This is a genomic window from Planctomicrobium aquicomposti, assembly GCF_051466325.1.
Classification (GTDB): domain Bacteria; phylum Planctomycetota; class Planctomycetia; order Planctomycetales; family Planctomycetaceae; genus Planctomicrobium.
Window position 1 is genome coordinate 1022672 of record NZ_CP195792.1, and the last position, 115343, is coordinate 1138014.

Annotated in this window: 79 protein-coding genes, 1 tRNA gene and 1 pseudogene (1 of these 81 cut by a window edge); 32 read left to right on the top strand and 49 right to left on the bottom strand. The window is 59.9% G+C overall.

The window, feature by feature from the left end:
• The 3 genes from SH664x_RS03885 to SH664x_RS03895 all read left to right on the top strand — a co-directional run.
• Positions 1 to 442, top strand: partial view of a hypothetical protein gene (locus tag SH664x_RS03885; RefSeq protein ID WP_437205208.1) — the 3' portion only. 47 nt of this gene lie to the left of the window's left edge; only the last 442 of its 489 coding nucleotides appear in the window; its start codon lies beyond the left edge, outside the window; its stop codon occupies positions 440 to 442.
• Positions 443 to 577: 135 nt separating this feature from the next.
• Entirely contained in the window at positions 578 to 1513 is a 936-nt protein-coding gene (gene bufB / locus SH664x_RS03890) for an MNIO family bufferin maturase (RefSeq protein WP_437205210.1), read from the top strand.
• A 25-nt stretch (positions 1514 to 1538) separates the two neighbouring features.
• On the top strand, positions 1539 to 2486 hold the full coding sequence (locus SH664x_RS03895) for an HvfC/BufC N-terminal domain-containing protein (RefSeq protein WP_437205212.1): 948 nt from the start codon (positions 1539 to 1541) through the stop codon (positions 2484 to 2486).
• Here the strand turns inward: SH664x_RS03895 and SH664x_RS03900 are convergent.
• The 3 genes from SH664x_RS03900 to SH664x_RS03910 form a co-directional block, all read right to left on the bottom strand.
• Entirely contained in the window at positions 2402 to 4897 is a 2496-nt protein-coding gene (locus SH664x_RS03900) for a hypothetical protein (RefSeq protein ID WP_437205213.1), read from the bottom strand. The genes SH664x_RS03895 and SH664x_RS03900 overlap by 85 nt on opposite strands.
• A 96-nt stretch (positions 4898 to 4993) precedes the next feature.
• Positions 4994 to 6100, bottom strand: a complete 1107-nt coding sequence (ald, locus tag SH664x_RS03905; RefSeq protein ID WP_437205215.1) for an alanine dehydrogenase — start codon at positions 6098 to 6100, stop codon at positions 4994 to 4996.
• 285 nt (positions 6101 to 6385) lie between these two features.
• Entirely contained in the window at positions 6386 to 6721 is a 336-nt protein-coding gene (locus tag SH664x_RS03910) for a ComEA family DNA-binding protein (protein WP_437205217.1), read from the bottom strand.
• A 77-nt stretch (positions 6722 to 6798) separates the two neighbouring features.
• Here SH664x_RS03910 and SH664x_RS03915 point away from each other — a divergent pair, with 77 nt between their 5' ends.
• Entirely contained in the window at positions 6799 to 7149 is a 351-nt protein-coding gene (locus SH664x_RS03915; protein ID WP_437205219.1) for a hypothetical protein, read from the top strand.
• Between the two features lie 167 nt (positions 7150 to 7316).
• Here SH664x_RS03915 and SH664x_RS03920 read toward each other — a convergent pair whose 3' ends face one another.
• The 3 genes from SH664x_RS03920 to SH664x_RS03930 form a co-directional block, all read right to left on the bottom strand.
• The gene (locus SH664x_RS03920) at positions 7317 to 8138 is read right to left on the bottom strand and encodes a hypothetical protein (protein ID WP_437205221.1); all 822 of its coding nucleotides are present in this window, start codon (positions 8136 to 8138) and stop codon (positions 7317 to 7319) included.
• Positions 8139 to 8517: 379 nt separating this feature from the next.
• On the bottom strand, positions 8518 to 9108 hold the full coding sequence (locus tag SH664x_RS03925) for a hypothetical protein (RefSeq protein ID WP_437205222.1): 591 nt from the start codon (positions 9106 to 9108) through the stop codon (positions 8518 to 8520).
• A gap of 660 nt (positions 9109 to 9768) precedes the next feature.
• Entirely contained in the window at positions 9769 to 10923 is a 1155-nt protein-coding gene (locus SH664x_RS03930; protein WP_437205223.1) for a peptidylprolyl isomerase, read from the bottom strand.
• Positions 10924 to 11238: 315 nt separating this feature from the next.
• On the opposite strand from SH664x_RS03930, the gene SH664x_RS03935 reads away from it, so the two are divergent.
• Entirely contained in the window at positions 11239 to 12078 is an 840-nt protein-coding gene (locus SH664x_RS03935; protein WP_437205225.1) for a phytanoyl-CoA dioxygenase family protein, read from the top strand.
• Positions 12079 to 12122: 44 nt separating this feature from the next.
• On the opposite strand, the gene SH664x_RS03940 is transcribed toward SH664x_RS03935, so the two are convergent.
• The 8 genes from SH664x_RS03940 to glmS all read right to left on the bottom strand — a co-directional run bounded on the left by SH664x_RS03940 (position 12123) and on the right by glmS (position 23207).
• A complete protein-coding gene (locus SH664x_RS03940) occupies positions 12123 to 12794 on the bottom strand; it encodes a DUF4956 domain-containing protein (RefSeq protein ID WP_437205226.1) in 672 nt (223 codons plus the stop codon).
• Positions 12787 to 13551, bottom strand: a complete 765-nt coding sequence (locus tag SH664x_RS03945) for a polyphosphate polymerase domain-containing protein (RefSeq protein ID WP_437205227.1) — start codon at positions 13549 to 13551, stop codon at positions 12787 to 12789. The genes SH664x_RS03940 and SH664x_RS03945 overlap by 8 nt, the downstream gene beginning before the upstream one ends.
• A 206-nt stretch (positions 13552 to 13757) precedes the next feature.
• Positions 13758 to 15806: a CotH kinase family protein gene (locus tag SH664x_RS03950; RefSeq protein ID WP_437205228.1), complete on the bottom strand. Its 2049-nt coding sequence runs from the start codon at positions 15804 to 15806 to the stop codon at positions 13758 to 13760.
• 14 nt (positions 15807 to 15820) lie between these two features.
• The gene (locus SH664x_RS03955; protein WP_437205229.1) at positions 15821 to 18097 is read right to left on the bottom strand and encodes a serine/threonine protein kinase; all 2277 of its coding nucleotides are present in this window, start codon (positions 18095 to 18097) and stop codon (positions 15821 to 15823) included.
• Complete coding sequence (locus SH664x_RS03960; protein ID WP_437205231.1) at positions 18094 to 18708, bottom strand: sigma-70 family RNA polymerase sigma factor; 615 nt, start codon at positions 18706 to 18708, stop codon at positions 18094 to 18096. The genes SH664x_RS03955 and SH664x_RS03960 overlap by 4 nt, the downstream gene beginning before the upstream one ends.
• A gap of 526 nt (positions 18709 to 19234) precedes the next feature.
• Positions 19235 to 19699: a nucleoside-diphosphate kinase gene (gene ndk / locus SH664x_RS03965; RefSeq protein ID WP_437207177.1), complete on the bottom strand. Its 465-nt coding sequence runs from the start codon at positions 19697 to 19699 to the stop codon at positions 19235 to 19237.
• A 184-nt stretch (positions 19700 to 19883) separates the two neighbouring features.
• Entirely contained in the window at positions 19884 to 21035 is a 1152-nt protein-coding gene (carA, locus tag SH664x_RS03970) for a glutamine-hydrolyzing carbamoyl-phosphate synthase small subunit (protein WP_437205232.1), read from the bottom strand.
• A gap of 309 nt (positions 21036 to 21344) precedes the next feature.
• Entirely contained in the window at positions 21345 to 23207 is a 1863-nt protein-coding gene (glmS, locus tag SH664x_RS03975) for a glutamine--fructose-6-phosphate transaminase (isomerizing) (RefSeq protein WP_437205234.1), read from the bottom strand.
• 518 nt (positions 23208 to 23725) lie between these two features.
• Between glmS and SH664x_RS03980 the strand changes: the two genes are divergently transcribed.
• The 3 genes from SH664x_RS03980 to SH664x_RS03990 all read left to right on the top strand — a co-directional run bounded on the left by SH664x_RS03980 (position 23726) and on the right by SH664x_RS03990 (position 29197).
• Positions 23726 to 25444 (top strand): hypothetical protein, encoded by a 1719-nt coding sequence (locus SH664x_RS03980; protein ID WP_437205236.1) that lies wholly within the window; start codon positions 23726 to 23728, stop codon positions 25442 to 25444.
• A gap of 445 nt (positions 25445 to 25889) precedes the next feature.
• Positions 25890 to 26633: a metallophosphoesterase family protein gene (locus SH664x_RS03985; RefSeq protein WP_437205237.1), complete on the top strand. Its 744-nt coding sequence runs from the start codon at positions 25890 to 25892 to the stop codon at positions 26631 to 26633.
• Between the two features lie 491 nt (positions 26634 to 27124).
• On the top strand, positions 27125 to 29197 hold the full coding sequence (locus SH664x_RS03990; RefSeq protein WP_437205239.1) for a YidC/Oxa1 family insertase periplasmic-domain containing protein: 2073 nt from the start codon (positions 27125 to 27127) through the stop codon (positions 29195 to 29197).
• A 200-nt stretch (positions 29198 to 29397) separates the two neighbouring features.
• On the opposite strand, the gene SH664x_RS03995 is transcribed toward SH664x_RS03990, so the two are convergent.
• Complete coding sequence (locus tag SH664x_RS03995; protein WP_437205241.1) at positions 29398 to 29556, bottom strand: hypothetical protein; 159 nt, start codon at positions 29554 to 29556, stop codon at positions 29398 to 29400.
• A gap of 91 nt (positions 29557 to 29647) precedes the next feature.
• Positions 29648 to 30880, bottom strand: a complete 1233-nt coding sequence (locus SH664x_RS04000; protein WP_437205242.1) for a tetratricopeptide repeat protein — start codon at positions 30878 to 30880, stop codon at positions 29648 to 29650.
• A 223-nt stretch (positions 30881 to 31103) separates the two neighbouring features.
• Here SH664x_RS04000 and SH664x_RS04005 point away from each other — a divergent pair, with 223 nt between their 5' ends.
• Entirely contained in the window at positions 31104 to 32924 is a 1821-nt protein-coding gene (locus tag SH664x_RS04005; RefSeq protein WP_437205243.1) for a hypothetical protein, read from the top strand.
• A gap of 418 nt (positions 32925 to 33342) precedes the next feature.
• Here SH664x_RS04005 and SH664x_RS04010 read toward each other — a convergent pair whose 3' ends face one another.
• Positions 33343 to 35520: a BatA domain-containing protein gene (locus SH664x_RS04010; protein WP_437205244.1), complete on the bottom strand. Its 2178-nt coding sequence runs from the start codon at positions 35518 to 35520 to the stop codon at positions 33343 to 33345.
• Between the two features lie 392 nt (positions 35521 to 35912).
• Between SH664x_RS04010 and SH664x_RS04015 the strand changes: the two genes are divergently transcribed.
• From SH664x_RS04015 to SH664x_RS04060, 10 genes are all read left to right on the top strand, one after another.
• The gene (locus SH664x_RS04015) at positions 35913 to 36533 is read left to right on the top strand and encodes a hypothetical protein (RefSeq protein WP_437205245.1); all 621 of its coding nucleotides are present in this window, start codon (positions 35913 to 35915) and stop codon (positions 36531 to 36533) included.
• Between the two features lie 120 nt (positions 36534 to 36653).
• A complete protein-coding gene (gene lepB / locus SH664x_RS04020; protein WP_437205246.1) occupies positions 36654 to 38297 on the top strand; it encodes a signal peptidase I in 1644 nt (547 codons plus the stop codon).
• 223 nt (positions 38298 to 38520) lie between these two features.
• Entirely contained in the window at positions 38521 to 39768 is a 1248-nt protein-coding gene (locus tag SH664x_RS04025) for a DUF1573 domain-containing protein (protein WP_437205247.1), read from the top strand.
• Between the two features lie 224 nt (positions 39769 to 39992).
• On the top strand, positions 39993 to 40679 hold the full coding sequence (locus SH664x_RS04030; RefSeq protein ID WP_437205249.1) for a DUF6580 family putative transport protein: 687 nt from the start codon (positions 39993 to 39995) through the stop codon (positions 40677 to 40679).
• 394 nt (positions 40680 to 41073) lie between these two features.
• Complete coding sequence (locus SH664x_RS04035) at positions 41074 to 45771, top strand: DEAD/DEAH box helicase (RefSeq protein ID WP_437205251.1); 4698 nt, start codon at positions 41074 to 41076, stop codon at positions 45769 to 45771.
• Positions 45772 to 46028: 257 nt separating this feature from the next.
• Positions 46029 to 46634, top strand: coding sequence for a superoxide dismutase (locus SH664x_RS04040; protein ID WP_437205252.1), 606 nt, complete (start codon positions 46029 to 46031; stop codon positions 46632 to 46634).
• 698 nt (positions 46635 to 47332) lie between these two features.
• Positions 47333 to 47965: a DUF1559 family PulG-like putative transporter gene (locus SH664x_RS04045; RefSeq protein WP_437205254.1), complete on the top strand. Its 633-nt coding sequence runs from the start codon at positions 47333 to 47335 to the stop codon at positions 47963 to 47965.
• A gap of 29 nt (positions 47966 to 47994) precedes the next feature.
• Positions 47995 to 48477 carry a DUF1559 family PulG-like putative transporter gene (locus SH664x_RS04050; RefSeq protein WP_437207178.1) on the top strand — a complete coding sequence of 161 codons (483 nt, stop codon included), beginning with the start codon at positions 47995 to 47997 and terminating at the stop codon, positions 48475 to 48477.
• Positions 48478 to 48888: 411 nt separating this feature from the next.
• Positions 48889 to 49878, top strand: a complete 990-nt coding sequence (locus SH664x_RS04055; protein WP_437205256.1) for an SDR family oxidoreductase — start codon at positions 48889 to 48891, stop codon at positions 49876 to 49878.
• Between the two features lie 33 nt (positions 49879 to 49911).
• Positions 49912 to 52281 carry a polysaccharide biosynthesis tyrosine autokinase gene (locus tag SH664x_RS04060; protein ID WP_437205257.1) on the top strand — a complete coding sequence of 790 codons (2370 nt, stop codon included), beginning with the start codon at positions 49912 to 49914 and terminating at the stop codon, positions 52279 to 52281.
• 197 nt (positions 52282 to 52478) lie between these two features.
• On the opposite strand, the pseudogene SH664x_RS04065 reads toward SH664x_RS04060, so the two are convergent.
• The 12 genes and pseudogenes from SH664x_RS04065 to flgB all read right to left on the bottom strand — a co-directional run.
• A pseudogene (locus SH664x_RS04065) lies at positions 52479 to 53459 on the bottom strand (EscU/YscU/HrcU family type III secretion system export apparatus switch protein); the annotation flags it as partial.
• Positions 53460 to 53692: 233 nt separating this feature from the next.
• Positions 53693 to 54451, bottom strand: a complete 759-nt coding sequence (locus SH664x_RS04070; RefSeq protein ID WP_437205259.1) for a flagellar biosynthetic protein FliR — start codon at positions 54449 to 54451, stop codon at positions 53693 to 53695.
• Positions 54448 to 54717: a flagellar biosynthetic protein FliQ gene (locus SH664x_RS04075; protein ID WP_437205261.1), complete on the bottom strand. Its 270-nt coding sequence runs from the start codon at positions 54715 to 54717 to the stop codon at positions 54448 to 54450. The genes SH664x_RS04070 and SH664x_RS04075 overlap by 4 nt, the downstream gene beginning before the upstream one ends.
• A 68-nt stretch (positions 54718 to 54785) precedes the next feature.
• A complete protein-coding gene (locus SH664x_RS04080) occupies positions 54786 to 55589 on the bottom strand; it encodes a hypothetical protein (protein WP_437205263.1) in 804 nt (267 codons plus the stop codon).
• Entirely contained in the window at positions 55582 to 55995 is a 414-nt protein-coding gene (locus SH664x_RS04085) for a hypothetical protein (protein WP_437205265.1), read from the bottom strand. Before SH664x_RS04085 ends, SH664x_RS04080 begins: the two co-directional genes overlap by 8 nt.
• A gap of 103 nt (positions 55996 to 56098) precedes the next feature.
• Positions 56099 to 57409 carry a FliI/YscN family ATPase gene (locus SH664x_RS04090; protein ID WP_437205267.1) on the bottom strand — a complete coding sequence of 437 codons (1311 nt, stop codon included), beginning with the start codon at positions 57407 to 57409 and terminating at the stop codon, positions 56099 to 56101.
• On the bottom strand, positions 57327 to 58004 hold the full coding sequence (locus SH664x_RS04095) for a FliH/SctL family protein (RefSeq protein ID WP_437205269.1): 678 nt from the start codon (positions 58002 to 58004) through the stop codon (positions 57327 to 57329). The genes SH664x_RS04090 and SH664x_RS04095 overlap by 83 nt, the downstream gene beginning before the upstream one ends.
• 16 nt (positions 58005 to 58020) lie before the next feature.
• Entirely contained in the window at positions 58021 to 58980 is a 960-nt protein-coding gene (locus tag SH664x_RS04100) for a FliG C-terminal domain-containing protein (RefSeq protein WP_437205270.1), read from the bottom strand.
• A 35-nt stretch (positions 58981 to 59015) separates the two neighbouring features.
• Entirely contained in the window at positions 59016 to 60554 is a 1539-nt protein-coding gene (gene fliF / locus SH664x_RS04105; protein WP_437205272.1) for a flagellar basal-body MS-ring/collar protein FliF, read from the bottom strand.
• Positions 60555 to 60593: 39 nt separating this feature from the next.
• Positions 60594 to 60902: a flagellar hook-basal body complex protein FliE gene (fliE, locus tag SH664x_RS04110; protein WP_437205274.1), complete on the bottom strand. Its 309-nt coding sequence runs from the start codon at positions 60900 to 60902 to the stop codon at positions 60594 to 60596.
• Entirely contained in the window at positions 60902 to 61351 is a 450-nt protein-coding gene (gene flgC, locus SH664x_RS04115; protein WP_437205275.1) for a flagellar basal body rod protein FlgC, read from the bottom strand. Before flgC ends, fliE begins: the two co-directional genes overlap by 1 nt.
• 58 nt (positions 61352 to 61409) lie before the next feature.
• Complete coding sequence (flgB, locus tag SH664x_RS04120) at positions 61410 to 61769, bottom strand: flagellar basal body rod protein FlgB (protein WP_437205276.1); 360 nt, start codon at positions 61767 to 61769, stop codon at positions 61410 to 61412.
• Positions 61770 to 62254: 485 nt separating this feature from the next.
• Here flgB and SH664x_RS04125 point away from each other — a divergent pair, with 485 nt between their 5' ends.
• A complete protein-coding gene (locus SH664x_RS04125; RefSeq protein WP_437205277.1) occupies positions 62255 to 63820 on the top strand; it encodes a diguanylate cyclase in 1566 nt (521 codons plus the stop codon).
• A 176-nt stretch (positions 63821 to 63996) separates the two neighbouring features.
• Positions 63997 to 65964, top strand: coding sequence for a protein kinase domain-containing protein (locus SH664x_RS04130; RefSeq protein ID WP_437205279.1), 1968 nt, complete (start codon positions 63997 to 63999; stop codon positions 65962 to 65964).
• 79 nt (positions 65965 to 66043) lie between these two features.
• On the opposite strand, the gene SH664x_RS04135 is transcribed toward SH664x_RS04130, so the two are convergent.
• The 3 genes from SH664x_RS04135 to SH664x_RS04145 all read right to left on the bottom strand — a co-directional run bounded on the left by SH664x_RS04135 (position 66044) and on the right by SH664x_RS04145 (position 71975).
• Positions 66044 to 66469 (bottom strand): DUF1992 domain-containing protein, encoded by a 426-nt coding sequence (locus SH664x_RS04135; RefSeq protein WP_437205281.1) that lies wholly within the window; start codon positions 66467 to 66469, stop codon positions 66044 to 66046.
• Positions 66470 to 66567: 98 nt separating this feature from the next.
• Entirely contained in the window at positions 66568 to 69363 is a 2796-nt protein-coding gene (gyrA, locus tag SH664x_RS04140) for a DNA gyrase subunit A (protein ID WP_437205282.1), read from the bottom strand.
• 329 nt (positions 69364 to 69692) lie between these two features.
• Positions 69693 to 71975 (bottom strand): serine/threonine protein kinase, encoded by a 2283-nt coding sequence (locus tag SH664x_RS04145; protein ID WP_437205284.1) that lies wholly within the window; start codon positions 71973 to 71975, stop codon positions 69693 to 69695.
• 337 nt (positions 71976 to 72312) lie between these two features.
• Here SH664x_RS04145 and SH664x_RS04150 point away from each other — a divergent pair, with 337 nt between their 5' ends.
• Together SH664x_RS04150 and SH664x_RS04155 are read left to right on the top strand one after the other, a co-directional pair.
• Positions 72313 to 72894, top strand: a complete 582-nt coding sequence (locus SH664x_RS04150; RefSeq protein ID WP_437205285.1) for a hypothetical protein — start codon at positions 72313 to 72315, stop codon at positions 72892 to 72894.
• Positions 72895 to 72950: 56 nt separating this feature from the next.
• Entirely contained in the window at positions 72951 to 74678 is a 1728-nt protein-coding gene (locus SH664x_RS04155) for a polysaccharide biosynthesis/export family protein (protein WP_437205286.1), read from the top strand.
• Between the two features lie 99 nt (positions 74679 to 74777).
• Here SH664x_RS04155 and SH664x_RS04160 read toward each other — a convergent pair whose 3' ends face one another.
• The 10 genes from SH664x_RS04160 to SH664x_RS04205 all read right to left on the bottom strand — a co-directional run bounded on the left by SH664x_RS04160 (position 74778) and on the right by SH664x_RS04205 (position 89328).
• Positions 74778 to 78014 carry a DUF4332 domain-containing protein gene (locus SH664x_RS04160; protein WP_437205287.1) on the bottom strand — a complete coding sequence of 1079 codons (3237 nt, stop codon included), beginning with the start codon at positions 78012 to 78014 and terminating at the stop codon, positions 74778 to 74780.
• A gap of 41 nt (positions 78015 to 78055) precedes the next feature.
• Positions 78056 to 79249: a hypothetical protein gene (locus tag SH664x_RS04165; protein WP_437205288.1), complete on the bottom strand. Its 1194-nt coding sequence runs from the start codon at positions 79247 to 79249 to the stop codon at positions 78056 to 78058.
• A 261-nt stretch (positions 79250 to 79510) separates the two neighbouring features.
• Complete coding sequence (locus tag SH664x_RS04170; protein WP_437205289.1) at positions 79511 to 80881, bottom strand: BBP7 family outer membrane beta-barrel protein; 1371 nt, start codon at positions 80879 to 80881, stop codon at positions 79511 to 79513.
• 220 nt (positions 80882 to 81101) lie between these two features.
• Complete coding sequence (locus tag SH664x_RS04175) at positions 81102 to 81476, bottom strand: diacylglycerol kinase family protein (protein WP_437205291.1); 375 nt, start codon at positions 81474 to 81476, stop codon at positions 81102 to 81104.
• A gap of 326 nt (positions 81477 to 81802) precedes the next feature.
• Positions 81803 to 82852, bottom strand: coding sequence for a hypothetical protein (locus SH664x_RS04180; protein WP_437205293.1), 1050 nt, complete (start codon positions 82850 to 82852; stop codon positions 81803 to 81805).
• 191 nt (positions 82853 to 83043) lie between these two features.
• Entirely contained in the window at positions 83044 to 84492 is a 1449-nt protein-coding gene (locus SH664x_RS04185) for an MATE family efflux transporter (RefSeq protein ID WP_437205295.1), read from the bottom strand.
• Positions 84493 to 84740: 248 nt separating this feature from the next.
• On the bottom strand, positions 84741 to 86282 hold the full coding sequence (cysS, locus tag SH664x_RS04190) for a cysteine--tRNA ligase (protein WP_437205297.1): 1542 nt from the start codon (positions 86280 to 86282) through the stop codon (positions 84741 to 84743).
• A 195-nt stretch (positions 86283 to 86477) separates the two neighbouring features.
• Positions 86478 to 87449, bottom strand: coding sequence for an SGNH/GDSL hydrolase family protein (locus tag SH664x_RS04195; protein ID WP_437205299.1), 972 nt, complete (start codon positions 87447 to 87449; stop codon positions 86478 to 86480).
• A 242-nt stretch (positions 87450 to 87691) separates the two neighbouring features.
• On the bottom strand, positions 87692 to 88180 hold the full coding sequence (locus SH664x_RS04200; protein WP_437205301.1) for a BLUF domain-containing protein: 489 nt from the start codon (positions 88178 to 88180) through the stop codon (positions 87692 to 87694).
• A gap of 131 nt (positions 88181 to 88311) precedes the next feature.
• Positions 88312 to 89328, bottom strand: coding sequence for an endonuclease V (locus tag SH664x_RS04205; protein ID WP_437205302.1), 1017 nt, complete (start codon positions 89326 to 89328; stop codon positions 88312 to 88314).
• 252 nt (positions 89329 to 89580) lie between these two features.
• Between SH664x_RS04205 and SH664x_RS04210 the strand changes: the two genes are divergently transcribed.
• Positions 89581 to 90333 (top strand): class I SAM-dependent methyltransferase, encoded by a 753-nt coding sequence (locus SH664x_RS04210; RefSeq protein WP_437205304.1) that lies wholly within the window; start codon positions 89581 to 89583, stop codon positions 90331 to 90333.
• A 129-nt stretch (positions 90334 to 90462) separates the two neighbouring features.
• Here SH664x_RS04210 and SH664x_RS04215 read toward each other — a convergent pair whose 3' ends face one another.
• Together SH664x_RS04215 and SH664x_RS04220 are read right to left on the bottom strand one after the other, a co-directional pair.
• A complete protein-coding gene (locus tag SH664x_RS04215) occupies positions 90463 to 94209 on the bottom strand; it encodes a beta strand repeat-containing protein (protein WP_437205306.1) in 3747 nt (1248 codons plus the stop codon).
• Between the two features lie 344 nt (positions 94210 to 94553).
• On the bottom strand, positions 94554 to 95141 hold the full coding sequence (locus SH664x_RS04220) for a thioredoxin family protein (protein WP_437205308.1): 588 nt from the start codon (positions 95139 to 95141) through the stop codon (positions 94554 to 94556).
• Between the two features lie 549 nt (positions 95142 to 95690).
• On the opposite strand from SH664x_RS04220, the gene carB reads away from it, so the two are divergent.
• Positions 95691 to 98972, top strand: coding sequence for a carbamoyl-phosphate synthase large subunit (carB, locus tag SH664x_RS04225; RefSeq protein WP_437205310.1), 3282 nt, complete (start codon positions 95691 to 95693; stop codon positions 98970 to 98972).
• Between the two features lie 293 nt (positions 98973 to 99265).
• On the opposite strand, the gene SH664x_RS04230 is transcribed toward carB, so the two are convergent.
• The 4 genes from SH664x_RS04230 to SH664x_RS04245 form a co-directional block, all read right to left on the bottom strand.
• Positions 99266 to 100219, bottom strand: a complete 954-nt coding sequence (locus tag SH664x_RS04230; protein WP_437205312.1) for a LysR family transcriptional regulator — start codon at positions 100217 to 100219, stop codon at positions 99266 to 99268.
• A gap of 1024 nt (positions 100220 to 101243) precedes the next feature.
• A tRNA-Lys gene (locus SH664x_RS04235) sits at positions 101244 to 101316 on the bottom strand.
• Between the two features lie 485 nt (positions 101317 to 101801).
• Positions 101802 to 103847, bottom strand: a complete 2046-nt coding sequence (mdoH, locus tag SH664x_RS04240; RefSeq protein WP_437205314.1) for a glucans biosynthesis glucosyltransferase MdoH — start codon at positions 103845 to 103847, stop codon at positions 101802 to 101804.
• Positions 103844 to 104416 carry a hypothetical protein gene (locus SH664x_RS04245; protein WP_437205316.1) on the bottom strand — a complete coding sequence of 191 codons (573 nt, stop codon included), beginning with the start codon at positions 104414 to 104416 and terminating at the stop codon, positions 103844 to 103846. Before SH664x_RS04245 ends, mdoH begins: the two co-directional genes overlap by 4 nt.
• Positions 104417 to 105957: 1541 nt before the next feature.
• Here SH664x_RS04245 and folK point away from each other — a divergent pair.
• Complete coding sequence (gene folK / locus SH664x_RS04250) at positions 105958 to 106704, top strand: 2-amino-4-hydroxy-6-hydroxymethyldihydropteridine diphosphokinase (RefSeq protein ID WP_437205318.1); 747 nt, start codon at positions 105958 to 105960, stop codon at positions 106702 to 106704.
• A gap of 37 nt (positions 106705 to 106741) precedes the next feature.
• On the opposite strand, the gene SH664x_RS04255 is transcribed toward folK, so the two are convergent.
• Positions 106742 to 107977 (bottom strand): lactate racemase domain-containing protein, encoded by a 1236-nt coding sequence (locus SH664x_RS04255; RefSeq protein ID WP_437205319.1) that lies wholly within the window; start codon positions 107975 to 107977, stop codon positions 106742 to 106744.
• 408 nt (positions 107978 to 108385) lie between these two features.
• Between SH664x_RS04255 and SH664x_RS04260 the strand changes: the two genes are divergently transcribed.
• The 6 genes from SH664x_RS04260 (at position 108386) to SH664x_RS04285 (ending at position 115278) form a co-directional block, all read left to right on the top strand.
• Positions 108386 to 108973 (top strand): RNA polymerase sigma factor, encoded by a 588-nt coding sequence (locus tag SH664x_RS04260; protein WP_437205321.1) that lies wholly within the window; start codon positions 108386 to 108388, stop codon positions 108971 to 108973.
• 186 nt (positions 108974 to 109159) lie between these two features.
• Positions 109160 to 109705, top strand: coding sequence for a PspA/IM30 family protein (locus SH664x_RS04265; RefSeq protein WP_437205322.1), 546 nt, complete (start codon positions 109160 to 109162; stop codon positions 109703 to 109705).
• A gap of 412 nt (positions 109706 to 110117) precedes the next feature.
• A complete protein-coding gene (locus tag SH664x_RS04270; RefSeq protein WP_437205324.1) occupies positions 110118 to 111437 on the top strand; it encodes a CpaF family protein in 1320 nt (439 codons plus the stop codon).
• A gap of 114 nt (positions 111438 to 111551) precedes the next feature.
• Complete coding sequence (locus SH664x_RS04275; protein ID WP_437205325.1) at positions 111552 to 112544, top strand: type II secretion system F family protein; 993 nt, start codon at positions 111552 to 111554, stop codon at positions 112542 to 112544.
• A 178-nt stretch (positions 112545 to 112722) separates the two neighbouring features.
• Complete coding sequence (locus tag SH664x_RS04280) at positions 112723 to 113661, top strand: type II secretion system F family protein (protein WP_437205327.1); 939 nt, start codon at positions 112723 to 112725, stop codon at positions 113659 to 113661.
• A gap of 567 nt (positions 113662 to 114228) precedes the next feature.
• A complete protein-coding gene (locus SH664x_RS04285) occupies positions 114229 to 115278 on the top strand; it encodes a DUF1573 domain-containing protein (RefSeq protein ID WP_437205328.1) in 1050 nt (349 codons plus the stop codon).
• Positions 115279 to 115343 lie beyond the last annotated feature (65 nt).

Sequence of the window (115343 nt, forward strand, 5' to 3'; positions counted from 1 at the left end):
TTCGGCCGTGAGCGGCCTCGTCGCCGGCTCGCTGGCCGGCTGTCCCAAAGGTTCTCCGGAAGGAGGCAGCACCACCGGTCAGGAAGCGACACCCGCTCCCGCAGCAACGGAATCCACAGCCGTGGCCGAGCATCGCCTGCTGCGAGAACCTCACGTCTGTCGGGGATTGAATACCTGCAAAAATCAGGGAGCCAGCAAAGAGAATGCGTGCGCGGGGCAAGGGACCTGTGCCTCGGTGGTCGCGCATAGCTGCGGCGGCACGAATCAGTGCAACGGCCAGGGAGGGTGCGGAGAGCATCCGGGCGAAAACAGTTGTAAAGGCCAGGGGCATTGCGCTGTTCCGCTGATGGACCACGCGTGGGGCTCTGCTCGGAAGAACTTCGAGGCCGCCATGAAGAACGCCGGGAAAACATTCGGCGAGGCCCCTGCTGCCAAGTTGTAATCGGCCTGGAGAGAGGATTGGCCACTCACTGCGCCGATTGAGCTTTCGAGGTGAGCGGTGAGTTCCGTGTGTTGAAGACGGGTCGCCAGAAAATTCAGTATGCTTCCGTCGTCACGGTGCCTCGGTCGGATTGCCATGAAACCGCCACGTCTGGGTTATCCGCATCTGGGGTTCGGCATCGGTCTGCGAACGCGGCACTATCAACACATCCTCCGCCAACAGCCGCCCGTCGACTGGTTTGAAGTTATCTCGGAAAACTACATGTTCTCGCAGGGACGGCCGCGCGTCGTCCTCGAGCAGATCGCAGAGCGCTACCCCGTGGTCATGCATGGGGTGTCATTGTCGATCGGCAGCAGTGATCCGCTCGACTTCGATTACCTGCGGGCGCTCAAATCGCTGGCAACGGCGATTCAACCCTGTTGGGTTTCTGATCATCTCTGCTGGACGGGAATCAACGGCAGAAACTCACACGACCTGTTGCCCATCCCCTTCAACGAAGAAACGCTGCAGCACGTGTCGGAACGGGTCAAAGTCGTGCAGGAATTTCTAGAGCGCCGACTCGTGCTGGAAAACCCCAGCAGCTACGTCACGTTCGCCAGCTCCACGATGTCGGAAGCGGAGTTCCTGCGCCGACTGGCGGAAGAGACCGATTGCGGCCTGCTGCTCGATGTGAATAACGTGTATGTCTCCAGCGTCAATCACCAGTTTGACCCGTATGAGTATATTGAGAGTCTCCCGCATCACCGGATCGTGCAGGTGCATCTGGCGGGACATACCGATCTGGGAACCCACTGCATCGATACTCACGACGGTCCGGTGATCGATCGGGTCTGGGAGCTGTATCGCCGAACTCATCAGTTGACGTCGGGTGTGTCGACGTTGCTCGAGTGGGATGCCCGGATTCCCGAGTTCGATGTCGTTCACGCCGAGGTGCTGAAGGCCCGCCGCTGTCTCGAAGGGAATGATCAGACGACGTCCGACAGCATTAGAACCTCACGACCGGAACGGGCTGAACAGGCTCGCGTCGCGATTCCGCACCCTTCAGTCCGGGTCTCTGTGGAAGTGGAATAGCACCGCGCGCCGCAATGATCGTGTCATGATGAATTCTTCTCCTCAATCCCGTGCGGATCTCTCCTCGTTGCAGCGTTGGATGCTGGCGGTGATCACGCATCCCGGAGGAGTCGAGGCCGGTGTGCATTCTCCTGTCGCCCCAGGCGAACTCCCGGTCGCGTCCGACAGTCTGGAACAGGTGATCAATCAGTCACCAGAATGGAGCAGCGCGGAACGACTGGCGGTCTATGGCAATGCCTACTTCGCCCGGTTGATCGAATGTCTCGAGGACGAATTTCCTGCGACGCTGATGGTTGCGGGCAAAGAGGCGTTTGCCGGGCTGGTGGTCGGATTTCTGCAGGCGCATCCCCCTGTGAGCCCGACACTCGGCGACCTGGGAACATCCTTCGCCAGCTATCTGGCCGAGACTCGTCCCCCCCGGGAGGGTGACTCCCCCGACTGGGCCGACCTGCTGATTGACGTCGCCGGGCTGGAACGTCTCTACAGCGAGGTCTTTGACGGCCCGGGTGAAGAAGACCTGCCGCCGTTTGACGTGGCGAGACTTCAGACGGTGCCGGCGGAGGAGTGGCTCCGTCTGCGGATCGTGACGGCCCCTTCGCTGCGGCTGACCGAGTGTCGTTTCCCCGTGCAAGATTTGATTACCGCGGTCCGGCAGCAGCAACCGATTCCGGCAATCACACCGGAACCGACCTGGCTGGCCGTGAATCGTCGCGACTATGTGGTCCGTCGCTCTCCACTGAACGCGATTCAGTATCATCTCCTCTGCAATCTTCAACAGGGAGTCCCTCTGGGAGAGGCACTGGAGCAGTCCCTGCTGCACAGCCCTCAGTCTGCTGAAAGTCTGGTGGATGACTTGCGTCACTGGTTTCAGCAGTTTGCCGCCGACGGCTACTTTGTCGACTTCTGCGTGGAGAGTTCCTGCCAGAGTGCATCACCCCGCGCCTTCAATTCCGGTGACCCCATCGCGGGATAAAGCGTCCGGGTCACGGTCAGCAGCTTCAGGGCTCCGGCGGAATCCTTCAAATCGCGAGTCAGTTCAATCAGGTGCAGACGGGCATCGATCCAGGCAGCGGAACCAGCTGGTTCCAGTTTCTCAAGTTTGCGCCAACCCGCCTGCGCGTGCTGCAGGTCGACCGGTTCACCCAGTTCCATCTGAATCCGGATCAATTCCCGAAGTAAGCGTCGATTGGTCGGGTCGGCGTTGCAGAGGGCTTCGTAGCGCTTGGCGGCCTCGAGGAGATCGCCACTGGCCCGATGTGCTTCCGCAGTGCAGAGGTCGAGTTGATGTTGCTGCTGCGCGTTGAGTTCTCCGCGCCGGAGCGTGATCTCCTGAACCGCGAGCCGTTGCAGCGAACCCAGTTCCCGGCGGCGTTCGGGATCGATGCTGCCCGTCAGATCGGTCAGCCCCGACAGGACCGCCAGCAACTCGTTCGGGGATTGATTGCGGAGCTTCCCCAGAAGTTCGCGCGCTTCCCCCAGTCGCGACTGGGCGGCAAGCGACAGCACTCGCAGTTGAGTGGCCTTGGTCTGAATGTGACGCCAGGGTTCTGCCGCGGCAGGGTCGGTGCGGGTTTCGCCATTGGGAGAATTCCCCTTCGTCAGCCGTTCCAGAAAACGGTCTTCATCAGCATCCGGTTGAGGAGCGGCGGCCAGCAGCAATTCGGCACAGCGGAGCAGAATTTCTCCCTGCTGAGGAGTCAGCGGGGAGTCGACACTCACAAATCTGCGTCCAATCTGTCGGGCATCGGCCTGCGCGTGTTCCTTCCACTCGCCCCCAGAGGGATCGGAAGCGGGCCGCCTCAGCATATGGTCATCGATCTGCAGAACTCGCAACTCCGCAGCCTCGCGACGAGCATGATCAACGGGAATTGTCCGATAGTGCCCGGCAGCTGCCGGCCAACGTGCCTGCTGTTCGGCGTGCGCAGCCAGCATCCAGACCGCTTCCCACCGGGTCGGGGAATTGGGAAACGCTGTGGTATGTTGTTGCAGTGCCTCGGTAAATCGATGAGCCTGATCCGCTCCGTCCTTCTCCGCTTGTTGCCCGATGGCATAGATCCGGAGGAGATCCGCTTCCGCCGTCTTGGGATGCTGCGGGAAGTTGGCGACAATCTCCTGAAAGGTGGCTTCTGCACCGGCCCATTGTTCGATTTTCAGCAGGATTGATGCCCGGGTCAGTGCGAATTCAGCCGCCCGATCGGGGAGTCCCTGGCGATGGGCGAGCATGGCTGCTTTCCCGAATTCTTCGATGGCCTCTTGCGTGCGTCCCGATTGCCATGCGCCGCGGCCTTTGCGAATCGCGGTGGAGAGTTCGGCACCGAGTAAGGCATCTTCCTCCTGTCGCTCGAGTCGGGCCGCGATGAATTGATGCCAGCGACCGGAAGCCTGCGCCCCTTGAGTCCGGGCTTCCTGCAAGTGCAACGCCTGCGCCTGCTGATCCCCTTCGAGGGCGGCACGTTGCCACAGGTCGATCAAGGCTTCGACAGCCACAGCCCGCACTTCATCACTGGCAGCAGCAGATTTCAACCGGGGTTCGAGGAAGCGGTAAGCCTCGTCCGGCTGCCGCTGTGCCAGTTCCTGTCTGGCCCGCTCCGCCAGAATCCGGTCGGCGTCCCCCTTCCGGAGTTTTGCTTTCGGCAGGTTTTCCAGAACGGAGACCGCTTTGCGCTGATCCCCCTGAAGCCGGGCTGCCTTGGCCCACAACAGATGGCCTGCCACCGTCGTTTCGTTGTCCGTCTGCGAACGCAGGAGCCCGATCAGTTCCTGCGCGGCGGTGTTCAGCAAGTCCGAACGCTCCTGACCGGGAGGCAGGAGCTCGGCTGCCAGGACTTCGAATTCTGCCCGCTGCAACAGCCAGCTCAGGTTGTCGGCAGGAGGTGACTGGTCCCCGGCAGGAGGAGTTCCGTTTGTCCGCCGGATGAGCTCGTTCAGACGGTCCCTGCCTTCCAGCAAGAGTCCCACGGCGGCGTGACGGGAAAGTTCATCTTCGGGGATGAGGGTCACATTCCAGGCGAGGGTCTTTCCCTGTTCACCGGGAAGCAGGGCCAGTTGTGTCTGCAGTTGCTGGTGTTGTTCCGGAGTGAGCTCGTCGACCGCAAGACTCTGGAGGGTCCGTTCTGCTGCGTTCCAGAGTTCCTTCCGTTGATCACCGCTGCTGGCGTTGCCATGTTCGAGCAAGGTGCGAAACAGCTCGATGTGCAGCTCGAAACGCTGTTCGGGCTTGAGTCCCAGTTCGTTCAGACGGGTCTGGGCGTACTCTTCAGCGAGGACATACAGCCCGCGGCTCCGCAGCCCTGCGAAGTAACGTTGAGAGGTCCCCTCGCCGGACTCAGCGCGCACCGCGACAGTGACGATCGCGATGCCGATGAGTCCGTAGAGGAATCGCATAAGGCTGGTCGCTTCTTCCGGTCCCCGCAGCGTCACGTGTGCTTGATCAAAGCGCAACTCCGCGCGGCGGGGATGGTCGATCCGATCTGCAAACAGTTACGGCTGAAACGGGACGTACGTCAGGCCGAACGTTTCCGCGACCGGTCGATTGGTCACCTGGCGGTTGTGCATGTTGACGGCTTCGATCAGACCGGGGAATCGGGCACAGGCGCCGCTCAGTCCCAGCGTGGCGAGGCTTTGTACATAGGGAAATGTCACGTTGCACAACGCATACGTACTCGTCCGGCCGACTGCTCCCGGCATGTTGGTCACACAGTAGTGGACGATTCCGTCGACAATGTATGTCGGTTCGGCATGTGTTGTCGGCCGGCTGGTTTCGAAGCAGCCACCCTGATCAATGCAGACATCGATCACGACCGCTCCCGGTTTCATCAACTTGAGATCGGCCGCAGTGACCAGATGAGGGGCTTTTGCGCCAGGAATCAGGACGGCGCCGATCACGAGGTCTGCCGACTGCAGTTGCTCGCGAATGTTGTGGCGATCGGAGAAGACCGTGTTCACGTTGCGGGGCATGATGTCTTCCAGATACCGGAGACGCTCCACATTGACGTCCATGATGACGACATCTGCCTGGCAGCCGGCTGCGATCTGGGCGGCATTCTTCCCGACGATTCCTCCTCCAAAGATGACGACCTTGGCTGGCGGCACTCCCGGCACTCCTCCCAGCAGAATGCCCCGCCCCTGTTGCGGACGTTCGAGGTACTTCGCCCCCTCCTGGGCGCTCATCCGGCCCGCAACTTCGCTCATCGGGGTCAGGCAGGGAAGACTGCGATCGGGACCACGCAAGGTTTCATAGGCAATGGCGGTGACTCCCGTATCGAGGACGGCACGGGTCAGCTTTTCATCTGCAGCGAAGTGCAGATAGGTGAACAGCATCTGTCCCGGTCGCAACAGGTCCCATTCCTTCTGCTGCGGCTCTTTCACTTTGACAATCAGGCCGGCATTGGCGAAGACCTCTTCGGGGCTGTCGACCAGTTCCGCCCCGTGCTGCACGTACTGCTCATCACTGATTCCACTTCCGAGGCCGGCCCCCTTCTGCACCAGCACCTTGTGACCGGCACGGGTCAGCTCTTCGACCCCCACAGGCAGCATGGCTACGCGGTATTCATCCGATTTCACCTCGCACGGAATTCCGACAATCATCCCATCATCCTTTAAAAAAATTGTCACACTGACGATGGCAACTTGGCGCATGTCGGGGATCGCGTCAAGGTCTCGTGGTGAGTAATCCGTCGCGAATCGGCACCCTCGAGATTTCGTTCTCCAACCAGCAGGACACGACGGATTTTTCGAGGGGAGATCAACGGCAGTGACGTCTGCAATTCTCGCCAAAGGCTGCGCAGCGGCGCCCGGCTGATTCGGGTGAAGGAACAGGCCGGATGTCGTGTGCTCTGTCGCAGTCATGTCAAAGCGGAGCCTGGGCAGGAATCAATTCGCTCCGGCATTTTTGCCCTGCAGTGTCGGTTGCACCGGGAGCGGGACGCACCGCAGATGAGGGCGGATTGCCTGCATTTTAGCGGGGCCGATTCCCGGAACGCGGTCAATGTCATCAATCGATGCGAAGGGGCCATGCTCTTCACGGTAAGCGACAATCCGTCGCCCGAGACTTTCCCCGATTCCGTCCAGTTGCATCCACTCGACCCAGGTCGCCCGGTTGATGTCAATCTGGAACTCGAACTTCCGCTCGTGAGGGCGGTGGACTTCGATCAGTTGTCCTTCCTCGCGATAGAGTTGCCCGGCCCGCAGTCCAATGCACAGCAGCACAACGGCACCAACCGCTGTGATAAAGATTCGATCAGAACGGCTCCACCCGAAGATCAGCGCTTCGGCTGCCGGTGGGGGTGGGGCTGCCGGTGGGGGTGGGGCTGCCGGTGGGGGTGGGGCTGCCGGTGGGGGTGGGGCTGCCGGTGGGGGTGGGGCTGCCGGTGGGGGTGGGGCTGCCGGTGGGGGTGGGGCTGCCGGTGGGGGTGGGGCTGCCGGTGGGGGTGGCTGCGTTTTCTCCGCAACGGGAGATTCTGTCTGAGGCCGTGCGTCGCTGGATGACGGGAGATTCTCAGCCGCGTCTGTCATCACTTGCCCTCTTGAGATGCCCAGGCCCGATTCTGGAGAAGAGACTGGCCGGAATCAATGCCTCACTCGACCATTTTCCGGTTGGCATCGGCCCCGAACTCGGCGTGCGAAAGGACGTTTGATCATGCGGAAGACGTGCTGCACGGCGACTGAAAAGAACAACTTGCTGTCGTTCCCGGCGTGGACGACTCAGTCGGCTGCTGACGAACCTGAGGTGTCTTGGAGCTGACGCTCGCCCCTACGCAAGAATGGCGGGAGGTGTCGGCTCCGGGACCCTCCCCGGACCGGCTTATGCAGCGGGTTGCCGCGCGGCGCGCAATGCCTGGGCGGGCGCTTCCAGGACCATCTGTAGCTGCGCTTCGGCATCGTCTTCGAGCGAGCCGGAGCGACGGACGTTAAGCCGGGCGCCGAACTTCTGCAGGAGATCGAACTCCGCCATCATCGACTCGCTCCCGTCACATTCGCACCAGCCTTGAGGAGGGGAAGGGAGTGGAGGAGAGAAGGGAAGATGCACGTACGACTGACGGACCCCGGAAGGGAGCCGGATCGTCATGAATCCTTCCAGCCGTTCACCGTCCTGCGAGCGGAAGCGGGTCCAGCTCTGAGTAACCAGATCCTCGGACTCGACGGGCTCCTCCGCTTCCAGATCTTCGTCGAGTTCGGAATGTTCTTCGTCGACCTGATGCCACGGCAGCAGCGAATGCACGTCCCCGACTTCGACGTTCTCTTCTCGAAGGGGCGTGACCGGTGCCGCTACCGCTTCAACGGCTAAAGGTCGTCGGGTATAAGCGAGCATTCCGCCAACCAGACCAAGAATAGCCGTCACTGCAAACAGATTCAGCAGTGCTCCGAAACTGGTCGCGGGGGCAGTTCGCACCAGCATCCAGAGCACCGTGGTCAGAATGCCTGCGGACACGGTGAGGTAGTGCAGAGAGGAGAGGCGGCGGCGGGTTCCGGCTCCTGCGGCGACAGCCAGTGAAGCACAGGCCCAGCCCAGCCAGGATTGAGGACCGGCCGTGGCCACACAGAGTTCCAGCAACGCACCCCCTCCGCCGATGCACAGCAGCGCGAGCAAGACTCGTTGTCCTGTCGTCAACGGGGTGTGTGGCATGTCGACCTCCTGCGAAGCGGATGCAAAGCGGGGGGACTATGCCAGAACAGGCAGAATGTGGCAATCTCGATCTGGAAGACCAGTCTGCAGCGGGCCAAGGGAGCGCAAGTCGAGCAGGTTGCTCTTTCCAGTGCCCGCGCAGCAAGTGTTTCGTCTGGCGAAATACTGATTTTCGCGTGTCGAGGACGGGGCAGTTCAAATTTCTGAGTGCTCTCGCTCGCACGGTCAGAGAGCCCTGTGAAAATGCAAAACCCCCGGTGACCAGCCGGGGGCAAGCGAAGATTTGTGAGCTGTTGGCTCTTTCACCCCATTTTAAACTGTCCGATTCCGATTTCCCGTGCTTCACGGGGGCAAGCGGATCGTCAGCGATCTGTACCCGTTACGGGGCGGGGGGAATGGACAGCGACGGTGCGGGTGCGGCCGGCGTTGGCGTCGGGGGGACAGCCGGAACCGTTTTCGTCGGTGTGCTCAGAATTGGTGAACAGGTCGGCGCTGGTGAGGCACTGACGGGACTGGTCCCCGTCACGACGGTGGTCGAGGAGACCGGTCCAGAGGTGGCCCCGGTGACAAAGCCACCGCAGGTGCTGGTCGCATAGCTGAGGCCGCCGCCGAAGCCTTTGCCCGCTTCAGAGACCGGGCCATCGCAGGACAGGGCGCACTGGTTCCAATCGCAGCTGTCGCCGTAGTCGGTAAACGCCGAGCCGACGGTCATGGATTTAAAGCCACCTCCCCCGCCCCAGCCCCAACCGCCACCCCAGCCACGGGTCTTCCAGGCCCGCAATCCGCCGAAGTAGTAGCTCTGGTTCAGCGAGCCGAGGGCGTCGCCGACGTCATTCAGCTCAGAAACAACCGCATGTTGAACCTCACTCAGTCCGACGATCATGCCGAGCACGACCAGAGTCGAAATGAGCACCAGTTCCGCGGAGACAATAAAACCGGAATCATCTTTCAGCAGCTGTTGGATCAACATGGCATGTTCCTTCGCTTTTCGGTCCGACCGCGGCGTCAAAAGATCGGGGCCACCTGTGAACCGTTGAGAAGGCGGACACGGAGTGGCCTGATCAGGAAAACCGGTCGGCGGTCGGCGTCCGGTTTTCACAGTGCGAATCGTGCCGGGCTGCAATCCGGAACGTTTCGTGAGTGTTTCAAAAAGTCCGACCGACCAGTTTGCAGCTGATCGGTCGGACACTTCCCCATCACAAGGGAACTCGAGCGGTGACAGACCGGGATCAGCGGTCGGAGCGGTCGTGAACGACCTCGTCACCACTCGTTGCATGAATAAGAAGATCAGCGGAAGAGTCGCTGTAATCGTTGTTGTCTTGGCGATTGACAGAATCAGCAGAACGCGCGCCGTCGGAAGAATCGGCTTAATCGCTACAGGTTGCCACTGCGGCGTAAGTGTCTGGCATGAAAGCGGATGTGTGAAAGCTCGTTTTGGGTGTTGCGGCCGGTTGGGTGGGTTGTGACGATTGTTCTGTTCAGCTTGGTTGACGCGATGTTGCCGGTTGTGTTGATTTTGTCGAGCGCGAGGGCTTGGCCACATCCGATCGAATTCACTCAGCGCAACAAAAAAGCCCCCGACAGTCTGTCGGGGGCTTTGGGGAGTGAGATTTGGGTCTGCGTGCATCCACTACCGGGTTTTGCTTCCCTGAGGGGCTTTCGCAGTCGGGCTGCCAAAGGGGGCGTCGACGTTCCCCATCGGCCGCGCGGGCATTTCGCCAGCGGCCGGTTTCACCGTCTGGGCGGGGGCTGGGACGGCCACTCCGCTCGTCTGTTGGATCATCTTTCCGCCGGTCGACTTGTTCGTGAGGAAGTTGTCGACGCGGGCCTGGTCCTTGACCCCTTCAAAGACTTTCGCCACGGCAACCTGGGTCTTCTCTTCCACGAGCTGGTTATAGAGTTCATTCCAGACCGTGCGGATGTCAGTCACGACCGGTTCCGTGGTTCCTTCACACTTCAGGATCACATAGTTCTTGTCGACCTGAATCAGCGGTGACACTTCCCCCGGCTTGAGCTTGAAAGCCTGCTCTTCGATCTGTGTGTTGGTGCCGTGGCGGCGAATCGGAGGAATCACACCACCCAGAGGGCGGGTGTTGGGATCGGCGGAATGTTCGCGGGCAATTCGCTCGAAATCGTCCGGATTGTCGACGCATTTCTGCCAGATTTCATTGGCCTGACGGATATTGCCGTCGACGAGAATCAGCCGCGCCCGCACACGCGGTCCGTAGTCCCGTTCGAAGCCGATCTGCATGTCTTCTTCGGTCACCTCGACCTGCTGGCCAGCCAGCTTCTTGAGTGCCAGCATCGGGAAGATGATGTCATCGTGATACTGATCGCGGCTGATGTTTCGCTCGGCTTCCAGCATTTTGTACCACGTTTCCAGTGGCAGGTTGAATTTCTTGGCGGTGTTGATGACTTCCTGCTCGACTTCAGCCTTGCTGACGGTGACACCTTTCTTGTCGCACTCCTGCTGAATGATCAGCCGGTTGATCATGCTGTCGAGGACTTCCTTGCCGTGGCGGTTGACGCATTCGCGTGCGACCACGTCGTAGGTAATGGCCTGATTGTTGACCTTGGCCAGTACGCGGGAAGTCGGATTGCTGTTGAGGGTGGCCCGACCGGACTCCGGCTCGGCGGTCTGCGAGGCAGCCGGGTTGGCGCGGAAGAACTGGAAGCCTACGCCGGCACCAATCAGCAACGTGGCTGTTCCCAAAATGATCGAAGCCAGTTTCTTGCGCGACGGTGTCGCGGTGCCGCTGGTTGGCGAGTGCATCCGTTCACTCATGGTTCATGCTCCGCACAATGTTGAAAGGTGAAGGCCCTCAGGCAATCAATCGAACAGGGGGTGAGTAGCAACACTTGCTGCGTGCCGCGAACGTCATGCGGCCTGCCCTGTCGGGCGATTTACAGAAAATCTTAAAAAGGGGTCAAGATCAATCGCTGTTTTGCCGAGGGCTGCCCGGGCAATTTGCAACAGACTTCTTCCTCTCCTGAAGAGATCTCCACTCCCCGGGATTGCAGGAACCGTGAGTCTGGCGCATACTCAAAGACGACGCTGTTGTGATTATATATAATCTTGATCGCAGGCAGGGAGTTCGTGATGTCGCTCAGTACCCCCAGTTTTCAGATCGTCCCGGATCAGAACGCCCTCGAGTCGTTTCCGCGAGACCTCCGGTTCCATCCGGCTCGCAACTCGAACCCCCAAACTCTCAACCCCGAACAGATCGACAGGTTCAACACCGACGGATTTCTTCAGCCGATCAAGATCTTCAGCCCCGCCGAGATTCAGTCAATCCGCGACTATTTCGATGGCTTGCTGCAGCGTGTTGTCGCTGCGGGCGGGGACAGCTACTCGATCAGCTCGGCTCACATGAAATATGCGGGCGTCTACGACATTCTGACGGACCGCCGCATCGTCAACTGTGTCAGTGACTTGCTGGGAGAGAACGTGATCGGCTGGGGCAGCCACTTCTTCTGCAAGCTTCCGCGCGACGGCAAAGCGGTCGCCTGGCATCAGGATGCCAGCTACTGGCCACTCTCTCCTTCCAAGGCGGCCACGGTCTGGCTGGCGATCGACGATGCCGATCAGGAGAACGCCTGCGTCAAGTTCATCGCTGGTTCTCAGCAGGTCGGCCACCTGACGTTTCGCCCCAGCACGCCGGAAGACCATAACGTGCTGACGCAAACGGTCGAGAATCCTGAACAGTATGGTCGTGTGGTCGACAATGTTCTCAAGGCGGGAGAAATTTCGATTCACTCCGACCTGTTGTTACACGGATCGGAGGCCAACGAGAGTGATCGTCGACGCTGCGGCCTGACGCTGCGATATGCCGCGGCCGAGGTCCGGGCGGCAATGGGCTGGAATCTCAAAGGGGTCCATGTCCGGGGAACAGATGCCAGCGGGCACTGGGCGAACCGTCCCCGCCCGACGGAAGCCTGAACTCGCGCACTCGCCCGAGTTCGAGTCTCTTTCCGCTCGAAGGATCACGAGGTGATTTCGACTTCCTGAACCCCCTCGAGACGATTCAGTTCCGCCGCCAGCGTTAAAGCGGAGTCGGCGGTGAGCAGCTGGACCTCGTACCGCAGCTGAAAGGCGGTCCCCTGCCGCGCGGTGGCGACGGAGGCCAAATCCCATTGTCGCAGGTGAGCGAGAAACTTCGGTTCCAGCAGTTGCCGGGCATCGTGTCCCAGCCCGACCCGCACGTTGAGCTGACGCGTCAGCGAGTTCTCAGGATGACCGTGCTCGCGGTGGCGAAACAGGTAGGCGGCCAGCGTTGTCACGGGAATACCGACCACCGGCGCCAGATAATAACCTGTCCCCACAGCCATGCCGACGGCGACCGCAAAGATCACGAAGGCGGTGTCTCGGGTGTCTTCCACAACCGTTCGAAAGCGGACGATGGAGAGTGTTCCCACGAGACTGAAGGCGCGGGCGACATTGTTGCCGATCACGAGGGTGACCAGTCCGATCAGAATGGTCAGCAGCACGAGAGTCGACATCAGCGACCACGATCGGGTCGTCAGGCGTGGTTGTGTCAGCCAATAGCTCCCCGCAACCAGACACCCGAAGACCAGTCCCAGCAGCAGTCGGACTGTGATCAGCACCAGGGGCAGGAGGACAGGAGCGTCTGCAGATGTGACAAGCGAGTCAGGCATAATTCACCCCATTCTCGGTCACAGTCTCCCGCGGCAGGCAGAGATCCAGACACCGACGATATTTGGAGACACCTGTTGAGGACAGCTGCAGGTCGTGGACGAGTTGCTTGAAGGGCTGTGGCAGGTGATCGCGGAACTTCAGTTCCAGCACGACTTCTCCGGGCAGGATCAACCTCGGCGCTTCGAGAGGCGCGAGACACCAGTCGGACGTCAGCTGGCCACGGATTTCCCGGTCCAGTGTCAGTCTCAGTGGACCATCCGTATCGCTTCGGAAATAGGCTTTGCGCAGATAGACCAGCTGACAGCTCGGACGGAGATTCCTGCGCAGCAGACTCTGGTGAAACCAGCCTCCCGGCCAGTCTGCCAGAGAGAGCGGATGTGACAACAGAGGGGCATCTGATTCTGGAATGAGCACCCGGCGTTTCGAAACCTGCTCTCCCCGACGGATCTTCCTCTCGAGGTGGATCACGTCGTCGCGTCCGTATCTCCGTAACCGATACTTCCGGCGGCGGAACTTCGGACTGCGGTGATAGACATCGAACTCCGGCGTATCCGTATACAGACTGGTCACCTGATAGGAGCCACCCCGTTCGGGATCGCCATGCGGGTCCGGGCGCAGCTGCTGCCCCGCCCAGCTCTCCACCTCGCCGGCGATCGCTTCGCTGATCAGGAACTTGACTTCATACGCGGCCCCCCCTTCGGAACGGGCCGTCAGCGATGGAGAGAGTGACGAGACAAATTCATTGGAGTGACTCACGTACGCCCCCTTTGGGCTTCAGTCAGAGACCTGAGACAGGACAGGTCGGACGCAGGAACAGTTCGGATCAAACATTGTTGGGTTTCCGGGAGCGACAGGCTCGCAAGAGCGAATTGCTCTTTCATGTGCCCCCTCAGCAGGCGTTTCGGGTGGAGAAAAGCTGACCTCCGCGTGAAGAGGACGGGGCGATCAACAGTCAAAATGCATCAGGGGGCCGTGGCCTTGAGCAGGAACTCCCGACGCTGATCCGCAAACATCCTTAACGGCAGGGTGCGCGCGTTTGCGGCGTTGCCCGGCTTGTCCGAAACCGCCAGGACGAAAGCGTCATAAGAACTCAGTTTGCGGGTGTCGGCCTTCACTTCTTTCTGGATGAGGTTGCGATACTCGGCGACAATCGGTCCCAGCGTTTTCCAGTCGAGCTGTTTCTCGGCGATCTCGCGAATGTTGGCGAGATATTGCGCCCGGAACTTGGGAACTGCCAGTAGCTTGCTGTGCAGCGGCATCCGCTCGTTCTCAATTGCCACAAGGGGATCGACAGTGACGGTTGGTCGCATCATTCCGCGCGGTCCACCTGGTCCACCGCTGCGGGGTGGGAAAGGGAAATCACCTTCAGGTTGCTGCGGGCCGTTGGCGTTGTCGCCGGGGGGGCGATCTCCCTGCCGGGGGGCACCTCGTTCCGCGAAGCGGCGTTCCTCTCCATCGGGCCCCCTTCTGCCCGGACCGCCCCCATTGGGACCACCACCCGGGGGACCGAATCCAGGAGCACCCCCACGACCACCCGGGGCGCCGGATCGTCCTTCGCCGTTGGCGGCATGGAACGCTTCATTCATGTCATGGGGCAGTACGTGAAACTTCCCCTTCGAGTCCAGATACAGGTTGTAATCACTGGCCCGAGTCCAGTAGCCGTCTTCATTGACCAGCGCCATGTCATAGGCCAGGAACCACAGCACCTCATCGATGTCCAGAATGGGTGAGAGTTTTTCTTCCAGCTGTTCCGGAGGAGTCTCGTTCAGCACCTTGCAGAGCTGAATGAGTGCCTGCCACGATTCCGGGCGGTCCTTGGTCTTGATTTCAAATCGCTGTTTGTAAGAAGCGACATCGTCTCCCAGGTAGCGCAGCCCTGCATCAGCCCCCGGATTGCCAGAGGCTTTCCAGCGGGCCCCGCCGGTATCACCGTAGTTCTCCTGAGTGAACTCTTTGTTGAACTGCTGCGCGTTCGCATAGACGCCCCAGCTCTCTCCGTTGATGACCACCTTGACGAAGTTCACCTTGGGAGCGGGGAGATGTTCCCGTGCAAGTCGGGAATACAGAGCCGCACTCATCATCGAGGCATCGCCATTGCTGTTGAGCAGGTTCAGTGTCTTGTAGCCGTCGAGCCGTTGCTGGTCATTCTTCAGATCCAGAGACAGCTTCAGCGAGCGCTTCGACCCGGCAGGAATCATCATGAATGAGGACATTCCCCGGAAACTGACGCCGATCTGTGGATATTCCTTCCCGTCCACCAGCAGTGTGGCCGGGAGTTCGACATCCGTGTTTTTAAAGGTCGCCAGTTCTTCTTCCCAGTCGTCGTCCGGAAACGTGAGGAACAGGGTCCGGAGCGTTTCGGGGGCATAGAGTGGCTCGTCCTTGTAGATCTGCACCTGCTCCGGTTTGACTTTGGGACCGGGAGTTCCCGCGACGCGGTCCTCACCTCCCGGAGGTCCGAACCCGCGGGGTCCCACACCGGGGCCTCCGAAGCCGGGGTCGTCTCCACCTGGACGTCCTTCCCGACGACCACGTTCATCCCCTCCCGGTCCCGCGTCACGACCTCCACCGAATCCGCCGGGGCCTCGCGGGCCCCCCGGACCACCGCCACGCGGTCCACGTCCAAAGCCTCCGCGCTGGCTGTTCCCCTCTTCCGACAGCCATTTCCTGGCGGCCTGTCGCTCTTCGCGGTTCAGGATTTTGTCGCCGTCCTGATCGAACTTCTTCACGATTTCGAGATCGGCCTGTGGTCCGAATCCACCAGGTCCTCCCGGGCCGCCCCGTCGACCACCTCCCGGGCCACCGGGCCCGCCGAAGCGAAAATCACCCGGCCCGGGGCGTCCGTCCGGAGTTTCCTCGCGGTCACGCTCCTGCGGTCGTTCCGGGCCCTGCGACCAGGCGACGCTGGTCAGCATCGAAGCCGGGCCAGCGCCCAGGCCTGTCGAGAGTGCCATGGCGCCACCGCACAGCAGCAGCAGCACCATTCCACGGGGGGGAAGTAAGGATCTCATAGAGGCGGTTCCTGCTACGGAATGGAGTTTCGGAAAGTTCGGGGTGGAGGTGGACGTCGGGTGATCGGTTCGGCCAGCGGAGGTCCCAGCAGGCTTTTCCACTGAGCAAACTGCTGTGGAGTCAGTATCTCTCTCAGAGCATCCTGAACGATCGCTTCAGCAACGGGTGACTGCTCTCTTCCGGCGGCAAAGGGCGGTCCCGGAGGATGTCGGTTCGGCGGCAGCTCTTCACCGGGAAACCGGGGCCGGGAATCCGGACCGGGAGGCATGCGCGGTGGGCCCGGTCGGAGCGAGGTGTATTGGCTGAGAAGTTTACGAATCTCGGTCCGCTGGGAGGCCGTCAGCTCCAGCTGCCGCGCGAGGACCGCATCTTCCAAAGCCTGCGGCCCCGCTTCCTGCCAGACGATCTGCTGAAAGCGGGTCTGCTGCTCGGGAGTGAAAATCCGCTTCACTGCCGCATCCTGCTCGCGGGCGAGATCGAGCCGCTTCTGTTCCCGGTCCGAACGGGTCAGCAGCGATGTATCTCGCAGTAATTCGCGCCAGCGCTGGTCGTATTCCTCCAAGGGAACAAGCTGGGCAACCGTCAGCTTGAGGTCTTCCTGCACGACAGGCGACTGCAGCAGGATGTACCGGCCCGCACCGGCGAGTGTGTTCAACTCCTTAAGAATCAATTCCACCTGTCCCAGGCTCACTTCGAGATCAGCCTGCAGATCGGGATCGGCGGAGTGCTGTTGAACAAACGTCTGGTAGTAGGCCAGTGCCGACTCCAGAATGCGGATGCGGATCGCTTCCAGCTGGGGGTGGTCCCCCGGAGTCTCGTCGCCGATTCGGGTGAATTCATCGACCGCTGCGCGGGCCTGACGAAAGTTTTGTTCCGCACGCTCATACTGCAGCGCTGCTTCCGCGGCCTTGATGCGTTCACGGTCATAGGCTGCGGCGGTCATCCAGATGGCGACAGAGAGCCCAGCCACCGTCAGCAACAGAGCCGCCACGGCGGAGACCACCACCCCTCGATGTCGTCGGGACCATTTGGCGGAACGTTCCAGCAACGAGGGGGCGCGAGCGCGAATGGGCAAATCGTCAAGATAACGCTGCAGGTCATCCCGCATCTCCCTGGCGGAGCTGTAACGCTCGGCCGGTGTCTTCCCCAACGCCTTCAGCGTGATAATTTCCAGTTCGCGTGGAATCGTGCGGTCGATCGAACGGGGAGGTTCGGGCTCTTCGTCGAGAATCTGCTGCAACAGCAGGCGACGGTTACTCCCATCGAAGAGCGGCCGCAGTGTCAGCAACTCGTATAGAGTTGCTCCCAGCGAATAAACGTCAGTCCGCTGGTCGACCTGTGCCAGTTGGCCCGAGGCCTGCTCCGGACTCATGTACCGCAGTGTGCCGAGCAGGTCACCGGTCTGCGTCAGCAAATGATCTGTGTGGATTTGAGCCAGTCCAAAGTCAGCCACCCAGACCGATCCCGTCTGGTCGACAAGAATGTTCGCCGGCTTCACATCGCGATGCACGATCCCGAGCGAATGGGCATAATCGAGGCCGTCCGCTGCCTGAACCAGCATTTCGGCGATCGACCGGAAATAAGCGTTCCGCCGATTCATGTGCTGAGTCGTGAGCGCTGCTCCGAACAGCCTGCCGGTCTCGAGATTGTGCTGTTGGCTGTCGTGGAGAGCACCCGCCGCTGAGGACTCCCGAGAAGGTGAGGGCAGCGATCCGGACGCATAGGAGATCGACTCTCCCTGCAGGCCGGTAATCAGGGCCGCGAGGTTCTGCCCTTCAATCAGCTGCATGGCATAAAAGTGAACTCCCCGCTCGCAGCCGACTCCATAGACCGGAACGATGTGCGGGTGATGCAGTGCCGCTGCCGCCTGGGCTTCATTCCGAAATCGCTGCAGCTGTCGGGAGTCGAGAGCGGCCGCGAAGGGGAGGACCTTGATCGCGACTTTGCGGTTCAGCGACAGCTGGATCGCCTCGTAGACGACCCCCATGCCTCCCCGGCCAATTTCACGGATGAGCTGAAAATCCCCCAGGGGTTCCCGCCCCAGTGGAATATTGCCGGGAGCACTCCCGCCGCTGGAAGAGCTCCCCGGTTCACGCAATTGAGGTGCTGCCGCGTGCAGCATCTCGATGGCATCCAGATAGGGGGCCATCTGTGCGGACAGCTCAGGGTACTGCGACACCAGCTCCGCACGATTCGGGTGACGGCCCGATTCAATCTGTTCGAGATACTTCTGGACGATGGAGAAGACCCGTGAGTCATCGTCAGGGATATGATCGGAAGAAGATGTCATGCGTGGCCTCCCAGCTGCTCCCGCAACTTCGCCAGCCCGCGCAGCCAGAGTTTCTCCACGCTCGCCTCCGTCTTCCCCATCCGTTCGGCGACCTGTTTAAAAGGGAGCCCCTCCAGATTGCGGAGCACGATCGCTTCTCGGTAATCGCCGGGCAAACGGGAGAGAGCATCTGCCAGGCGAACCGCCTCTTCATGCCGACTGGCACGGTGGCTGGGGGAGGATTCAGGGGAAATCAGGCCGACTGCAAAACCGGCTCCCATGATCATGGTGGACTGCCCCATTGCCTCCCCGATTTCCCTTTCCAGACGGACGTCCCGTTGTTGGGTCCCGAGATATCGCCGAAATAGCTCTGCCAGCTTGGCCGCCAGAATCGACCGCAGCCATTCCACGAGTTGGCCTTCGGTCTCTCCTTGAAACTCCGGAAAGCTGCAATGAGCGTTGAGAAAAGTTTCCTGAACGATGTCGGACTCGTCGGCCTTTCCCCGGATCTTCGGACCGATCTGCATACGGGCCAATAACTTCAGGTATTGCCGGTACGGTTCAATCAACTCCGCCAGCACTGCCGCGTCACCTGCTTTGGCGGCCTGAATTTGCTGCTGATTGACCGTCATGGATCCCTCGTTTCCGGCAGGCCGCTGGGACCGGCATTAGAATGGTTGCGAAGAGAGGACACGATCCGCCGCGCAATATGAAATTTTAGAGCAGGTTGCACTTTCGAGTCCCCGCGCAGCAAGCGCTTCGTATTGTGAAATACAGACCTCCGCTTAGCGGGGACGGGCCAATCAAACGTCAAAATGCTCGATCAGGACTTCGCAAAAAACACCGCAGAGTGAAAATCGGATTGTGGATTCGGTTCCTAACCGGCAGGCTGGCTGGACAAGACTCCGCCTTCGGAGCAGGAACGGCGGGGGGCGACCCATTACGAGAGAATTCGATGCGAAGGCGAATGCGTGCCCAGATCTGTCTGGTCGTCTCTTGGGTCGCTGTCCTGGGGATGGCGGGGCTGGCGATCAGTCTGGGCTGGAGAGCAGTGACGCTCCGTTGACAAGCTAGCCCGAGCGATGGGGCACCGGCCCATAAAAAAGCCCCGACGGGTTTCGTCGGGGCTGGTTAATCATCGCGGGACAACGTCGGAGATCAGGCGCGTTCGTCGTCGGCGCAGACCCACTCTGCCAGTGTCGACTCGTAGCGGATCAGCTCTTCGGGACGGAAGTAGATCGCAATTTCGCGCTGAGCCGATTCCGGGCTGTCGCTGCCGTGAATCAGGTTGACCTGCCGTGAGAGGCCGAAATCGCCGCGGATCGTGCCGGGGGCCGACTCGCGGGCGTTGGTTTTGCCCATCATGTCGCGGACGACCTGCACCGCTCCGGGGCCTTCCACCACGAGGGCGACGACCGGACCGGAGGTGATAAAGCCTTCCAGCTGCGGATAAAACGGCTTGCTGACGTGTTCCGCATAATGCTGGCGGGAGAGCTCAGGAGTGATTTTGAGCAGCTTCAATGCGACCAGTTGCAGGCCGCGTTCTTCGATGCGGGTCAGAATGCGACCGCACAGCCGCCGCTGGACCGCATCGGGTTTGAACAGGATCAGGGTTTGTTGCACTGCCATAAATGTCATCCAGAATTGTTAATATTGGCCCGCCCGACGCTTCACTCACGGGAGCCATGCCCCCCTTGCTGCTGCCGAAAGCGTCGGATCGATTCCTTGTCATCGGCCGGAACAAGTCCCGACCTGAGAGCCTTTTGCTCTCCCCAGTTGTCTGCCTTGGGCGGGGAGCCCGACCGGCTCAGCCGGCTGCCACGGGATGGTTCAGCATCTGCATGAACTGGCCGAACAGATAGTGGCTGTCATGCGGGCCTGCCGAAGCTTCCGGGTGATACTGCACGCTGAAGGCCTGCAGCCCGTCGTGCTTCAACCCTTCGACCGTCTGGTCGTTGAGGTTCACATGGGTCACTTCGACACCGGCCGGCAGTGATTCTTTCGCCACGGCAAAACCGTGGTTCTGCGAGGTGATTTCCACCTGTCCGGTGGCGATATTCAGTACAGGCTGATTGGCGCCGCGGTGGCCGAACTTCAGCTTGAACGTCTCTCCCCCCAGGGCCAGACCCAGCAGCTGATGCCCCAAGCAGATTCCGAAGATCGGCTTCTTGCCCAGCAGGTTCTGAATCGTTTCAATCGCGTAGGTCAGCGGTTCCGGATCGCCGGGGCCGTTCGACAGAAAGACACCGTCCGGATTGCGGGCGAGAATCTCTTCGGCGGTGGAGGTGCCGGGGACGACGGTCACGCGGCAGCCGAGTTCGCGAAGGTGACGTGGAATGTTCCACTTCATCCCGTAGTCGATGGCGACCACATGCGGACCCGCGTCGCCGTTCGAGCGTCGGCTCACGTGCGGAGTGATCGGATTGAGCAGCGAGTCATGCAGGCCGATCTGCCATTCGGCGGCGGCGTCGGGCGTGACTTCGCGGACGAGGTCCTGCCCGACCAGCACCGGGCTGTTCTGGGCTTTGGCGATCAGCGATGCATCGTCCAGATCGACCGACGACAACACGCCGGTCATGGCACCCCGTTCGCGAATCCGGCGGACCAGTGCGCGGGTGTCGATCCCCTCGATGCCGACGACGTTGTGTTCACGGAGATACTGATCGACCGACATGACCGAGCGGAAGTTGCTCGGTTCGCGGCAGAGTTCGCGGACGACAAACCCCCGCAGGGCGAGCCGGCCACTCTCCACATCGTCTGTGTTGATGCCGTAGTTTCCGATCAGCGGATACGTCATGGTGACGATCTGTCCGTTGTAGGACGGATCGGTCAGAATTTCCTGATAACCGGTCAGGCTGGTGTTGAAAACCACCTCACCAAATACTTCCCCTCGGGCGCCGAAAGGGGTTCCCGTAAAGACAGTTCCGTCGGCGAGCGCAAGCTTGGCCAGTTCAGACATTCGTGGCGTGGATCCCTCAAGAGAAAATGGGCGTTTTCCGGTTTTATCAGACCGGCAGGGCGGACGAAAGGATCCTGCCCACTTCCTCAATAATAGGGTCCGTTCGGTGCTGGACCAGTTCGGCCGCCGGAGAATGCTTCAGCGGGCGTTGATGCGACTGTCGCGGCCCGACTTCGGACGTCATTGAGCCTCCCGGTCGGGGGAGAGAACTCGTCTCCGCATCCGTGATTGCGAGCGGACTGACGGAGGCCGGGGCGCAAGAAAAAACGGTCACGCAGACTCTGCCGCCGCGTGACCGCCTCGTCCGATTTACTCCACGGTGACGCTCTTGGCCAGATTACGCGGCCGGTCGACGTTACACCCCCGGAGCAGGGCGATGTGATACGCCAGCAGCTGCAGGGGGATCGAGGTGACCAGCGGCTGCATGCACTCATCGACGGCGGGGACAAAGATCACATCATCGGCGAGGTCCGCGATCCGTTCATCCCCTTCACAGGCGATGGCAATCACCGGGCCACGACGGGCTTTGACTTCTTCCAGATTGCTGATGACTTTAGGATAGATCCCTCCTTTGGGGACGATGAACACACTCGGGGTCCGTTCATCGACGAGGGCAATCGGCCCGTGCTTCATCTCCGCCGCGGCATAGCCTTCGGCGTGAATGTAGCTGATTTCCTTGAGCTTCAGGGCTCCTTCCAGAGCAACCGGATAGTTGTAGAGCCGTCCCATGTAGAGGAAGTTGGAGCAGTCATAGTACTTCTGCGCGATGGCCTTCACGCTCTCGTGACAATTGAGGGTGTTCGCCACGTGTTCGGGCATGGAGCGCAGCGCCCGGCTGATGTTGCGGCCCGCCTGATACGACATGTGCCGCATACGTCCGAAAAAGAGTGCAAGTAGTGTCAGAACTGTGACTTGCGAAGTAAACGCCTTCGTAGAGGCGACGCCGATTTCCGGGCCGGCATGCAGGTAGACCCCGCCGTCCGCCTCCCGTGCGATGGAGGATCCGACCACATTGCAGATCGCCAATGTGGGGTGTCCCTTGCGCTTGCATTCCCGCATGGCCGCGAGCGTATCAGCGGTCTCACCGCTTTGCGTAATGGCAAACACCATCGTCCGGTCGGACATCGGTGGGTTGCGATAGCGGAGTTCGCTGGCGTATTCCACTTCCACCGGAATCCGGGCGAATTCTTCGATGAGGTATTCCCCGACGAGCCCGGCGTGGTAGCTAGTGCCGCAGGCGGTCAGCACGATGCGGTCGACATGCCGCAGCTGCTGGCTGGTCAGATTCAGCCCCCCGAAGACGGCGGTGGCCTCTTCCTCATCGAGGCGACCGCGCATCGCGTTCTCGATGGTCATCGGCTGCTCGAAGATCTCCTTGAGCATGTAGTGTTCGAAGTCACCCAGTTCCGTGTCGGCGGAAACCTGGTCGAGGACCCGCACCGAAGGGGCCATGCGGCCGGTGTCGCGATGCAGCAGCTCCATGCCATCAGGGGTCAAGAGGGCGATCTCGTGGTCAGCCAGATACACCACTTCTTCGGTGTAGCCGACGAGCGGGCTGGCATCGCTGGCGATGAAGTATTCCCCGTCGCCAATTCCGACTACCAGCGGACTGCCGTTGCGGGCGGCGATAATCAGATTGGGGCAGGAGCGAAACAGAATCGCCAGCCCGTAAGTCCCTTTCAGCTTCCGCAGGGTAATCTCGACCGCCTTCAGGCAGGTCTCGCGATCAGTCGGGTCGGCACCCTGTTTGATCTGTTCCTGAAAGTGGTGTGCCATCAGGTGGGCGACCACTTCGGTGTCCGTCTGGGTATGAAAGACGAAACCCATCTGGTGCAGCTGACTGCGGAGAGTGCTGTAGTTCTCGATCACCCCGTTGTGGACGAGGACCACTTCGCCATCACCCCCGAGATGCGGGTGCGAATTGAGATCGGAAGGGGCCCCGTGGGTGGCCCAGCGGGTGTGGCCGATTCCAACGTGGCCGGCGATCGGTTCTTCGTCGAGGAGCGAGACCAGTTCTTTAACCCGGCCGACGCGCTTGCGGATGGCGATGTGTCCCTGTTCGGCGACAGCAATGCCCGCACTGTCGTAGCCGCGGTACTCGAGGCGATGAAGCCCCTCCATCAGGAAGTTGCAGACATCACGATGACCGACGTAACCAACAATGCCGCACATGTGTTTTGTTACCTTGTGAATTCCATTCAGACGACCGGCAGAAATGGCCGGTTTCTCGTCGAACGGAGCATTCTGTTCCGGGAATTGTACGTCATTCAGCGGGCCGCGTTCGGCAAATCGTTCCAAACGTAGATCAGCCTTCAAAATGGGTCAAGATGAATGACCCGGAGCCCCCGCGGCCTGGTGTTCTGAACCGGTGGCAATCTGCAGCAGGAGGCCGATTGAACTTCCTTCCAATCCACCGCAGCCATCGCGGATTCGCTCATGAGCTGCGATCACCCGTTCCGCCTCTGTCGAAATGATTCTTTCACGGGTCGGAATTGAGATAGGAATATGCGGACTTGTGAAAAAACGGTCGCCTCCGCCGCGTGCTTAGCCGATTCTCTGACAGTGCTCGTTCGTCGGCAGGGATTGCTAGATGCATTGTCCACTCAGGAGGGGGCGGACTCTCGTTCCCAAATGCGGCAAGTTTCCCATTTGGCCATCCTTTCGGCTCACCACTGCACCGGTTTAAAAAGATGCCACTCCTTCCTCGCTGTCTCACCCGCCTTCAGGAATTTGCGCGGTCCCGCACCGGGCGGAAGTTGTCCTGTCTGGCGGCAGTCTGTCTGCTGGGCGGCTCGGCTGTCGCTCAGGACTACGACGTCCTGGACGAGATGCTGCCCGGAATCTCGCAGGCTGTGAGTTACGTGGATCCGCTTTCCGATGCGCCGCCGGCGGTGATGCCGATCGCGGCGGATGACAGCCAGCTACTGGCTCTGGTCGACCAGGCGATCAACCTGACCAAGCAGCGGCACCTCGACTTCCAGTCGCATACCCCGTGGCAGATTCTGCACGGCTTACTCGCACTGCGGGGTGAATACACGCTGAAGAACGGCGGCGAAATGGTCAACGCGCTGGAGTTCATCTCCAACGGTGCCCGTTTCAAGGGAGACCTCTGGTTCGAGGCGACTCCCCACGGTGCCAAAGCCCACGCTTACAACGGCACGCCGTATGAGTTCGAAGGACACGTGAATCAGACGCTGTCGATTATCTCGATGTGCGATCCGCCGTTGACCCATCAGTTTCAGATTGAAGGGGGCAAGACGGTCACCATGGCCGACATGGTGAAGCACGCCCAGATGGCGATCAACAATCGTGAAGAGATTTCCTGGACCCTGTGGTTCCTGACGCATTATCTCGATCAGGAAACCGAATGGGTCAATGCCCAGGGGCAGCGCTGGAGCATGGAAACTCTGGTCAAAATACAGACGGCAGCCCGCATCCCGGAAGGGCCCTGCGGTGGTTGCCACGGGCTGTTTGCCCTCGCATATGCCCGCAACTCTTATCTGAAAACTCACGGCCAGCTTCGCGGAGCCTGGCTGGAAGCGGATCAGCGAATCCAGCAGTACGTGGCTGCGGCCCGTGCGATGCAGAATCGGGACGGCTCGTTCGCCACCGAGTTCTTCAAGGCACGAGGTTACAGCACCGACTTCAATAAGCGGATCCGGTCTTCCGGCCATATGATTGAATGGCTGATGATGGCGCTGCCGCAGAGCCAACTGCAGGAAAACTGGATTCGCGTGGGTGTTCAGGCCCTGGCGACCGACCTGATCCGGAACGCCTCGCAACCGGCAGACTGCGGCGGCTTGTATCACTCATTGCACGCCCTGATTCTGTACCGGCAGCGGATCTCCGCGAGCATGGCTCCGCAGTCTGTGGTCGAGAAGGGACCTCAGGCTGCCCCCGGGACGGCCGCTTCGCCGGAGCAGAAAACCCTGACCGGCCCGACCGCTCAGCAGCCGACGCCCAAGAGCGAACCTCCTCTGCTGTCGACTTCACCGGCCAAACCGATTTCAGCTGGCAATCCGGCACATTCGACCGCCGTGCCCCCTGTTCCCAAGGCCCCGGCACGTGTGGCCGAGCAGCCGCAGGAGTCGGTTCGTCGTCTCTCGAACAAGGTTGCCGAAGATCCGGTCCCGGCTGTGCTGAAACCGAACCCGGTCGTCGAAGCAGCCCCGGCCATGATGCCGGTCTTCCTGAAGCCGCAGGTTGTGCCTGTTCCGGCGGAGAAATCGGAAGCTCCGAATCCGCAACCTCTGCCCCTGCTCGCACCCGCGACGGAGCCGGTGAAAGAGGAACCGGCTCCGGAAACAGCCAAGTCGGAACAGCCGGCTCCGGCCAAAGACTCTCCCGTCGAGCTGAAGTTGGAGGCGATTCGGGAAGAAGAGCTGGAACCAAACGATCTGCTCGACTAGGGCAGGCTGCTCTTCCAGTCTCCGCGCTGCAGGCGCTTCGTATGATGAAACGCTGAAATCCGAGGGGTGAGGACGGCCGTCACAAGTCAAATTCCCTCGGACTGCTGGCGGAGCGCCGCTGCACGAGACAGAGGTGTGGCTGAGTCCAGCGGAAATTCGGAGACGTCCCTGACAGAGCGGGCGGGTGGTCGAGGGCCATTCCGCCCGCGTTCGTTGTGTCTGGTGTGACTTTCCCAACTCGCATCATCGACATGTCTGCTGCATGTCGGCTGCGACCATGGCCCCCGACTCTTTTTTCTCGGTTCCACACTGAAAATCGGTCGATATCTCCGTTCCACGGTGCAAACTTGACCCTGTTCCCACACCCACCATACACTTGTGAGTCGGGGCAGCGTCGGTAGCAGGGAAATCTCCATCACCTCGTAACACGAAATGAGATCGACGGTTGCGAGCGATTATCAGTGACATTCACGGCAATCTCGAAGCGCTCGAGGCCGTTCTGGCAGACATTCGCACCGCGGGTGTCTCTGAGATTTATTGTCTTGGAGACATCATTGGGTATGGTCCAAATCCGCGTGAATGCATCGATCTGGTCATGAAGAACTGCCAGGTCACGATTCTGGGGAATCATGACCAGGCGGCGTTGTTCGACCCGGAAGGCTTCAATCAGGGAGCGGAACGGGCGATTTTCTGGACCCGGCAGATGCTGGAATCGGGAGATCCTGCCAGCAACGAGGCGCGCTGGGAGTTCCTGGGAGAGCTTCCCCGGATGCGTCGGGAGAACCAGTTTCTGTTTGTCCACGGTTCCGCCCGCAACCCGCTCAACGAGTATGTCTTCCCTGAAGACGTCTATAACCAGCGGAAGATGGAACGAATCTTCGGGCTGGTCGACCAGTATTGCTTTCAGGGGCACACCCATATTCCGGGTGTTTTCACGGAAGACTACAACTTCCTGACTCCGCCCGAGCTCGGGTTCAAACTGGAACTTGGGAAGCAGAAAATCCTCGTGAACGTCGGCTCCGTGGGGCAGCCTCGCGACAACGACAATCGTTCGTCGTACGTGCTGCTGCATGAAAATTCTGTGGAATTCCGCCGGGTTCCCTACGATTTCGAAAAGACGATCGCCAAGATCTACCCCATCCCGGATCTCGATAATTTCCTCGGTGACCGCCTGCGGGATGGTCGCTGAAGTCCCGGCTCTGGCGGTTGTTTGCCCTGCTGTTGTGACTCTCTTTCCGCTCCTCGTCGGCGTTGGTGCCTTCCTGCCCGGGTGAGTGCTCCGTTCTCCTTACTGGGAGTCATTTCGGCACCGGAAGTTCCCCTGGTGTGAAGAGTCACGGGATGCGTTTCTGGTGTGATCGGTGCGGCCGGGGCATCGGACGCAGATCTTCCCCACGACTCTGATTCAGCGTGTGATCGCAATTTGCAGCTCGGGAAGAACCCCCGTTTCTTGTGGCGGACGGGGGATACTCTACAATCCATGACTGATGCTGCAGCACGTCGAACAGGCCGGTGGAGACCGGATTCGCTTCTGGAGGGCGTGAGGCAGCAAAACTCCGCTCCACTTGATTTGTGACAGCCTGACTTCGGTCGAACCGGAAATGGCGCCTCACCAACGCTCAAGTGTTTGGCAATGTAAAATAAGGATCAGCGCCGCAGTGCGGGCTGGAATGTTGGTTTATGTCGCAGCGTCGCCCCATGCCGTTGATGCCCCTCTTCATTTCGATGGGCTTCATGCTGCTCTGGTTCAAGTTCGCACCGGTGCTGTTTCCCAATATGTTCCCCGCTCCCAAGGGGAAGAACGCGCAGCCGGAACGACCAGTCGCTGTCGCTGAAGAGGGGGCCACCCCTCCTGCTGGCGAGGGACAGAAATCTGCGGAAGCACCGGCTCAACTGGCGAACCACGCTCATCGGGAATTCGTTCTCGGGGAGCCCGGGTTTGACGCGGGAAACGGGGAGGGCTACCTCATTCAACCCGCGCTGACGACACTCGGCGCAGCGGTGGATTCGGTGACGTTGACCGATCCCCGGTACAAGACACTCGATCGGCGTGAACAGCTTAAGATCGTCGGTAACCCCGTGCTGCGGAATTTCGGTGCCGGCCCGGTCCCGCTGACCTTTGATACCGCAGTCTCGGCCATCAACGAACAGCTGAAGCCTTTCGGCAAGTCGCTCGATGCCGTGGACTGGGAAGTGGTCAGCCAGGACGAGTCCTCCGCGACATTCCGCTATCGTTCGCCGAACGGGAATCTGGAAGTCGAGAAGGCGTATCGGATCAACAAGGTGCCGGTCGCCCAGCGCGACAGTTCCCCAAACGGATATCTGCTCGATCTGGTCTTCAGCATCCGGAACCTTTCCGATGCTCCTGTGAATACAACCTACTCGATGACCGGGCCGGTGGGCCTGCCGCTGGAGAACGCAGAAAACACCCGTCTGTTTCATGAGCTGAAACTGGCGACTCAGCCGACGATCGATCCGGATGGCAAGGTGACACCGATCAATGTCACCGCCGCGACCATCGCCAAAGATGCGGAAAACGCCCAGCAGCCCAACGGCAAGCCGATGCCGGAATGGCGTGAACCGGTCCGTTATGCCGGGGCGGATGATCAATATTTCGCAGCGCTGATTTTTCCACAATATCAGGCGGAACAGCCCGCCAACGCAGTCCCCAATTCACATTTCGTCGTGGTGAAGCCGGAACTCCTGTTCAAGGCGCCCAAGGTCGAGCGCAGCGAGGTGACCCTCGAAATGGAATCGGACAAGGTGACGATTCCGCCTGGCCGCGAAGTCAAACTCGACTTCAAAACGTTTTTTGGCCCCAAGCGGCCGAAGCTGCTGTCACCTTTGTCTGCGGAAGCGGTGATTCAACTCGGATGGTTCGGAAGTGTCTCCAAAGTCATGCTGTGGATGCTCGACACGTTCCACTCGCTTCGGCTGCCTTACTGGCTGGCAATTATTCTGCTGACTGTTGTGGTGCGGGGGCTGATGTTCCCGATTTCCCGCAAACAGGCCATTGAGGGGGAGAAGATGAAAATTCTCGCCCCCAAGCTCAAGGAAATTCAGGATAAGTACAAGGGTCAGCCTGAAGAATTCGCCAAGCAATACCGGGAGTTCCAGAAGAAGTACAACTATCACCCGATGGTCGGCTGTCTGCCGGCACTGTTTCAGCTGCCGATTCTGTTAGGTCTTTACAATGCGCTGAACCATGCGGTTGACCTGCGACTGTCGACATTCCTGTGGGTCAAGAATTTGGCGGCGCCGGATGCGCTGTTTCAGTTTCCGGGGGGCTTCTCCATTCCCTGGCTCGGTTGGACGGAGTTCAACCTGCTCCCCCTGCTGGCGGTCGGCCTGATGATCCTGCAGCAGAAACTGACCATGCCCCCGGCCATGTCGGAAGAGCAGCGGATGCAGCACAACATGATGAATGTCATGATGATTGTCGTGCTGTTTACCTTCTATCGCGTCCCCGCCGGACTTTGTATCTACTTCATCGCATCCAGCCTGTGGAGCATGGTCGAGCGGCAGTTGCTCAAGAAGAAAGTTTCCGCCACGGGGAAGATGATCTCCGAAACTGGGAATGTCGAAATTCTGCCGGCGGGTGCGGCTACGCTGAAGCCGGAGCAGAAGAAGTTCGAAGCTCCTGGTTGGCTGGGAAAGATTCTGGACGCGGCTGATCAGGCCAAGCACCAGACCGAAGGTCAGACCTCCCGCCAGTTCAACAAAGACAAGAAGAACAAACGGAGCAAGCGGTAGGCGTACGTCTCGGGAAGGCGGACAGTCATTACAAGTGAGTGCCCGGATCTCTTCCGGGCTCCTTCGGGACTGTTCAAAAGAAAAATCGGGATCGACAGCTGTGTCACTGTCGGGGGGAAACGTCACGGGTCACGGGGAAGCAGCTGAGCCTGCTGTTCTGTGTGCTCAGCGAATTGAGATTCCGGCCGACTCTCCGTGCGCTAGTTGACGCCGCTTTCTGTACTCGTGTTCTCGCCAAGCGGCAATGAGCTTTTCGTGACACGTAACGTCTGCTGCGCGAGGACAGGAGAGAGCAACCTGCACTTGCGAAATGCCTGCCGCGCCGGCACAGCAGCGAGCTGGCAGAACCAGACCGCCATGCGGTGACTCGATCAGGGTTTGAAATCGACCACTTCTGCCGACGCGACCGCCGTCTTCCCCCAAGTATGGGAAGTCATGCCCACCCTCGGATCATTTCGCATCCTTTGGTGCGGGGGGAGCTTCGTCGTCATCGGTGTCGACGGGAGTGGCTGCCGGCTGTGCTGAGGCAGCGCTGGCATGTGGGCGAGACTCATAGTAGGGCTGCTGTGCGCGATAGCCTTTCAGCCGACTTTCCACGGGGGGGAGCCCGGGCTGATCGCGGAGCAGGGTGGCAGCCAGCGCGGCTGCTTCAATCGCAGCCGGGAAATTCCCTTGGGCCGCATAGGCCGCTGCAAGGGTGTCGGCGTAATCGGCGTTCTTTTTTCCGCTCTCTTCCCATGCGGCATTGGACAATTCCACCGCACGGGCCGGTTGACGGATCTTCTCGTCCGGACAGGTTGCCAGCAGCCAGGCGAGATCGTTCTTGATTTCATCGCTGTCAGGCTGCAGCTTGAGAGCCGCCTCATAGTCCTGCAGCGAGACTTCATAGTTCCCCAGGCATTTGCGGGCGTAAGCGCGGTTGCTCAGGGTCTCGGCGTCATTCGGATTCAGCTCCAGCGCCCGGCTGTAGGCGACGACAGCGCCGTCGTAGTTCCCCTGCATTCTCAATGCGATTCCCTGGAGTGCGAACGCTTCATCGCTGCGGGGAACCAGCTTGATGACGCTGGTGAAGTCGTTGAGAGCGGTCTCAAAGTGTCCTTTCTGAAGATGAATCTTGCCGCGCTCCAGCCGGGCCGGGACCTCATCGGGGTAGGCCTTCAGGATGGAGTCAAATTCATTAAGTGCCGACGACTCGTGTCCCAGTTCGAGGTAGCACAGTCCCAGATTGAAGTGCAGCGAAACAGCACTCTCTCCCAGCTCGTAAGCCCGTTCGAGGTCCTGAACCGCTTTGCGAAAGTCCTTGCGGCTCATCCAGGCGATGCCGCGGAGATGGTAGGCCTGAGCGGTTGGTTCCCTTTCGATCTCTGTGGTGAATTGACCGACAGCCTGATCGATCGGGATGAGATCGGTTTCGTGGATCCATCCCTGAAATTCGGGCGAGAACCGCCACGGGCCCCGCCCGTGTGTGGCGGAAATCAGCGAGCCCAGGGGGGCACTGGCCTCAGTCTTCTCTCCCGCCATGACACTGGCACGCGGGGTTTTGACGATCAGCGATTGGGGGGGATTGAGGGGGCGTACCTCATTTTCTGCGGCGAAGAGCGCGCCATTTGCACTCGGACGGCTGTACGCCAAAACAATACCGAAAAAGGCATGGCAGGCCAAAATTCGGAAAGAAAATGACATGAAAAACGATTGAATTCGCATAACTGGACTCTTGCGACGCTGAAAGTGCGGGTTTATCTTGTCTAAAGCCCCAAACTGCCTGAGATAGCCTAGGTTTACATTTTAGTGCGAGAGCTTCTCTGATTCTCGAATTCTCGGAGTTGCGGTCGACACGTGCGCAAACTGCGGGTCGTTCGGCATCTGGCCACCGCAGGATCTACTTAAGTGATGGGGAGAATGACTGATGAGACGACTTTTCTTGGTACTGCCAGCAGTGGCCATGGCCCTGGTGGTAGTGGATGCGGAAGCGGGTGACAGGGGGTGGCATCGTCGCCACAAACGCTGTTGTCCGGCACCCTGTGGCACGGTAGCAGCAGGATACGGGACCGCAGCTTGCGGAACCACTGCCTGTGCTCCCGAAATGCAGACAGTCGAGAGGACCATTACAGCACCTGAACTGGTCACGGAAACTCGCACTGTCACCGTCACAGAGTATCAACCTCAAGAACGGACTCGCACTTATCAGGTCAGTCGGCAAGTGCCCCGTACGGAAACCCGTACTCGCACTGTCACTTACTGGGAAGCCGAGCCGCGCACCCGGGAAGAGTCTTACACCGTGTACGAGACCGCTTCAGAAGAGCGTTCTCAGGAGTACACCGTCTACGTGCCGGTGACCGAATCGCGGACCGGTTCGCGAACGGTCTACGACACCGTGTGGGAAGATGTGACCAACACCTACACGGTGCAGGTCCCGCATCAGGAAACCCGCACCGGCAGCCGAACGGTTCACGATACCGTTTGGGAAGATGTCACCAACACCTATACGGTGATGGTGCCGCATCAGGAAACCCGTACCGGCAGCCGCACTGTCGTGGACACGGTCTGGGAAGACGTGCAGCAGAGCTACACCGTGATGGTTCCTCATCAGGAAACCCGCACCGGTACCCGCACCGTGAACGATCAGGTTTGGGAAGATGTCACCAGCACCTATACGGTTCTGGTTCCTCATCAGGAAACCCGCACCGGAACCCGCAAGGTGTATGACACCGTGCAGGAACAGGTCGAGCAGACCTACACCGTGCTTGTTCCTCATCAGGAAGAACGGACCGGCACACGCCCCGTCTGGACCAACACCACCGAAACCGCCCATCGGACGGTCTGTCGGGATGCGGGCCAGTGGACCACGGTGCAGGTGGCTGATCCGTGCAACCCCTGCTGCACCCGCTGCGTGCAGAAGTGGTGCCCGAACATCGTGCAGGAGCAGGTTCCTTACACCGTCTGCAAGCCGGTCTGCACCCAGGAACAGTTCACCTACAGCGTGACTGTCTGCCAGCCGGAAACCCGCACCCGGACCGTGACCGTCTGCAAGCCGGTCTGCCGCGATGAGGAATTCACCTACAACGTGACCGTCTGCAAGCCGGAACAGCGGACTGCAACCACCAAGGTCTGCAAGCTCGTTCCCCGGACCGAAGAGTTCACGTACAACGTGACCGTCTGCAAACCCGAAGTCCAGACCAGGACCGTCAAAGTCTGCAAGCAGGTTCCACGCACCGAAGAGTTCACGTACAACGTGACTGTCTGCAAGCCCGAACAGCGGACCTCGACCACGAAGGTTTGCAAGCTCGTTCCCCGGACCGAAGAGTTCACGTACAACGTGACCGTCTGCAAGCCGGAAGAGCGGACTTCGACCACCAAGGTCTGCAAGCAGGTTGCCCGGACGGAAGAGTTCACCTATGACGTGACGGTCTGCAAGCCGGAAACCCGGACCCGCACCTACACGGTGTGCAAGCAGGTTCCCGTGACCAAGACCCGCACTGTGAACTACACCGAGAACGTTTCGAAGACCCGCGAAGAGTCTTACGAAGTGAATCTCTGTGAGACCGTGACCGAAGACAAGACGGAAACCTATACCGTCAACGTCCCGGTTCAGGTGCAGAAGGAGATCCAGGTCCAGGTCTGCCGGATGGTCGAAAAGACCATTCAGGTGCAGGTCCCGGTCAGTGCTCCCTGTGCCGCCTGCAACGGTGGTGCCGCTTGTGGAGCCTGTAATAGCTGCAACAAGTAGTGTCGATCGTCACCTCCGGTTCCCGCTCGGTCTGCGTGCGACAGGACTCCTGTTTTATGCAATGCCTGCGGGATCCGGCGAAGGGACGGCCCTCGGCCTGAAGTCAGTCTGAACGTTGAAGATCGAACGCCCTCTGCGAAAGCAGGGGGCGTTTTTTTGCGACCGTAACGCACCCGCACATCCCGCCGCCCCCGCGAAATTGCTGTCGTCGCGTCTGTCTGCCGCCGCAACCGGGTACTTCGGGGCAATCGCTTTTTGACAGGCCTGCCCCGGCTCGTCGAGATCCTCCCGTGAGTCGCGGGGCCCAAGGTGTCAGCTGTGAACCTCACATCGCGCTGACAGAATGTCTCAATTCCTGAACACTCGGCAATGACGGGGCACACTTGCAGGTTGCCGCATCCCATTGCAGTGGAATTCCTCAGACGGCGACGCGGGCACGAGTTCGCCGCTGTGCCAGCCATGACTCCGCGATCAGCGCCAGCAGGGCTGCGATCAGGAAGAACTGCCAGAGCTTCTGGTGACCTTCCAGTTCTTCATTCATCATCTGGCGTCGTTGCTCTGACAGCCTGGACTGACGATCTTCGGGCCCAGCAAGTTCGCTCGCCCAACGCAGGCCGGCGGCTTCGAGCAGATCCAGCGCGAGCGGCTCCGTCTTCGATTCTTCGGGATCGAGATTCACCGCCACCGTGACCGCAGGCGGAGCCTTGGGATCGACCGGGAACTCTGCGAACTGATAGACCCCCGGCTCCGTGATCAGGAAAGGAGCGGCCGTGCTGACCTCCATGTTTTTCGGGAAAATTTTGAGAGCCGCATGGGCGGTCGTCGGTGAGGTGCGGGCAGACGGGTTCGTTCTGTTGACGAGCGTAAACCCGGCAGTCGGCCCCGGCAGTCCAAGTGACGCGAGGTTCAAGGTCTCACCGACGTGGCGCCGCTCGGACTGATGTGGAGCGGCAAGGGCATATTCGAGCAGACCATTCATCAGGGGGATGAACTTGCTCCAGACCGCGAGATCGCTGTCATCACGATTCCATCCCGAGGTCAGCAGGAAGACTCTCCCCCGTCCATGCGGAATTTCGCAGAGGAGCGGAGCATCATCATCCAGTCGAGCCAGCACGTTCGACCCAGGCAGGGACTCGGTGTTAAAGATGCGATGATGCCAGACGCGGGCCTTCGTGAAATCTGAGAAGCGGGGATCGTTAAAGATGCTGAAAACGGGATGCGCAAAATCAATGGAACGAATCATCGCGTAGTCCGTGGAGGCCGCCTCTTTCACGGTAAACTTCGGCAGCTGCAGCAGCGGGTAGATCTCTTCCGCCTGCTCCGGGGTCTGTGCCACGTATAGCAGTTGTCCCCCCTGTGCGACCCGGTGGCGCATCCATTCCAGCTGCGGCGGGGTGGGTGTCGTCCCAACAATCAGAAATGGCGAGCTGTTTTTCTGGATGGGAGGGGCGTTCTCCTCCGGCTTCCACTGCACGATCTGCACCTGACGACGAGGAGTGGTCGGGAACATCGGATTCAGAAAGAACTGGAGACTCTGCGGAGTCGCCTGCTCAAGTTCGGGCCCCAGAAACACAACGTCCACGTTCTGCATCCGCGACTGGCTGATGTAGCAGGTGTTGTCGAAGGGGACATCGTCTCCCTTGAGGACGATGGCTCCTGCGGGTGAGGTTCCTGCTGGCATCGCCAGGCGAATGACCTGGCTCTCGCCGGGCGGAACCAGCACTGTTGCAGCGGCCTGCTCCTGCGGGAGCGGGTTCCCCGATTCGATGTGGCACCAGTGCAGCGTGAAGCTGCTGCGGCGGCTGTCCGGAGTGTTGCTGATTCGAAGCCGGATGCCGTCCCCCTCCCCCTGGTCATCCTGAACCGGCTGAACCGCTGCGTTCCCGCCAGGGAATCGGGATTTGATCTGTTTCAGTCTGACGGCAAGATGGGGTGGCCAATTCGCCCCCTGCAGCGACTGCCAGCGGCTGCCGGCCTGCAGGTCCGAGATCAGAACGACCAGCTTCGTGGCGGTGCTGCTGGCGGTGTCGGATTCCAGTTCGTCTGCGGCGAAGATCAGTGCGTCTCCGAGATTGGTCACACCCCAGGCAGGTTTGATGGCGACCAGTCGTTCTTCGAGCAGCGCTTTTCGGCTGCCGTATGGGCCGGTGTTCCACTGATGAAAGGTGATGATTTCACGAGGGCCTTCATTGAATTCGACCAGCGCGACTTCATCGTGTTCCTTGAGGGGATCCGTGACTTCGTGGACGGCGGCGAGGGCCTGTTCCCAGAAGCCGCTCTGCTGCATGCTGGCCGAAGTATCGAGCAGAATCACGATCCGCTGTCGGGGTTCTGCGGGATCGGTCACCTGATCCTGAGCCCGCAGAAACGGGCGGGCAAACGCAATCGCCAGCAGGCAGAAGGCGAGGCCCCGCAGCAGGAGCAGCAACCAGTCTTCGATGCGGCTGCGCTTGGTCATCCGCGGGGGGGAGGGGGAGAGGAACATCACACTGCCGAAAACCTGTTTCCCCTGCGGAGTGCGACGCATGAGGTGGAACAGGATCGGGAGTGCGACCGCAGCACCGGCAATCAGAAAGAAGGGAGCGAGGAAGTTCATGTGCGGTACCTGTCGCCCTGTGGTGTCCTGGTGGGAACACACGTGTCAGCACTCGCCGACGCTGCGTGCTCTGGGGCCAACGCCTCGTGCTCCGGAGGACAGTCCATCGCGATCCCAGTTTACCGGCTCCCTTCACGCTCCGTAACTGTCTCCGCTCCGGGAGAGGATCCCCGCCGTGCCGGCCCGTGGGAGAGATTGCTTTTTCGGAGCGGACCGGGCCACGAGAATTTCGTTTTTTGATTGACCACTTGCTGCCCTGCGCATCTGTGCGCTGGAGCCAGTGGAAACCGGGTTCCACGGGCATGGGAACGAGCAATCTGCTCTAATACAAACTGCTCTCATGCTAATGAGCGACGGGCGGGGCATCGGGAAGGGCGGACAGGGAGTGGCTGATGTACGAAAACGACCTTTATCAACTTCCTGAGAAGCAGCGGCGGCTCGTCGAAGAGGAACTGTCGCCGGGTGAGAAAGTGGTCTGGATTGGGCAACCGCTCGCGGCCCGGCAGATGCTGCGGACGATTCCGGTCGTCCTCTTTTCAATTCCCTTCACCGGCTTTGCGATGTTCTGGATGTTCGCGGCGGCCGGATTCCGGTTTCCCCGGCTTCAACGGCCGGAGGATTTCTTTGCCCTGTTCGGCATTCCCTTTTTGTGTATCGGGCTGGGCATGATGAGCGCTCCGTACTGGCAACTCCTCCGAACCCGCAGAACGGTCTATGTGGTCACGGACCGGCGGGCGATGATCATCAGCGGAATCCGGACGACGCGCATCAGTTCGTTTCTCCCGCACCAGTTCCTGACCATCAAACGGACACAACGTCCAGATGGGACGGGGGATGTCACTTTTGGAATCCCCGCGATGATCATGCAGCAACAGAAAAACTTTGTGGTCACGTCCCATTCAGAAGAAGGTTTTTTTGATATCAGGGATTCCCGGCACGTGGAGGGGCTCGTCCGGGAGCTGGCAGGTCAGGACCAGGCGGGTGAAACAGTCGAGTTCTCGGCGGAGGATTGACGTCTGGGGGCGGGCGAATGAAGGCTCGCAAGGCCCCCAGACTTCGCAAGTTAATATCGACAAAACCGGGCAAACCGCTATGATTGGCGCATTCACCCTTCCTCCTTACGGTTGCCCTGAATGCCTGCCGCAGCCGCCCCGTTCCGCATCACCAGTCTGCTGCGACAAGCGGCGGAATCCCTGATTCTGCTTGCGGTTGCGGTCGTTCTGTTTCGCGGATTCGCAGCCGAGGGCTTCATGATCTCGACCGGTTCCATGGCCCCGACGCTGCTGGGGTACCATCGGCGGGTGATCTGTCCGGAATGTCATTACCGCTTCGCCAGGGGAGCCGCGACCGAGGACGACCACCCTGCCGGGGCGATTGCCTCCACCGGGCCCCAGTCGACACCGCGGGATCTGGAGCAGACGTGCTGCCCGAATTGCGGATTGTCCGACATTATGACGCAGGCGATCCCCCGCAATGAGGGGGACCAGCTGCTGGTTCGAAAACTGGCGTATGAATTTCGAGACCCGCATCGCTGGGAGGTGATCGTCTTCCGGAATCCGGAAGATCCGCAGCAGGCCTACGTCAAACGGGTCGTCGGTCTGCCGGGCGAGCGGATCGAAGTCCGGCATGGGGAGATCTGGGCCAATGGTCAGCAATGCCGCAAACCGTACCTCGTACAAAAGGCGATGCGCATTCCTGTTTCCGACCTCCACAACCAACCGCAAGACACCGATCCGGACTGGCGTTCTCGCTGGCAACCGGCAGTGACCCGTTCGGGCTGGTCGTTTTTCGACGGACGCGTCCGTTATTCGCGCGGCCACGAGTCGTCACCGAATGAAGCTCCGATAGCAGGTTCGCCCGACTGGCTGGAATACCGTCACTGGATTCGCGCGGGAGGAACTCATCTGACGAGCGTTGCTCTGCCGGACTGGCCTTCCGAGCTTCAAGTTCCAGATCCGGCGGTTTCCAACGTGACGTATGAAGCGGGAATGCTGACCTGCCGGGGCGTCCTCACCGATTTTGAACGGCAGCGATGGCTGGCCGGAAGCGATCAGCCCCGCTTTGCGGCGGCGATTGAAGCGCTGTTCGAGAAGTCGCACGTGGCGCCGATCTACGATGAATACGGGTACAACGCGAGTGGCGATCTGGAACTCTATCCGTTGAAAGATTTCATGGTCTCGCTGCGGATCCAGGATCTGACCGGAGCCGGAGATCTTCAACTGGAACTCAATGACGGTCGCTGTGCCTTTCGTGTGGTGCTGCAGCCCTCCTCCCGGACACTGGAACTGTGGTCCGATGTCAGCGCGGTTCCGCTGCAGCGCGTGGAGTTGGCGGGGACGAGTCCGGCAGACGAGCTGCAGATCGATTTTTCATTGATCGACCATCAGGTGCTCTGCGCGATCAACGGCAGCGAAGTCTTTACGCCGCTCGCTTACGAAGCCCACGAAGCGCCGTTACCGGTGCAGCGGCCTGTGCGCATCGGGGCGAGGAACGTCACGTTCGAACTGAGCGAACTGGTCCTGTATCGCGATGTCTATTACACGCCGAAACAGAACGACCGTGCGGAACTGCAGGGAGATGAGTTCTTCGTGCTGGGGGACAACAGTCCGGTCTCCGTTGACAGTCGCTGCTGGAAAGTTCCGGGGATTCCCCGGTCGTCGCTGATCGGCAAACCGCTGTTTGTCCATCTCCCTTCCCGACAGGGAGAGATCAGCTGGGGGGGGAGTGTTCGGCATGTCCGCCTCCCCGATTTCTCGCGGGTCCGCGTCATACGGTAGTCACCGGAACGGCGGCCCGGCCCCTCTCGCCTGCACGGGCGCTGCGGTCGGGATCGGGGCGACCGGAACGCTTGCTTTCGTCCTCTTCCTGCTGCAGGCCGACGTTTCAGCAGTGTCCCCGAAGGGGGAGGTTCTGCACGGCGATCACAGGGCGTTGATCGCTGGTCTCGGGGAGCAGCGAATCTTAGAATCGACCATTCATTCCCTTCAGGAGCCTTCTACTATGAAACTCTGGCAGGTGTTCGTTGCCGTCGCGACACTGATCCTTTCGGTGTTCGTGATTTCCGTGATCTCCAAGATGGATCTGATTCAGCAGCAGCTGAAGCCGACTGTCAAACAGGTGACGCTCTCGTCCGCCTCCAGCAAATACGAAGGGGTCAAAGAATTGGAAGGGGACACGGAGGCCGTAGAAGATCCGGAAGCCGAGAAAGACAAGGCTCCCGGTCATACGAGCAATCCCTTCAAGCTCGATGCGACTGCGAAGTCACTTCCCAAGGTCGAGACCGATCATCCGGTCGTGGAATTTGGCCGGATGGCCCTGGGCAAGACCGGGAATCATGAATTCAAGATCCGGAACACGGGGACCGCTCCCTTAAAGCTGGCGAAGGGGCCGGTGCAGTGCAAGTGCACCTTGAGCGGACTGCGTGAAGAAGAGATTCCTCCGGGGGGGGAAGGGGTGGTGCATCTCGAGTGGACACCCAAGGAAGAGGGAGAATTCTCCCAGTCGGCGACGATCTGGACGAACGACCCTGCGAATCCGGAAATCAAGTTCATCACCGCCGGCAAAATGTTCAAAGAGGTGACGATTACTCCGGAACATGGCTGGAAGCTGGGAACAATCTACGCCGAACGTCCGGCCGAACTGCATGGGGCGATTGTCTCGGGTGTCATTCCCAGCTTTGAAATTACCAAAGTGGAAACCTCGTCAGACCGGGTGAAGATTGCTGCCTTTCCGATTCCCCCCAATCCGACTGAGACTCCGGAAATTCTCTGCGGTTATGAGATTTCCGGAACCGTGGAAGCGGGCGAGGAACCGGCTCTGTCAGAGTCGGTGACGTTCCATACGACATTGGCGGACTATCCGACGATTACCCTGCCGATCACCGCGACAAAAGCGGGGCCGCTGATGATCGTGTACAAGGACTGGTATTCTGTCGAACGGCTGCTCGACCTCAAAACGGTCAAGGCGCGTGACGGCAAAACGTTTTCGGTGACGCTGGTGGTCGATGCTGGCAGCGAGCCGTTGAAGTTCACCAGCGTGAAAACAGTTCCGGGATTCCTGAAGGTCTCTCTGGAACCCAAAACCGTGACTCCCGGCGCGGCCAAGGAGTTCTACACGATGAAGATTGAGGTGCCGAAAGAGAGTCCGCACGGGGCCTGGCTACGGCCGCAACCCGGCACGCTGCTGATCGAGACCAACCGGGCCGACCTCAAGTCGATCGAACTGAAAGTTGCCCTGATTGTGGACTAGGGCAGGTCCCCTGCTGGGCGGTGATCATCTCCATTGGGGGACGGAGGCTGAAAGGGGTGGATTCCACCGTGGAGGGCATCACAGTAGAAGGACCGCGGCGGAGGGACACATTCCGCAGCCTCACGGATCCATCCATTTTGACGTGAAAGGACGTTCGCATCCGGAATTCGCTTTGTTATGATACGCGGCTTCCGAAAACCGAATTGCCAACTCGTTTGCGACCCATGTATCAACCGAACAAGAAATTCCTGGCTGCTCTCGTCCTGCTTGCTGTGGGATTGAAGATTCTGCCGTATCAGCGACTTTGGGCGGCTCATTACGAGCAGGTGGATGTGGCCTGGTCCGCCGGTCAGTTGTGGCAGTTGCTGGGTCTCGAGCTGATTCAGGGGTATCCGTGGGGAATCACCCTGCTGCCGGCACTGGCGATCTTCGGAATGGCCCTGTTTAGCAATCTGCGGCTGGCTGCCGGGACAATTCTGCTTGCCTCATTCCTTTCGGACCTTGCGATCGGAACCATCTCCGCCACCCAGTACGGGCTGACCGAGGGATTCCGGTTTGCCATTTATCCCGGATTCGCTTTCAGCTACCTGAGTCTGCTGATTATCTGCGGATTTGGCCTGCTGGTTCGCCAGCGTCGTAACTGGCTGACAATTCTGGCTGCCGCCGTCGGTGGTCCGACGCTGTTCTATCTGGTGACCAACGCCGCCACCTGGTACTTCGATTCCACGATTGGTTATTCGCGAGACTGGAATGGACTGATGCAGGCGTATGTGGCTGGCTTGCCGTTTTATCGCAACGCCCTGATCAGCACTGTCGGTTTCTCGGGTCTGCTGTTCAGCCCGCTCGGTCTGGCCCAGATGAAGCGGGTTGAAGCTTCGGCGACTGTCGCGGCCTCGCCCGTGGTCGGCTAAGTCGGAATGTTCGCCTTCGACGAAAGCGTCGAGGATTCCTCCCTTGTTTGAGCGTTGCGGCTTGATGAGAATCAACGCAGACTCTCGCTGGCGCATCGGGCTCTGAGATTCGCCAAGGGGCGCTTCAGGTGTCCCTTCCGCCGTGCAGTTGAAGTCCGGACCAGCGGTCCGGTTTCCTATCACGGGCCGGTCACTTGCACGTGAAGTGCAGTGCGGGTTGGGCCCGTGATCGCTGCATTGATTCGGACTGATGTGGGCCACTTCTCCTCGAGATCGGCTGTTCTCCGTTCGGGAGGGGGAGACGCGGTCGCCTGTTCTGGCGACGTGCGCTTTCTTGCCGGATCGGGATTCGTCATACTGAACGGATGAATCCCGACTTGCGAGGTGGCCGGCTTTGAACATCGATTCGAATCCTGCTGCAGATGTGCTGGCTCTGTTCCATCCTGTCATTCAGGAGTGGTTCCGTTCCCGGTTTCACGGGCCAACCGAGCCTCAGCAGCTGGGCTGGCCGCACATTGCCGCCGGCGAACATACACTGATTTCCGCACCGACGGGGAGCGGAAAGACATTAACCGCCTTTCTGGCGGTCATCGATCGGCTGTTCAGAGAAGCGGTCGCGGGGGAGCTGCAGCCCGAGTTGCAAGTGGTCTATGTCTCTCCACTGCGCGCTCTCTCGAACGATATGCAGCGGAACCTGCAGGGACCGCTGCAGGAGATTCAGGAACTCGCACAGGCATGGGGCATTGATGCGACGGCAATTCGCACCGGTCTGCGAACGGGGGATTCGACATCGTCACAGCGGGCGCAGATTCTCAAGCGACCTCCGCAGATTCTAGTAACGACTCCCGAGTCGCTTTATCTCATGCTGACCGCGGAGCGGGGACGGGAAGTCCTGCGGACCGTGCGTCACGTCATCGTCGATGAAATTCACGCGCTCGTTCGCGACAAGCGGGGCTCGCACCTCTCGTTGTCACTCGAACGCTTGCAGGCGCTGGTCGGTCGGCCACTTCAGCGAATCGGGCTTTCGGCGACGCAGAAGCCCATTGAACGGATGGGGGAGTTTCTGGTCGGCTCCCCGTCGGCGGACGATGACGAGGCCGCAACGACCGCACCTCGCTGCCGCGTGGTGGATGTGGGACATGTCCGCGAGCTCGACCTGGGAATCGAGATTCCCCCCACCGAGTTGCAGGCAGTCTGTTCCCACGATCAATGGGGTTTGGTGAACGAGCGGCTGGTGGAACTGATCAACAGTCACCGCAGCACGCTGATTTTCGTCAATACCCGCCGACTGGCCGAGCGGTTGACGCACCAACTCTCGCAGTTACTGGGGGAGGAACAGATCAGCAGCCATCACGGGTCGCTCTCCAAAGAGATTCGTCTGAAGACGGAGCAGCAGCTCAAAAATGGCGAGCTCAAGGCAGTGGTGGCGACCTCTTCTCTGGAGCTGGGGATCGACGTCGGTTTCATCGATCTGGTGATCCAGATCGGGTCTCCGCGTGCTATTTCGGCCTTTCTGCAGCGGATCGGTCGCTCGGGACATGCTCTGGGGCTGATCCCCAAAGGTCGACTGGTGGCCTTGACGCGGGATGAGCTGGTGGAGTGCATGGCGCTGCTGCGGGCGATCCGCGGGCGTCGACTCGATGTCACACCGATTCCCGAAGCTCCGCTGGATATTCTCGCGCAGCAGATCGTGGCTGAGGTCGCTGTGGAGGAATGGCAGGTCGATGACCTGTTTGCGATGGTGCGGCGGGCCTGGCCTTACCGTCAGCTCACGCGGGAGAGGTTCGAGCAGACGTTGAAGATGCTCAGTCGCGGCTTGACCGAGAACGCCGAACACTCGCAGACGTTTATTCACTATGACCAGGTTCAGGGGCGGATCCGTGGCCGCCGGAACGCGCGGATTACGGCGCTGAGCAATGGGGGAGCCATTGGCGAAGTCGACACGGTGCGGGTCGTCCTCGACGATGAAAACACCGTGGTTGGTTCGGTCGATGAAGAGTTCGCCGTCGAAAGCATGAGCGGCGATATTTTCCTGCTCGGCAACTCATCGTGGCGCATCCAGCGTTTGCGGGGGAATGACCTGCTCGTGGCCGATGCCCAGGGGGCGCCACCGACGATTCCGTTCTGGCGTGGTGAAGCACCCGGCCGCACCATCGAACTGTCCGAAGAGATTTCGCGGCTGCGGGAAGAACTGGAACAACGCCTGATTGCCGCAGAGCAGGCAAGCTCACCGATCAGTGATGAAGTTCCCGGTGTCCCCGGCGGATCAGCGCTGGTTCAATTTCTGATTGAAGAGACCTGTTGCAGCCATTTCGCCGCAGTTCAGACGGTCGTGTATCTGGCGGCCCAGCGGGCTGCACTGGGGCTGGTCCCCACACAGAACCGGGTTGTCTTCGAACGTTTCTTCGATGAATCAGGAGGGATGCAGCTGGTAGTGCATGCCCCGTTCGGCGGTCGCATTAACCGAGGATGGGGGCTCGCTTTTCGTAAGCGGTTCTGCCGCTCGTTCGATTTTGAATTGCAGGCGACGGCCGATGATGACGGCTTTATTCTGTCACTCGGCCCGCAGCACAGCTTTCCAATCGAATCGTTGTTCCCCATGATGCGGACCGACAACGTCCGGAATCTGCTGGAGCAGGCGTTGCTGGTGGTGCCGATGTTTCACCTGCGCTGGAGATGGAACGTCACGCGGTCGTTATTTGTCGCGAGAATGCGGAACTCCAAGAAGGTTCCTCCCGCGCTGCAACGGTTCCGTTCCGAAGACACCCTGACGGCAGTCTTTCCGAAGCTGACCGGTTGTCAGGAGAACATTGTCGGGGATCATGAGATTCCGGATCATCCGCTTGTGCAGCAGACGATGCAGGACTGCCTGTTCGAGGCTCTCGATATCGAGGGATTGAGCGGCGTGTTGCAGAAGATCGAGATGGGTGAGATTACGCTGGTGGGACGCGATACCCGCGAGCCGTCACCCTTTGCCTACGAGTTGCTGAACGCCAACCCGTATGCGTTTCTGGATGGAGGAGAAGCACAGGAACGGCGTGCGCGGGCGGTGGCGACGCGACGCTCGTTGAGCGTGGAAGGTGTCGAAGATCTGGGACGACTCGATCCCCGGGCTATTGCCGAAGTGATTGCGGAGGCGGCTCCCGATCTGCGGGATGCCGATGAACTCCACGATGTGCTTGTCAGCCGGATGCTGTTGCCGGTGGCGACGGATTCAGCTGTGGGCGGAGATGCCGTGCCGCATTGCTGGCTGCAGGAAAAAGAATTTGCAGCGCATCTTCAATCGCTTTGCGAAGCAGGGAGAGCAGTTCGAATCACCCGACTTCGAACAGCTCTCGCTCCGGACGATGCTGCGGAAAGTTCGACCGCCAGCCCGTGCGGGTTTGAGGCGGCCTGGATTGCCACCGAGTGCTGGACTGCCATTCGCTGTCTGTATCCGGAAATTCAACTGACTGAAGAGATCCAGCTGCCGCCGCACCTGCAGCGGGAATGGAACGAGGTGGAGTCGCTCGTGACATTGTTGCGTGGCTGGCTGGAGACATCGGGTCCGATCACCGCGCTCGATCTGTCTGCGATTCTTGGAATTCCCGTCAACCGGATCTTTGCCTCGCTGGAGGCGATCGAAGGAGAAGGGCTCGTACTGCGAGGGAGATTCACGCCGGGCAAAGAAGCGGTCGACAGCGATTCTCCCGGCATCGAATGGTGCCATCGCCGCCTGCTCGCGCGGATTCATCGAAGGACAATTTCCGGGCTGCGGCAGGAAATCGAAGCAGTCCCGCCGGAAGTCTATCTGGAATTTCTGGCGCGTCATCAGGGGGCCGTTCCCGGCTATCGCAAAGAAGGGAGTGACGGCCTGCACGAGGTCATCTCGCAACTGCAGGGGATCGACATCCCGGCGGGGGCCTGGGAACCGCATCTGCTCGCGGTGCGGCTCAAGGACTATCAGCCGCAGTGGCTGGATGAACTCTCCCTTTCCGGTGAAGTGAGCTGGGCTCGGCTGGATGCTCCGGGCAAGAGGAAATCGACTGGTCGCCCGATGGCCGCCATGACCCGGGCGATTCCGGTCTCTCTGTTCTTGAGAAGTGATGCTCACTGGTTGATGGTGAAATCACCTGAGCGCTGCCGCGACGAACTGTCTGCTTCCGCACAGGAGATTCTCGAACTGCTGGAGAGCGATGGAGCCCTCTTCGGCAGCGACCTGCAGCAACGTCTTCGGCAGCTTCCATCCCAGCTGGAAGACCTGCTCGGAGAACTGGCCTCCTCCGGATGGATCACCGCCGACGGGTTTGCCGGACTGCGACAGTTGATTCGGGCGGATCAGGCTTCGCACCCTGCCGGGTTGCCCTCCCGCTTTCGACGAACCCGACAGGCGACCGCCGGCATGGGGCGCTGGAACGTCGTCCCCCGCATTCCGTGCGAACTGACTGCTGACGAGATCGCCGAAGAGTGGGCCTGGCAACTGCTCCGGCGTTGGGGAGTGGTCTTCCGGGAACTGGCGATTCGGGAACCGTTAGCACCGCCGTGGTGGCAGCTGCTCCGGATTTATCGCCGGCTCGAAGCGCGCGGAGAGCTGCGCGGGGGGCGGTTCATCCGTGGGGTAGGAGGAGAACAGTTCGCACTCAGTGATGCGATTCGTGAGCTGCGGGGGATTCGTCAATCCACGGACCGCTCGCAGCTGGTGGTGATCTCGGCGGCGGATCCTTTGAATCTGACCGGAGTCATTGGCGGCGACGTGCGGATTCCCGCGCTGGCAGCGCATCAGATCGCATATCTGGCCGGAAAGGTGGTGGGCTGGAAGAAGGGGGACGACTCCTGGCTGTCTCCGGATCTGACCAGCGAAGACCGGGAGCGGCTGATCAGGGAGTGGGGGCTCGAACGTCGACAGCCATTGCGGCCCGTGACATTGATTTTGACCCCGTTGACTCTCAATAGCGATGGAACGCGGGTCGTAGACGCCTCGGGCCAGTCGTCCGTCGACGAAGTTGACGCGCTGGTCAGCGATGTGCCGGCCGATGCTCCGCCGGTTCAGGTCCCCCGGCCGCGTCGTCGTCAGCAGTCCTCAAAGAGTATTCCGCGGCCTTTTCCTTTTTAGGGCAGCCTGCTCGTTCCTGTGCCCGCACAGCCAGCGTTTCGCCTGAGGAAATGCTCATTTTCGCGAGGCGCGAGCGGGGCCGTCACAAGTGAATACGCTCTCACATCCTGTTTCGACGGAACGGTCAATCAGCGAGTGTCCAGCTGTCGGGACCGGATTTTATGGAAATCTCCGGACCGATGGTTGTGACGCCGCCAGCCCGGTTTAGAATGCCGGATTGAGACTGGTTTCGCACAGCTGAACCCGAGGAGATCCCGATGGCTTACACGCTTCCACCGCTGCCATATGCTTACAACGCTCTCGAACCGCACATCGATGCGCGGACAATGGAGATTCACCACACCAAGCATCATCAGACTTACATCAACAATCTGAACAAAGCGCTGGAAGGGCATGACAATCTGGCATCATCGTCTATCGACGATCTGATGCGGCATCTCTCCTCTGTCCCGGAAGCAATCCGGACTGCCGTCCGCAACAACGGCGGGGGACACGCCAACCACACCCTGTTCTGGACGGTGCTGAGCCCCAGCGGAGGGGGAGAACCAACCGGCGCTGTGGCTGAGGCAATCAAGTCCCTGGGTGGGTTTGAGAAGTTCAAAACCGATTTCGCTGCCGCGGCCACGGGCCGATTCGGGAGTGGCTGGGCCTGGCTGTCGGTCAACAACGGCAAGGTCCAGATTGAAAGCACTCCGAATCAGGACACGCCGTTAATGGAAGGCCGGACACCGATTCTGGGGCTGGACGTGTGGGAACACGCCTACTACCTGAACTATCAGAATCGCCGTCCCGACTACATCGCCGCGTTCTGGAATCTCGTGAACTGGGATGAAGTGAACAAGCGGCTCGCTGCCGCGAAGTAGTGGAGAGGACGCAGGGGCGGACGGGGACGTTCGCTGGATGCTGCCTATTGGAAATCCCATCAAGCCCGGCCCAAAATGGTCGGGCTTTTTTAATGCCCGGCAGCCCCGATGCTCGCGGGCTGAAGGATTCTGAAGGGGGCGGTCGAGCGAACAGGGACGAGATACCGGGGGGAGCGGAACGGAGGTCGAACAGCTTTTTTTTGGCTTTTTATCAGGGGTGCGACCCGCTTGTCTCTCAAAAAACTGCTTGCGTGGCTGTTGACATATTAGCAGGATTCATATAAACACGACTAAAGTTGTAGTGTTATCCTGCGGCGAGCCGATAGTGAAGGCTGGCCATGGGGGAATTTTGAGGCTCAAGCTTTCGTACACAGCCTGCCCTTGATCAAACGAAACGGGATGCGCGGGCAGGCACATTCTGCGCCGGGCTGGTTCAGACAGGAGCGGGAGAGTCCCCTTCCCGTCAGCAGCCCGGGACATACCGTCGCCTGAGTCGGTCTCACTCGGGCCATTCATCGGCATTGAATTTCTGGAAGCACCGGACTGGGCTCCCGGTGCGCGCTGTCGTCGGCCATTCGTCTCGTCTTTTTCAGGAGGAGCTGCAAATGCGCTGTTGTTGTCTCACGAAGTGAACCGTGATCGTCTTCCGATTTGCGCTTTCTTTCCTGATGTCTTCTGACTCGAACTGGAACACCAAAATGAAGATTCGGTTTCGTCGTCGTCTTGTGCCCGCTCCCGCGCGGACAGGCTTTACACTCATCGAACTCCTGGTGGTGATTGCGATCATCGCAGTCCTGACCGCCATTCTCCTGCCGGCCGTGCAATCGGCGCGGGAGGCGGCCCGGCGTTCTCAGTGCCTCAATAATCTGAAGCAACTGGGATTGGCCATTCACAATTTCCACGATGCCAAGGGAGTGATTCCCAGCAGCGGCCGTCCCAGTGAAGCCTCGACGGTCCGGGTCGGGCTGTTCACCAAACTTCTTCCCTACATTGAGCAGCGGACCCTCTGGGATCAGTATGACCTGACCAAGAACTGGGATTACGCCGAGCTGGACAGCAATGGCGCCGCGATTCCCAACACCGGCAATCTGCCGGTCACGTCACTGCGGATCAAGACCTATGAATGCCCGTCCTCCCCGAAGCAGAATGGCGTGCTGGATCACAATCCTGACAAATTCCGCGGGACTGTGACGGCCTGGACGGCCGCGTGGCGAACGGTGACTATGCGGCCTCGCTGGGGGTCTCAAAGGAACTGGGAGATGCTTTCCCCGACGATCTGGTCGGCAGTCAGAGCAACACGACCGAAGCGGGAAGTGCCGTCGGCAAGCTGACGAACGGGTTTGCTCCCAAGAACTCCTCACTGACCTTCGCCGATATCGTCGATGGCATGTCGAATACCATTGCCATCTGGGAATCGGCAGGACGGCCGTTTGTCTACCGGCGCGGGACTCTGGTCGACGGCAACCTCTATGAACATCACACCAACGGCGGTGGCTGGTCCCGTCCGGCCAGCGATATCCTTCTGTACGGCTCCGACAAGATGGGTGTGACTGTGCCGACGACGAGCTCAGCAGCCACGACATTGGGGCTGGCCAATATCTTCATCAACCGGACGAACGGCTATGACCATGCCGCCGAGCAGTACGGGACAACTGGCTTCCCCGCACCATTTGGGACTGAAGGGTCCAGCCAGCCGTACTCGTTCCATAACGGGGGACTGAACGTGCTCTTCGGCGATGGCTCGGCCCGGTTCCTCAGCGAAGATACCGGACTGGCGGTGATTGCAGCCCTGGTGACCCGCAACGGCGGCACCAAGGACAAGAAGGTCTCCAGCAACTTCTAAAGGTTCTTCTGAAACGCGACAGAATCCGTCGGGAGTCCTCAGCGGCTGCCGGCGGATTTTTTCGTGCGCTCTGGAAAATTGAAATGCAGCGGTCGGCCGTGCGGCTCCGGTCATGCCACCTGGAGCGAACTCTTCAGTTGGAACGGATGTTTCCGGTGCAGGGGACCCGTCGTGCGGGTCGGGAGGGGCCCTGTGAGGTTCCAACCTGTAATTTTTGCCGAAACCGGGATTCGCCCGCTCCGGAATGCCCCTGTGGTCGATGCGTAGAAATGCGAAATCCTGCCGCTCGGGACGGAGTTTTGGGCCGGGCCCTCCAGTGCGAGCTAGATTGGAGGGTAGGGAGCGGCTGCCTGTCGGCCGACTCAGGGCAGAAGGTCCATCGACATCCCGAAATGCGACTGGGGCACGAGCGTGTCTAGAAAACTGACAACCTGTCTGGTGACTGGGGGGGCCGGCTTCATCGGTTCGCACCTGACGGCGCATCTGGTCCAGGAAAACGTGCGGGTGCGGGTGCTCGATAACCTCAGCACAGGGCATCGCCGAAATCTTGACGGTCTGTGGGATCAAATCGAATTCATCGACGGAGATGTGCGCGATCCGCAGGCAGTCCTCGCAGCCATGCAGGATGTGGACACCGTCTTCCATCAGGCGGCTCTCGCCTCGGTTCCACTGAGCATTGAAAATCCGCTCGCGTCGCATGACGTCTGCGTGACAGGAACCGTCAATGTGCTGGATGCGGCCCGCCGATCGGGTGTTCAGCGTGTCGTGTATGCCGGCTCCAGCAGCGCCTATGGCGACTCGCCGGTCATGCCCAAACACGAATCACAGGTGCCGGAGGTTCTCTCGCCGTATGCGGCGGCGAAACTGGCGGGTGAATACTACGGACAGTCTTTTGCGGCGGTCTACGACATTGAGGTCGTCCGTCTGCGTTACTTCAATGTCTTCGGACCCAGGCAGGACCCCAAGAGTCCTTACTCTGCGGTCATTCCACTGTTCGCCGATGCACTGCTGAGTGGTCGCACTCCACGGATCTTCGGCACCGGTGAGCAGTCGCGAGACTTCATTCATGTTCGCAACGTCGTGCATGCCAACATCCTGGCGGCCACGGTGCCGGGCGTTTCCGGTCGTGTCTACAACGTGGCCAGCGGTCAGACGATCAGTGTGCTGGAGCTGCTGCACAAAATCTGTCAGCGACTGGGCAAAGACTTTCAACCCGATTTTCAGCCGCCACGCGCGGGTGATGTCCTGCACTCGTGGGCCGACATCGGCGCGATCCGTCAGGATCTGGGTTATGAGGTGCTCATTGATCTGCATGAAGGTCTGAACGAAACGCTGGACTTTTATCAGGAAGAGTTTCGTCGTGTACAGCAGGGGACGCCTGACCGCGTCTCGTGTCGTTGATGGCAGACGTTGAGAGATTGAGGACGTAATTTCGTGGCAGTACCCGAAAACCATCCTCCGCGTGAAGCGGAGTTCGATTTCACACCACTCGGTGGCAATCCAGCCGCTGCCGGGATTCCCATCGATATTGTGCGGTTTGTCCTGTCGATCTGGCGTCCGCTGGCCATCGGTTTGTGTCTGGGGCTACTGGCTGGAGTCGGAGTATACAAGTATCTGGGACCGGTCTATTCGGCCTCGACGCGGGTTCTCGTATCCAAACGGGCATCGGTTCCCCTGAACGATGGCGAGGCCAACCGATACGGCGAACGTGGTGATCACGTCCAGTTGATCCAGACTGACCTGATCGTCGAGCGGGCGTTCAAGGATCATGGACTCGATCAGATTCCGCAGCTGGTTAACGCCTATGACCCGCTGAAGGAAATTACAGAAGGACTCAAAGTCAGCCGCAGCGCGGGACAGGAAAGCTCCTTCGACAACATTCTGGATATCGCTTATCTGCATCCCAACAAGGAGATTGCCCAGAAAGTGGTCCAGGCGATGGTGGAATCCTATCGCGATTATCTGGACGACACGAAAGATGCCAACGCCCAGCAGCTCTACAAAACATTGCTGGAACGACAGGAGAAACTGGCTGAGGACGTTCGAACACAGGAAGCCGACTACCAGAAGTTCAGGCAGGCTGCACCGGTCTTCCTGAAGGCCTCACCGGTGGTGACGGTCAACGGCATGCCGGCGCCGGCCCAGAATCAGTACGAAGCAGAACTGGCTGCGCTGGAAGCGGCGCAGAATGAAAACATGCGGAAGCGCTCCAGTATTCAGGCCCGACTGGCCACGCTGGATCGCAAACGTCAGGAGAAGACGTCGCGCGAAGCACTGGAGTTCTGGGTCCTGCACTCTCTTTCGACCGGAACCTCCGGGGGAGGAGGCGGAACCGGATCGGGCGGAGGCGTGAATCTGACCGCCTCGCCAGAAAAAGCGAGCCTCGATCAGCAATTGCTCACGGCCCGTCTGCTGGAGCAGCGGCTGCTCCATTCACTGGGTGAAAAGCACTCTTCTGTCCGCAATGTGCGCGGACAGATTCAAACCATTCTCAACGAGTATGCCCGTCACGGTCTTACTCCCCCTCCCAACACCGTCACGGGAGAGAATACGCCCGCGGCCGATCCCAAGCGGCTCGATCTCGTCAGCGTCTATCGTGACACGCTCGAGGGACAGCTGAAAGAACTGGAAGTCGATAACGAGAACCTGGCGCTTCTGCATGATGACGCCCAGAAGAAGGCCAAAGAAGCGGAGATGTTCGAGATCGAAGATCAGCGCCGGAAAGATCAGATCGGTCGACTGAAGCTGCAGCTGGAACAACTCTACAATCAGATCGCTGCTTACGATGTCTCCCGTGAAGGGGAAGGGTATCGCCTGCAGCAGATCTCGCAGGTGCGGATTGAGCGCTCTCTGAAACGGGTGATCAAACTCGTTGCGACGTTCGGCATTCTGGGAGTGGCGGTCGTCTTCTGTCTGAGTTATCTCAGAGAGTGGCTGGATACGACACTCAAATCACTGGATAGCATCAAACAGTTCACCGGATCGCCCCTGCTGGGGGTTGTCCCGAAGTTCTCCTCATCAGCCGACGCCGATCGCATCGCCCGCGAGCGGGGTCTATCTCCGGCACTGTGTTACTTTCATCGGCCGGGATCGCGTGAGGCGGAAGCGTTTCGCTCGATTCGAACGACTCTGTTTGTCGCGATGCAGCAGGGGCAGCAGATCATCCAGTTCAGCAGTCCGGAACCGGGCGACGGCAAAAGCACCGCTGCCGCCAATCTGGCGATCGCGATTGCCCAGTCGGGGAAATCGGTGTTGCTGCTTGACTGCGATCTCCGTCGGCCGACACAACACCAATTGTTCCGGACCGAGCAGGAAATCGGAGTGACCGATGTGCTGCTGAACGAGATCGACTGGGAGAACGCGATTCGGCCAACCCCGATTCAGGGGCTTTCACTGCTGACGAGCGGGCTGTGCCCGGAGAATCCGGCCGAGATCCTCTCGATGACCTCACTCGAAACCCTGTTGCGTCATCTGCGCGAGCGTTTCGATCTGATCGTCATCGATTCGCCGCCGGTCCTCGCGGTCAGTGATCCGTGCATTATCGCTCCGCATGTGGATGGCATGCTGCTGATGGTGCGTATGAAGAAGACGAAACGGGCCGCAGTCCGCCGCGCCCTGGAAACACTCAGCTCGCACGGAATCCGGGTGTACGGCATTGTGGCGAATGGGTTTGATGCCTCCACCTCTTCGGATTCAAGCTACGACTACGACACCTACGGTTCCTACTATGATGAACCGGCCAGCGGTTCATCCCGTCCGAAATCTGTTGCTCCACGAAAGCCGTCGGAACGAGCACTGTTATAACACGACAGTCGGCTTTGCTTCGCACTCCCACGCAGGGCGATTGCGTCTGATGACAAAGACAGCAGCGCGCGACCGGTTCGGGAAGGTCGAGGTCCAGAGGCTCCGGGTTTGAATCAGGCCCCCTTTTTGAGCCGGTAGACGTACGCCAGAACTTCGGCAATGGCACGGAAGAACTCCACCGGAATCTCTTCGCCCACCTTGGCAATGGCGTACAGGGCCCGTGCGAGGGGCTTTCGTTCAAGTACGGGAATGCCATTTTCGCGAGCCACTTCGGAAATTTTCCGGGCGAATGCTCCGCTCCCTTTGGCGAGCACTTGCGGAGCCTTCATCACTCCCGGCTCATAGCGAATCGCCACCGCGTAGTGAGTGGGATTCGTGAGAATGACCGAAGCGCGAGGGACATCTTTCAACGTCTTTCGCTGCGCTGCTTCCTTCTGCATGCGCCGCATCCGTCCTTTCAGTTGAGGATCTCCTTCCTCGTCTTTCTGTTCATCCCGAATCTCCTGTCGTGACATTCTGAGCTTCTGTTCATGACGGAAATACCGGAAGCCATAATCGACAGCTCCCCACGCAAAGGCAACGCCCGCGAGTGCCAGCATCGACTGACTGATCAGTCCCCAGCCGACGCGGACGGAATGTTGCAGGCTGACATGCGCCTCCGATTGCACTGTCCCTTTCCAGTAAAGCAAGACGACAACCGCCACAGCCAGCAACGAGAGCACCTTGACGATCGCCTGCAGCCCACGGACACTGCTGTCGAGAGACCAGAGCCTCTGAAAGCCGCTGACCGGCGAGAGTCGATCCCAATTCAGGTCGAGAGCTTTGCTGGTGATGACGAAGCCTGATTGTGCCTGTGAGAGAAAAAGACTGATCGCAATCAGTCCGAGACTTGCAGTTCCAACCAGAGCCCAGGTGTTGGCCAGCAGCCAGCGGACAGACATGACGGTGGCGGTTGTTCCCCAGGTGGAACCATCGAGAGTGGCGAGCCGTGTCTGCAGGAGGGACTTCAGAGCGGTTGCACCAGCGGGCACCAGCCACACCGCCGCAATGGCGACGATCAACAGAACCATTGCTCCGCTGAAGTCGGGGCTGTAGACGAGTTGACCTTCTTCCGCAGCCTTCTCCCGCCGCCTTGGTGTTGGGGCCTCTGTCTTGTTGTCGTCAAATCCTTCAGCCATGCGATTGCTGCTTACGAGGGAATGTCACGAATACCGGTCACCAGCGCACGACGCGTCAACGAGTGCATTCACCCGTTCGTTCGATGTAACGCACTTGCTCATTCGGTGTCCACTGAAATCGCGAATGGAGTCCTGGCCCCGATCCCGGGGAAGTGTGGCGGCGTTTGTGTGGAAAATCTTTGGGAATGCTTGGTTTTCCGCCGCCAGAGCGCCAAACGTCAGTGAGATTCGCTCTAAAGTCCGGAGAACGAAGCGAAATGCTGAAGTGAGTCATACAGGCTGTTCAGAATTCCGGGGAGCAACCAGAGTGTGGCCACCAGTCCCACCAGGATTCGAACCGGCATTCCGAAGGACATTAAGTTGAACTGCGGTGTCTGACGCATCACGAACAAAGTGGTCACCAGTGTGGCAAACAGCACGATACCGACGGGAGCGGCGATCCCGAGGCCAATTTCGGTGCTGTGTGTCAGGCTTCCCAGCAGCCAATCCCGCTGCGGAAACGTCCACGATTTCCCCAACGGAAACGCCGTGAAGGCAGCGTCGAACAGGCGCAGAAACTGATGATGCAGGTTCATGCCGAAGATCGCGAGCACCGCCGCCACTTCAAACGCCTGTGAGAGAACGTTGCTTTCCGTCCCCTCGGTCGGCGAGGTGATCGCGCCGAGCGTCAGTCCCATTTCCTGAACGATATAGGCTCCGGCGACACGCACCGGAACGAGAATCAATCCGAGCAGCCAACCCATCGCCGCGCCGAGAAACGTTTCTCTCGCACACAGCCAGACCACGAAGCCCCAGTGACCGGTCGTCTGCTCCTGCAGGGTGAGCAGAGCAGAGGGTGTCAGCTTCATGCTCCACATGGCGGTCAGGCTGCAGATCAGCCCGATCTTCACCGTCGAGGGAATATTCTTGCCGCCGAATGGTGGCAGAAAGGTGACGAAGCCGCTGATGCGGAGAAAAGTCAGCAGCAGCATCACAGCGAAGGAAGTCGTCATTGGACCCCTTCCACCAGGTGATAAATCATGCGTGACGTGAAGCCGCTGGCGACCCGCAGGCTCCAGGGGAGTGTGGCAATCATCACGAGGGCAACAGCGATGATGCGGGGAGCAAACGAGAGTGTCTGTTCCTGCACACTGGTGATGGTCTGAAGCACACTGATCACTCCTCCCACAAGTAGACTCGCGCCGACACAGGGGAGAGTGAGGATCAGAGCGGTGACCAGCAGATCCCGGACAATGCTTGTGATTTCCAGAGGAGACATGAGAGCAGCCTCAAGACGGGGCAAAGAAGGGAAGTCGGATTGGGGCAGGAACAGGGCGGAGAATCGTCTCAGCGTTTGGTCGATTCCCGCGAGGCGGATTTGACGTTCTGATACTTTTCAGCAAACTGCTGAATCAGCTTGGGATCTTCGATGGCAGAGAGAATTTTCGCCGCTTCACGGGCTTCGAAGTGCGAGAGAATTTGGACCGCCATCTCCATCTTGCCATCGTTGGCCATCTCTTTGAGGACGCTGGCCGATTTCTCGGCATCCATGCCTTGCAGCCATTGGGCCAGTCGTTTGGTGTTATCCGCCTGTTGTCCGTCAACCTCGATGCGGGCCTCTTTCATCTTGCTGAACTCAGCATTGGCCGCGGTTCGTTCATCGATGACCGACTGGCGAGCCGCGTTGAGTCGTTCAATCAGCCTCTCTGCAGATTTGAGGTGATCGTTGACCTGAATGCGCAGGCCGTCGATCTCGCGTCGCTCTCCCTCAATGTCAGCCAAAACGAGCTGTTGCTGGATGCGGCGCTGCTGCAACTGTTCTTCCTGCTGCCGAACATGCTGCTCCCGTTCTTTCACGCTCATGCCGTAGCGAAGCAACTCCTCCACACTCATGCCACGTGGGCGGACCGGGACGGGCAGCGTGTCGGTGGCGCTCGCTTTGAGAGCATGATGATCCGCTGAAGTGGATTGCGCCACTCCTTTGGGAGCCGTCGGCTCCGCAGCGGCAGTGACATGTTCACTGGCTGGCGCGGCAGCTGTTGCAGTCGCAACCGGTGAGGAACTCAGCTTTTTCTGCAGGACGAGCGAACCGCCCGCCGCCAAAGCGCCGATGGCGATTCCGAAAACTGCGAGCTTGATCATCTTAACCATGATCCATCACCTCCTCCGCCGGATGCCGGGAGCGGGCCCAGCGGCTGGCAGCCATGTCATCCATCGTGATTTGTTGTTCTTGCAGCATTTCCAGCCGATGAGTCGTGCGCTGGCGGGCGATCAGCTGCTCCAGACTCTCTTCTCGCGCCTGCAGTTCCTGGCATTTGGTTCTGATCTGCTGCAGAGTCGCTTCCGCCTCGGCGGTGACAGATCGCGCTCGGGTCACTTCTTCCTGAGCAAACACCAGTTCCGCCTGAGCGCTTCGCAGGAGCGAAGACTGCATTTGCTGCTGCATGAAGCGGGTCAAGGTTTCGCGGGTGCTTTCCTGGTGTCGGTGGGCCTGCCGTTCCTGTTCCACTGCCTGTTCCCAGCAGGACTGGGCGACTGCCAGTTCCAGCCTGGTCATACGGAGCTGCTGCCGGCAGATGTCATGGAACTTTGACAAAGGTGAGTGAAAGCGTTTCATTCGGGGCGGCAACTTCTCGATGAGAGTTCAGGACGGAGTCGAATTATGCGGCGAACATCCGACTCATTTGCTGGACACAATCCGGAAAGGAGGTCCCCTGACCAATCGTCTGATTGACAAAGGCCTGAATCTGCGGCATGAGCCGAATCGCTTCGTCGATCTGGGGAGACGATCCTTTCTGATAGATCCCCATGCGGATCAATTCTTCGACTTCGGTATAAGTGGCCAGCGCCTGACGCAGTTTCTGCGACGCCTGCTGGTGTTCGGCCGTGGTGACATCGCGGAAGAGCCGACTGATGCTGTGCAGGACATTGACCGCGGGGAATTGCCCCCGGACGGCGAGTTTGCGGTCGAGCACGATATGACCATCGAGAATCGAACGCGCCGCATCGGCGATCGGCTCGTCCATGTCGTCGCCGTCGACCAGCACGGTGATCAGCCCGGTGATGGAACCATGTTCGTCATTTCCCAGTTTCTCCAGCGTCGTTGCCAGGAGTGTCTGCACGGAAGGGGGATAACCTCGAGACCCGGGTGGTTCCCCTCGGAGCAGCCCGAGTTCGCGCTGGGCGAAAGCCAGTCGTGTCAGGCTGTCGAGGAAGAACAGGACGTTGGCTCCGCGCTCGCGGTAATCTTCTGCGATGGTGATGGCGGTGCGGACCGCCTGAATGCGCATCAGGGGCGTTTCATCTGAGGTGGCGACGACGACGACCGATCGCTGACGTCCGGCCTGCCCGAGGCAATCTTCGAGAAAGGGAAGAACTTCGCGGCCACGTTCGCCGACCAGTGCAATGACATTCAGATCTGCCTGGGCATGTTTGGCGATCTCCCCCATCAGGGTACTCTTGCCGACGCCGCTGCCGGCGAAGAGGCCGACACGCTGACCACGGCCGAGCGTGAGCAGTCCGTCAATGACCCGCTGTCCTGTGGGCAATGGCTGTGTTATTCGTGACCGACGCAGTGAGGGAGGAGTCTCCGGTGTGAGTGTGCGCCAACGTCGAACGGAAAGCGGACCGGCATCATCAATCGGTTGGCCCAGACCGTTCAGAACTCTGCCGAGCAGTTCCGGACCGACCGGCACACGCGGGCGACGGCCGGTCGCGATCACATCACAACCGGTTTTGAGTCCCTGGCCGTGATGAAAGCACATCAACTGAGTGTGGTCTTCATTCACGCCGACGATCTCCGCCAGCAGACGCTCCTCCTGAGCCGTGCGGATCTCGCACAGTTCACCGATGGTTCCCGGGACACGGGCGGTCAGGATCTCCTGCACGCTACGCAGTTTCCCTGCGGTCCGGAAAACGTCGCATCGTGCGGGAATCTGCTTGAGGGCGTCGACGTTCAATCTGAGAGTCATCCAGTTCCTCCAGCCAATGCCGACGAATTTCCGTGAGCCGTGAAGCAATGTCCGAGATGAGAATTCGCGTGCCCGATTCCATGCGGCAGGCGCCACGTTCGAGGGTCGCATCACTCCGAATCTGCAGTGACTGTTCCGCGAAGAATGCTTCCCCTTCCTCACTGCGTTGCAGAAGTTCCAGGTCGGCAGGATGCAGTGCGAGTTGCAATGGCTCATGGAGTCCCAGCCGGTCGATCGCCTGCTGCACGAGCATCTCCACTCCGAATTGATCCGCCTCGATCGCACGAAAAGTAAGTTGTGAAGCAGCCGCCACAGCCAGTTCGATTGCCACCTGTTGCAGCTCCTGCAGTGACTGGTGGCGCCGTTCTTCCAGATGTTCAACAGCAGCGTGCAAGTTCCCGAAGAGCGGGCTGAGATCCACAGTCGGGGGAGCGGGCGGGGGTGGTCGGGAAACCTGACTGGAAAGGTCGGGGAGTCCGGCCGGGAAGGTGAGTGGAGCGCGCGGGCTGCCGGCCCGGTCGTCAGTGGACGGGGAGCCTGTCCGGATGCGAACATTGACTGGTGGGGCCGACCAGCGGATTTCGGTGCGAAACATGAAGGAGTTCCTGCTCTCATGACTGTTCCTGGTCCGCCTCGGCGATCGCCTGAACGACGAGATCGCGAGCGGCCTTGAGCTGGACTCCCGGCACGTTCTTGCGGAAGCTCATTTCTTCCTGCAATGTCGCGCGGGCCCGCTTGGAAAGGTTGTTCATGATTCTGGCCACGATGAGGTCATTCGCGCCAAACAACGCGGTCGACAGACTGGTGGAGTCGACTTTCGCCAGCACTTTCTGAATCTGCGAGTCATCGAGCGTTGACAGGTCGTCGAACTGATACAGCGACTGGCTGATCAGCGAAGCCTTCTCGGCATCTTGTTCCTCAATGGTTTTCAGAATCTGTCGGCGTTTGGATTTCTCTGTGGCTCGCAGCACTTCGACCAGCTTCTGCACCGGATCGTCTTCGGCCGGAGGACTGGCGGGGAGTGAGCTGGCCCGCTCCACGGCAGAGGCGGCGATGCGCCGGAGGATCACCTCGGGTGTCTTCGGGTCCCGGCTCAATTCCCGGACGACCGGTTCGCGCCGATCTTCCTTCAGCAGGTTCAGCAGCACGGCGACCCGTTTGGCAGAGACGGCCTTCAGCAGAATCGCCACCGTGCGTGGATGTTCTTCATTCAGAGCCGCTGCGAGCTGGAACTGGTTCATCTTTTCCATGTCAGCCAACGGGTCGCCGGTCAGCTGATAGGTTTCTTCGAGACTTTCTCCGGCCGTCTCTTCTTCGTCTGGTTGATGAACTTTCAATGCCGGGGTGGAGGCGACTGCGAACTGGAAGAAGCGTTCGAACTCATCGAGAATTTGCGCCTGCTTGCGGGGCGAGGGCATTTGCGCACGATGACCCTGGTAGCGCGACCGGAGATCCCGCTGTGCCGAGCCCTCCAGCGAGCTGAGAAACTGCTCAGCGACGTCTTCGCCCAGCAGATGCAGCATCGTCAGGACGCGGTCTGCGCGGGCAGCGACCAGGGTTTCTGTTTCCACGGGAGCGTTCATGATTGAGGGGAGGAGTGATCAGGTCAGGCAGCAGAACGCTGACGCACCTGTTCCGGAGGAGCCTGTTCCAGCCAGGCCTTGAACACGGTGGCCACCGCGGCGGGATGTTCACGTGCCTGAGTTTTGAGTTCGGCCAGTCGCAGAACGGTTTCGCTCGACAGCTGTTCGCTTTCAGGGGGGGCGACCACTATCGGCTGCATCCGTCGCAGCACCAGCAGTCCCAGAACGAGCGCGACAATCGCCGCCAGACCGAGCGACAGGCTACGGAGCAGCTGAGAATATTGATCCCAGTTGGTCCCAGTCGCGACAGGAGGGAGGATCTCTCCCGTCCCGCTCAGAGGGGCGATGAGCACTTCAATCTGGTCCTGCCTTGCAGCATCGTAGCCGACCGCCTGTTTGATGATTCGCTGGATCTTCTCTTCATTGAGCGCAGAAGCTCCTGCCTGTCCACCGGTTGCCGGAGTGGAGTCAGGCAATTGAACCACAGCCGCGACCGTGAGCCGCTTCACTCGGCCCGGAGCTTCGCGAACCGTGTCTTCCGTCTTGGCGTTTTCGAACGTGGTGGTGTTGCTTTCGACCTTCGTCCCGCCGGAGGAACCGGAAGCTGCCGCTTTGAATGCCAGGGGATCGATGTTGCCTGAAGCTCCCGCCGGAAGTGGCGTGTTCTTTCCATTCCCGTGAGAATGTGATTCGGAGTGGATGGTCTCGGAGACTTTCACCTTCAGGTCGGGATCGTACTTGGTTTCCTTCCGCTGCAACTCGGTGAAGTCCACATCGGCGGTCACTCGCACCACCGCTTTCCCCGGTCCCAGCATCTGCGTGAGAATCGTTTCGGCCTTGGCGGCCAGATCGGCTTCCACGCGTGCCCGGTAGCTGAGCTGTCCGGAGACGTCGGCCTCCATGCCGGTCGTGGTGGAGAGGAGCCGTCCGCTGGTGTCGAGGACGGAGATGTTTTCGGAGTTCAGATGTTCGACACTATGAGCCACCAGTGAGATGATGGAACGGGCGTCGCTGCCGGAGAAGTGTGCATTGGGTTGCAGTTCCAGAATCACGCTGGCTTTGGCAGGTGCCCGATTGCGGAGAAACGGCGTGTTCTCCGATTGCGTGAGATGCACGGTTGCCTTGCGGACGGACGCAATCTGCATGATCGACCTTGCCAGGCGGGACTCGAGCTGCCGGACCAGCCGCACCTGCTGCATCGCAGGGTCAGTCCAGATGCCGTCGCTGATTTCTTCGGTCGGTGTGTCGGCGTCGGTGACAACGTCCTTGAGGGCGAGCCGGGCTCGGCTCAACTGGCTCCGGGCCACAGAAACCGCCGAGCCGGAGTAATTGAGCTTATAGGGAATCTGCTCGGCTTCCAGCAGGCTGACGATTTCAGCCGCCTGTTGCGGGCTGAGTCGATCGGTCAGAAAGACATATTCGGGTGTTGTCGCCCAGAGACCAATGGCTGCAAAGGCGATCACGCTGGCCAGCAGCGCAGCGACCATTCCGGCCCGCTGTGCGAAGCTCCATTGCTCCCACAGGGCCTTGATCTGCGTCAGCAGTCTGTTACCGAACTCCATCGCCTGTGCGTACTTTCAATTTGCTTTCTGCGGCTGCGGTCAGACCTGCATCCGCATGACTTCCTGATAAGCCTTGATCAGCTGGTCGCGGACTTCCATTGCGAGCCGAAAGGAGACATCCGCTTGGGCGACGTTGATGGCGATTTCATGAATGTTGTCACTCTTGCCCGCCATCAGTTCGTCCATTCCCTGGATCACGGCCTGTTGCGGTCGATCCACTTCGTGAAGGAACTGCGACATCAGCTGACTGAACGGAACACCGGAGCCGCCACGCGCCTCCGCGGGTCCGTGCGACGCCGGGAGCGGTGGCAGGCCCGCGAGTGAGGAAGCTGACGGATTGATTTGCATCAGCTCATCCCCCGCATCAGGTTGAGAGACTGTTCTGCCATTTGCCGGAAGATCTGCAGCGACTTCAAATTGGCTTCATACGCGCGGCTGGCGGTCATCAGGTCGATCATTTCATGCGGAAGCATCACGTTCGGCATTTCGACAAAGCCGTCCGGGCCGGCATCGGGGTGGCCGGGATTGTGCACACGGGGGAGGGCAGACTGGTCGGTGGTGATTTCGCTGACCTGCACTCCGGTCAGACCTTGCTTGATATTTCCTCCGCTGCGGGTGATCGAGTCATCCATCAGGCTGGAGAACACGACCTGTTGTCGACGGTAAGGCCCCCCTGCTGCGGTACGGGTGGAGTTCGCATTGGCGATGTTGTTCGCCGCGACTTCCATGCGGGTCCGTTCGGCAGTCAGGCCGGACCCGGCGATACTGGTGGCGGAAAAGAGGCTGTCGAGACCCATTGAGATTGCTTTCAGGAGGGGCAGGCGCTGGACGTGTCTGCCAGCGGAATGTCCGGGATCAGGTGCTGCGGGTCGCGCGGCGCATCAGGTCGAACTGGCTCGACAGTAATTGGGAATAGGTTTGAAACTGCAATGCATTCCGGTTGAGCTCTCCGATTTCCCGATCCACATCCACGTTATTCCCGTCGGTCCGGGCGGCGAGGCCAGCCTCTTCGATGACTCGCGGCTTCAGCCCGGCGGTTGCTTCGACTCCGCCCTTCTGAATGGCTTTGGAGAACTCTTTCTCAAAGTCGATGTCGAGTCGCTGGTAGCCCGGAGTGTTGACGTTGGCGAGATTCTGGCTGATGACATGGTGTCGCAGGTCCGCGACGTCCATGAGCTTCGCCAGTGCTCCCAGTTGGGGTGAGACGCCAAACATTTCCACCTCCGTGCAGGACGATTCGTCTTCCCAATCGTCACAACCGGACTGGAATCTTTCTGGAAACAGAGCTCCGGATTTTCAGATTTGTTGCCTTGCAGACGTTACACCCGCAAATGACGGTCAATTCTGCTCCATTCGGACAACCTGCAGGACCGGTTGGGGCTGTGTAGCTTGCCCCGTACGTTGCCTCTTGCCATGTCTTCCTGAATTCTCGAAACCCAACTGGCAAGTTTTGCCGGAAGCCTTCGATTGATGACCCGAAGACTTGGGTGACCGGCGGTCCTGGACAGGTGAGATGGGCAAAAATGCTTCTCACCCCGGCCACGCTCACTTCCATCAACCTCAATGACAACCCCGCACTTTCGCAACTTGCGAAGGTGCCGGGCGCAGATCTCCCCCTCTGAGATCCCTGTACACCCTGACCCGGGGTGTGCGGGGATCTCCTGAACTTTCGTCGCGTCAAATCAGGTGTCGGACAACGCATGGACAGCCAGCTGCAGAAAATCTCCCACCTTCCCTCACTGCCAATGGTGGCAGTCAGGTTGCTCAAGATTTTTTCCGATCCCGAGGTTGGGATCTCGGAAGTGGTGCAGTTGCTGCAGATGGACCCCGCCCTTTCAGGAAAAATCCTGAAGGCTGCCAATACGTCGCAGTTCGGGCTGAAGAAGCCGGTCAGCGATCTGCAGCGAGCGGTGGTCCTGCTGGGAAAAAAATCGGTCATGGCGCTGGCTCTCGGCTTCTCGCTGGCGGAAGCCTCGATGAATACCGGGCCCTATGCTGACCTGTATTCCGATTTCTGGTTTCAGTCTCTGGTGCGGGGCTGCGCTGCGTCGCTGCTCGCCGAGAAGTACACCCGAGTGGAACAGGGGGAAGCCTTCACGATCGCCCTGCTGGCCCGGATTGGTCGTCTGGCGATGATCAATCACGATCCGGAGCGGATGTCGGCACTGATTCGCAAATCGGAGCAGTCGGGAATGCCGCTCGATCTGCTGGAGCGCGAGGCGGGGGGGATCACGTCCACGGATGTCACCCGCTCCATGCTGCGTGAATGGAAGCTTCCTGCCCATTGTCTCCTGGCGGCTGATGCGATTGAAGATACCGTGGAGCAGGCCTGTCAGAACCGGACGGGGAGTGTGAGCCTGTCGGACCTGCTGCGTCTGTCGACACACTTCTCCGAGTTCTTCAGTGGAGAAAACCGGGGGATTGCGATTGCCAAGGTCTACGAGTTGTCGCATTCGATTCTGAATGAATCCCCGGAAAGTGCTAATGAATTGATCGAGCAGATTCGCTGCGAACTCGACAACCACAGTCACCTCTTCTCGCTGGATATGACGAAGGTCGGTTCACCGGTGGAGTTACTTTCGCAGGCGATGAATCACCTCTCGCTGCTGGCGATGAACGCGGTGCTGACGCGCGAAGCCGACTCCGCTCCCGCCAGCGAGATCATGGAGGAGAACGGGCGATTGCGACGACGCGTGCTGGAGCTGACCCAGAGCACGATGACCGATCCGCTGACGTCGCTGTACAACCGGAACTACCTTCTGCAGCAGTTGCAGGAGCGGGCGAATCAGGCCCGTGTGACCCAGTCCAGCGTCGCTGTCCTGTTTGTCGATGTCGATCATTTCAAGCGGGTCAATGATTCGTACGGCCACCTCGTCGGCGATGAAGTGTTGAAGAGCGTGGCACTCGCCCTCAGGAGCGATGTCCGGGAGAGTGATATCGTGACCCGGTATGGAGGCGAAGAGTTCGTCATTCTGACCACCGCTTCCGACCGGTTGAGTCTGCGGCGGCAGGCTGAGCGTGTGCGACGGTCGATCGAGTCCCAGGTGATTGTCCGGCGCAATCTGAAGATCCACGTGACCGTGAGCGTCGGCGGAGCCATGGCCATTCCGGATCCGCTGGAGGCTTCCTTCGTTCGTCAATTGCTGGAATCGGCGGATACAGCGCTTTATCTGTCCAAGCGGGGGGGCAGAAACTGTGTCACGATCATGGGGGAAGAGGCCGAGCCGCTGCATCCTCAACCGGTTCTCGCCACCGCCACGTCGTGAGCCTTCGCGTCGCAGTGAGGGATCGTCAGTGCGGTTCTGCTGAGCGCATGGGGGATGGTGGGCAATCGGACGGGGCGAGTCGAATCGAATTAAAGTCTTGCGGGCAGAGCATCCGGGACCTGTGCTCCTCGGGGACAGGCAAACGAAATTGAAGTCGGTTTCCAATGTTGAGCACCATGAACGCAACTGCTCCGACGACTGAAGAGATGGATCGCGATCGGCTAACCGCGCTGCGGGAACTTCCCTGGACTCTCGATACGCAGTTGCCGGTGCCGCCGCAGTCGGTCATCGAGTTCTCAAGCCGGGCCCGTAAGCCCAACGTTACCGTGGGTGAGCTGAGTGCCGTCGTCGAGTGCGAGCCGGCATTGACGACGGAACTCCTTCGCAATGTGAATTCGTGCATGCGGGGGTTGAAGCGGAAAGTCGATTCGGTGACGCAGGCGATTGGCCTGCTGGGCATTGGCAACAGCACGACAATTCTGTTGACGAGTGCTCTCTCCAACGCCGTCGATCAGGTCGATTCTCCACTGGTTGCCACCGCCGATTTCCGTCGAGAAACCGTTGAACGCAGCCTGTTCGCACGTGAGGCTGCCCGCCGAGTGGGGGGCGACCCCATGATCAGCTTCACTGCCGCCATGTTGCAGGACATTCTGCTGCCTGTGCTGACTCGTCGCTATCAGGTGGAGTATCACGAGTACCTGCACGGCGGTGAACGGTCATCGCTCGTTGATTTCGAGAAAGAACGCTTTGGCTGGACCCATGCGGAAGTGACAGCCCGCATGCTGCTGGACTGGGGATTCTCCAATCAGCTCGTGCTCTCCGTCCTGCAGCATCATGATTCTCCCGAGCGGATGCTGGTCGACTCACCAAAAATCCCGATGGCCTTCCCGGGCGCCGCCGCGGCGCTGCTGATGGATGTCCTGAATCAGTCACCTGATGGTGTTCCCCGGCTGGTCGACCTGAATGCGATCAATCAGCGGTTTCACGTGATGGAAGTGGCGGCCGACGTCGATGAGGCGGTCAAATCACTCTCCAGTTCGCTGCAGCACCCTGTGTCGCTGGTGCATCGCCTGCAGAATGCGATGCTCAACCAGATTGAACAGCGGCGACGGCAGTCGATTGTTCCCGGCAGACAGTTCGGAAACTATGTGCTCGAAGAAAAACTGAAAGAGAGCAGCATGGGGGCCATCTTCCGGGCGCGGCATATCCGGCTGAAAAGACCCGCCGCAGTCAAAGTACTCCGGTCGGAAAGGACGTCGCAAACGTCCATCGCGCAGTTTGAACAGGAAGTGCAGCTGACGAGCAGCCTGCGTCATCCCAACACGGTGTCGATCTTCGACTACGGCCACACGCCCGACGACCTGTTGTATTACGCCATGGAGCTGATCGATGGTCTGACACTGGCGGATCTGGTGAAACGTGATGGACCGCTGCCGGATGGCCGGGTCATCTCGCTGTTGAAGCAGGCCTGCGGATCTCTCTCCGAAGCCCACGATCTGCACCTGATTCATCGCGATATCAAGCCCGAGAATATCATGGTCTCCTGCCGGTCGAATCACCCGGATCATGTGACGGTTGTCGACTTCGGACTGGTGACCTCGACGCAGCGGGAGACCCGCACCGACAACCGGACTGTGGTCGGGACGCCGCTGTATATCTCCCCGGAAGCGGCACTCGGCAGAGATTCGATTGACCCCCGCAGCGATCTGTATTCACTCGCTGCTGTGGGGTATTACCTGTTGACCGGCCTGCCGGTCTTCCTGGGGGAATCGGTGCTGGAGGTGCTGAAGCTGCACATGCTCTCCACACCGGTTTCGCCGACGGAGCGCTGCAACGTCTCTGTCTGTCCGCATCTCGAAGCGTTGCTGATGCAGTGTCTGCAGAAGAACCCTGATGCCCGGATCGCCTCGGCAGCGCTGTTCGCGGAAGAACTCTCGCGGTGCGAGCCGAAGCACCCGTGGACGAGGGAGGCCGGTGTTCAGTGGTGGGGCGATTACAATCGTCGCAAAAGCCAGAACGATCTACAGGACGATGCGCACGATACGCTCGGGGCGACGCTCGTCACGACCGATATCGGTCAATACGGTGCGATTCTCGCCCGACGCGGTGACGACTCGACGTTGACCCAGAACGGGACGTTGTAGAAATTCGCTCTTGTCCATTCTAAAAAGCCGGCAGCCCCATTGTTGAGACGTGCGCTGCCGCTTCAGCCGGAAGAGTCGATCAGGAATCAATGCGTTCGGAAGCAGGTCGCTTCACGGATTCTTTCCAGCGCTGCACTTCCTCCTCGATATCGACAGGGAGCACGACCACGGGCGGGCTGGGAAGTGGCGAGCGAAGTGCCTCGTCGACACGCTGCCGCAATTCTTCCAGCCGGGCCCTGACGACACTTTCGGAGCGGTGCAGCAACACCTCGTGCCGGGCCTTTTCGATCAGCTGCCGGGCTTCGAGCAGCGGCGGAAGTACGGAAGCGTGTTCGGACTTCAGCTTCTGCTTGAGCCACCAATTCTCTTCGAGCGGCTGGTCGATTCCGGGGATCGGCTGCCCCATTCCCGGAAGGTTGGTGAACTCACCCGCTGCTTCGGCCGCCTGAATCTGCTGCTCTGCGAACCCAGCCCACGACAGATTGCCCGGTTTGCGTTCGGCCATGAGACGTGACCTCCTCAGACCCGAGGGTTGCCTCGTGGCCTTGTGCAGCCAGAGCAGGGGGCCCTGGCTGCAACTCGCTGGGTTTCATTCCGAACTGTTTACTCCGGAGTCTCGTCATCACCCGCTTCTGCGGCAGGCGCCGCAGGGGCAGGCGGGAGCGAGGGGGACGGAGTCGCCGGGGGAGCGGCATCATCACCCACCACTTCTGCGGGAATGAGTGCGATCGATGCCAGTTTGTCCCCGTCATCGAGACGCATGATTCGCACACCCTGAGTGTTCCGGCCGATCTGACTGATATCTGCGGCACGAACTCGCTGGATCTTGCCTGAGGTCGTCACCATCAGCACGTCATCACCATCGACCACCGCGAGCACTCCGATCGCCGGGCCGTTCCGTTCCGTCGTTTTGATGTCCCGCAGACCTTTGCCTCCGCGACGCTGGCGGCGATAACGCATCGTGCTGCTGCCGCTGGAGGATTCTTCGTCATCGGCTTCGGCGACTTCTTCAGCTGCCGTTGTCTTTTCTTCGACGTCGGCATCCGTCGGCTCCCCATCCGGAAGGTCGAGGTCGGCCGCTCCAAAGGGAGTTCGTTTGCCGTAACCGTTTTCACACACCGTCAGCAGAGTTGAGTTCTCATCGGCGATCACCATGCCGACGATTTCATCTCCCTTGCCGAGCGACATTCCCTTGACGCCGCGTGTATTGCGGCCCATGGGGCGGGCGTCCGCTTCCGAGAAGCGAATCGTCATCCCTTTCGCAGTGCTCAGCACGACATCCTGCTTCGGCAGCACCATGACCACGTCGATCAGCTGGTCATCTTCCTCCAGCTTGATCGCAATGATCCCCCCCTTCTGCGGGCGGCTATAGGCGGAGAGCATCGTCTTCTTCACGATGCCGCGGCGGGTCGCCATCAGCAGGCAGTGTTCATCGTCGAACTCCCGGACCGCGATGCAATCCTGCACCCGTTCGTCATCCGAGAGATTGAGCAGGTTGACCAGTGCCCGTCCTTTGGCTGTCCGGTTCTGCAGCGGCAGATCATAGACCTTCTGCCAGTAGACCTTGCCGAGATTGGTGAAGAACAGCAGCCAGGCGTGCGTGCTGGACACGAAGAGATGCTCGATCGGATCTTCCTCGTCGGTCTTGGCCCCCTTGATCCCTTTCCCGCCGCGATTCTGAGCCTGATACATCGACAGCGGCGTCCGCTTGATGTAGCCCCGCTGCGACAGCGTGACCACCATCGGCTCTTCGGCAATCAGTTCTCCCTTGTCGACATCCGTCAGCTCTTCTTCGGAGATTTCCGTGCGTCGCGGGGAGCTGTACTTCTTCTGCAGCAGGTCCATTTCTTCCCGGATGACGGCCCGGATGTGGGCCGGATCGGACAACAGGTGCAGATGACCACCGATGTCATCGAGCAGGTGGCGATGCTCTCCCTGCAGATTTTCGCGTTCGAGATTGGCCAGCGAGCCAAGCTGCATGCTGACGATCGCTTCCGACTGATTCGCCGAGAGCGAGTAGCTGTCGTAGCGCCCCTGTTCTTCCTGGAACATGGTGAAGCCGTCATCACCCAATGCGCGGGCAATCAGCTCGGCAGCCACCTTGATCTGCTGCAGCCGGACCTTCGCTTCGGCGCGGCTGGGGGAATTCCGGATGGTGCGAATGACTTCATCGATGTCGATCTGGGCGATCAACAGACCTTCGACGGTATGCTTGCGTTTGCGGGCTTCGCCGAGCAGGAACTCGGTCCGTCGTCGCAGCACGGTTTCGCGATGACGCAGGAACTCTTCCAGCATCTGCTTGATGGTCAGTGTTGCGGGCCGGTTGCCGACGAGCGCCAGTAGGATGACGGAGACCGTCGCCTGCAGCGGCGAGAACTTGTAGAGCTGATTGAGAACCACCTCACGGTCGGCATCGCGCTTCAGATAGATGTGCAGGCGGACCTGCCAGCTGGGGGTCTTGCGGTCGGTATAGTCGACCACCCGCGAGATTCCCTCGATCTTGTCATCTTTGATCAGCTGTTCGAGCTTGGATTTGATACGGTCACGGGTGTCGAGATAGGGAATCTCCTTGACCACGATGACTTCGGTATTCTTTTCCGTCTCGAACTCGACCTTGGCCCGCAGTGTGAGTGTGGACCGTCCGGTCAGGTATCCCTGTCGGATGCCATACCTTCCGCAGATTGTTCCACCGGTGGGGAAGTCGGGCCCAGGCAGAACGTCGATGATTTCATCGATCGTGCAATCGGGGTTGTCGATGATCAGCTTGACCGCTTCGGCCACTTCGCTGAGGTTGTGCGGCGGGATGCTCGTGGCCATCCCCACCGCGATCCCCTGCGAGCCATTCACGAGCAGGTTGGGGAACCGCGCCGGGAGCACGACCGGTTCTTCGCTGCGCTGGTCGTAGGTGGGGACGAAGTCGACGGTCTGACGTTCGAGATCGTCGAGCAGTTCCGAGGCGACCGAGGAGAGGCGGGCTTCGGTGTAACGCATGGCCGCCGGACCGAGACCGGCGATCGAGCCAAAGTTCCCCTGCTTGTCGATCAGGGTTTCCCGCATCACCCAGTCCTGAGCCAGACGGACCAGGGTCGGGTAGATCACGCTTTCGCCGTGCGGATGGTAGTTGCCCGACGTATCTCCGGAGATCTTGGCGCATTTCACCCGGCCGGATGCGGGACCCAGGTTCAGGTCGTTCATGGCGACCAGAATGCGCCGCTGTGCCGGCTTCAGCCCGTCGCGGACATCCGGCAAGGCCCGGCTGATAATCACCGACATCGCGTAGGTGAGGTAGCTTTGCTGCATCTCCTCGCGAATGTCCAGAGGCTGCACGCGGCCCAGTGTCAAATCCGTGCTGTCATCACCCGGCAGGTCATCTTCTGGGGGCGTAATTCCGTTAGACAATGCACTCGACTCCTGATCTCAGATCTCCGGGAGACTTCCGATGGAAGCCGGAAAACGGGGTTGGCGGGCTGTTGACTGGTCCCCTTCAAGCAGAGAATTCCGTCAGCTGAGCCCTGCAACCATGTTTCCGATGGTTCCCGCTGACATTCCGCACTCAATGGCAGTGCACTGTAATTGTCGGAACCGTAAGATTCACAACAAGTTCTGTCGCACTTGAGCGGTGTTTCGCGGCAGCCGGAATTGTATCGCATCGGACGCCGGCTCACAACGAACCGCGTAGAACTTTCCCTTGTCGGCCGTTGGGGCGTAAATCCATTTGGAGATGAAGTTTACGGTTGAGGCTGCGGGGCCAGTAGAGCCGTCGGATCGACCCCCGGCAGAATGTCTGGAATCGGTGTGGAAAGTTCGTTCCAAACCAGCCGATTCCCCGCGTTCGATTCGCCGATTTCCCCTTCAAAATGGAACGTCCCCAGGATCAGCCCCGACACTGGAATGTCGTCGGCGTGGAATGGCTCAATGGGGACTTGGGGGGTTGAGCGACCAGCAATCAACACCGCTTCCCGCTGGCAAAGCAGTCCCTGCCCGGTGATGTCCAGATGCGGCTGCCAGGGGACCAGTCCGAGGTCTCCCGGAAACTCGATCATCGCACTCCCCGGAGCGAGATCGAAGACGCTGGCCATCCCCCGCAACGAGAGTTGTCCCGACCGGGAGAGGACGCCGCCGTCGGGCATGCGGACCGCCGGACCTGAGTTTCTGAGCGTGCAGTGATTGAGTTGCAGCGTGACGATCCAGTCTGCGGGGACGCCTCCCTGCAGGTCGATGAGCGCTCCCGAATCGACTTTCAGAACGTTCTGCAACAGTGCCGAACTGAGCGGAGAGCCTAGCTGCAACGCCGTTCCCCCGGTGAACGTCGAGTTCGCCACGCGGAGTCGTCCCGCCCGCGGATCGGCAGTGTTTCGGACCCGCCAGTGCAGATGAGTTTTTTCCGTGGACGTTGAGGACTCCGCGCTGGCGATGATCCGATTCACCAACAGCTCCTGCGCGACAATCTGTACGGTGGGCAGCGCGGGCGGGACCGATGGATTCCGTTGGATGCGAACATTTTCGAGATGAAGTTGACCCGCCTCCAGTTGCAGTGGCTGCGCGTCGACAAGGATCGTGGCCGGAGCCGTCGCGTCCCCCATGAGCGTCAGCCGTTCGGGCACCGACAACGGTCCCGCAGCGTAGACACCCTTCGGCGACAGACGGACGACTCCCTCGGCATCAGGAGCGGGGAGGGGGAGAGCCGTTGTTGCAGCGGTCGAATGATTGTCTGGTTGGTCCGTGGAAATTGTCGAAGGGGCCAGAGGTGACGTGTTTGTGGCGACCTGGTCAGGCCGGCGAGGGGTGGCTTTCGCCTGCTCCACAGCGGCCGTGAGGTTCTGCAGTGACGGCAGCCCCAATCGATCACGATTCCACGCTGTCAGCCCGGCACCGAGGAAGAGGAGCACGGCAACAGCCACTGTCACGGGACGAAGTGCCGTGCGGGTCTTTGGAGTGGCTCGTCTGGGAGCAGACGACTCGAAGGATTTCACAAAGTTCCGGACCCGTGACTGGCTGCCCCGGTCCCGATCTGCGAGTTGTTCCTGGATCGCTCCATAATTCGTCGGCCGCCGCTCGGGGTCGGGGGCTGTCATCTTCAGAATCAATTCCGCCAGTGGTGCCGAGGTTTCCGGCGCAATGGTGCGGACATCTGCGATTCGACGGTTGCGATGTGCGGTCAGACAGGCGAGCGGATCGGCCAGTGTGAACGGGGGGCGCCCGGTGAGCAGTTGCCACCAGACACAGCCCAATGCGTAAATGTCACTGGTGAGTGTGGCGGGCATCCCCGTTTCAATTCGCTCGGGGGCCATGCCGTCAAAGCTGTCCTGCGGAAGGGGGGTGTGAATGGTGATTTCAGGCCAGAATGCGGACAGGATGCCGGCATTCCAGATGGTAACGTTCCCTCCGGGAGTGAGCCAGAAATTGGAGAGCCGCAGATCTCCGTGTGGAATCGTCGAGTCGTAGCCAGCCAGCTGATTCAGACTCTCTTTGGCCAGTCCCCGGACGACCGATTCGGGAAAACGGCCGCGCCGGACCAGATAGCGCGCGAGCGATTCACCCGGTCGAAACGGACTGAGAATAAAGAACGTTTCCTGCTGCCGGACGAAGTCGACCGGAGCGTCGGGAAACTGGGCCCGTCGGGCGTTGATCTGGGAGAGACTTTTCTGCAGGCGTTTCTCGACCTCGTTCCCGGTTCCAGAGTGTGCGGTCACCTTTGCGACCAGCAGTGGTCGGCCGGTTCCGTTTTCAACCGCCGCGAAGAGGGGGAACTGCTGATCGAAATGCCGCTGGGCGCGCAAGACCGCCCGGTCGCCGATCCGCAGTTCATCGGCCTGGCGTTGTTCGAGCTTGCGGGCTTGATAGGGGGTGAGTTGCCCCAGGCGAACCAGTGCATCGAGCCAGACGGAATCGTAAGCGGGTAGGCCCTTCGCAAACTTCTGGACGATCCGGCGGCAGCTGCGCAGCTCTTTCAGGGTCGCCAGATTCAGCGACTGCAGGGTACGCACCAGCTCGGGGGAAGGGGGATCCATCCAGACTCGGAAAAGGGAAAGAGGTGACCGGGATCGCTTCGGTAGCTTCGCGTTCAGCCTCCCCGTCTCGGGGAGCACCAAGGCGACTGGAGCCTCGAAGCAGCCGGGGTTTATGGCACAAATTGCCGGTTTTCAGCAATGCGTGTTTCCAGGAGTGCTGCGGACCTGAACGACAGACTGGGTAGTCTGGTGAAATTTTGAGCAAAAAGTTTCCCACCAGCAGCGAAATCGGCTCGGTTCGCCGTCACAAACGGGAGATCAAAGTCCGATGCAGGAGACAGGAACTCTGGCGACGGCGTTCCGTGGACTTCATTTTCCCGCCTCGGATTCGACTCCAATGCGTTTCGGTTCCATGTTCATGATCGCACTGTTGTGCGGCTGCCAGGCCACGGGGGGACACCCCGCAGCGTGCAGCCCGAACGACTGTGAGCAGTTCGAACAGGACTGCCGCGACGGCTGTTACGGATCGGAATCGATGTTCGGATTCAAAATCCGCCACGGACACTATGTTCGTTGCTTCGACAACATGTGGACCCGCAAAGCGGCCCGCTGCGCGGCCTATCGGGAACTGCATCGCAACGAAGACGAATGCCGTCGGAACACGGATTATCAGCAGGGATACGCGCAAGCGTTCGCTGACGTGGCCATGGGGGGTGACGGCGTGGTGCCCACGGTTCCTCCCGCACACTACTGGAAGAAATGCGCCCGGACGCCGGAAGGCCATGAGCGGGCTCAGAACTGGTTCGCAGGCTACGCCGCCGGAGGACCGGCAGCACTCAGCTATTACGGACCCTACACCAAAGTGGCCTCCTCGGGAGATCCCGGGTATCCACCATCGGAGTACCTGAACGGATACGGACAGCAACCACTTCCGGAAATGACGCCGGGAGTCGATGGCTATCCGCAGTACCAACCCTGAATGAGATCGTTGAGCCTGCGCCTGGGGCGTGGGGTGCATCTTCCATGGAAGGCAAGATGAGCACGCAGTTTCCGAGTACCCGTTCTGCCAACCGGTTCCGCGCAGCAAGAGTGACTTGCTGCGGTTGGGGACTCTGTCTGATTGCCCTGCTGGCCCCCGGCTGCACGGCACTCCACCCGGTGCGAGGGGTTCCGGCCGCCTATCTGCCCGATCAGTTTTATGGGCCATCACGCGAAAACAAGCAGACGATCAATCTCAGTCTACTGGAACGCTCTCCGCCGGACCAGTACCGCGTTGCGGCCGGTGATGTTCTCTCGATCTATATTCCCCGAGTGCTGGGGAAGCTGCCGAGTGACCCCAATGCCGATCCCGGAATCGAACCGCCGATCAACATGCCGACGTCGCTCGCCGACCCGCCAACCATTGGCTATCCGTGGACGGTGCGTGATGACAATACGCTGTCGCTCCCCCAGATTCCGCCGCTGAATGTCTACAACATGACGCTGCATGAGGTGGAACAGGCGATCGTCCGGGCCTACACCGTCGAGCACCACATACTGCAGCCGCAGGAGGCACTCGTCCTCGTCAGTCTGCAGCGCCCCCGTGTGCATCGCGTGCTTGTCGTCCGTCAGGAAGCCAACACCACTGTGACTGCCAACACGGGGACCGGTGGAATCAACATCGGGACCAGCGGCCGGGGCACTGCACGTGTCGTCACGCTGAAGGCCTACGAGAACGACGTGCTGCATGCTCTCTCCATGGCTGAAGGGGCCGACGGGCTGCCCGGAACGAATGCCAAGAACGAGATCTATGTGATCCGCCGGCGCCAACGTCCCATGGGGACCTACTGCCCGCCACAGGGAATTTCGCATCCGGAGATCCCGCCACTCACGACTCCGGGGCAGCATGGCTTCCCGGCACCGACACCGGCCCAGCCACAGTCCTGGAATCCAGCGCAGGGACACGGAATTCAGCAGGCGAGCCACAATCAGGTGATTCCCCCACCCTATGCGGCGGGGCAGCAGAGCTCGGTCGCTTCGCAGCTGACAGGCCACTCGTTCGGGACTCCGGTCGCCGATCCGTCGTTCACGCCTCCTCCGGCTCCGTGGAACGGAAGCGGACATTCACTCGGAAATCAGACGCCCGCCCCGGTTAGCAACTACGGTACGTTGAGCGGGCCGGCATCGGTTGCCGACGGAAGTAGTCTCGCACCACCCCTGTCCTGGGATGCCCTGCAGAACTTCGACCCGACAATCGACAACCCCAACGTCATCAAGATCCCGTTGCGGCTCTCGCCCGGTGAGAATCCGCACATCACAGAAGACAAGATTACGTTGTATGACGGTGACATCGTCTTCATCGACAACCGCGAAACGGAAGTCTTCTACACCGGTGGTCTGCTCGGTGGTGGACAATATTCCCTGCCGCGTGACTACGACCTGCGGGTGCTGGAAGCGGTCTCGATTGCCGAAGGCCGGGCCAATGGAGGCAATCTGAATAAGACCATCGGTGGTGTCTCGGCGATGAACCACGACGTCGGCAACAGTGCCAGCCGGCTGGCGATTATCCGCACGCTGCCCAACGGCAAGCGGGTGCCGATCGAAGTCGACCTGCACCGGGCGATGCGTTATCGGGAAGAGAACATCATCGTTCAGCCGGGGGACGTGCTGATTCTCGAATACACCTGTCCGGAAGCGATCGTGGCGACGGTTCAGAGATACCTGTTGGAAGGGGCTCTGATCGGGATCGCCTCGACGTTCTGGACGTCAGGCGGCAGCCGCTGATTCCGTTTGCTCGTTCCTGTCGCATCGCAGGGCAAGCCTTTCAGATCTGAGAGGCTTGCCCTCGCTGGACGGTAACGAGACATTACGAGCGAAGAGGCTCTATGCCGCGCGGGTGATCTGCCCCGCGCGGGCGCAGCTGATCCATCCGGCGACTTCTTCCTGATCCGGTGTCCTGGCCGATCGCAGGAGCCGCTGTCCCTCTTTGGATGTCACGAACGGCTCGATCAACGCGAAGAGCTGCACCGCCGACATGGTCGCCACGCGCTCGGCGGTCGTCACGCCGCAGGAGACGAGCACCTGGGCATCATGGCCGCGCAGTTCAGGAATGCTGCACATCAGTTCGGCCTGCCGCTGCCAGGCCGTGACCACATCTGTCGTCACGTCGCGACGATTCAAAGCGGCTGCCAGTTCCCGTGGGTCCCGTTGCAACAATTGGCTGACCTGAAAGACTCCTGCCTGCTGCAGTCGTTCGGCGGTTCGGGAACCGATCGAGGGGGCATCGACGATCGGGCTGCTGAGAGTCAGAAAGTAGCGGAGTTCTCCCTCGACCGGGGCCGCCTCGGACTCCTGATGCAGTCGCACCTGCACATCACGAGGCTTGGGAAGAGCAGCGGAGGTCCGCTGTGCGGACCGGCGTGATTTGGCCCATTCGCGGGCACGAACCAGAGAGCGGGCATGACGACCCCGCTGAATCCAGCGACCGACCAGCTCTTTCGATGGCCAGTTTGGATCATCGGCCAGCCAGGGGAGACTCAGCTCTGTCTGCTGCTGGCCGCGAAGCCGGGTCACACGGCTGTGCAGGTCATCCAAGTCACATTCTCCCAGCTCGGCCGGGCTGTAAAGTCCACAGATCACGAGCAGCTGTGCGTCGCGGCCGGTGAGGTCAGGCACGCAGCACAACAGCCGTGCCTCGGCCTGCCACTGTCGCAAGGTCATCGCTGAGATCTGCAGGCTGTGCAGCGGAATCTCGGCGACTTCGGGATCGAGATCGATCATGTCTTCAATGGTGCGGACTCCCAGTGCTCCGAGTCGACGGGCGAACTGAGCTCCCAGTGAAGGGATGTAGCCGACCGGGCTGGAGACCTGCAGCCAGTAAGGTTCATCCGGCTGCACACGGTCGAGGGCAAATGCTTCTTCCACCGATTCGGCCTGCACCGGCGTGCTGGACTTCTCGACGAATTCAATGGTCGACAGCCGGACTGGACGAACTGACCCGGGGAGCTCCCGCAGTTCGATGCCGAGCGCTGCGAACAGGCTCGCCAGATGATCCTGACAAGTGAGGAACAGAATCTGGTGCTGCCGACCGTAATCGACAAGGACTTCTGCTGCCGCTCGCAGACGCTGTTCATCGCTGTCGGCCAGCACATCGTCCAGGACGAGCGGCAGGATCAGTCCCCGTCGCTGGAACTCGCTGCAGAGTGCCAGTCGGAAGCTGAGTGCCGCCTGCTCCAGAGTTCCCCGGCTGAGAGCTGCGGCTGGCAGGGCGGCTCCCGCGTTGTTGGCAATCAGCAGTTCGCTGTTTTCGGACTGGAAGCGGAATTCGGGATACCGCCCCTCGGTCATCCGGTTGAGCCATCCAGAGGCTTCCTGCATGACGACAGAAGGGACTTCCTCCTGCAGCTTCTGCTGCGTGCGCTGCAAGACCGCCTGCAGCATCGCCAGTGACTGCCATTGTTCCCGGGCATCGGCCAGTTGTTGTTCGACAACGGCGAACTCGTGCTTCAACTGTTGCAGCGACCGGTCCTCTTCCATTGGGTCGGATGTCTGCTCGGCCAGCAGCAGTTCGGCGGTCACGATCCGGATTTTTTGAGTGGCATGAGCCGCGGCATTCCGCAGTGAATCGCGTTTCGACAGCAGCTCGACTTCACGGGCGGGGTCATTCGGTCGCGCACAGGGAGAGGAGACGACCCTCTCCCGCACGATGACCTGTGGAGCCTGGGGGACAATCTGGGGAGTGTCGCTTTCGGCAATTGCGTGTTCGTGACCATGACACTCACAATGGCTCGATTCGATCTTTGTCCGGAACTGTTGACGAATCAGCGTCGACTCCGAGTTCTGCCGGAGAATCGATTCCCGGCGCTGCCGCAGCCGTTGAATCTGCCGGGTCAGTTCCAGCTCACACCGATCGACGTCACTCCGCTGATTCAGCAGCGCTGATTGTTCCTGTGCTGCCTGTTGACGGCTCAGCTCCTGACAAATCGCCCAGATTTGCTCGCGAAGTGCACTTGTTGAAGCGGCGACGCGGCTGCTCAGTTCACGGCACTGGCAGCTGCCATGGGCCAGGGGCTCGGACAGTGCCGACAGGACTTCGAGCAACCGGTCGGTCTGCGATTCCATGTCAGTCAGCGCGACTCGCTGCTGCTGGAACGAGGTCGCCAGATCCGGAACGTCGACGCCGGTCAACTGGGCACTGGAGAGCGAAAGACGCATGCGTGCTGCCGCCAGATCGCGCAGCACCTGTTGAGCGTTTGCAATCTCCCGGTCCAGCTGTTCGATTTCCAGTTTCCATGCGGCCGGTGCGGCGAGAGTGGCGGGGCGCTGAACCGTTTCCACTTCCTGCAGCACCTGTTCCCGCCGGGACCAGAGACGGTTCTGCACTTCGCTCAGATCCGTTTCGACCCCCTGCAGTTCCTGCAGCGTCCAGTCCAGCTCCGACTGCAGCTGCTGCAAGGCTGCGCGCAGCTCCTGAGCTTTCCGCTGCCAGTTTGCAAAGCCTTCTGACTGACGTTGACGGGCGGAGTGGATTTCATCCTGCAGCCGGAGCCGACGATCTTCCAGTTCGGCAATCCTGCCTTGCGAAGGAGTCCCCCGCAGCAGTTCAGCACGATGTTGTTCAACTTCCCGGATGCGGCCTGAAACCCACGTGGCGGCCTTCTTTTGGGGTGTCAGGTCAATGTCATGCTTCAACGCCAGCGACGTCATCCGCGCCAGGTTCTGGGCTTCGTACCCGCTGACTTGAAAGAGTTGCGAGACCACCTCGCCATCCAGCTTCTGCAGTGACTTTCGGAGAGCTTTCACGTCGTCGACCGATCCCTGCAGCAGGTTGATCGCGAGTGTGTCACTGTGTCCCGGCCGGGCGTGACGAATGACCTCAAAGCGGCCTGTCCCATGGCGCATTGTCAGTTGTCCACCGGGACGCCCCCCTTTCAATGGAGGGAGCAGCCGCTGCTTGCGAGCATCGTCATAGCCGAGCAGCACGCCTCGCAGAAACTGGACCAGCGTTGTTTTTCCGGAGCCGTTCGTCCCGTGGATGACATTCAGTCCGGTGCCGAGATCGCCCAGCTGAAACTGGGAAAGGGTGCCGAAGCCGTCGATATTGATGTTCTGCAACTGCATGGTCAGGCCTGCCGCTGGAAATGTGCGTTGTATTGAGGATTTCAGTGTTCGGTCGTGGCTCGCAAGGCGCGAATCAGCCGCAGAGCCAGAGCGTTCGATTCCCGTTGCTCCTGAAATGTTCTTCCCCAGGCAAGATGGCTGGCAGGGATGCGTGTTTCCTGGGTGACGTCGGCCTCGGTCAGCCCTTCCAGTTCCACAAGTGCCTCACGGACGACCGGTCGGGAAGTCCACTGCGAGACCTGCCGTGGGGCGGGGGCTCGCTCAATTTTCCAGGACCAGATGAAGCTGTTTTCGGCCAATGACAGATTCGCCACCTCCTCGGAGAGATTCTGCAGCAGCTCGTCGTTGATCAGTTCGTCCCAGAGTTCTCCCTCTCCCGTGATCTGCCAGCGGACCAGCACCAGATCGGAAGCGCGATCGGTTTCCAGCTGGTCCAGACGGGAGAGCATCTCCTGCCGCAGGTCCCCTGCTGACATGCCGCTCGTGACGGGGAGGACTTCCGTGACCCAAGTGACCGTTTCGGTTTCGATGAACGATGACGCGAATTCTTCCACCAGATCGCAGGCGGTCAGCCACATCCCCCCCGGAAGGTGTGCGGCTCCACCGTAGGACTGGGTCGGTCGTGAGAGGTGACGGGCGATTTCGGAGCGTCCGGCGACTCCATAGTGAATCTCCAGCCCCTCGCTGGTATTGAGCAGCTGAATGCGGACATCGGCGTGCTTCCAGCGATGACCCTGATCGGCGGCGATCGGGCTCCAGTCGACTTCGACACTCCGCTGGGAATGACGCAACCGGCAGTGGGCCGCTTCGCCCAGCGTGACAATCCGCACGTTGGCCGGTACCGAGGCCCACGCGGGGAAGCGAGGCGTTTCCGCGACCGCCCAGATCAGGTCGATTCCCGCCTGTTGCAGGCGACGGAACTGTTCCGTGAGGAACCAGGCGGCGCGTGGGTCTTCGGAAACATTCGCCAGCACGCCGGTCAACAGCAGCAGGTCGACCCGCTGCGAGACGGCGGTCTCGAAGACCTTCCGGGCGGAACGCTCACGGGCTCCGACGAAGATCTCTCTCAATGACTCGGGCAACTCACAAACCGGTTGCAGCGGTTCATGCAGACGGAAATCTCCCGCCTGCAGCACGCGTAGCGCGCCCCCCATCGCATCGCCTCCTTGCCATCTCGCCTGCTGGCGGCACCGGGCATCGCGACCGCGGGCATCCGCAAAGAAAGGCGGGATCATTGATCTGACCCGGTACACACAGCTCAAAGAGCTGGATTCCGGTTGGGACCGCTCCGTCCATCGGCGCGGCACCGGCAGAAACCTACCAGAGGCGGGAAAATCCGACAAGACGAGTTGACAGACGGGGGGCGATGACTGTGCTCGTGTGGCCCACTCTGTCCGGATTCACGCTGACGAGGAGGCGGTCGCATCCAATGAGAAAACGGATCCCCTTCCAACAGAAGGAGATCCGTTTGCGTGTGAACGGCGGGGCAGGGGCTGTCAGGGGAGCAGAATTTCTCCACCGACCGTGAATGAGGAGATGACCCGATCGCTGATTCCCCGGCGGGCGACAACGTCTGCCGTGGTCGCGGGGGGAGGCAGGGGATTGGTCACTTCGTTGAACAGAATCCCCCGGTCGGCCGACTGAATGCCTCCCAGCCAGATCAGATTCCAGCCCATCCGGAGTTTCAGCCATTCGGTGAGATTCACCGTCCCATAGAGGGAGAGGTCGAACGTCGGAGCGAAAATCACCTCATCACGGTTCGTGACACTGCGGAACGGATCATCGACGGCATTCACGGGATCAAGGATGACAGCCGGGTCACCCGGATCGCGAACGTCGCTGGTAACGACCCGGTTGCGGGTCGAATTGGTTCCGAAGGCAATTTTCGGGTCCACTCCGAGGGTGAACCAGCGATGAACAAACTCGTTACGGATGCCGAACTGCACCTGATTCCGGAAGTTGTTGGCGCTCGATCCGATCCGGTTGGAAACGGGAGTGCCCAGAACTCCCACTCCTGAGTAATACCCGGAGCTGTTGTCGAACGTGCCGCCGAAGGCCAGGTCTTCGGAATACTGATCGTGGCGATAGCCGATCAGCGTTTTGACATTCCACCCCTCATCGCGCGACCGCAGGTTGTAGAGCAGATTAAGGTCGGTCGCGAAGTAGTTGACGGTGTACTGACTGAAGAAGTCGGCATCATACAGAATCGTGCGGGTTCCCGGCTGGCCGTCTGTCGTCAGTGTCGTTGCCAGAAAGGTACTGTTGACCGTGCCGTTGGGGCCCGCCAGTCCCAGGGGGGGGATACGGGGAACGTCGAGGGCGTCGCTGTCCTGAGCCAGTCCGAGGACACTCGCCTCGATCCAGCCGAAGGTCAACGGAATCCCGATGCTCCCTTTGATGCCGTTGATGTTTTCCCAGTCAATGCCGGCGGTCGTGGGGACCTGGGCCAGGGCTGTCGTCACACCGTCGGTGAACGTGACGGGAAACTGGTCCTGCACGTTTCGCACGGTCGCCAGAGGTGCCCCCAGCACCGTGTCGTCCTGATGCCGGATCGTGGCATTGAGGTATTCAAGCCGCAGCCAGGTTCCCTTGAGCGTTTCGCGAATGATCAGATCGCAGCGGGAATCGGTGTCGAAGCACCAGCCCCGGTCTTCCGGAAGTAACTGGGCATAGTCGAAGTCCACACCCTGCTGAGGACAGTACGGGGCCATGCCCGGCTGTGGTCCGGGCGGCAGTTGAGGCTGGCCCCAACCCGCCTGAGCGACAGAGGGAGCTGCGGGGGCCGGTGGCCAGGACTGCGCCTGCACGGTCTCACCGGAGAGCATTCCGGCGACGACTAACCATCCGAGTGAAGCTCGCAGTTTCATGGATTCCCTTCCGCGTAGCGACGGTCGCTCCGCACGTCGGCAACGGGAAGTCCTGTTCCCATCGCGACTTCCGGTGATCAGGCGATGCCACAACGCAATGCCTGACCCTGCACCTCCGGACATGCGGTAGGGGTTTTATCGGTTGTAGCGTGGTGGCAGACTGGAGAGAAAATAGGAATTCTTCCAGTTCTGCCGCCGTGGTGGCCCGGAGCGAGTCGCGTCACATGCCAAGTCGGGCAAGTAACTTCGGTAGCAGAATCAGCAGTCCCACGATGATGGACATCAGCGACGAACTCAGAACCGCAGCGGCTGCAAAATCCTTCGATTGCCGCGCCAGTTCATGGATCTCGGGGGAGGCCAGATCCACCACCGCTTCAATGGCGGTATTCAGCAGTTCCACCGTGAACATGATGCCGACGCAGAGGGCGATCAGGGCCCATTCCACAGGGGAAACCTGTAGCCAGAGTCCGCAGCCAATCACGATGACCCCGGCTGACAGATGCAGCTTCAGGCTCCGCTGACTTGCCACCGCTTCCAGCAGGCCTGTCCCGGCCACATAGAAACTTCGGAAGAGTGAAATTCGTGGTCGCAACATACTGCTGGATTCCAGGGAGAGGAAAGTCTCAAAATTCCATGGGCTGCCGGACAGGGCGAGAATTGACGGCCGAGATCACACGCTTCCCGTCCATTTTTCTGTCGCCTCCGCCGCTGAAATGCACCGCGAGCCCGCCACGTTCGTGGCAGGCTCGGGAGGGATCGTGCATTTTGACTTGTGATTGCCCCGTCCTCGCCGCACGGATGCCAGCATTTCCCCAGACGAAACGCTTGCTGCACGGGGACCGGGAAGAGCAAAGTACTCGCCCGGAAGAATCCTGGTGGCGTTCGTCAGGGATTGGGGGGCGATCCGCCGTTTCCGGCACACTACCGGATGCGGGGAACTCGCATCAGCTGGGGATCAGGCTCAAACAGCCACATCCGTGACTCGTTGGCTTTGGGGCCGAAGCCGCTGATTCCCAGATGCTCGGGCTGCAGCATGACGTTGCCGTTGATGTTCTTCATCTTCGGTGCGAACGCCTGCCGAACGCGAACGTAGGCCGGATCGTCCGGGCCGGCGAAGGAACCGACCGTCACGATCGATTCATGCTGGTCATGCCAGACGTAGGCGTCGAGATTGTTGAAGTTGGTTTCACGGTCGTAATTCCCCCGGAGCACGCTGACCAGTTCACGGGCAGAAAGGGCGGCTTCATCGAGATCGTTATCCGAGAGAAACATGTCCAGCGGGGAATTGTCTCGTCCGGAAGCGATCTTCTTCTTACCGTAGAATCGGGCGACGACGAGAGTATAGGCACCGCGGTTTTCGTACAGGGAATGCAGTTCGCCGCTATTGAGTTTCACGAGCAGCGGGTCATGCTGATCCTGTTTGAACTGCTGCAGTTCCTCTTCCGTCAACAGGGGGTTGGGAGCCAGAAATGCAGCACTCAGCGGATAGGGATGGACCTTCGTGGCCTGATAGGTGACCCCTTCCTGCAGGCATTTGGGGTTCAGTTTCTTGATCCAGGCGAGGGAGGCCTGAGCCGTTTTGTCGTTGAGGTCCGGATAGTTTCCGGCGAGCACGCAGGTTTCCTTGACCCGGCGAAGATTCTTGCGACCCTGCTCGCGGTTGGCGCGATCGACGGTGACCACTCGTTCCTGTTTCGGGTCGTAGACATAGACATAGGCGGGCATCCCGAGTTTGCGCAGTTCCAGCACCAGTTCCTGAGCCGCCTGTTCGGGAGATTTGCCGACCGCCGTGTTGCCGTCCGTCCCGGTGGTATGCAGCGTGGCGACCTTGATCATCCACGGTCCGCATTTTTTGGTGAGGGCATAGGTCTTGTTCGGATCAGATTCGATGCCGGCAGCGCTGACGAAGCTGGCGCACAGCAGGAGAGTGGCCGGAATGCAGCCCAGAAGATGGGGGAGTCGGAGGGTCATGGCAGGCTCCATGAAAACGGAGTATCGAGGGGGGATTCGGCGAGCCGAATTTCGACACAAAATTTTGGAATTGATGTGGCGAACGCCAGGGGAAATGCCGAGGGGGCCCGGTTTCTAACACGTTCCCGGAATCGTGTCCAGCCGCATCCGTGGCTCCCCGGATCGGGGCGCAGTCACCGGCAGATTCCGGTTCAAGCCGGATGTTGAGCCGACTCGATCAGCGGCTCGGCCGCGATGACCTGCTCCTGAACCGCGGGTTCAATGATCCGCATCTTCTTCCAGCGACCCTGCATAAACCTGAGCAGGAATCCCATTCCGCAGACGATCACGAATGCGGTACAGGCTCCCCAGCAGGCATAGAGTCCGCCGCCATGTTTCAGCATCCACAGCGTCGGAACGACCATCAGCATCCAGCCGGTAATGACCGTGAAGATCAGCGAAAAGACGGTGTCCCCTGCGCCGCGGACCGCCGCTCCGAAGATGATCGCCATCGCGTCGAAAAACGTGTAAAGGGCGACAAACCGCAGCAGGGAGATCACGATCGGCCGGAGTTCTTCGTAGGCGTGTGCGTCGTTCCGGCTGACGAACGGGGTCAGCACCACATCGGGAATCGTGAGGTAGAGCGCGGAGAACGCGAGCATGTAACCACCGGAAATGGCGAACGCTTTCCAGACGGTTTTGGCGGCCAGTTCCGGCCGTCCTTCCCCGACGCGCCGTCCGACGAGCGTGAGCACAGAGGTCCCCATGCCGGTAATCGGAATGAACGCGAGCGAGTTCAGCGAGAACGCGATGTTCGTTGCCGCCTGGGCTTCTGTTCCCAGCCGGCCCACGATCGCGATGAACGCCATGAAGGCTCCGATATCGAGTGAGGCCTGCACTCCGTTGGGAACTCCATAGCGGAGCATCCGCCACAGCAACTGGCGGTCGAGGCCCAGCGTTTTCATGAAGGGATATTTGTACCGCCGGGATTCGAAGGTAATCACCAGCCCGAACGCCACGCATTCCGAGAAGGTCGCGATCAGCGTCGAGAGCCCCGCTCCACGAATCCCGAGTTCCGGGAACCCCCAGTTTCCAAAGATCAGCAGCCAGGCAAAGATCGCGTTGAGCAGCGTCCCTCCGATATTCACACACATGACGAGCGCGGTCCGCTTGCGGGCGGTGAAAAATGCGGTCAACACCGTGGAGATCAGAATCGGAATGGAGGCCGGACAGAGCGTGGTGAAATACTGGACCTCCAGCTCCTGAACTTCCGGCGAATGTCCCATCCAGGAGAAAATCTGTGGGGCGAACCGGATCGAAGGGAGCAGGAGGATACCCCCGACGATGGCAAAAAACAGGCCCTGCCAGACAGAGGCTGCCACCCGATCTTTGCGACCGGCCCCTTCGTATTGCGAGATGAACGCGTTGGCATAGCCGGCGATCCCAAACGCAAAGCTCATGATCGTCCAGTGCAGAATTGCCGTCGGCGTCGAGGCTGCCAGCGCATCCACGCTGACCCGTGCGAGAAATGCCCGGTCGATCACATTCATCAATGAGATCGATCCCGCACTGATCACGAGCGGAAATGCGACCTGCAGAAGTTCGCGGAGCGATCCGGGTGGGGCGCCGGGCTTTTCGCTCGGGGGATTGTCGTCGACCATGACACCGTGAGGGCAAGCTGGAGGAAACCGTCAGTATCGACTGTCGCGACAGTTTCAGCAACGCGCGGCGGGTCCGCACCGGCCATCAGGTGACACGGGAAGCGCAGAAGGGTTCGCAGGGGCGAGTAAAATTGTTCTCCGCTCCTGTCGGTGACGGACTTTCTCTCCCGCTTGACCCGTCTGCCAATGAAAAAGTCCCGGCTGCGGAGTGGTTGTTTCCGCAGCCGGGACTTCCATTTGTATGGGGCTCAACCGCGGCTCCAGCGAACCCCTTCCTTGCCATCTTCCACGGTAATTTTCAGCTGGGCCAGCGTGTCCCGGATTTTGTCGGCGACCCCCCAGTTCTTGTTGGCGCGGGCATCCTTGCGAATCTCGAGAATCAGGTCCATCAGCCCGTTGACGAGGCCATCATCGGCTGTGGCGGCTTTCTCGATCGGCCTGCGGAACACTCCCACAATGTTGGCCAGCTCTTTGAAGAGTGTGACCAGCGTGACGAGATGCGCTTTCTGCTCTGGCGTTGCGTTCTCTTCGAGTTTGTTGGCGCTGAGATAACCGTTGATCGACCTTCGCAATTCGAACAGCAGCCCGATGGCGCCGCCTGTATTGAAGTCGTCATCCATCGATTCCCAGAAACGGTCGCGCAGATCGGCGACCGCCTTGCGAACCTCTTCCGGCAGCGATGCGAGATTGACGCTCTCCGATTTCCGTGTCGCCGCGGTCAGGTCGTAAAAGCTGGTGCCGGTGATCCGCTGAAACGTTTCGAACATGCGGTAAAAGCTCTCCATGCTCTTCCCGGTGTTGGCGATGTTCTCCAGCGAGAAGTCGATCGGGCTGCGATAATGCGTGGCGAGCAGAAAGAAGCGAACCACTTCCGGAGGCTGGTGTGCAAAGACCGCCGTCTTGACGGACTCGGCTCCGGCGGACCCGGCGAGCTTGCCCGCAATCTGGGCATCGGTGTCCCCTTCGCGGCTGTGAGCCCCTCCGACTTTGCCGGTATTCTTGCCCGACTGCATCAGGCCATTATGCAGCCAGTAGCGGACAAACGTTTTTCCGGAGGCACACTCCGACTGCGCCAGTTCGTTTTCGTGATGCGGGAACATCAGATCGAGGCCCCCGCCGTGGATATCGATCGAATCTCCGAGCAGTCGGGAGCTCATCGCGGAACATTCGATGTGCCAGCCGGGACGCCCCGGTCCCCACGGGCTGGGCCAGGCCGGTTCGTCCGCTTTCGATGACTTCCACAGCGCAAAGTCCGCCGGGTTCTTTTTGCGGTCATTGGCCTCGACCCGCGTGCCGGCGAGCATCTGTTCGACGCTGCGGCCGCTGAGTTTTCCGTAGTCGTGGTCGCTGGTGACACTGAAGTAGACGTCACCTTCGAGCGGGTAGGCATGCCCTTTGTCAATCAGCCCCTGAATCATCTCCTGCATCGCCTCGATGTAATCGGTGGCGTAAGGGAAGTGATCGATGGAATCGACCCCCATCAGGTTCAGGTTGTCGAAGTAGTCGGCGGTCATCTGCTCGGCGAGCGCCTTGACCTCCATCCCCTTCTCGCGGGCCTTGTTGATCAGCTTGTCATCGACATCGGTGATGTTGATCACAAAGGTGACATCGTACCCGGAGTAAACGAGGTAGCGTTTGATCGTATCAAAGATGACCGGTCCGACCATGTGGCCGATATGGGCAGGCTTATAGACCGTCGGTCCGCAGAGGTACATCGACACTTTGCCGGGAACGATTGTCTGAAACGCCTCTTTTTCGCGGGTCAAAGTGTTGTAGACACGCAACGACATGGTCAGCCTTCCGTGAGTTCTCTGATTTTCTGACGCCCGGATCTGGACGTGTGCGGGCTCGCTGTGCGCTCCGTCGGGGGCCTGTCTGCGAGCCGGTGCGGTGCAGATTAGCGGCTTGACGGTCAGGGAGCCAAGGGGATTCAGACCCGCGCTGGCCGAAATTCCAATCCGGAAAACACGGGATCCGCCCTCCGGCTACCTCGAGAAGGCGGGGCCCACAATCTTCCAGACGCTGTCCGCCAGCTGCTGATGTCCCTGCTGATTCAGGTGGATCGAATCGAGAGTGGTGCGGGGGGAGATCAAGACCCCGGCCAGCACCCGCCGGGGGATCAGCTCAACCCCGTGCATGCGGGCGAGCTTGCGCTGGATCTGACCAAAGCGATGCCGGAATGGAGGGAGCGGCAGTTCGAACATCAGCACCTGGGCGTCATCACGGCAGCAGAGAGCCAGCAGTCCATCAAGGTCCCGCTCGAATTGTTCGTCAGTCGTACTCCCCAGCAGATCATTCCCGCCAATCTCGATCAGAATAACCCCCGGAGACAGTGCTTCCGACTGCACCCGCCGCAATGCCGAACCGGCTGTCGCTCCCATCGCGGACAGGTCGACAATGCGAATCGGATGGGCCTTTTCCAGCAGTTGGGGCCAGATGACCGCTTCGTTCTCTCCTACTCCGGCGGTAATGGAATCGGCAATGACCGTCAGAGTGGAGGCCGCTGCAGTGCTCACATACGGAAGCTGGCGGTTCCACAGCTGCCAGACGAGTCCTGTCAGGGTGATCAGCAGGAGCAGGAGACTCCAGTACGGACCGGGACGCCGAAGGCTCGCATTGGGGGCGTGGGAGATGGGGGCAGGGGTTGCCGGAGGGCTGTCAGCGCTCTCCGGAGAAGGGGACGAGGGAGAAGGAACCGGGCCTGGTTTCCGGGACTGCAACAGCCAGATGAGCAGCGCCGCCGTCTGGATCACAAAAAACGCCCAGGGAATCGCTGGCACCGTCAACAATTCGAGCAGCAGTCCGGTGCTGGACAAAACGAAGGCAGCTGTTCGACTTCCGGGCCAGCGCTGAAGTCGCCAGAGAAGGGCGAGGCCGATCAGAAGGCCGCCGGTGAAAAAGGCGTCGCCACTTAGTATGTGCTGGAGCGGAGGAATGGCGAACGGCGGCAGTTCCATGTCAAATTCTCTTGGCCTCTCTTCAGACGGAGTCGTCCGTTCTCCCGTCGATTGGAGTGGCGGATCGGGAAAGGTGCAGAGGCGGAGCCGTTCCAATTACGCTGAACTGGTCCAGATTGTTGAGGGAATTTCTTGGCGCATTTCCGGAATTGAGACTGGAGCAGCCTCCATCTCCTCGTATCCGCACAGCAAACACTTCATGGGAAGACCGGCTCGTTTTCGCGGGGCCACCACGGGACGCATCAAATGTCATATTGCGAGATGTGCGGGGTGAGCTCTCCCGCAGCCCGCACCCCCCGACCCGTGTCGACTTTCTGGCTCCATCGACAGAATCGGAATTCTGCCAGAAGCCGTGCTGCCTGCAGGCCATCGTGGCGGGAGGGAGCACCCTTGCGACCCACGAATTCGGTGAAGCCTCGAATCCCCTTGACCCACGGAGCGTCCCCGTTGACGAAACCCATGCTCCAGCCGACGAAGATCGGGCGGCTGATCGAACTGCAGCACAACTGCTGCAGCCAACGATGTCGCGGATCGACCTTGATGCGGGCGTAAGTCGCTTCGACCGCCTCATCAGGCCCTTCCAGAACCTGCATGAAGGAATTCTGGTAGGACAGGAGCAGTCCGGTAACGCCGCAAGCTCCATTCTTTTGTCGCCACCCCTGCAGCAGTTTCATCAGATCCGACGTTGAGAACGGAGTGACGGCGGCGCTGGTGTAAATCAGTTGGATCATGGCGAGGGGCGGGATGCGGGCGCAAAGCTGCTCGACCGTCAGAACGGCGTGAGGAGCGGCACCCTACCCCGACTTTCCGCATGAGGGCAATGTCGAAATTGACAGAACGCGCACGGTCTGGAGTTCTCTGGTCAGGAATCTTCCCGGGCCTGTTTGGACTGTTTTGTGAGGCGGTCTGCCAGAGACGTTGGTTCGGGCAGACGGTGTCCCCTGAGGGCTGATTGAGCCAGCGACAGCGCATCTCGCAGTATGACACGATGACCGGTGGAGATGTAGAGGGGCTTTGTTGATTTTGAAGAATTCAGAACCAGCCCGATCGTCTCGTTTTGCTCCACAACTGGGGCTCCGGTGGCAGGATTGGGGGCCGTCCCTGCGGAAGTCACTTTCCCGCAGAGCAGCGATTTGCCTACCCCAATCACCGGGTGGTCGAGCAAGACCCCCAGGCAGGTCGCAATTCCGGCGCGCCACGGATGCAATCGGCCGTTGCCATCGCAGAAAATCACATCCGCCAGCTTTCCAGCTGACCGAACTCGTTGACACAGCTCCAGCATGATCGGCAGTTCACGGAACGTCAGATAGCCGGGGATGTAAGGGAAATCAACCGGGACGCGAAGCACCTCACTGTGGAGCACCTGCAGCGTGGTCGCCTCCAGTTGAACGTAAGCGGCAATCGCCATTCCTCCGGACTGATAGGCGACATCGATTCCACCAAGAGTGCGGGGAGGTGCCGACAACGGAACTTCGCGAGCCTGCGCCCCGAGGGACTTCTGAAACGTGCGGAGTTCTTCCAGCGGTCGAGCCGAGGCAAACCGGGTGAACGGAGCATTGACCTTGACCCGACCGGTGTCGGACACGTCGATTCCTTCGCGCTGCAGCAGCCGGGCCTTGATTGCCGGATCTCCGACGACGAACAGCCCGATTTCCCCATTGGCGCGGACCACGCGATGGCAATGGCAGTCCGGCAGATGGGGATGGTCATTCAGGAACTGTCCGAGCCAGCGGGCACTGCGAGACTGGTCGTCGCCCAGGGCGTGGGCGAGTGCACCATACGTCGTCACCCGGCCCGCCGGGATCTGGCGGAGGAGATCAAGGACAGCAGTCCGCAAGTCCGGCAGCGGAGGGAATTCAGGGTTCGGGTGGGGTGGCATCGACATTCAGTGTAGCGAGGCGACAGCGTCGAACCAGCAGGGAATGCCGTGGCGGGAGAGAGGCGACTTCCGGGAGGCGAAGGACTGGTCTGTACCTGTCGAGGGGATTCCTGCTATGTAGCCGCATCCGAACAGCCCCTGTGGCACGGAATGCCCGGTGCCGCAGTGCGATCAAGTCGCTGCCGGCCGAAGGAAGTCCGATCACTCGGCAATGACGGCTCGCAGGAATTTCGTGAATCAGGTGGCAGAATCATGCAACTCGCAACGCAACTGGAATCGGTCTCCAGCTTCAACAACGATCAGGTGCGGGCCGCCTACACCAGTGGTGAATATCTCGACCACAACCCGACATGGCATGTGGAAGATTCGCCGTGGAAGGCCCGGCAGATCCTCAGCATGCTCCAGCGGCATTCCCTGTCGATCGGAACGGTGGCCGAAGTCGGCTGCGGTGCCGGAGAGATTCTGCGGCAGCTGCAGTTGCAACTGCCGGAAGAGGTCCGCTTCTCCGGCTACGATATTTCGCCACAGGCGATTCAGCTGGCGAAGCAGCGTTCAAATCCGCAACTGCAGTTCTTCCGGGAAGACCTGACGCAGTCCCGCGAGCACTTTGACCTGATGCTGATGATGGATGTCTTCGAGCATGTGGAGGACTACATGGGCTTCCTCCGCAAAATGCGGCCCCGCTCGACGTATTCGATTTTCCATGTGCCGCTGGAGCTGTCGGTGCAGACCGTGTTCCGGGCGAAGACCTTTCAGCAGGCGCGCGAATCGGTCGGGCACCTGCACTACTTCTCTCGCGAGACGGCACTCGCTACGTTGCGGGATACCGGTCATACGATTCTCGACGAGCGATACACCTCGTGGAGCATTGAATTGCCGCAGAAGACGTGGAAGCGCCGACTGGCGGTTCTGCCCCGCAAGCTTCTCGCAGCGCTCAGCCAGGACTGGGCTTCGAAGCTGATCGGGGGCTTTTCCCTGCTGGTTCTGACCCGCAACGAAGAGTGACACTCTGTGGCAGACAGGACTCCGTAAAAGAAGGTGGCCAGCGACTCCTCGCGGAAATCGCCGGCCACCTGCCTGACCTGAAACCCGTTGACTTCAGGGTGAGAACCGGACACTCGAATCGACGGGGCTTTAGCCCACCGGCAAGTCCACTGCATTCGAAAACTCGGAGGTGTTCCCCTTGGAGTCTGTCGCCGTCGAGGTGATATAGTAGTTCTTCAGTTCCGGAATCGGGCCGTAGAAGGTGAACTCGACATTCCCCTTGGCGTCGGTTTTCACCTGTTGCGACCCGAGATAGACCTTCCCGTTCGATCCGTCGAGATTGCTGGCAAAGAACTCCAGCGTGAACTTCGAGTTCGCCTTGGAGTTCAGTGTGCCGACAATTTCCAGTCCCAGCGGGTGCAAGGCTGTCGACGCCAGGACCGGGGCGTTCTGGTTATTATTGGCATCGATGCCGATATCAATGCCCAATCCACCATTACTGTGGATCGAGTTTTCGTAGAGGGCATTCTCGCTCCCAGAGCGGACCTCGATGCCATTCAGGGCATTATAGGCAATGATGTTCGAAGCTCCCCCCACGGTCCCGTTCGAGGTCGCGGAGATGCGCCCGATCGTGTTCTTCGAACTGTTGCCGATCAGGATGCCGTTCCCGCCGTTGCCGATCTGGGAGCGGCCATTGGCAGCGGTGCCGATCAGCGTTCCGACCACGGTATTCTTCTGCGTGCTGTGCATCTCGATGCCGTGTGCCGTGTTGCCGCTGATCACCGTCAGCAGGTTCGGATCGGTCGTGCCAATGGTCACCTGCGATGTGCCATCGCTGATGAACACTCCGTTGTGTCCGTTGCCGAAGTTGTCATAACCGAAGATATTCACGCCGATGTAGCTGGCGTTGATCGTCACTTCGCGGGCGGAGTTTTTAACTTCGATCCCGTTGTTGCCGTTCGCGGAAATCACGTTTTGCGGAATGATGTTGAAGGTATAGCTGGTGCTGCCGATGATGACATCGCGTGCCGAGCCGCCGACTTCGATTCCGTTGTCACTGTTCCCCATGGCTGAGGTCCCATCGGTATTCATCCCGATGATGTTGCCGTTGATCCGCACTCCTTTGGCTTTGCCGGAGACTTCGATCCCGTCGTCACCGTTGTTGCTGACGACATTGGTGCGAATCTCGATTCCCCCGCCGGTGGATGTAATCAGCATCCCGTCACGGCCGTTCCCCAGCGTGGTGTTCAGCGTGAAGGCGGCCAGCCCGGCAAAGGTATTGTAGGCGATGAAATCCTTGACCTTGTCGCGGACTTCCAGTCCGTTCTCGCCGTTCGCGGCGACCACATTCCCGAGGGGAATCGGTCCGCCAAATGTGGTGCGGGTGGAAGACCCTTCGATCTGCACTCCGTCGAGTGCGTTGCCGACCGGGGTGTTATTGTCCGCTCCCAGACCGAAGAAGTTGGCCTGAATGATCGTATCGTTCGAGTTGCTGACCCGCAGACCGTTGCCGCCGTTGCCGCTCACCACGTTGTAGAAGACGAACGGATCCTGGTTCTCGAGGCAGCCGATCAGCTGGTTTCCGTGGGCATTCACGATCGCCACGCCGTCGAGGGTGTTCCCCAGGGCGTGGTTGCCGTCGGCCGTCGTGCCGATGTAATTGCCGCTCAGGGTGTTCTGGGTGGCTTTGCTGCTGATCAGCACCCCGTTCTGGTCGTTTCCGGAGATCAGGTTTCCCTGTGGCGGACGGGCGAAAACATTATTCGTCGGGTCGTTGCCGCCGGTGGCCTGTCCTCCGATCATGTTATTGGCTGATCCACTGGTGATCAGAATGCCGTTGAGGCTGTTGCCGAGGTCGTGGTATCCCTTGCCATCGGTTCCGATCAGATTCATGCTGATCTGGTTGTTGTCGGAGTTGTACAGGCTGATTCCGTTCCCCTTGTTGCCGCTGATCACGTTCGAGGTCGTGAACCCGACATCGATTGTGGCCTGGAACGAACTGGTGTCCGATTCTCCGATCACCACGCCGACGACCTGATATCCGTAGACGGAGTTGGAACTGGAGATATTCGTGGTCGGGTCGTAGCCGGTGACATTCAGATCGACCCAGGTCGCCTTGCCGAAGGTTCCATCGGCGTTGCGGCGCACACTCACCCACGAACCCTGAGAGGGGTTGCCCGAACCGACCTCCAGAGAGTCGGCGTTCAGCGTGTACGTTCCCTTCTCAACACTGCTGATCCCTTCGAAGTGCGTGACAACATTCACTCCCTCAGGATATTCGAACGTCGTCCAGTTGCTGAATTTGCCCGTGGCAGCATCGTAGTCGACAATATAGGCCTTGCCGATCGGCGTCTCGGGATTTGTCAAATTGTGGGTGGCTGACAGGCTGTAGCCGCCCACAATCGTGTATTTCCCTTCGCCGTTGTGCCAGATCCCGTAGGCGGTATTGCTGAGAGACCCGGGATAGACAATGTCAGTCAGGAAAACATCATTTTCCACGTCGTACAGGAAGGCGTGCCCCGGACCGATCTCGAGATCATAAGAACCGTGATCAAGCGGGCTGTCGTAATTCCCAACTGCCAGACCCCCCATCACACTATGCACATAATTGTACTTGGCACCGGGATAATTGATGGTGCGGTAATTGGCGGCATTGGCCAGATCGGTAATGGCCCCTTCGAAGATAAACCCGTTCACCTCGACTTCTGCGGTTTCATAGTCGGAATTCTTGTAGCTGCCGACCAGCTGAACGAAACCGTTCTTCAGATCGTTGGGGCCGTAGACGCTGGTGGTCAGCGCGTCCGGATAATTCACGGCATAGCTCAGGCCAACACCGTCAATGGTGCCATGGAACAGCAGTCCATTGTCGTCGGACGTGCCGACGATCAGGTACTGGCCATCGTTATCTGTGCCGCGGATTCCCTGCCAGGCACTGACAGGCTGCATCGAGACATGCTCGGTGTCGAAGTACGTCACCCCCTGTACGGGATCGATGCGACCGATCAGATTGCTGTCGGCGTCCTTGAGTTTGACTCCGTCCCCGTCGTTGCCCAGGGCTGATTTTCTGTTCGCAGCCAGCCCCACGATATTCCCTGAGATGATGTTGGCGTACGATTTGCCATCGAGATAGATCCCGTTCAGGCCGTTGCCGGAGATCACATTCCCCGCCTTGCCACCGATGACGTTCACAGATGACTTGCCGGTGAGCCAGATCCCGTTCTTGCCGTTCCCCCGGTCCAGCAGGCCGGTGACGTCGGTACCGATCAGGTTTCCGTCGATCCAAGTGGCGGAGGTGTTTTTCAGGAGGATTCCGCTGTCGCGGTTGGCGGAAATGACGTTCCCGTTCCCTTCATCGCCACCGATCGTGTTGCTGATGGAGTTGATAATTTCAATTCCATAGCCGCGGTTGGCGCCGGCGGTGACGCCATCGAGCTGCAGTCCGATGTAGTTTCCGGAAATCGCAATATGGCCGACACCATTGACGGTGATGGCGGTCGAGCTCGAATTGTAGAGCGAGAGACCCTTGATGCTGGATCCGTCTGACCCGGCTTCCAGTCGCAGCCCCGCCTTGCTGTTAAAATTGATGCCGACCACGGGAGCGTCGCAATAGTCCGGCGCGCTGTAGCCATCGATGTGGAGCGTGTCGGTGATTTTCGGAAGCGCGGACTTCAGGTTGATCACGCCGTCGACATCAAAGCGGATCGTGTCTTCCCCGGCTGTTGAGTTGGCGTCCAGAATCGCCTGCCGCAACGAGCCGGCCCCCTGATCCGCGAGATTCACCACGGTGAAGACGGTGAGCAGGCAGCGGTCTTCAAAACGCTCACCAAACGGCGACCAGTGTGAACGCTGACGAGGTTTCGCCCAAGACTTGTTGATCCTGCCAAAAACGCCGCGCATGGACTGAACTCCGCCGAGAGAGAGGGATAGCTGTAGAAAGGTGATACAGAACCTCTGTACTATTCGGCATCAGTTCACGCAGAATGTCTAAATTCTCCAACTGACCTCTGTGTTATTATTGTTCAATGTTCTCTCTGACGATTCTTCCACGGAATCCGAAGTGTTGACCTGTTCATTCAGGTCGAGTCGGTCTCTGCGGTCCGATTGCAACACGCCTAGCGATCAGGAGGCCGGCACGCGACGGCAGGATGCCGGGAACGGACCGCGGGGCACGGGCTCGTGTCAAAAAAAGGAGACCGAGGGGCGCCCCGGTCTCCTGGAGTAGAAAAGTTGTTCGTCAGCGATCACGGGTTCGGGAGTGCGAAGTAGTCGGGCTCCTGTCCCGGCTTCCACTTAATGTTGCAACCGATGCTCGGCTTCTGGTCGGCGGGAACCGGTCGACCCTCGAGAGCGCTGCTGCAGGCTGCACGCAGGTCAGCCCCGGTGATGGGGATGTCGGTCTTGGGGCGACTGTCATCGTACTGCCCGCGGTAAACGAGTTTGCGTTCTTCATTAAAGAGGAAGAAGTCTGGGGTGCAGGCAGCCCGGTACGCCTTGGCGACCGACTGGGTCGCATCGAACAGGTAGGGGAAGACGTAGCCGGCGCGAGCCGCTTCGGCCTTCATCTGTTCAGGACCATCCTGCGGGTAGGCCTCGATGTCATTCGAACTGATCGCCACGATCGCCAGCCCTTTGTCCTGGAACTCGCGGGCAAATTCGGCGAGATGCTTCTGCAGGTGGATGACGAACGGGCAGTGATTGCACAGAAACATGACCAGCAGCGGCTTGCCGGCAAAGTCCTGCAGCGAAACCGTCTTCCCGTCGACGTTCGGCAATGAGAAATCGGGAGCCTCGCTTCCGAGAGAAAGCATGGTGGATTGAACGCGTGCCACGGGTGGTCTCCTCAACAGGTTTTCGACATTCTGGGAGCGGGAAGGGGGAAGGGCGAAAGAGGCCGCGGCTTCGTTTCCCGCGACAACGGTGCCCCGCAACGGTATTACACCATGAACGCAGCGCGGCAGCAAACAGGAGGACGTCTGCGAAGGGGGCGGCGTCTCCCGGCAACCCAAGGGGGCAGTCTCTACCGATCATCGCTCGGCGTTCCCCTGTCGCCGCTGCAAGTCGGGCTGCAGGGAGCCGGCAGGCGATGACGAATCAGTGGGGACTGATGCTGCAGGGGCCACGAAACTGGCCTGGAGGAAAAACCTCAGGGGGTGACCTGCCCGGAGCGCTTCCGGGAATGGCAATTTCCAGTGCACGCTTGAATCACCCACGCAGCTTGATAGCTTTGGAGAAATTTGCGCCGCGCTGCGAGGGGGGGATTTTCTGCCTGAAGCGGGGACTTCGCTGAACAAGCGAGTGGTCCGACGCTGAAGGTCTGCCCTCTTTTTGGCGTTCTCCAGGCGGTACGCCCTCTGCCTTCTTCAAGGATTTTTGAACAAGTGCCACGTCGCGACGATCTGCACAAGATCCTGATCATTGGTTCCGGTCCGATTGTGATCGGCCAGGCATGCGAATTCGATTATTCCGGAACTCAGGCCTGCAAGGCTCTCCGGGATGAGGGATACGAAGTCGTATTGGTGAACTCCAATCCCGCGACCATCATGACCGATCCCGCCACGGCGGATCGGACTTATATCGAGCCGATCAACTGGCAATACGTTCAGAAAATTCTGGAACGGGAACGACCCGATGCCGTGCTGCCGACGCTTGGGGGGCAGACCGGTCTGAACACCGCCATGGACCTGCATCGCCGCGGTGTGCTCGATCAGCTGGGCATCGAAATGATCGGGGCTCGCGCCGACGTCATCGCCAAGGCCGAAGGTCGCGATTCCTTCAAAGCCGCGATGATCAAAATCGGCCTCGATGTGCCGAAGTCGATGGTTGTCCATAACATGCAGGAAGCCCGCACAGCCATGCGGGAGATCGGCTTGCCGATCATCATTCGCCCCAGCTACACGCTCGGCGGACTCGGCGGCGGAATTGCGTACAACAAGGAAGAGTTCGAGGAAAAGGTCCGGAACGGGCTGAAGCTGTCTCCTGTCGGTGAGGTCCTGCTGGAGGAATCGGTCCTCGGCTGGAAAGAATACGAGATGGAGGTCATGCGGGATTGCGCGGACAACTGCGTGATCATCTGCTCCATCGAAAACTTCGACCCGATGGGCGTTCACACCGGCGACTCGATCACCGTCGCTCCGATCCAGACGCTGACCGACAAAGAATATCAGCACATGCGGGATGCCACGTTTGCCTGCATCCGCGAAATCGGCGTCGAGACCGGCGGTTCAAACGTGCAGTTCGCCATCAATCCGAAGAACGGCCGGATGGTGGTGATCGAAATGAATCCTCGTGTCAGCCGCTCCAGCGCGCTGGCTTCGAAGGCGACCGGATTTCCGATCGCCAAGATCGCTGCCAAGCTGGCGGTCGGTTACCGACTCGACGAAATCTCCAACGACATCACTCGCAAGACGCTCGCCTGCTTCGAGCCGACCATTGACTATGTCGTCACGAAGGTCCCTCGCTGGACGTTCGAGAAATTCCCGGATGCCGATCCGACGCTGACGGTGCAGATGAAATCGGTCGGCGAAACGATGGCGATCGGCAGAACCTTCAAGGAGTCTCTGCAGAAGGCCCTGCGGGGGCTGGAAATCGGTCACTTCGGCTTCGGCGGCGGCAAGAAGGATCTCTGGGGAACCGACCGGCAACCGGCGGTCGAAGAGATCCGCAGCAAGCTGGCGACTCCCAATGCCGAGCGGATGTTCTATCTCCGCTATGCATTGAAGGCCGGCTTCAGCATTGAGGAAATCCACACACTGACCTCGATTGATCCGTGGTTCCTGCGACAGCTGCGCGATCTGGTGACACAGGAAGACGAAATCCGTCAGGTACAGCGGCTGGAAGATGCTCCCGCGGATCTGATGCTGCGGGCCAAGCGCTCCGGTTATTCCGATATGCAGCTGTCCGGCTGGTGGCACTCCACAGAAATGGATGTGCGGGCCCGCCGCAAGGAACTTGGAATCATTCCGACCTTCAAACAGGTCGACACCTGTGCCGCCGAGTTCCAGGCTTACACGCCCTATTACTACAGCACCTACGAAGAAGAAGACGAAGGCCCGGCACCGGCCGATCGCAAGCGGATCATCATCCTCGGAGGAGGACCGAACCGGATCGGACAGGGGATCGAGTTCGACTATTGCTGCTGTCACGCCTCCTACGCCATGCGCGAGCTGGGTGTGGAGAGCGTGATGGTGAATTCCAATCCCGAAACGGTTTCCACCGATTACGACACCTCGGATCTCCTCTTCTTCGAGCCGCTCACGACGGAAGACGTGCTCAATATCTGTGATCGTCTGCAGCCGGATGGTGTGATCGTTCAGTTCGGAGGACAGACTCCGCTGAATCTGGCGCGGGGGCTTGAAGCGGCCGGAGTGCCGATCATCGGGACGAGCCCGGACATGATCGACGCCGCGGAAGACCGCGAACGGTTCCAGGCGATTCTGACCAAGCTCGGCATCCGCCAGCCCCCCAACGGACTGGCGACGAGTGTCGAAGGGGCCCGGGTCGAAGCCGCGCGTATTGGATATCCCGTGCTGGTGCGGCCGAGCTATGTTCTCGGTGGCCGCGCGATGGAAATCTGCCACGAGGAGAGTCAGCTCGTGCGGTACATGACCGAAGCGGTCGATGCCTCTCCCGATCATCCGGTGCTGATTGACAAGTTCCTCGAAGACGCCATCGAAGTGGATGTCGACGCCATCAGCGACGGCGTGACGACGCTCGTCGGCGGTGTGATGGAACACATCGAAGAAGCCGGCGTTCACAGCGGTGACTCCGCCTGTGCGCTGCCACCTTACTCCCTGCCGCAGTCGGTCATTGATGAAATCAAGAAGTCGACCTACGCACTGGCCAAAGCGCTGCAGGTGCGGGGATTGATGAACATTCAGTTTGCCGTCAAGAAGACGGAAGAAGAGGATTCCATTCACTACGAGGTGTACATCCTCGAAGTGAATCCGCGCGCCTCCCGGACCTCGCCGTTCGTCTCCAAGGCGACCGGCATGCCGCTGGCCCGCATGGCCGCCAAGATCATGGCGGGGGTCTCGCTGAAGGAGCAGGGGTACACGGAAGAAATTGTCCCGGCGCACACCTCGGTGAAAGAGAGTGTCTTCCCGTTCTCCCGGTTTTCGGGGGTCGACATCATCCTCGGACCGGAAATGCGTTCGACCGGGGAAGTCATGGGAATCGACATGGACTTCGCCGCTGCGTTCGCCAAAAGCCAGATTGCAGCCGGTGTTGAGTTCCCGCTGAACGGCACGGTCTTTATCAGCATGACCGGCGTCCACAAGAAGGCCATGATTGAACCGGCGCGGCGGCTGCGGAATCTCGGTTTCCGCATTCTGTCGACTGCCGGTACCGCCAAGGTCTTCACCGATGCCGGAATCGACGTCGAGACGGTCAAGAAGGTGCAAGAAGGCCGGCCGAACCTGATTGACTTCATGGTCAACGGCGATGTCCAGTTCATCTTCAATACTCCCAGCGGGAAAGGGAGCCGGACCGAAGAGGGACGCATTCGGGCGACCGCCGTGACGTACGGTGTTCCGTGTGTCACAACGTTGCCGGGCTGCTATGCGATGGTGCGGGCGATTGAATATCTGTTCAAGCACCCCACGCCGCATGTCCGCTCGCTGCAGGAGTGGCACGAATCGGTGCCGTTGAGCTCACAGAAGTAGCACCGCGCCTGCGGCATTCGGATTGGGAATCGGCATGCGCCGACCCTGCGCGCCGGGAGTTCGTGGGCTGTGCAGTCGAAGTCACGCTGCGCAGGGGTTTGGAGCGACCGAATTTTCGGCTCTGCCGGCTCGCGTCACGCCCGAGTGCTCGCTCTGTGACTCGCGACGCTGAGCAGACGAGCACGCGGGCGGGAATTGGTCGGCTCGTGTCGACCGCCCAGTCCGCGAGTGATCAGCGCGTCAGGCGTGCTCCAATTGCCACTCCTCGTTCGCGTTGGAACGCAGGGGGAGGCTTATTGGTCGTCAGCCGGACGTCGGCGGGTAATCACATTGTGCAGAATGTCGGCCAGTTCCCGATCGAGCGCCGGGATGTGGGCTCCGGATCGCCACTGGAAACCACAGCGAGCGAAACCGAACCAGCGTCTCAGTGAGCGAACTCCCAGCCCGTGATGCAGGCGGCTGTGGCCGGTGCCGACCACGATTCCCAGCCCCAGGCCTCCACGCACGCAATGCACTGTGTATTCATCGCTGCTGGTTTCGGCGCTGAGCTTGATCCTGTGGTGCAGGTCGTGGCGATGAAAGATTTCCTGCACGCGATGCCGTGAATACGTGTTCTCGTTTCCCAGAACAAGTTCGTAATCGACGATCGATTCCAGCAGGAACGGCTTCTTGCTGAGCAGAGGATGATCGGGTGGAGTGAGCAACAGATACTCGAGTTCGCCGGTCGGCTCGTACGTCAGGGCCGAATTGGTCTGGTCGTCTGGGCCCGGTTCCAGGGTCAGGGCCACGTTGGCTGGCCCCTGTTGAATCTCATCCAGAAAAGAAGTGCTGCCGACATATTTTACCGCGGGTGTGACGGTGGGGTATCGCTGACGGAACTGCAGCATCGCTTCCGTCACTTCATCGACGAGTACGCGGAGCGTGGTGACGATGGTCACCTTTTCGGGGAGAGCGCCTGCCCGCTGGTGGAGCACATCGTGAATGGAATCGAGGCTCGCCAGCAGAGGCTGCGCCAGTTCCAGCAAGTGTCGCCCCTGAGCGGTCGGACGCACCCGGTTGCCGCTGCGTTCCAGCAAGACCAGATTGAGGGTTCGTTCCAGCCCCTTGATCTGTTCCCAGACGGCGGGAGTCGTAAGGAGTAACTCGCGGGCAGCGGGGGCAAAGCCGCCCAGGCGACAGACATAACAAAAACTACGCAACTGGGTTAGACCCAGTTCCTTGTAACTCCGGGAGTCAGCTCGCGTCATTAGTTTTTGCCAATACCGTGTTAAGATGAATTGAATTCCGTCCCGCGAAGTTCCTTGTTAAGACGCACGCTGCCCGCCGCGTTTCAATCAGGGAAAGTCACCCTGGTCAATCTGTTCGTTGGTCGCAGCTCGTGGACTTTTTCAGCCGTTTTGCCTGCCCCGTGCAGCCTCTTGTGCTTGGCAACTGGCAATCTTTCCTGTGGGTAAACAGCATCTCGAGCAATAAATAAGTATTGCGGATCGCATTGACTCACCGCTGACCGTTCACTTCACCCGACGCTGTGCCGTTTATCAATTAACAGGCAATGCACGAATCCGAAAACGGTTGTTGCTCTCAGTTAGCAAGAATCTTAAGACTGCGACTCCGATTTTCAAACAGTAACAATCCCTCGCAAAGTGAGGGAAGGGCCGGAAGGCGTATTCATTCACACGCCGTCCGCTGCTCGACTGAAGTGGACGATCGGGAAGTAACCCCTGCAGGCCCAGCCAGAAAGAGCAAGATTCGATCCCGTCTCACGAGCGAATCGACGAAAAAAAGAACTGTGCAGTGATGGATTCAGCGGCTTGCGGGTCCTCGTCGGTGCGGTGGCTGCGGAGATCAATCGTTGTTTGCGTCTTGGAGGTCCAGAATGCATCGGCTCCAGCAGGAAGGGGATCGTCTCATTTCGTCGAACCACGGACCGAGGCGTCGACCCGAGGACTCATCAGTGCGGAGTTTGCGATCCTCCGTCGACTGATCAGCAGACTCACCTGCCCGTTACCGCGAAACAGATTGACTCCCGCCCGGAAGAGTTTCGGAAGCGATGTCAGCGAAATTCGGGCGAAGTCGGCACGATCAGAAGGGGTGTTGACACTCGAGGTGTCGGGACATTGTCCCGGCTTGGCAGGAACGCGTCCCGTAATGATCGCAGCAAAAGCCGCGACGACCGTCCGAAAGCAATGGACGGGGACGTCTCAAGGGCCGGGATTCGGTTCCCGCACCGAGGATCGCAACTTCTGAGATTGCTTGCGATTTCAAAAAAAATGAAGGCGCAGGGATTCGAACCCTGGACCTACGGATTAAAAGTCCGTTGCTCTACCAGCTGAGCTACGCCTTCAACGTCCGGATGACAGGAGCGCGCCGCCGACCGGAGGAGCGATGATACTCCCCGCCGTCAGGTTCGCAACCTTAAGGGGGAAAAAGTCCTGATGCGATTCGCAAATCGCCGGGAACATCCCCGCGAACCGGCGGAATTGCAGGGAACTCCGTCCCACGAAGCAGTTTGCTCTTCCCGGGAACTGCGTCTCGGCAGACCGGAAATCCCTGACCTGCTCACAAACGGTGCCCGGTCAGATTCAAGACGCTCGAACGGACACTGGAGCGGCATGGGCGACCGCAGGTTCAGTGAAAATCCGGAACCGCTCCTCGATCGCGGAGAGTTGCCTCATCTCAGATTGCGAGTCTCGCAGCGTTTTGTGCGGGAGGATTTCGTGCTTTGCGGCTCTGCAATCCGGTGAGTGGGGGAAAACACCCAGGAAGCGAAAACAGGCTGCAGCGACAATTCACTGCAGCCTGGGCGAAATTCAGAGTCTGGCATCGCAGTTACGATGACAGCGCGGAACGACCCAGCCGCAGCCGGCTGCGGATCTGGACGTGCAGATCACGCAGTGCCTGAGCGTCCGAAAGCAGCATTCTCCGGGCATCACGCGGGACAGCAGTCGGGCCTTCCCGAGAGATCAGATCGAAAATCTCACGCAGTTCCTCGCGCGGGGCGGGGATCTGAGAATCGGTCGCCTGCAGGATGTTTCGATGCAAGGCATGGAACGACGGGTCCGTGAGGACCGATCCGAACAATTTGGAGCGATCGAACTGTTCGCACTCCCGCTGGTGAATCCACACCGCTTCCTTCTGGAGATGGAGAATCTCCGGGCAAGTGATTTCTTCAGGGATCAGCAGCAGGCCATGCTGGGCTGTCCGCTGGCCGAGCCGAACGCTGCCGAGGGTCATTGCCAACGGAACCGCGAGAACCAGGCCGGTCACCACCGGCAGGAACCAGAACAGTAGATTGGCGGAAAACAGCCCGATCAGCAGGGCGATGGTGAGACCAGCGATCATGTGTGGGCCGTAGACCACAAGCGCCTCCCCGAGGCTAATATCTTCTTCACCGCGATTCTGGGCGCTCCAGTGGACTTTCTCGCCGAGCAGTGTCGCCACCACAAATCGAGTATGGAAGAACATCATGATCGGGGAGACCAGCACCGAGATGATGGCTTCCAGGGCGACACTGCCGACGACATTGTCCCAGCCCCCAAACTCCTTCAGTCGGGCGGGCTGCTTGAGCAGGGCAATCACGCTCCACAGCTTGGGGAGCATCAGCAGCGACATCGTGATGGCAAAGATGGAACCGGCGCCGAGCAGCCAGGAGGGGCTTTCGGCCATCGAGGGGCCATCAATCATCAGGCCGAGCGTGCTCAGCAGCATAAACAGAAGCCAGAGTGGCGATGACAAGTAGGACATCGCCCCCATTGCCAGATGCAGGCGGCTGATCGGCCGGAACCCTTCGCTGAAGATCAGCCGGATATGCTGCATATTCCCCTGACACCAACGTTGATCCCGTTTTGCGAAATCAAGCAGGGTCGTGGGGCACTCTTCGTAGCTTCCCCCAAGGTCATGGGCCATGGCGACCTGCCAGCCGGCGCGGGCCATCAGCGCCGCCTCGACAAAGTCATGGCTGAGAATTTCGCCACCGAGCGGTGCCTTGCCGGGAAGTACCGGAAGTCCGCAATGTTCGGTGAATGGCTCCACGCGAATGATCGCGTTGTGTCCCCAATAGTTGCTGTCAAAGTGTGCCCAGCTGGCAAAGCCTTCAATGAAAATCGGGCCATACAACCGGGATGCAAATTGTTGCAGCCGCGCGAACAGCGACAGGCGATTGACCGGCGTCGGAGGAACCTGCAGGATCCCCAGCCGCGGGTTGGCATCCATCCGGCGAACCATTTCCACCAGTGTTGCCCCTTCCATGACGCTGTCGGCATCCAGCACGATCATGTAGGCGTATTGTGAGCCCCAGCGCGTGCAGAAGTCAGCGATGTTACCCGCCTTGCGGGCCATGTTCCGGGGGCGGCGGCGGTAAAAGACGCGAGGGTGGACTCCATGTTCGGCGACGAGTCGGGCCCACGTCCGCTCTTCTTCGAGCCAGATATCGGGGTCAGTCGTGTCGCTGAGCACGAAGATATCGAACCCTTCGGATTGCCCTGTCGCGACCAGTGAGCGGAGCATCGCCTGTACGCCCGCGAACACGCTGGCGGGGCTTTCGTTGTAGATCGGCATCAGAATGGCGGTCGGAGTCATCGGGCCATGAGGCCCCTCTGCGTCCGAAGCGCGTGTGGCGGGCTTGTGTCCGCGAAACAGCAACAGCATCATCCCCAGAGTCGCCGTCCAGAAGGAGAAGGCGATCCAGGCGAACAGCAGGCCGAAGAGGGGGAGCAGTCCCCATTCCGCCACATTCACACCACCGATCGCGACGACGCCGTAAAACAGGCGCACCGCACCGAGGGTGCTGACGAGTGTGAGTAATCCGAGGAGCCAGCGCGAAACATGATGGCTTCGCGAGTTGGAAACGGACCCCGGCAGGGTTGGCGAAATCATTGCAATGCCTCCGTGCGACGAAGGGTCGAGATCCAGGCCTGGATCCGTCGCAAGACACGATGCCAATAACCCCGACGGAGCATGGGCCACAATCGTGTTCGTGGCTGGGCACGCATTTCCCGGCGGTTCGGAAACGGGACAATGGGAGAAACGGACTGTTCGAGAACCGCCAGCAGGTGTGCCGGCGGGCGGTCACGATGGCGAATGGCATCGGGGAATTCGAGCAGTACGCTGGCCATCCGGGGGAGGATGGAATCGTTCGTCGGTGCGGAGATCCGGGTGCGGCTGGGGCTGACCGCCATTCGCGCGATGGCCCCTTCTACTTCTTCCATGGCGAGACGGATGGCCGTCTCACACAGTTCTCGCTGCAGGGCATCCCCCGCGACATCGAGTGTGAGGTGTTCTGCTTCCTCCACAATCCGGCGGCTCTCCGCGGCAGTGATTTCTGCGTCGCGGATTCCCCAGTCATGCAGATATTCCGCCACGAGATAACGGGCCACGTCCTGGGGGGACATCCGGGTCCGTAGCTCGCGATAGTGAAATTTTTTGACTGGCGCTGTGTCAATCATCGTTGAGCAATCCTTGGATCAGTTCCGTGCAATGGTTGCCACAAAACTGGGAACACTGGAGTGACGCCAGTGTTCATGGTCTTTCCGTGATGGTGCTTCTTACTTACAAATGGACGTGATCTCAGTTCCAAACGGACGCTGACTTCATCGTGACATGCAGGTGTTGCGAACCGTGCAAAGGCGGATTGCCGACGAGCTTTCCCAGCTCTCTCACCCGGCTTCCGACGTCTTCGATACGTACCGGAAGCGTGATGCGGGCTGCGAACGGGAGCATCAGCAATAATGGGACCACTGCGTAGCGGCGTACCGCCAGACGTCTGTTTCGATCTCGATCCGACTGGGAACTCGAAGGAATTCCTGAATCGGATTGGGTCCCGTCTCCCTTAGAAAACTGTGTGCAAACGGAGCCATCTTGCGTCACTCCCGGACGCGGCCCTGTCAGATTTACAACGTTCGATTGAATGCCTGGCGAAACCTCGTCAGACGTTCCTCCGTGACTCGCCTGGTCAACGTTGCGAACATGTTGAATGTTGCGAACAGGTTGAATGCGGCGAATCCGCTGCCCATCCGTTTGCAGCTTACTTTTCGGAAAGACACTCCACCCGGTCGCAAAGAATTCCCTCGCGCCCGCACAGACCGGCGTTGGTCCGGAACTGCTGGTTATGGACTGTCGTCCTCGATTGGATCCTCGATAATCACATAAACTTATGGTGAATTCTGAAGCACCCTCGTCGAGGCTGTTTCGTAGCAATCGACTACGTATTTCACCCAATCGATGACCAAAATACAAAACTCCTGTGGCGTCTGCACGATATTTTTTAAGATTCTGAGTTCGGAGAATGATCCTCTCTTCGTCACCGGTGTAAACCCTACAGTTGATCCTGATTGCCCGAAAGCAATCGGGACCGTCCTGTTCCGGAACCTGATCTTCCGCAGTTCGGGCCGTTCCAGAACCGACACCCGCCTGAACGCTAAGCGACCACGCTGGCCGATGATCGTTCAGGTTGGACCGGCTGTAGCGATCATATCGCTCTCCCGATTGGCTACTGATCGCACAGCGCGATCCCTTCGCAACCGCAAGGATGACAAAGGCAGCCTCTGGATCCGGAGAGTGAATCGTTCCCTGATGTCTCTGCGAAGAGCGCGACAGAACAGTTCGCATTGACGTAAGCCATCCTCCTACGCATCAACGACTCGGAATCCCCTTCCCGCCAGTGGGTCGTCATGACACGGAAGCAGCCTTCATGCCGCAGAGAGGGAGCGGAGCCGCAAAGGAATCTGATTCCGTGCGCTCACGCTTCACAGTGATTCCACATTAGCCGGAATTGGCTGCAAATCAAGAGATTCCCGTTCGGGTTGTGAGTCGGGGGAGACGACAACGCTTTCCGTCCGTTTTCAGTTTCCTGATGAGTGGACGGGTTCGGCCGCTTCCGCCGCGCCGGGGTTGCGGCAAGAACGGGCAACGGACGCTAAGATCAAGGGCACTGCGGGGGATCCTTCACAAGGAGTGCAGGGCTTCCGTTGACCGGGATGAACCACGAATGAATGTCGAGTCGACTCCAGCGGGCGAGCAGGTCGCCGCGATCGCTTTCGGCGGCAACCAGGGGAACGTCTGTGAGACGTTGCGGGCTGCGGAACAGCGGCTGGCGGACGTTGGTGAGGTCATCCGTATCAGTCGGCTGTTTCGCACCTCTCCTGTCGGCGCGGCGGCCGGAGATCCCTTTCTGAACGGGGTGCTTCTGCTCCGCACCGGGGAATCGCCGGCCGGTCTGCTGCACCGGCTGCAACGGATCGAAAGCAGTCTGGGGCGGAGGCGGACCGTGCATTGGGGTCCGCGCACGCTCGATCTGGACATTCTGAGCTACGGAAATGAGGTCGTCTCCACGTCGACCCTGCAGATCCCGCATCCCGCCTGCTGGTATCGGCGGTTTGTTCTTGATCCCTGGGAAGATGTGGATCCCGAGTGGGTGCATCCGAGGTTGCAGCGGTCGGTCAGAGAGCTTCGTGCACTTCTTCTCTCGCTGCCGATCCGGATGGCCATCCCGGCCGATGAACCGGAACTGGCTGTCCCATTCAGGCAAGTCTTACGGGACCCGAGTGCTGCAGGGCGGATCCAGCTGGTCGATCAGGTGGGAGGGGATGAAATTCTGCTGACGAGCGGTGCACCTCCACTTTCGCCACGCTCGATCCCAGTTCCTCCGGGGGTGGATCGAGCGGAATTCTTCCGCCAGCTGGTGACAGCGATGACCGACTCCCCCACTCCCTTGCCTTTCACTGTATGTCCCTGATGCAATCAGCTGGATCCAGCCACCGGGACCGGTGTTGTCAGATGCCGCTGACGACGGTGGCATGCTGGGCATTCTCCAGAATGGTGGTCATCTCATCATTCCGCAGCAGTCGCCGGGCTTCCTCCTCGGATTCCACGGGCAACATGAAGAGGTCTTCCACCGTGCCCGGTTCCAGTTCACTCAACAGCGAAATATTGGCCCAGTCGAGTGCCGCTGCAATGCGGGTGGCAGCCACAAGATCAGGGACATTGGCTTTGCGGATGGGCTTCACCGCATCACGTGGGGTGCGGGACTGCTTCAGGATTTCCAGTCCTGGCCCCGGAGCCTCTTTCAACTGGGAGAGGACCAGAATTCGGCCATTGCGTTCGACAGCCCGGCGGCCTGCTTCAATCGCTGCGGCCACCTGTTCCCAGCCGTGACCCGAACCATCTTCCGGCACTGTGACGACGACCAGCTCCGCTCGCTCCTCAGGCTGAATCAGCCAGCTGTGCTTCAACACTGCTCTGGCTTCTCTCAGTGTTGAATCTGTCTGGCCCACCAGTACCTGATGGACTCCGGTGCCCAGAGCCGGTATCAGGCAGATCGAAATCTGCAGCCCCAGCAGCCAACCGACTTCGTCGACCACCTGTCGGAGCGGACGGGTGTCGTCCGGTCCCAGTTCATCGTGCCCAGTTCCCTGACTTCGTCGGATCGCCTCGGTGTCGGAGAGCCCGGGATAGATGCCGCTGGCCCCGCCGCGAAGTCCTAGGAGCGGATCGAAGACCGCCGGACCAATTGTCAGGACGGCGTCCGCCTCGGTCGCTCCGGAGGCGAGGTAGATTCGCTCTCCTGCCGCGGTGGATGCCAGATACTGGCAGTTCCCTTCCACCGTCGCATCGTGACGTTTCACCTGAATCGCGTCGCGGACTTCCGCAGGCAGTCGTGCTCGGGGATCCGGACCGGCAATCGCCTGCCAGCCGGCTGGCTGCAGGATCAACAAATCGTCCGCCTGAACCCCTGCTGCGGAGAGCTGATTCCAGAGTTCAGCAAAGACGACGTCAGGCTGGGGAGTTCCAGCGTCGATCACCACGGCCACGCGATCGCCCGGGACAAACGCCTGACGCACGGCCGGGAAATCGATCGGCTCCTGCAGGGCCTTTCGGACAGCCGCGCCGAGATCGCTCACCGGTTGTGGTGCGCGGTGGTGAGAGATCAGCCGCTTTTCCAGAAGATCTGCGACGAATGTTTTGCCGCGCCCATAGGAGAGCCGCAGGGGAACTAATTCTTCTTCCACGTCTTGCCTGACTTTCTGACTTCACCTCGGTGACCGCTTCGGCAGCAGCTCCGCTGCAGGGGCCCGCCACGTTACCGGACCAGTGCTCGGGGGCTTCACGATCCATCCCCAGTAGATTGTTCTGGCCTGTCCCCGTGCTGGACACGATCCGATTGATGATCCGGTGCGACTCCCCGTGGAATGTCAAAGCAGATCAAAAATCAAGGGACTTTGAGACTGACAATCCGCACGGGTGCCTCGACAGGCCGGACGGGATGTTAGACCATTTTCCTGCGAGATGTGCAGCCGTCCTGAAGATCTCGCGGGATCGCCGAACAATTCTAACGCTCACCGTGTCCGCAACTCCAGCATCGCAGGTTCACCGTCTCCGTTCATTTGCGTTCCGGAAAGGGCAATTCACGGAATCCCATGACTGACGACCAACTCATGATTCTGGTGCAGTCGGGAGAGGCGGGGGCCTTTGATGTTCTCGTCGATCGGTATCGTGGGATGCTGATTGGCTTCTTTCTGAAAAACACGCGTGACCTGCAGTTCTCCGAAGACCTCGCGCAGGAGACGTTGCTCAAGGTCTATCATCAGGCATGGGACTATCTGCCGGTCAACCGGTTTCGGGGCTGGATGTTTCGCATTGCCCGCAATCTGTTGATCGACAATGTCCGCCGTCGCTCCAACGATGCGTTGCTGCGGGCGTATCAGCAGCAGTCGGATGAAGAAGAAGCGGCCCTCAATCGCTTGATCGACGAGATCACGACGCCCGATCAGCAGCTGGTCACGAGCGAGTTCAATGAGCTGCTGAACCGGATTCTGATGGAGATTCCCGAAGATCAGCGGCAGGCGTTTCTGCTGCACTACTATTCCGGGATTCCGCTGACGGAAGTGGCAGAAATCATGGAAGTTCCGGAGCCGACCTGTAAGAGCCGCCTGCGGCTGGCCCGCCAGAAAATCGCCGAGAAGCTGAGACTCAAGGGTTTTTCACCCCGACAGGAAAACGAGTGAAAACCCCCGAAATAAAAAATCTGCTGGAAGTTGTCGATCCCGGTGATCCACGATATGAAAATTGCCGTTGTTCCTGAAACGGCCTCAGCACGAAGCCACAAACTTCTGCCAGGCCCCGACTGCCGTGCGGACTCCCTGCTTGAGCCCGCTCCCGCGGCAGTCGCTGTGTTTATCCGAGAGACCAACATGCCTTTCTTCAGCCGCCTGACAGATATTGTCACCTGCAACCTCACAACGTTGCTCAGCAAGACAGAGGATCCCCGCCAGGCACTGGAGGAAATTATCGCGGAGATGACGGAAGGGACGCTCGGTGCAGAACGGAGCGTGCAGACCGCCGTCAACAACGTGGCCCGAATCGAAGCGGAGATTGCAGCACAGCGGCCGGACGTGACAGCCTGGGTCAATCAGGCCCGCGCTCACCTGATGGCCGACAACGACGAACTCGCCCGGCAGGCCCTGGCCCGCAAGAACGAGGTGGAAGATCTGATCGCGGGGCTCGAACAGCAGCTGCAGGCTGCTCTGGCGACACGCGATCACCTGCAGACGATGATGAACGCGCTCGTGGCCCGCCTGGCCGACGCCCGTCGCCGCCGGGAGATGTGGAGTGCCAACGAGGAGACCGTTGTCGGTCCTCTCCCCACTCCAGCTCCGGGCCCAGCGGTCTCTTCGAAATCTTCCAATCGCATTGAATCGGAGCTGGAAGCGCTGCGTCGGCAGTGCCGGGGCGAATAAGCGGATCGCTTCTGCGGGGCCACCCTCCTGGCTCCGGAGCACACTGAGCTTCTGCCCGAACGCTCCATGCGGAGCCGGCTTCCTGATCGATCGGGGCGGACCCTGCCAGGGGGCCGTTGAAGAACGCCCCGCGCGAAGCTCTTCGATCGTCAACATCTTCCGATTCAGTATCGGCCGCAGAACGGTTGCTGCCGACGCGATCGCCATTTTCGTCGACCGCGAGCTGTGGTTTTTTTTCAACAGTTCGGAAAACGTCGACCTTGCGGGCTGCATTCCTGAGCTAGGGTTGAAGAGCGGCACTGCGCCTCAGGGCCTGCATTGGAAGCAGACCGGTCTGTGCGGCGAGATTTGGGAACCCCACCCGAAAATGCGTCCCGTTCCCGTGGACGCGAGCTCCTGGAGATTCGTTGCAATGGCTCCTTCATCATCCCTTAACCGCGTTCGTAAAGACCCGTCACAGGACGACTTCGAGAATTTGAAGCGTCTGATTCACGGCAAACTGGTTGACAAGCTCGACCTGAATCGCCTTGGCGAGCTGCAGGGAGACACCCTCCGTCGCGAGATCCGGCTGGTGGTCGAGCATCTGTGCGATACCGAAAACCCGCTGCTGAACCGCTCCGAACGGGAGCGGCTGATCGAGGAAGTCCTCGACGAGACCTTCGGCTTTGGTCCGCTCGAAATCCTGATGAAGCAGGAGGGAGTGGCGGATATCATGATCAACGGGCCCAAGAAGGTCTTCGTGGAAAAGCACGGACGGATCATGCGTTCGGATGTGACCTTCCGCGATAACGAGCACTTGCTGCAGATTCTCGACCGCATTGTCTCGCGTGTCGGCCGCCGCATCGATGAAACGTCGCCCATGTGCGATGCCCGTCTCCCCGACGGCTCACGACTGAACGCCATTATTCCACCGTTGGCACTCGACGGCCCCTCGCTGACCATTCGTAAATTCGGGTCCCGTCCGCTAACGCTGGAAGATCTGATCCGCTTTGGAGCATTCACCCCTGAAATGGTGATGCTGCTCGAAGGGGCGATCAAGGCCCGACTGAACATCATCATCAGCGGCGGAACCGGCTCCGGAAAAACGACACTGCTGAATACGCTGTCGAGCTTCATTCCGTCCGATCAACGCGTGATTACGATTGAAGATGCCGCCGAATTGCAGCTGCAGCAGGAGCACGTGCTCCGGCTCGAAACCCGACCCGCCAACATCGAAGGGAAGGGGAACGTCACCGCAACGGATCTTGTGAAAAACGCACTGCGAATGCGGCCTGACCGAATCATCATCGGTGAGTGTCGCGGTCCCGAAACACTCGACATGCTGCAGGCGATGAACACCGGTCACGAAGGCTCGATGACGACCGTCCACTCCAACACGCCGCGCGACGCGGTCTCCCGTATCGAAACGCTGGTGACGATGGGGGGCTCGGAACTCCCGCTGAAGGCGATCCGGCATCAGCTGGCAGCGGCGGTCGACATGATCATTCAGGTCAGCCGCCTGCAGGGAGGTCCCCGAAAAGTGACGCACATTACCGAAGTGATGAACATGGAGCAGGATACCATCATCATGCAGGACATCTTCCGTTTCGTGCAGGATGGCATCGATCCGGATGGCCGGGCCTTCGGCCATTTCGAAACGACCGGTGTCCGGCCCGGGTTCATGCCCCGTCTGGAAGCGGCGGGGGTTCGACTCCCGTCCAACCTGTTCAGCGCCCGTCGACTCGGCTCCTGATTTCCGGAAGGCTGCTGAGTGTCAGCGGCCCTGTTTTATGTCAGAGGACAACAACCCGCGTTTCCCTTGTTGCGAAGTCCGGCATTCCGCCGGCACGATCAGAGTCTCCCGACCATGATGATTCTCGCCCTGACATTCTCACCTCTGGCGATCTCCATCATCGCTTTCATCGGCGTGACCGGATTGATCGCTTCGGCCGTGTTGCTGCTGGAGAACGCCGGCAGCAGCTCGGTGGAAGACCGGCTCGATATTCTGGCTGGCAAGAAATCGGCGAAGTCCGAAGGGAGCATGCAGGTCACCCGTGAGGCCCTCGTCAAGGAGGGACTGTCCGGTCTGCATGGCTTCATGAACAAGCTGGTTAACCGCTTCTCGCACTTCAAACTGCTCTTCGTGCAGGCGGATACACCACTGGCTCCCGAAAAGTTTCTGCTCATTTCGATCGGCACCGCCATTCTGGCCGTGGGGATTGGCGTGGCGGCGAAATGCTCGCTGCCGTTCTATCCTCTCCTCGCTCTGGTTGGTGGACTGTTGCCGTTCGGCTGGCTGATGTTCCGGCGCGGTCGACGGTTCAAGGCGTTTGCCAATCAGCTTCCGCAGGCGATGGAACTGACCGCCCGGGCCTTACGTTCCGGGCACAGCCTCGCCTCCGCGATGAGAGTGGTCGTCGATGAACTGCCCGACCCGATCTCCAAGGAATTCAATATCGCCTACGAGGAACAGAATCTCGGGATCCCGATCGAGCAGGCGCTGAAGAACGTCTACTACCGCATGCCGAATATGGATTACAAATTTTTCGCCATGGCGGTGGCGATTCAGCGGCAGTCCGGGGGGGACCTGGCGGAAATTCTGGACAAGATCGGGCACATTATCCGCGAACGCTTTCGCATCATGGGACAGGTGCAGGCCCTCACCGGAGAAGGTCGCATCAGCGGTGTCGTGCTGATGCTGCTGCCGATCGCCCTGTTCGTGGCCGTGTGGCGCCTGAACCCCGAATACGTGATGATGCTCTTCACTGATCCGCTCGGGCGGCAGATGGTGGCGGTCGCCATCGTGCTGCAGCTGATCGGTGCCTATGCCATCAAGAAAATTATTGCCATCAAGGTGTAATGCGTTCGGGTTTTGATCTGCCCGTGAGCGTTCCGGGGAGTCACGGTGTCGAACCATCCCGAATCGCTGGACGGATGCGGAACTGAGAGATTTCGTTGTAAGAGATTTGGTTGGCCGTGGATGAACCGATGCCGCAGACTCCCCGGTTGACTCTCCCCCTTTGATGAAGTTCGCTGCTATGGAACTGACCCAGCTCATCCCGTTTGCTGTCTTCGGAGCCGTCTCCGCGGGGATCTGGGCGATCGCGTCGTTCATTTCCTCCAGCAATGAGTCCCGGGTTTCCGAGCGCCTGCACGAGCTGCGGGACCCGCGAAAACGGGGGAAAGACGATCCGTCCGGAAAATCGACCGGCTTCAGCTCCATCTTTCACAAGGCTGCTCCGGCCCTTTCCAAGGCGCTGCAGCCCAAAACCGAACTCGAACAAAGCGAATTGCGCGTTCGTCTGGCCAATGCCGGCTTTTCGTCCCCGTCCGCCACGATGATCTTTCTGGCCATCAAGGCAGCCACGATGGGAATCGGGACCGTTCTCGGAGGTGGAATCGGGCTCTATCTGAAGGGCTTCACCACCGAAGGGCTGATGGCCATAGGGACAGGGGCCGGTCTGGGGATGTTCTTTCCCGACATCGTTTTGTGGTGGCTCGTCAGCTCACGCAAGGAAAAAATCTTTCTGTCGATGCCCGACGCCCTGGATCTGCTGGTCGTCTGCGTCGAGGCGGGACTGGGGCTCGATGCTGCCATGCGCAAAGTCTCGGAAGAACTGGTGGAAGGGGCTCCCGAGATCTGCGGCGAGCTGAACCACGCCAACTTTCAACTGCAGATGGGTCGAAACCGCCGGGAAGTGCTCCACGATCTGGGAGTGCGAACCGGTGTCGATGATGTGAAAGCCCTTGCCGCGATTCTGATTCAGGCCGATAAATTCGGCTCGTCGATTGCCCAGGCACTCCGGGTGCAGTCGGACAGCATGCGGGTGAAGCGGAGCCAGCTGGCCGAAGAAAAGGCCGCCCAGACCGCAGTGAAAATGATCTTTCCCCTGGTGCTGTTCATCTTTCCGGGGATTTTCGTGGTGCTGGTCGGTCCCGCCGCGATCATGATGATTCGGCAGCTGCTGACGACGTAGCAGGGCGGTCAGAGATGTCCGGGGGGGCCGCTTGAACAAAAATTTGTGATTTGCGGCTGATCATCGGACATTTTGACCGGGAAGCCAGCACATTGTGTTTCCTCCGAATCTGGCGAACGGCTGGTTACCGCAGATTGCCTACGGTCGGAATCATTGTCAGGCTAGGCGCGCGTGGAAGAATTTCTCCAGGTTTTGCCACGGTTCCCGTTCGGCAGATTCCGCCAGAATCTCAGACGCTCAGCTCAAATTCTTATTGATTCCGTGGCAGAACTAGGGCATGTTGAAGCACATTCTGCGAGGGAACGCTTCCCGAGACCGGTCTACCGGCGAAGAATGCCGGAAGTGCGAAAATTCGCATCCCCGAGGTCAGGTCATTGTGTTAAAACAGGTGGAATGGCTCCCAAATTGCACGGAGTCAGGCAGGGTCCAATGCTGAATTGCGGCGGCAGTGGTCAGGCTGAACGGAATCAGATTTGCGGTTGCCGTGTGGGCACGCATCAGAGTTTTCCGTGAATCGATCCGGTGCCCCCTTCGCCAGATCGAAATGCAGTCAGGAAAGTAGATGTCATGTTAACCAGAGTTGCACCGCTGTTTGTTTTGTCGATGTCCCTGTTTGCAGGCACGTCTGCTGTTGCCCAGCAGTCGTCACTCAATTGGGCAGAGAAAATGTTCTCTGAGTTGAATCACAACTTCGGAACGGTGGCGCGAGGGGCCGACGTGCGCCACAACATTGTCATCACAAATCTTTATGAAGAAGACATTTCGATTTCGAATGTCGGGACGACCTGCGGGTGTACTGCCGCCAAGCCTGACAAAACACTGCTGAAAACGCATGAGCAGGCGTTGATTGAAGTGAAGATGAACACCGTCAAGTTCATGCACAAGAAGGACTCGAACGTCGATGTGACATTGACGTTCCATGGCGCCAAAGGGTCCGCCACGAAAACTGTCCGGATTCCCATCAGTGCGTATATTCGCTCTGACGTTGTGCTGACTCCGGGCAATGCCGATTTCGGAACCGTGGAATATGGCACTGGTGCTGAACGGAAAATCGAGATCGCCTACGCGGGAAATGGCGCCAATTGGCAGGTGACCGGTGTGAAATCGGGCGATCAGACGATCGATGCCAAGGTTCGCGAAGTCTCCCGCACGCCAACCAACGTGCTGTATGAGCTCTCGGTGAAGCTCGATCCCAACTCCAAAATGGGAAACATTCAGAACCAGCTCACGTTGCTGACCAATGATCGTAACTCCCCAGAAGTTCCCGTGCTCGTCTTCGGCCGGGTTGAGCCAGACATCGTGGTCACTCCGGAAGTGCAACAGCTGGGGAAAATGGCCCCAGGCGAAACCAAGACGTTTACCGTGGTGATTCGCGGCAAGCGGCCGTTCAAGATTGATCACGTGGAGTGTGCTTCAAATCGCAACATGTTTGAAGTTCCCCGCCTGACCGATGCGTCGCAGCCGACTCACGTCGTCCAGTTCCGGTATACCGCTCCGGAAGCAGGCGGACCGGTCTCCGAGAACCTGATCCTGACCATCGCTGGCCGGGAACAACCGGTCACTTTCCGTGCTGAAGGAACCGTCGAAGGGACGACTGTTTCTTCGCTGAAGCAGTAACCACAGATACTGGTGACAAACACTGCAACTTTCCGGATGATGCCCCGGTCGCCCGACAGCGGCCG

What these genes read in the sequence shown, in the direction of transcription:
- SH664x_RS04275 (WP_437205325.1), top strand. Translation starts at nt 111,552, where the DNA reads ATGATGATTCTCGCCCTGACATTCTCACCTCTGGCGATCTCCATCATC.
- fliE (WP_437205274.1), bottom strand. Translation starts at nt 60,902, where the DNA reads ATGCAAATCAATCCGTCAGCTTCCTCACTCGCGGGCCTGCCACCGCTC.
- SH664x_RS04205 (WP_437205302.1), bottom strand. Translation starts at nt 89,328, where the DNA reads ATGCCACCCCACCCGAACCCTGAATTCCCTCCGCTGCCGGACTTGCGG.
- bufB (WP_437205210.1), top strand. Translation starts at nt 578, where the DNA reads ATGAAACCGCCACGTCTGGGTTATCCGCATCTGGGGTTCGGCATCGGT.
- SH664x_RS03940 (WP_437205226.1), bottom strand. Translation starts at nt 12,794, where the DNA reads ATGCCTGACTCGCTTGTCACATCTGCAGACGCTCCTGTCCTCCTGCCC.
- carA (WP_437205232.1), bottom strand. Translation starts at nt 21,035, where the DNA reads ATGTCTGAACTGGCCAAGCTTGCGCTCGCCGACGGAACTGTCTTTACG.
- flgB (WP_437205276.1), bottom strand. Translation starts at nt 61,769, where the DNA reads ATGTTTGGCGTCTCACCCCAACTGGGAGCACTGGCGAAGCTCATGGAC.
- SH664x_RS04080 (WP_437205263.1), bottom strand. Translation starts at nt 55,589, where the DNA reads ATGGTTAAGATGATCAAGCTCGCAGTTTTCGGAATCGCCATCGGCGCT.
- SH664x_RS03990 (WP_437205239.1), top strand. Translation starts at nt 27,125, where the DNA reads ATGTCGCAGCGTCGCCCCATGCCGTTGATGCCCCTCTTCATTTCGATG.
- SH664x_RS04010 (WP_437205244.1), bottom strand. Translation starts at nt 35,520, where the DNA reads ATGAACTTCCTCGCTCCCTTCTTTCTGATTGCCGGTGCTGCGGTCGCA.
- SH664x_RS04145 (WP_437205284.1), bottom strand. Translation starts at nt 71,975, where the DNA reads ATGGATCCCCCTTCCCCCGAGCTGGTGCGTACCCTGCAGTCGCTGAAT.
- SH664x_RS03955 (WP_437205229.1), bottom strand. Translation starts at nt 18,097, where the DNA reads ATGACATCTTCTTCCGATCATATCCCTGACGATGACTCACGGGTCTTC.
- SH664x_RS04270 (WP_437205324.1), top strand. Translation starts at nt 110,118, where the DNA reads ATGGCTCCTTCATCATCCCTTAACCGCGTTCGTAAAGACCCGTCACAG.
- SH664x_RS04265 (WP_437205322.1), top strand. Translation starts at nt 109,160, where the DNA reads ATGCCTTTCTTCAGCCGCCTGACAGATATTGTCACCTGCAACCTCACA.
- cysS (WP_437205297.1), bottom strand. Translation starts at nt 86,282, where the DNA reads ATGTCGTTGCGTGTCTACAACACTTTGACCCGCGAAAAAGAGGCGTTT.
- SH664x_RS04045 (WP_437205254.1), top strand. Translation starts at nt 47,333, where the DNA reads ATGAAGATTCGGTTTCGTCGTCGTCTTGTGCCCGCTCCCGCGCGGACA.
- folK (WP_437205318.1), top strand. Translation starts at nt 105,958, where the DNA reads ATGAATGTCGAGTCGACTCCAGCGGGCGAGCAGGTCGCCGCGATCGCT.
- SH664x_RS04085 (WP_437205265.1), bottom strand. Translation starts at nt 55,995, where the DNA reads ATGACCAGGCTGGAACTGGCAGTCGCCCAGTCCTGCTGGGAACAGGCA.
- SH664x_RS03950 (WP_437205228.1), bottom strand. Translation starts at nt 15,806, where the DNA reads ATGAGATCCTTACTTCCCCCCCGTGGAATGGTGCTGCTGCTGCTGTGC.
- SH664x_RS03935 (WP_437205225.1), top strand. Translation starts at nt 11,239, where the DNA reads ATGTCGCTCAGTACCCCCAGTTTTCAGATCGTCCCGGATCAGAACGCC.
- SH664x_RS04165 (WP_437205288.1), bottom strand. Translation starts at nt 79,249, where the DNA reads ATGATCCCGCCTTTCTTTGCGGATGCCCGCGGTCGCGATGCCCGGTGC.
- SH664x_RS03920 (WP_437205221.1), bottom strand. Translation starts at nt 8,138, where the DNA reads ATGCCACACACCCCGTTGACGACAGGACAACGAGTCTTGCTCGCGCTG.
- SH664x_RS04285 (WP_437205328.1), top strand. Translation starts at nt 114,229, where the DNA reads ATGTTAACCAGAGTTGCACCGCTGTTTGTTTTGTCGATGTCCCTGTTT.
- SH664x_RS04135 (WP_437205281.1), bottom strand. Translation starts at nt 66,469, where the DNA reads ATGGCCGAACGCAAACCGGGCAATCTGTCGTGGGCTGGGTTCGCAGAG.
- SH664x_RS04200 (WP_437205301.1), bottom strand. Translation starts at nt 88,180, where the DNA reads ATGATCCAACTGATTTACACCAGCGCCGCCGTCACTCCGTTCTCAACG.
- SH664x_RS04175 (WP_437205291.1), bottom strand. Translation starts at nt 81,476, where the DNA reads ATGTTGCGACCACGAATTTCACTCTTCCGAAGTTTCTATGTGGCCGGG.
- SH664x_RS04070 (WP_437205259.1), bottom strand. Translation starts at nt 54,451, where the DNA reads ATGACGACTTCCTTCGCTGTGATGCTGCTGCTGACTTTTCTCCGCATC.
- SH664x_RS03900 (WP_437205213.1), bottom strand. Translation starts at nt 4,897, where the DNA reads ATGCGATTCCTCTACGGACTCATCGGCATCGCGATCGTCACTGTCGCG.
- fliF (WP_437205272.1), bottom strand. Translation starts at nt 60,554, where the DNA reads ATGGAGTTCGGTAACAGACTGCTGACGCAGATCAAGGCCCTGTGGGAG.
- flgC (WP_437205275.1), bottom strand. Translation starts at nt 61,351, where the DNA reads ATGGGTCTCGACAGCCTCTTTTCCGCCACCAGTATCGCCGGGTCCGGC.
- mdoH (WP_437205314.1), bottom strand. Translation starts at nt 103,847, where the DNA reads ATGATTTCGCCAACCCTGCCGGGGTCCGTTTCCAACTCGCGAAGCCAT.
- SH664x_RS04125 (WP_437205277.1), top strand. Translation starts at nt 62,255, where the DNA reads ATGGACAGCCAGCTGCAGAAAATCTCCCACCTTCCCTCACTGCCAATG.
- SH664x_RS04230 (WP_437205312.1), bottom strand. Translation starts at nt 100,219, where the DNA reads ATGACGCGAGCTGACTCCCGGAGTTACAAGGAACTGGGTCTAACCCAG.
- SH664x_RS04090 (WP_437205267.1), bottom strand. Translation starts at nt 57,409, where the DNA reads ATGACTCTCAGATTGAACGTCGACGCCCTCAAGCAGATTCCCGCACGA.
- SH664x_RS03960 (WP_437205231.1), bottom strand. Translation starts at nt 18,708, where the DNA reads ATGACGGTCAATCAGCAGCAAATTCAGGCCGCCAAAGCAGGTGACGCG.
- SH664x_RS03895 (WP_437205212.1), top strand. Translation starts at nt 1,539, where the DNA reads ATGATGAATTCTTCTCCTCAATCCCGTGCGGATCTCTCCTCGTTGCAG.
- SH664x_RS04160 (WP_437205287.1), bottom strand. Translation starts at nt 78,014, where the DNA reads ATGCAGTTGCAGAACATCAATATCGACGGCTTCGGCACCCTTTCCCAG.
- SH664x_RS04025 (WP_437205247.1), top strand. Translation starts at nt 38,521, where the DNA reads ATGAAACTCTGGCAGGTGTTCGTTGCCGTCGCGACACTGATCCTTTCG.
- ald (WP_437205215.1), bottom strand. Translation starts at nt 6,100, where the DNA reads ATGATTGTCGGAATTCCGTGCGAGGTGAAATCGGATGAATACCGCGTA.
- lepB (WP_437205246.1), top strand. Translation starts at nt 36,654, where the DNA reads ATGCCTGCCGCAGCCGCCCCGTTCCGCATCACCAGTCTGCTGCGACAA.
- SH664x_RS03930 (WP_437205223.1), bottom strand. Translation starts at nt 10,923, where the DNA reads ATGAGTGAACGGATGCACTCGCCAACCAGCGGCACCGCGACACCGTCG.
- SH664x_RS04195 (WP_437205299.1), bottom strand. Translation starts at nt 87,449, where the DNA reads ATGGAACTGCCGCCGTTCGCCATTCCTCCGCTCCAGCACATACTAAGT.
- SH664x_RS04155 (WP_437205286.1), top strand. Translation starts at nt 72,951, where the DNA reads ATGAGCACGCAGTTTCCGAGTACCCGTTCTGCCAACCGGTTCCGCGCA.
- SH664x_RS03925 (WP_437205222.1), bottom strand. Translation starts at nt 9,108, where the DNA reads ATGTTGATCCAACAGCTGCTGAAAGATGATTCCGGTTTTATTGTCTCC.
- SH664x_RS04185 (WP_437205295.1), bottom strand. Translation starts at nt 84,492, where the DNA reads ATGGTCGACGACAATCCCCCGAGCGAAAAGCCCGGCGCCCCACCCGGA.
- SH664x_RS04075 (WP_437205261.1), bottom strand. Translation starts at nt 54,717, where the DNA reads ATGTCTCCTCTGGAAATCACAAGCATTGTCCGGGATCTGCTGGTCACC.
- SH664x_RS04280 (WP_437205327.1), top strand. Translation starts at nt 112,723, where the DNA reads ATGGAACTGACCCAGCTCATCCCGTTTGCTGTCTTCGGAGCCGTCTCC.
- SH664x_RS04015 (WP_437205245.1), top strand. Translation starts at nt 35,913, where the DNA reads ATGTACGAAAACGACCTTTATCAACTTCCTGAGAAGCAGCGGCGGCTC.
- SH664x_RS03995 (WP_437205241.1), bottom strand. Translation starts at nt 29,556, where the DNA reads ATGGCGGTCTGGTTCTGCCAGCTCGCTGCTGTGCCGGCGCGGCAGGCA.
- SH664x_RS04180 (WP_437205293.1), bottom strand. Translation starts at nt 82,852, where the DNA reads ATGACCCTCCGACTCCCCCATCTTCTGGGCTGCATTCCGGCCACTCTC.
- SH664x_RS04130 (WP_437205279.1), top strand. Translation starts at nt 63,997, where the DNA reads ATGAACGCAACTGCTCCGACGACTGAAGAGATGGATCGCGATCGGCTA.
- SH664x_RS04245 (WP_437205316.1), bottom strand. Translation starts at nt 104,416, where the DNA reads ATGATTGACACAGCGCCAGTCAAAAAATTTCACTATCGCGAGCTACGG.
- SH664x_RS04000 (WP_437205242.1), bottom strand. Translation starts at nt 30,880, where the DNA reads ATGTCATTTTCTTTCCGAATTTTGGCCTGCCATGCCTTTTTCGGTATT.
- SH664x_RS04260 (WP_437205321.1), top strand. Translation starts at nt 108,386, where the DNA reads ATGACTGACGACCAACTCATGATTCTGGTGCAGTCGGGAGAGGCGGGG.
- SH664x_RS04210 (WP_437205304.1), top strand. Translation starts at nt 89,581, where the DNA reads ATGCAACTCGCAACGCAACTGGAATCGGTCTCCAGCTTCAACAACGAT.
- SH664x_RS04005 (WP_437205243.1), top strand. Translation starts at nt 31,104, where the DNA reads ATGAGACGACTTTTCTTGGTACTGCCAGCAGTGGCCATGGCCCTGGTG.
- SH664x_RS04095 (WP_437205269.1), bottom strand. Translation starts at nt 58,004, where the DNA reads ATGTTTCGCACCGAAATCCGCTGGTCGGCCCCACCAGTCAATGTTCGC.
- SH664x_RS04215 (WP_437205306.1), bottom strand. Translation starts at nt 94,209, where the DNA reads ATGCGCGGCGTTTTTGGCAGGATCAACAAGTCTTGGGCGAAACCTCGT.
- SH664x_RS03980 (WP_437205236.1), top strand. Translation starts at nt 23,726, where the DNA reads ATGCCACTCCTTCCTCGCTGTCTCACCCGCCTTCAGGAATTTGCGCGG.
- glmS (WP_437205234.1), bottom strand. Translation starts at nt 23,207, where the DNA reads ATGTGCGGCATTGTTGGTTACGTCGGTCATCGTGATGTCTGCAACTTC.
- SH664x_RS04150 (WP_437205285.1), top strand. Translation starts at nt 72,313, where the DNA reads ATGCGTTTCGGTTCCATGTTCATGATCGCACTGTTGTGCGGCTGCCAG.
- SH664x_RS04040 (WP_437205252.1), top strand. Translation starts at nt 46,029, where the DNA reads ATGGCTTACACGCTTCCACCGCTGCCATATGCTTACAACGCTCTCGAA.
- SH664x_RS04030 (WP_437205249.1), top strand. Translation starts at nt 39,993, where the DNA reads ATGTATCAACCGAACAAGAAATTCCTGGCTGCTCTCGTCCTGCTTGCT.
- SH664x_RS04170 (WP_437205289.1), bottom strand. Translation starts at nt 80,881, where the DNA reads ATGAAACTGCGAGCTTCACTCGGATGGTTAGTCGTCGCCGGAATGCTC.